83 protein-coding genes, 2 tRNA genes and 1 pseudogene (1 of these 86 only partly in view) are annotated in these 115,343 nt (G+C 50.4%); 46 read left to right on the top strand and 40 right to left on the bottom strand.

Annotation, left to right across the window (positions count from 1 at the left end; genetic code table 11):
• Together LDN30_RS00885 and pckA are read right to left on the bottom strand one after the other, a co-directional pair.
• A protein-coding gene (locus LDN30_RS00885) for a DUF6242 domain-containing protein (RefSeq protein WP_223928461.1) crosses the window boundary here: on the bottom strand, nucleotides 1-287 show its start. Its footprint begins 1,063 nt before the window's first position; only the first 287 of its 1,350 coding nucleotides appear in the window; it begins with the start codon at nucleotides 285-287; its stop codon lies off the left edge, out of view.
• Between the two features lie 812 nt (nucleotides 288-1,099).
• Nucleotides 1,100-2,719: a phosphoenolpyruvate carboxykinase (ATP) gene (gene pckA / locus LDN30_RS00880; protein ID WP_223926719.1), complete on the bottom strand. Its 1,620-nt coding sequence runs from the start codon at nucleotides 2,717-2,719 to the stop codon at nucleotides 1,100-1,102.
• Between the two features lie 8 nt (nucleotides 2,720-2,727).
• Between pckA and LDN30_RS16365 the strand changes: the two genes are divergently transcribed.
• The 3 genes from LDN30_RS16365 to LDN30_RS00870 all read left to right on the top strand — a co-directional run bounded on the left by LDN30_RS16365 (nucleotide 2,728) and on the right by LDN30_RS00870 (nucleotide 4,348).
• The gene (locus tag LDN30_RS16365; RefSeq protein ID WP_262901599.1) at nucleotides 2,728-2,850 is read left to right on the top strand and encodes a hypothetical protein; all 123 of its coding nucleotides are present in this window, start codon (nucleotides 2,728-2,730) and stop codon (nucleotides 2,848-2,850) included.
• Between the two features lie 105 nt (nucleotides 2,851-2,955).
• Nucleotides 2,956-3,615 (top strand): uracil phosphoribosyltransferase, encoded by a 660-nt coding sequence (gene upp / locus LDN30_RS00875; RefSeq protein WP_223928460.1) that lies wholly within the window; start codon nucleotides 2,956-2,958, stop codon nucleotides 3,613-3,615.
• The gene (locus LDN30_RS00870) at nucleotides 3,599-4,348 is read left to right on the top strand and encodes an SDR family NAD(P)-dependent oxidoreductase (protein WP_223928459.1); all 750 of its coding nucleotides are present in this window, start codon (nucleotides 3,599-3,601) and stop codon (nucleotides 4,346-4,348) included. The genes upp and LDN30_RS00870 overlap by 17 nt, the downstream gene beginning before the upstream one ends.
• Before the next feature lie 133 nt (nucleotides 4,349-4,481).
• On the opposite strand, the gene LDN30_RS00865 is transcribed toward LDN30_RS00870, so the two are convergent.
• The 3 genes from LDN30_RS00865 to LDN30_RS00855 are packed head-to-tail and all read right to left on the bottom strand — an operon-like array spanning nucleotide 4,482 to nucleotide 9,154.
• Entirely contained in the window at nucleotides 4,482-5,567 is a 1,086-nt protein-coding gene (locus LDN30_RS00865; protein ID WP_223928458.1) for a 2-oxoacid:ferredoxin oxidoreductase subunit beta, read from the bottom strand.
• Between the two features lie 34 nt (nucleotides 5,568-5,601).
• On the bottom strand, nucleotides 5,602-7,473 hold the full coding sequence (locus LDN30_RS00860; RefSeq protein ID WP_223928457.1) for a 2-oxoacid:acceptor oxidoreductase subunit alpha: 1,872 nt from the start codon (nucleotides 7,471-7,473) through the stop codon (nucleotides 5,602-5,604).
• A 19-nt stretch (nucleotides 7,474-7,492) separates the two neighbouring features.
• Nucleotides 7,493-9,154: a nucleoside kinase gene (locus LDN30_RS00855; RefSeq protein ID WP_223926714.1), complete on the bottom strand. Its 1,662-nt coding sequence runs from the start codon at nucleotides 9,152-9,154 to the stop codon at nucleotides 7,493-7,495.
• Between the two features lie 174 nt (nucleotides 9,155-9,328).
• On the opposite strand from LDN30_RS00855, the gene LDN30_RS00850 reads away from it, so the two are divergent.
• The 6 genes from LDN30_RS00850 (at nucleotide 9,329) to LDN30_RS00825 (ending at nucleotide 18,136) form a co-directional block, all read left to right on the top strand.
• On the top strand, nucleotides 9,329-11,017 hold the full coding sequence (locus tag LDN30_RS00850; protein WP_223926713.1) for a Na/Pi cotransporter family protein: 1,689 nt from the start codon (nucleotides 9,329-9,331) through the stop codon (nucleotides 11,015-11,017).
• 867 nt (nucleotides 11,018-11,884) lie between these two features.
• Nucleotides 11,885-12,769 carry a Fic family protein gene (locus tag LDN30_RS00845; protein WP_223926712.1) on the top strand — a complete coding sequence of 295 codons (885 nt, stop codon included), beginning with the start codon at nucleotides 11,885-11,887 and terminating at the stop codon, nucleotides 12,767-12,769.
• A gap of 753 nt (nucleotides 12,770-13,522) precedes the next feature.
• Nucleotides 13,523-15,031 (top strand): RNA polymerase factor sigma-54, encoded by a 1,509-nt coding sequence (gene rpoN, locus LDN30_RS00840; RefSeq protein WP_223928456.1) that lies wholly within the window; start codon nucleotides 13,523-13,525, stop codon nucleotides 15,029-15,031.
• Between the two features lie 19 nt (nucleotides 15,032-15,050).
• Nucleotides 15,051-15,668 (top strand): hypothetical protein, encoded by a 618-nt coding sequence (locus tag LDN30_RS00835; protein ID WP_223928455.1) that lies wholly within the window; start codon nucleotides 15,051-15,053, stop codon nucleotides 15,666-15,668.
• A gap of 43 nt (nucleotides 15,669-15,711) precedes the next feature.
• The gene (gene purE, locus LDN30_RS00830; RefSeq protein ID WP_223926709.1) at nucleotides 15,712-16,218 is read left to right on the top strand and encodes a 5-(carboxyamino)imidazole ribonucleotide mutase; all 507 of its coding nucleotides are present in this window, start codon (nucleotides 15,712-15,714) and stop codon (nucleotides 16,216-16,218) included.
• Nucleotides 16,219-16,222: 4 nt separating this feature from the next.
• On the top strand, nucleotides 16,223-18,136 hold the full coding sequence (locus tag LDN30_RS00825) for a 4-hydroxy-3-methylbut-2-en-1-yl diphosphate synthase (protein WP_223928454.1): 1,914 nt from the start codon (nucleotides 16,223-16,225) through the stop codon (nucleotides 18,134-18,136).
• 459 nt (nucleotides 18,137-18,595) lie between these two features.
• On the opposite strand, the gene LDN30_RS00820 is transcribed toward LDN30_RS00825, so the two are convergent.
• Nucleotides 18,596-18,763 carry a hypothetical protein gene (locus LDN30_RS00820; RefSeq protein ID WP_223928453.1) on the bottom strand — a complete coding sequence of 56 codons (168 nt, stop codon included), beginning with the start codon at nucleotides 18,761-18,763 and terminating at the stop codon, nucleotides 18,596-18,598.
• A 102-nt stretch (nucleotides 18,764-18,865) separates the two neighbouring features.
• Entirely contained in the window at nucleotides 18,866-19,513 is a 648-nt protein-coding gene (locus LDN30_RS00815) for a hypothetical protein (RefSeq protein WP_223928452.1), read from the bottom strand.
• Between the two features lie 81 nt (nucleotides 19,514-19,594).
• Here LDN30_RS00815 and LDN30_RS00810 point away from each other — a divergent pair, with 81 nt between their 5' ends.
• Nucleotides 19,595-20,206: a master DNA invertase Mpi family serine-type recombinase gene (locus LDN30_RS00810; protein ID WP_223928451.1), complete on the top strand. Its 612-nt coding sequence runs from the start codon at nucleotides 19,595-19,597 to the stop codon at nucleotides 20,204-20,206.
• Nucleotides 20,203-21,153 carry a TaqI-like C-terminal specificity domain-containing protein gene (locus LDN30_RS00805; protein WP_223928450.1) on the top strand — a complete coding sequence of 317 codons (951 nt, stop codon included), beginning with the start codon at nucleotides 20,203-20,205 and terminating at the stop codon, nucleotides 21,151-21,153. Before LDN30_RS00810 ends, LDN30_RS00805 begins: the two co-directional genes overlap by 4 nt.
• Here LDN30_RS00805 and LDN30_RS00800 read toward each other — a convergent pair.
• Nucleotides 21,150-22,550 (bottom strand): Eco57I restriction-modification methylase domain-containing protein, encoded by a 1,401-nt coding sequence (locus LDN30_RS00800; RefSeq protein ID WP_223928449.1) that lies wholly within the window; start codon nucleotides 22,548-22,550, stop codon nucleotides 21,150-21,152. The genes LDN30_RS00805 and LDN30_RS00800 overlap by 4 nt on opposite strands.
• A 246-nt stretch (nucleotides 22,551-22,796) precedes the next feature.
• On the opposite strand from LDN30_RS00800, the gene LDN30_RS00795 reads away from it, so the two are divergent.
• Complete coding sequence (locus LDN30_RS00795; RefSeq protein ID WP_223928448.1) at nucleotides 22,797-24,011, top strand: ISL3 family transposase; 1,215 nt, start codon at nucleotides 22,797-22,799, stop codon at nucleotides 24,009-24,011.
• Here LDN30_RS00795 and LDN30_RS00790 read toward each other — a convergent pair.
• On the bottom strand, nucleotides 23,951-25,702 hold the full coding sequence (locus tag LDN30_RS00790; protein ID WP_223928447.1) for a DNA methyltransferase: 1,752 nt from the start codon (nucleotides 25,700-25,702) through the stop codon (nucleotides 23,951-23,953). The two genes, LDN30_RS00795 and LDN30_RS00790, sit on opposite strands and share 61 nt — an antisense overlap.
• A gap of 131 nt (nucleotides 25,703-25,833) precedes the next feature.
• Nucleotides 25,834-29,319: a helicase-related protein gene (locus LDN30_RS00785; protein WP_223928446.1), complete on the bottom strand. Its 3,486-nt coding sequence runs from the start codon at nucleotides 29,317-29,319 to the stop codon at nucleotides 25,834-25,836.
• 88 nt (nucleotides 29,320-29,407) lie between these two features.
• On the opposite strand from LDN30_RS00785, the gene LDN30_RS00780 reads away from it, so the two are divergent.
• The 8 genes from LDN30_RS00780 (at nucleotide 29,408) to LDN30_RS00745 (ending at nucleotide 41,357) form a co-directional block, all read left to right on the top strand.
• Nucleotides 29,408-29,551 (top strand): hypothetical protein, encoded by a 144-nt coding sequence (locus LDN30_RS00780; protein ID WP_223928445.1) that lies wholly within the window; start codon nucleotides 29,408-29,410, stop codon nucleotides 29,549-29,551.
• 340 nt (nucleotides 29,552-29,891) lie between these two features.
• The gene (locus LDN30_RS00775; protein WP_306421494.1) at nucleotides 29,892-31,073 is read left to right on the top strand and encodes an ISAs1 family transposase; all 1,182 of its coding nucleotides are present in this window, start codon (nucleotides 29,892-29,894) and stop codon (nucleotides 31,071-31,073) included.
• A gap of 251 nt (nucleotides 31,074-31,324) precedes the next feature.
• Nucleotides 31,325-31,477 carry a hypothetical protein gene (locus LDN30_RS00770; protein ID WP_223928444.1) on the top strand — a complete coding sequence of 51 codons (153 nt, stop codon included), beginning with the start codon at nucleotides 31,325-31,327 and terminating at the stop codon, nucleotides 31,475-31,477.
• A 263-nt stretch (nucleotides 31,478-31,740) separates the two neighbouring features.
• Entirely contained in the window at nucleotides 31,741-32,211 is a 471-nt protein-coding gene (locus LDN30_RS00765; protein ID WP_223928443.1) for a hypothetical protein, read from the top strand.
• A 1,444-nt stretch (nucleotides 32,212-33,655) separates the two neighbouring features.
• The gene (locus tag LDN30_RS00760; RefSeq protein WP_223926699.1) at nucleotides 33,656-35,275 is read left to right on the top strand and encodes an N-6 DNA methylase; all 1,620 of its coding nucleotides are present in this window, start codon (nucleotides 33,656-33,658) and stop codon (nucleotides 35,273-35,275) included.
• Complete coding sequence (locus tag LDN30_RS00755; protein ID WP_223926698.1) at nucleotides 35,256-36,383, top strand: restriction endonuclease subunit S; 1,128 nt, start codon at nucleotides 35,256-35,258, stop codon at nucleotides 36,381-36,383. The genes LDN30_RS00760 and LDN30_RS00755 overlap by 20 nt, the downstream gene beginning before the upstream one ends.
• A 15-nt stretch (nucleotides 36,384-36,398) precedes the next feature.
• Nucleotides 36,399-37,427 carry a Fic family protein gene (locus LDN30_RS00750; RefSeq protein ID WP_223926697.1) on the top strand — a complete coding sequence of 343 codons (1,029 nt, stop codon included), beginning with the start codon at nucleotides 36,399-36,401 and terminating at the stop codon, nucleotides 37,425-37,427.
• Between the two features lie 33 nt (nucleotides 37,428-37,460).
• Nucleotides 37,461-41,357 (top strand): type I restriction endonuclease subunit R, encoded by a 3,897-nt coding sequence (locus LDN30_RS00745; RefSeq protein ID WP_223926696.1) that lies wholly within the window; start codon nucleotides 37,461-37,463, stop codon nucleotides 41,355-41,357.
• Between the two features lie 310 nt (nucleotides 41,358-41,667).
• Here LDN30_RS00745 and LDN30_RS00740 read toward each other — a convergent pair whose 3' ends face one another.
• Both LDN30_RS00740 and LDN30_RS00735 read right to left on the bottom strand, forming a co-directional pair.
• On the bottom strand, nucleotides 41,668-42,549 hold the full coding sequence (locus LDN30_RS00740; protein WP_373316525.1) for a bifunctional metallophosphatase/5'-nucleotidase: 882 nt from the start codon (nucleotides 42,547-42,549) through the stop codon (nucleotides 41,668-41,670).
• Nucleotides 42,550-42,580: 31 nt separating this feature from the next.
• Nucleotides 42,581-43,360 carry a 5'-nucleotidase C-terminal domain-containing protein gene (locus LDN30_RS00735; protein WP_373316481.1) on the bottom strand — a complete coding sequence of 260 codons (780 nt, stop codon included), beginning with the start codon at nucleotides 43,358-43,360 and terminating at the stop codon, nucleotides 42,581-42,583.
• Between the two features lie 140 nt (nucleotides 43,361-43,500).
• Between LDN30_RS00735 and LDN30_RS00730 the strand changes: the two genes are divergently transcribed.
• Entirely contained in the window at nucleotides 43,501-44,124 is a 624-nt protein-coding gene (locus LDN30_RS00730) for a DUF4294 domain-containing protein (protein ID WP_306421493.1), read from the top strand.
• 610 nt (nucleotides 44,125-44,734) lie between these two features.
• Here LDN30_RS00730 and LDN30_RS00725 read toward each other — a convergent pair.
• The 5 genes from LDN30_RS00725 to aroQ form a co-directional block, all read right to left on the bottom strand.
• Nucleotides 44,735-45,880, bottom strand: coding sequence for an ISAs1 family transposase (locus LDN30_RS00725; RefSeq protein ID WP_223925317.1), 1,146 nt, complete (start codon nucleotides 45,878-45,880; stop codon nucleotides 44,735-44,737).
• Between the two features lie 1,238 nt (nucleotides 45,881-47,118).
• A complete protein-coding gene (locus tag LDN30_RS00720; protein WP_223928440.1) occupies nucleotides 47,119-48,345 on the bottom strand; it encodes an FtsX-like permease family protein in 1,227 nt (408 codons plus the stop codon).
• The gene (gene rbfA, locus LDN30_RS00715) at nucleotides 48,342-48,677 is read right to left on the bottom strand and encodes a 30S ribosome-binding factor RbfA (protein WP_223926691.1); all 336 of its coding nucleotides are present in this window, start codon (nucleotides 48,675-48,677) and stop codon (nucleotides 48,342-48,344) included. Before rbfA ends, LDN30_RS00720 begins: the two co-directional genes overlap by 4 nt.
• A 4-nt stretch (nucleotides 48,678-48,681) precedes the next feature.
• Nucleotides 48,682-49,338: an O-methyltransferase gene (locus LDN30_RS00710; protein WP_223929406.1), complete on the bottom strand. Its 657-nt coding sequence runs from the start codon at nucleotides 49,336-49,338 to the stop codon at nucleotides 48,682-48,684.
• Between the two features lie 41 nt (nucleotides 49,339-49,379).
• Nucleotides 49,380-49,802, bottom strand: coding sequence for a type II 3-dehydroquinate dehydratase (gene aroQ, locus LDN30_RS00705; protein ID WP_223928439.1), 423 nt, complete (start codon nucleotides 49,800-49,802; stop codon nucleotides 49,380-49,382).
• Between the two features lie 122 nt (nucleotides 49,803-49,924).
• Here aroQ and xerD point away from each other — a divergent pair, with 122 nt between their 5' ends.
• On the top strand, nucleotides 49,925-50,881 hold the full coding sequence (gene xerD / locus LDN30_RS00700) for a site-specific tyrosine recombinase XerD (RefSeq protein ID WP_223926972.1): 957 nt from the start codon (nucleotides 49,925-49,927) through the stop codon (nucleotides 50,879-50,881).
• 96 nt (nucleotides 50,882-50,977) lie between these two features.
• Here xerD and metG read toward each other — a convergent pair whose 3' ends face one another.
• The 6 genes from metG to ribD form a co-directional block, all read right to left on the bottom strand.
• Nucleotides 50,978-53,050, bottom strand: a complete 2,073-nt coding sequence (metG, locus tag LDN30_RS00695; protein WP_223928438.1) for a methionine--tRNA ligase — start codon at nucleotides 53,048-53,050, stop codon at nucleotides 50,978-50,980.
• 4 nt (nucleotides 53,051-53,054) lie between these two features.
• The gene (locus tag LDN30_RS00690) at nucleotides 53,055-53,789 is read right to left on the bottom strand and encodes an N-acetylmuramoyl-L-alanine amidase (protein ID WP_223928437.1); all 735 of its coding nucleotides are present in this window, start codon (nucleotides 53,787-53,789) and stop codon (nucleotides 53,055-53,057) included.
• The gene (locus LDN30_RS00685) at nucleotides 53,786-54,415 is read right to left on the bottom strand and encodes a hypothetical protein (protein WP_223928436.1); all 630 of its coding nucleotides are present in this window, start codon (nucleotides 54,413-54,415) and stop codon (nucleotides 53,786-53,788) included. The genes LDN30_RS00690 and LDN30_RS00685 overlap by 4 nt, the downstream gene beginning before the upstream one ends.
• Nucleotides 54,416-54,878: 463 nt before the next feature.
• Complete coding sequence (locus LDN30_RS00680) at nucleotides 54,879-57,695, bottom strand: M16 family metallopeptidase (RefSeq protein WP_223928435.1); 2,817 nt, start codon at nucleotides 57,693-57,695, stop codon at nucleotides 54,879-54,881.
• 248 nt (nucleotides 57,696-57,943) lie between these two features.
• Complete coding sequence (locus LDN30_RS00675; RefSeq protein WP_223928434.1) at nucleotides 57,944-61,870, bottom strand: ATP-binding protein; 3,927 nt, start codon at nucleotides 61,868-61,870, stop codon at nucleotides 57,944-57,946.
• 16 nt (nucleotides 61,871-61,886) lie between these two features.
• Nucleotides 61,887-62,867 carry a bifunctional diaminohydroxyphosphoribosylaminopyrimidine deaminase/5-amino-6-(5-phosphoribosylamino)uracil reductase RibD gene (gene ribD, locus LDN30_RS00670; protein WP_223928433.1) on the bottom strand — a complete coding sequence of 327 codons (981 nt, stop codon included), beginning with the start codon at nucleotides 62,865-62,867 and terminating at the stop codon, nucleotides 61,887-61,889.
• Nucleotides 62,868-62,980: 113 nt separating this feature from the next.
• On the opposite strand from ribD, the gene prmC reads away from it, so the two are divergent.
• Together prmC and LDN30_RS00660 are read left to right on the top strand one after the other, a co-directional pair.
• Nucleotides 62,981-63,847 carry a peptide chain release factor N(5)-glutamine methyltransferase gene (gene prmC / locus LDN30_RS00665; protein WP_223928432.1) on the top strand — a complete coding sequence of 289 codons (867 nt, stop codon included), beginning with the start codon at nucleotides 62,981-62,983 and terminating at the stop codon, nucleotides 63,845-63,847.
• A gap of 62 nt (nucleotides 63,848-63,909) precedes the next feature.
• Nucleotides 63,910-64,053, top strand: coding sequence for a hypothetical protein (locus LDN30_RS00660; RefSeq protein WP_223926683.1), 144 nt, complete (start codon nucleotides 63,910-63,912; stop codon nucleotides 64,051-64,053).
• Between the two features lie 232 nt (nucleotides 64,054-64,285).
• Here LDN30_RS00660 and LDN30_RS00655 read toward each other — a convergent pair.
• Both LDN30_RS00655 and LDN30_RS00650 read right to left on the bottom strand, forming a co-directional pair.
• A tRNA-Arg gene (locus LDN30_RS00655) sits at nucleotides 64,286-64,357 on the bottom strand.
• Between the two features lie 293 nt (nucleotides 64,358-64,650).
• Nucleotides 64,651-65,349: an ABC transporter ATP-binding protein gene (locus tag LDN30_RS00650; RefSeq protein ID WP_223928431.1), complete on the bottom strand. Its 699-nt coding sequence runs from the start codon at nucleotides 65,347-65,349 to the stop codon at nucleotides 64,651-64,653.
• A gap of 79 nt (nucleotides 65,350-65,428) precedes the next feature.
• Here LDN30_RS00650 and LDN30_RS00645 point away from each other — a divergent pair, with 79 nt between their 5' ends.
• From LDN30_RS00645 to LDN30_RS00590, 12 genes and pseudogenes are all read left to right on the top strand, one after another.
• A complete protein-coding gene (locus LDN30_RS00645; protein WP_373316482.1) occupies nucleotides 65,429-67,000 on the top strand; it encodes an AAA domain-containing protein in 1,572 nt (523 codons plus the stop codon).
• A gap of 29 nt (nucleotides 67,001-67,029) precedes the next feature.
• The gene (locus tag LDN30_RS00640) at nucleotides 67,030-67,428 is read left to right on the top strand and encodes an ISAon1 family transposase N-terminal region protein (RefSeq protein WP_223926852.1); all 399 of its coding nucleotides are present in this window, start codon (nucleotides 67,030-67,032) and stop codon (nucleotides 67,426-67,428) included.
• The gene (locus LDN30_RS00635; RefSeq protein WP_223928430.1) at nucleotides 67,418-68,506 is read left to right on the top strand and encodes a transposase; all 1,089 of its coding nucleotides are present in this window, start codon (nucleotides 67,418-67,420) and stop codon (nucleotides 68,504-68,506) included. The genes LDN30_RS00640 and LDN30_RS00635 overlap by 11 nt, the downstream gene beginning before the upstream one ends.
• Before the next feature lie 37 nt (nucleotides 68,507-68,543).
• A pseudogene (locus tag LDN30_RS00630) lies at nucleotides 68,544-68,990 on the top strand (AAA domain-containing protein); the annotation flags it as partial.
• Between the two features lie 4 nt (nucleotides 68,991-68,994).
• Nucleotides 68,995-69,435: a hypothetical protein gene (locus LDN30_RS00625; RefSeq protein ID WP_223928429.1), complete on the top strand. Its 441-nt coding sequence runs from the start codon at nucleotides 68,995-68,997 to the stop codon at nucleotides 69,433-69,435.
• Nucleotides 69,422-70,777 (top strand): MATE family efflux transporter, encoded by a 1,356-nt coding sequence (locus tag LDN30_RS00620; RefSeq protein WP_223928428.1) that lies wholly within the window; start codon nucleotides 69,422-69,424, stop codon nucleotides 70,775-70,777. The genes LDN30_RS00625 and LDN30_RS00620 overlap by 14 nt, the downstream gene beginning before the upstream one ends.
• 140 nt (nucleotides 70,778-70,917) lie before the next feature.
• Nucleotides 70,918-72,735, top strand: coding sequence for an arginine--tRNA ligase (argS, locus tag LDN30_RS00615; RefSeq protein WP_223928427.1), 1,818 nt, complete (start codon nucleotides 70,918-70,920; stop codon nucleotides 72,733-72,735).
• A complete protein-coding gene (locus LDN30_RS00610) occupies nucleotides 72,735-73,223 on the top strand; it encodes an RNase H family protein (RefSeq protein WP_223928426.1) in 489 nt (162 codons plus the stop codon). The genes argS and LDN30_RS00610 overlap by 1 nt, the downstream gene beginning before the upstream one ends.
• Nucleotides 73,224-74,137: 914 nt before the next feature.
• The gene (locus tag LDN30_RS00605; RefSeq protein ID WP_223928425.1) at nucleotides 74,138-76,084 is read left to right on the top strand and encodes an alpha-L-arabinofuranosidase family protein; all 1,947 of its coding nucleotides are present in this window, start codon (nucleotides 74,138-74,140) and stop codon (nucleotides 76,082-76,084) included.
• Between the two features lie 266 nt (nucleotides 76,085-76,350).
• The gene (locus LDN30_RS00600) at nucleotides 76,351-78,357 is read left to right on the top strand and encodes a helix-hairpin-helix domain-containing protein (RefSeq protein WP_223926675.1); all 2,007 of its coding nucleotides are present in this window, start codon (nucleotides 76,351-76,353) and stop codon (nucleotides 78,355-78,357) included.
• A 240-nt stretch (nucleotides 78,358-78,597) separates the two neighbouring features.
• The gene (gene kduI, locus LDN30_RS00595) at nucleotides 78,598-79,443 is read left to right on the top strand and encodes a 5-dehydro-4-deoxy-D-glucuronate isomerase (RefSeq protein WP_223926674.1); all 846 of its coding nucleotides are present in this window, start codon (nucleotides 78,598-78,600) and stop codon (nucleotides 79,441-79,443) included.
• A 29-nt stretch (nucleotides 79,444-79,472) separates the two neighbouring features.
• Nucleotides 79,473-80,291, top strand: coding sequence for a gluconate 5-dehydrogenase (locus LDN30_RS00590; RefSeq protein ID WP_223926673.1), 819 nt, complete (start codon nucleotides 79,473-79,475; stop codon nucleotides 80,289-80,291).
• A gap of 423 nt (nucleotides 80,292-80,714) precedes the next feature.
• Here LDN30_RS00590 and LDN30_RS00585 read toward each other — a convergent pair whose 3' ends face one another.
• From LDN30_RS00585 to LDN30_RS00570, 4 genes are read right to left on the bottom strand one after another with little or no spacing between them, the layout of a single operon-like run.
• Nucleotides 80,715-81,401 carry a hypothetical protein gene (locus tag LDN30_RS00585; RefSeq protein ID WP_223928424.1) on the bottom strand — a complete coding sequence of 229 codons (687 nt, stop codon included), beginning with the start codon at nucleotides 81,399-81,401 and terminating at the stop codon, nucleotides 80,715-80,717.
• Nucleotides 81,402-81,453: 52 nt separating this feature from the next.
• Nucleotides 81,454-82,257, bottom strand: coding sequence for a FecR family protein (locus LDN30_RS00580; RefSeq protein ID WP_223928423.1), 804 nt, complete (start codon nucleotides 82,255-82,257; stop codon nucleotides 81,454-81,456).
• A gap of 36 nt (nucleotides 82,258-82,293) precedes the next feature.
• Nucleotides 82,294-83,313 carry a DUF4249 domain-containing protein gene (locus LDN30_RS00575; protein WP_223928422.1) on the bottom strand — a complete coding sequence of 340 codons (1,020 nt, stop codon included), beginning with the start codon at nucleotides 83,311-83,313 and terminating at the stop codon, nucleotides 82,294-82,296.
• Between the two features lie 37 nt (nucleotides 83,314-83,350).
• Nucleotides 83,351-85,831: a TonB-dependent receptor plug domain-containing protein gene (locus LDN30_RS00570; RefSeq protein ID WP_223928421.1), complete on the bottom strand. Its 2,481-nt coding sequence runs from the start codon at nucleotides 85,829-85,831 to the stop codon at nucleotides 83,351-83,353.
• Nucleotides 85,832-86,648: 817 nt separating this feature from the next.
• On the opposite strand from LDN30_RS00570, the gene LDN30_RS00565 reads away from it, so the two are divergent.
• The gene (locus LDN30_RS00565) at nucleotides 86,649-87,425 is read left to right on the top strand and encodes an arginase family protein (RefSeq protein ID WP_223928420.1); all 777 of its coding nucleotides are present in this window, start codon (nucleotides 86,649-86,651) and stop codon (nucleotides 87,423-87,425) included.
• Between the two features lie 106 nt (nucleotides 87,426-87,531).
• Here the strand turns inward: LDN30_RS00565 and LDN30_RS00560 are convergent, their stop codons facing one another.
• Together LDN30_RS00560 and LDN30_RS00555 are read right to left on the bottom strand one after the other, a co-directional pair.
• Nucleotides 87,532-88,029, bottom strand: coding sequence for an RNA polymerase sigma-70 factor (locus tag LDN30_RS00560; protein ID WP_223928419.1), 498 nt, complete (start codon nucleotides 88,027-88,029; stop codon nucleotides 87,532-87,534).
• Between the two features lie 72 nt (nucleotides 88,030-88,101).
• Entirely contained in the window at nucleotides 88,102-88,395 is a 294-nt protein-coding gene (locus tag LDN30_RS00555; RefSeq protein WP_498043767.1) for an HU family DNA-binding protein, read from the bottom strand.
• Nucleotides 88,396-88,633: 238 nt separating this feature from the next.
• On the opposite strand from LDN30_RS00555, the gene LDN30_RS00550 reads away from it, so the two are divergent.
• From LDN30_RS00550 to secDF, 3 genes are all read left to right on the top strand, one after another.
• Nucleotides 88,634-89,584, top strand: coding sequence for a rhomboid family intramembrane serine protease (locus LDN30_RS00550; protein WP_223926665.1), 951 nt, complete (start codon nucleotides 88,634-88,636; stop codon nucleotides 89,582-89,584).
• 167 nt (nucleotides 89,585-89,751) lie between these two features.
• The gene (locus LDN30_RS00545; RefSeq protein ID WP_306421492.1) at nucleotides 89,752-90,882 is read left to right on the top strand and encodes an endonuclease/exonuclease/phosphatase family protein; all 1,131 of its coding nucleotides are present in this window, start codon (nucleotides 89,752-89,754) and stop codon (nucleotides 90,880-90,882) included.
• Nucleotides 90,883-91,022: 140 nt separating this feature from the next.
• Nucleotides 91,023-94,016 (top strand): protein translocase subunit SecDF, encoded by a 2,994-nt coding sequence (gene secDF, locus LDN30_RS00540; protein ID WP_223928418.1) that lies wholly within the window; start codon nucleotides 91,023-91,025, stop codon nucleotides 94,014-94,016.
• Between the two features lie 271 nt (nucleotides 94,017-94,287).
• Here secDF and LDN30_RS00535 read toward each other — a convergent pair whose 3' ends face one another.
• The 9 genes from LDN30_RS00535 to LDN30_RS00495 form a co-directional block, all read right to left on the bottom strand.
• Nucleotides 94,288-95,835, bottom strand: a complete 1,548-nt coding sequence (locus LDN30_RS00535) for a YifB family Mg chelatase-like AAA ATPase (protein ID WP_223926662.1) — start codon at nucleotides 95,833-95,835, stop codon at nucleotides 94,288-94,290.
• A 33-nt stretch (nucleotides 95,836-95,868) separates the two neighbouring features.
• On the bottom strand, nucleotides 95,869-96,870 hold the full coding sequence (locus LDN30_RS00530) for a TlpA disulfide reductase family protein (RefSeq protein WP_223928417.1): 1,002 nt from the start codon (nucleotides 96,868-96,870) through the stop codon (nucleotides 95,869-95,871).
• 28 nt (nucleotides 96,871-96,898) lie between these two features.
• Nucleotides 96,899-96,984: transfer RNA gene (locus tag LDN30_RS00525), tRNA-Leu, on the bottom strand.
• Between the two features lie 99 nt (nucleotides 96,985-97,083).
• A complete protein-coding gene (locus LDN30_RS00520) occupies nucleotides 97,084-97,683 on the bottom strand; it encodes a zinc ribbon domain-containing protein (RefSeq protein WP_223926660.1) in 600 nt (199 codons plus the stop codon).
• Entirely contained in the window at nucleotides 97,680-99,026 is a 1,347-nt protein-coding gene (argH, locus tag LDN30_RS00515; protein WP_223926659.1) for an argininosuccinate lyase, read from the bottom strand. Before argH ends, LDN30_RS00520 begins: the two co-directional genes overlap by 4 nt.
• 308 nt (nucleotides 99,027-99,334) lie before the next feature.
• Nucleotides 99,335-99,784 (bottom strand): SRPBCC family protein, encoded by a 450-nt coding sequence (locus tag LDN30_RS00510; RefSeq protein ID WP_223926658.1) that lies wholly within the window; start codon nucleotides 99,782-99,784, stop codon nucleotides 99,335-99,337.
• Nucleotides 99,781-100,419, bottom strand: a complete 639-nt coding sequence (pyrE, locus tag LDN30_RS00505) for an orotate phosphoribosyltransferase (RefSeq protein WP_223926657.1) — start codon at nucleotides 100,417-100,419, stop codon at nucleotides 99,781-99,783. Before pyrE ends, LDN30_RS00510 begins: the two co-directional genes overlap by 4 nt.
• A 467-nt stretch (nucleotides 100,420-100,886) precedes the next feature.
• Nucleotides 100,887-101,117 (bottom strand): hypothetical protein, encoded by a 231-nt coding sequence (locus LDN30_RS00500; protein WP_223928416.1) that lies wholly within the window; start codon nucleotides 101,115-101,117, stop codon nucleotides 100,887-100,889.
• Between the two features lie 14 nt (nucleotides 101,118-101,131).
• Nucleotides 101,132-103,588 carry a hypothetical protein gene (locus LDN30_RS00495; RefSeq protein WP_223928415.1) on the bottom strand — a complete coding sequence of 819 codons (2,457 nt, stop codon included), beginning with the start codon at nucleotides 103,586-103,588 and terminating at the stop codon, nucleotides 101,132-101,134.
• A gap of 825 nt (nucleotides 103,589-104,413) precedes the next feature.
• Between LDN30_RS00495 and LDN30_RS00490 the strand changes: the two genes are divergently transcribed.
• From LDN30_RS00490 to LDN30_RS00465, 6 genes are all read left to right on the top strand, one after another.
• Nucleotides 104,414-104,923 (top strand): rhomboid family intramembrane serine protease, encoded by a 510-nt coding sequence (locus tag LDN30_RS00490; protein WP_223928414.1) that lies wholly within the window; start codon nucleotides 104,414-104,416, stop codon nucleotides 104,921-104,923.
• Between the two features lie 247 nt (nucleotides 104,924-105,170).
• A complete protein-coding gene (gene susR / locus LDN30_RS00485) occupies nucleotides 105,171-106,772 on the top strand; it encodes a SusR family glycan utilization regulator (RefSeq protein WP_223926653.1) in 1,602 nt (533 codons plus the stop codon).
• A gap of 374 nt (nucleotides 106,773-107,146) precedes the next feature.
• Nucleotides 107,147-110,146 (top strand): SusC/RagA family TonB-linked outer membrane protein, encoded by a 3,000-nt coding sequence (locus LDN30_RS00480; protein WP_223928413.1) that lies wholly within the window; start codon nucleotides 107,147-107,149, stop codon nucleotides 110,144-110,146.
• Nucleotides 110,147-110,157: 11 nt separating this feature from the next.
• On the top strand, nucleotides 110,158-111,768 hold the full coding sequence (locus LDN30_RS00475; protein WP_223926651.1) for a RagB/SusD family nutrient uptake outer membrane protein: 1,611 nt from the start codon (nucleotides 110,158-110,160) through the stop codon (nucleotides 111,766-111,768).
• Between the two features lie 13 nt (nucleotides 111,769-111,781).
• Nucleotides 111,782-113,374: a SusE domain-containing protein gene (locus tag LDN30_RS00470; RefSeq protein ID WP_223928412.1), complete on the top strand. Its 1,593-nt coding sequence runs from the start codon at nucleotides 111,782-111,784 to the stop codon at nucleotides 113,372-113,374.
• 66 nt (nucleotides 113,375-113,440) lie between these two features.
• Nucleotides 113,441-115,048: an alpha-amylase family glycosyl hydrolase gene (locus LDN30_RS00465; RefSeq protein ID WP_223926649.1), complete on the top strand. Its 1,608-nt coding sequence runs from the start codon at nucleotides 113,441-113,443 to the stop codon at nucleotides 115,046-115,048.
• Nucleotides 115,049-115,343 lie beyond the last annotated feature (295 nt).

Here is a 115,343-nt window from a genome sequence, read left to right as displayed (position 1 = left end):
TTGAGGTCGCTGCCGCTGGGCATCGAGTCGGTGTTGTATATGCGGTGCCCAATCTGGTCGATGGTGAACTTATACTTCGAGCCGGAATATGTAACCTTATACACCGAGTCGGCTCCCGTCGACGATGTGGTATGCAGATACCTGTTCATCGTGCCGAGGCTGAAGGCCGATATGGCGGTGTCCTTATAATAGGTGTATTCAGTGTTATCATTGTCATCGCTGAGGCAGGATGTCATCAGCAGCGAGGCTGCTGCCAGGGCAATCAGCGAGAAGTGTCTTTTTCTCATATAAGCACAATTATTGAATTTAGCTGCAAAGATAAGGAGATTTCACTAAAAAGACGGATTTTTTCCGTGATAATTGTGTTTTTCTATTAATAATGTGGTTATTTTAAGTTTATTTAGACAGACGGGATTGATTCACACGGCATTATTGGAGGTGGAAGTGTGGGTGTGGGGTCGACTCAAAGGATGTACTAATACCAACCTTAGGACATGCTCTTTACGACAACTGTAGAGGCGGATGGCATAGATTATCACCGACTATCGGACTATCTTTCATCTGACAGGGTTATGCTTTATAATGCCCAATTGATTTTGTTGTTTTCTTATTTTAGTTGTTTTAAGTTGTCATGTCTTCGTTTTGCTTTAGTGATTTTGTGGTCTATGGTGTCAAAATAATTCGCATCGCAATAAAATCTTTATCACCTTCGCTACTCGTTGGTAATCAAGCGGTTACTGATATGGCCTTTTTGGCGTTGCGAAACGGCCCGTTTTAGAGTGCGAAATGGCATGTATGGGAATGGTGTAAAGAAAATTCTGAATTTCCGTTTGATGATACTCGATTTTTACTCCATCCTGTTTGACTTCTTTTTTCGGTGTTGGCATACGCGCATTTCGTCAGCAAGGAAAGATGCCTGCGACTGTTTGCCTCCTTGTTACAGTGTTGGCATACATGTTTTTTGTCGCTGACAGTATGATGATGTGCCGCTGGAACGAAGAAAGGCCCGTCCTTTTGCAGGGACGAGCCTTTCGATTATCATTCATCGGCCGGTGGCATTATGCCGCTGAGCGGCTTGTGCATGGGTCGGTATTGGTTCTTAGTCGAGGTGAGGACCAGCAGCTACGAGAGCCTTACCAGCCTCGTTGCCTTCGTACTTCTTGAAGTTCTTGATGAAGCGTGCAGCCAGATCCTTAGCCTTCTCCTCCCACTGAGACTCATCAGCGTAGGTGTCGCGCGGATCGAGGATGTGAGAGTCAACGCCCTCGAGCTCTGTAGGAACGACGAAGTCGAAGTAAGGAATAACTTTCGTAGGAGCCTTGTCGATCTCGTGGTCGAGGATGCGGTCGATGATACCACGTGTATCGCGGATAGAGATACGCTTGCCGGTACCGTTCCAACCAGTGTTGACGAGGTAAGCCTTTGCACCGCTCTTCTCCATGTGGCGAACGAGCTCCTCAGCATACTTTGTTGGGTGCAGCTCGAGGAAAGCCTGTCCGAAGCAAGCCGAGAAAGTAGGAGTCGGCTCAGTGATGCCGCGCTCTGTACCTGCGAGCTTTGCTGTGAATCCAGAGAGGAAGTAGTACTTTGTCTGCTCTGCGTTCAGGATAGATACTGGAGGCAGCACACCGAAGGCGTCGGCGCTGAGGAAGATAACCTGCTTAGCAGCCGGGCCCTGGCTCTCAGGACGCTGGATGTTCTTGATGTGATAGATAGGATAGCTTACACGAGTGTTCTCGGTAACGCTCTTGTCGGCGAAGTCAACCTTTCCGTTCTCGTCGACGGTGACGTTCTCAAGGAGAGCGTCGCGTGTGATAGCTCCGTAGATATCGGGCTCAGCCTCCTTGTCGAGGTTGATGACCTTGGCGTAGCAGCCGCCCTCGAGGTTGAAGACACCCTTGTCGTCCCATCCGTGCTCGTCGTCGCCGATGAGCTTACGCTTCGGGTCTGTCGACAGAGTGGTCTTACCGGTACCAGAGAGACCGAAGAAGATTGCGGTGTTCTCACCGTTCATGTCGGTGTTGGCAGAGCAGTGCATGCTGGCAATGCCGCGCAGTGGCAAGAAGTAGTTCTGCATAGAGAACATTCCCTTCTTCATCTCACCGCCGTACCATGTGTTGATGATAACCTGCTCCTTGCTTGTGACGTTGAATACGACAGCAGTCTCAGAGTGCAGGCCGAGCTCTTTCCAGTTCTCAACCTTTGCCTTCGATGCGTTGTAGACGATGAAGTCAGGCTCCTGCTCGAAATCAGCCTCTGTCTTTGGACGGATGAACATATTTGTCACGAAGTGTGCCTGCCAAGCCACCTCAACGATGAAGCGGACCTTCATGCGGGTGTCGCGGTGTGTGCCGCAGAAACCGTCGACGACGTAGAGCTTCTTGTTTGAGAGCTCTTCCTGAGCAATCTTCTTGACAGCCTTCCAAGCCTCCTTAGAAGCACGGTGGTTGTCGTTGTGGTACTCCTCAGAATCCCACCAAACGGTGTCGTGAGATGTCTCATCGTCAACGATGAACTTATCCTTAGGAGAACGACCCGTGTAGATACCGGTCATGCAGTTAACTGCGCCCAGCTCGGTCTCCTGACACTTGTCGAAGCCCTCAAGGCCTTCCTTTGTCTCCTCGTTGAAGAGAACCTCGTAAGAAGGATTGTACAGAACCTCGGCTGTGCCGGTCTGGATTCCGTAGCTTGCTAATACTGACTTGTCAAACTTTGCCATTTCTTGAAATGTATTTTAAAGTTGTTGTTGAATATGCTTTAAATTTGCCGTTTGCAAAATTACGTATTTCTTGGATTAATGCCAAACGGGGAAAAGACAAAAAATCTCAATCCGGTGCATTGCAAGGTTAAAGAAACAAAAAATCGCCCTGCCTCTTTTACTTTTGCTATATGCACTTTGCAAAAGAGGTTGGAATTTATTACTTTTGCACAGCTAAGATAAAACCATCTACATTTATGAAAGTCATTAATTTCTCTGAGTCGAACAGTATCATCAATCAATATCTTGCTGAAATTCGCGACGTACAGTATCAGAAGAACCGCCTCCTTTTCCGCAACAATATAGAGCGGATAGGTGAGATGGAGGCCTTCGAGATTTCGAAAACGCTCAACTACGAGTCGAAGGACATAGCCACACCATTAGGTATCTCGCGTGTCAACGTGCCGTCGGACAAGATTGTCCTGGCCACTATTTTCCGCGCCGGGCTGCCGTTCCACAACGGATTCCTGAAGGTTTTCGACCATGCCGGCAACGCTTTCGTCAGTGCCTACCGCGAATATAAGGATGAGGCTCACCACAGTGTGAACATCCATGTGGAGTATCTCGCCACGCCGAGCATCGAGCAGAAGAATCTCATCATTGCCGACCCGATGCTCGCCACCGGCGGCAGTATGGAGTTGGGCTATAAGGCTTTCATCACCAAGGGCACTCCCAAGCGCATCGACGTGTGCTGCGTCATAGCCACTCCTGAGGGCATTGAGCACATCAAGAAAACCCTTCCCGACGATAAGACGACTATCTGGTGCGCGGCTATCGACCCGGGCATGAACGAGCATAAGTATATTGTTCCCGGTTTCGGCGACGCCGGCGACCTGTGTTATGGCGACAAACTGTAAGCGCGCCATAGTCGTCGGGGCCAGTTCGGGCATGGGGCGGCTCGTCGCCGAGCGCCTCCTGCGCCGCGGATGGACTGTCGGTGTGGCCGCACGTCGCACCGACAAGCTCGCGACGATAGAGGTCGCGCGACCCGACGGCACCGTTGTCCGCCCCGCGAAGGCATCCATCGACATCACCGCCGCCGACGCTCCGCAGCGCCTTCAGCGGCTCATCGATACCATTGGGGGTATGGACCTCTACTTCCATTCGTCGGGTGTGGGCAAGGTGAACATGCTCCTCGAACCGTCGGCCGAGCTCACCACCGTGAGTACCAATGCCTTAGGATTCACGCGGATGGTGGGCGCAGCCTTCCGGTATATGGCCGACCACGGTGGCGGCCATATCGCCGTCATAACGAGTATCGCCGGAACGAGAGGTCTGGGACCTGCTCCCGCCTACAGCGCGACGAAGGCTTTCGACAATACGTACATCGAGGCCTTGGAACAGCTTGCCGCCACTCGTCGGCTCAATATCCGGTTCACCGACATCCGTCCCGGATTTGTCGACACCGATCTTATCCGTGGCAGCCACTTCCCAATGACCATGCGGCCGGAGACGGTAGCCGATGACATCGTGAGGGCCGTAACCTCCCACCGGCATGTGCAGGTCGTCGACTGGCGGTGGCGCATCATTGTGGCGCTATGGAGGCTGCTGCCCCGCTGGATATGGCGAAGGATGCCGCTGAGGGCTTAGCCCCGCGGCATCCTTCCGTTAGTTTTTTCTGGTTCTATACCCCTTTCTACCCCTCGTTCTACCCTCCTTTCTATACCTCTGAAATTTGGAATCGGGAAAAATATTTTGTAACTTTGCAGTCGGAAAACATCACCTATTTCACTTCCCAAATATCATTGGTTTCGAGGAGTTCCATGAAGTTGTGATACTTCTTCTGCTGCTCCACCTCTTTTAATTGGGCGTGCAGAGCATCGTCGTAAGTGGGGGCCTCGACATCGCGTATGACACCGAGGGCCACGGGAAATCCGTGCTCGTTGTCCATCATGGCGAGCTTCAGCTGCAGCGTATCGTCCTCACAGTGAGCGTCGTGGACGAGGATGTCGTCGATGGTTATGCCGTTCTCACCAATCTTCACGACCTTCAGTCCGAATCCCTCCTGCACGAGTCCGTACTCGTTATTCTCGCCGAAGACTAACGGCTTGCCGTGTTCCACGTATATGGCGTTGCGCTTCCGGCCCTCGTTGGTGTACACCGGCCCGTACGCTCCGTTGTTGAAGATCATGCAGTTCTGGAGAATCTCCACCACCGATGATCCCTTGTGGCGGCATGCCGTCTTCAGAACGTCGACGGTGTGGCGGGTGTCGTTGGCCACGGCGCGGGCGAAGAAGTGGCCCCGTGCACCAAAACAGAGCTCAGCAGGACGGAACGGGTCCTCGACGGTTCCGTAAGGACTTGACTTCGAGACGAATCCGCGCGGTGATGTGGGCGAGTACTGTCCTTTCGTCAGACCGTAGATGCGGTTGTTGAGGAGAATCATGTTGATGTCGATGTTCCGTCTGTTGGCGTGGATGAAGTGGTTGCCGCCGATGGCCAGTCCGTCGCCGTCGCCGCTTATCTGCCACACGGTGAGGTCGGGATTGGCAACCTTCACGCCCGTGGCTACGGCTGCCGCACGGCCGTGGATGGTCTGCATGGCGTAGGCATGAACGTAGTAGGGCAGTCGGCTCGAGCATCCGATACCCGATATTACGGCCGTTTTGTATGGTGGAATGCCAAGCTCTGCCATCGCCTTTTGCAGCGAGGCGAGAAACGAATGGTCGCCGCAGCCGGGGCACCACCGTGGCTGTCCTTTCTTGAAGTCGTTCTCGTTGTACTGACGGTCAGTGGCCGTAGTAGCGTCGGGGGTAGCTTCCCCGGCAGTCGGATTTATTGTTTTGTCAGTAGAATTCATTGTTTCCATAGTGAAAAATCGTCTTTTTGTTGTCGAAAAAGTGTCATTGGCGGACCTCGTCATCGTCGAGCAGGGGCAGCATCGCGGCTACGAGCTGCTCCACCTTGAATGGCTGTCCTTTCACCTCGTTATACTGATGTGGGGCGAATCCGTCGACATTGGCCCTGAGCCAGGCGGCAAACTGTCCGAGGTTCTGCTCGCAAACGACTACCTGCTTGTAGCCGAGGAGCACCTCACGGGTGTTCTTAGGCAGCGGATTGATATACTCGAAGTGGGCCAGAGCCACCTTGTGACCTTTCTCGCGCAGTGCCTCCATGGCGGTGTAGAGGTGGCCGTAGGTGCCTCCCCAGCCCACTATCAGCAGGTCGGCGGTGCCGGCATCGCCCTCCACCTGCACGTCGGGCACCTCTATTCGCTTCACTTTCTCCTGCCGGGCGTGTACCATCCGGTTGTGATTGTCGGGGTCGTTGGATATTTCGCCGGTCGTTCCGTCCTTCTCCAGTCCACCGATGATGTGCTCATAGCCCTCGTTGCCCGGTATCGCCCAGTAGCGTGCGCCGTTCTTCGGGTCGCGGTAGTAGGGCCGGTATTTCCCGCGCATGGCCTCGGTGGCATAGTGAGGGTGGATGGGAGCGAGGTCGTCGGCTACCGGCAGCCGCCATGACGCTGAGCCGTTGGCAATGAACGCGTCGCTGAGGAGGACCACCGGTGTGACGTGTTCGACGGCTATCCGGCAGGCATTGTAGGCTGCCTCGAAGCAGTCGGTAGGACTCTTGGGGGCCACGACGGGCATGGGGCTTTCGCCGTTGCGGCCGAAGAGAGCCTGCAGGAGGTCGGTCTGCTCGGCTTTCGTGGGCAGTCCCGTCGACGGACCGCCCCTCTGCACGTCGACGACAACGAGCGGCAGCTCGTCCATGACGGCTAAGTTCATAGCCTCTGACTTTAGGCACATGCCCGGTCCGGAGGTCGACGTGACGGCCAAAGCTCCCGCGAAACTTGCACCGATGGCTGAGGCGCAGGCCGCAAGCTCGTCCTCGGCCTGTACCGTGATGACCCCGAGCGACTTGTGCTTTGCCAGCTCGTGGAGGATGTCGGTGGCCGGAGTGATGGGGTAGGAGCCCAGGTAGAGCTGCATGCCAGCCCTCTCTGCGGCTGCGATGAGGCCGTAGGCAGTGGCTTTGTTGCCCGTGATGTCCATGTATCTTCCCGGGTGGCGGTGACGCGATTCTACGCGGTAGGTGTGCGGCACCGATGCCTGGGTGTGCTCACCGTAGTCCCATCCGGCCTCCATCACGCGGATATTGGCCTCTGCTATCTCTGGTTTCTTGGCGAATTTATGGCGCAGGAACTCCCTCCCGAGTTCGAGATTGCGGTTGAAGAGCCAGCATACGACCCCTAAGGCGAACATGTTCCGGCTCTTGAGAATGGCCTTCATGCTCAGTCCCGAGTCCTTCAGAGCCTCCTTGACCATATTCGTCAGCGGACAGGCCACGACGCGGTCGCGGTCGATGCCGAGCTCCTCGAGGTAGTCGTAGCTCTTGAATTCGGCCTTCTTAAGGTCGGTCTCCTTGAACGAGTTGGTGTCGATGATGATGGTTGCCGTGGGCTTTGCGAACTTTATCTGCGTCTTCAGTGCTGCAGCGTTCATAGCCACGAGCACGTCGCATCTGTCGCCCGGTGTGAGTACCTTGTCGACATCGTTGCCTATGTGCACCTGATAACCGCTCACACCGGTCAGCGATCCTTGCGGGGCGCGGATGTCAGCGGGGTAGTCGGGGAACGTAGATATGCCGTTGCCCTCGGTAGCCGAGATTGTTGAGAAAATGTTTCCTGCAAGTTGCATACCGTCGCCGGAGTCGCCGGAGAAGCGTATCACCACTTCCCGTAGCTCCTCGACGCTCATTCCTTCTGTCATGGTTTTTAATTATTTTGTTTTAGTATTTAAATGAACTTCCTCCAAGGAATTCCCTCAGCAGGCTTGTCGGTGGCAGCGACCGTGCGGGTATCGGGTGGATATAGCTGAGGAATTTCCTCAGTCTGTAGGCCTCCGAGTATTCGTCGCAGTTCTCGGGTACGAGCTCGAGCACCGGTTCTGCTTGCTGCTTGATGACTGCAAGCTCGAAGAGCATGGCCGTGTTGAACATCACGTCGGCATTCTCCTGATACGGGAAAATCCACTTGTTCTCGCCCGCCCTGACGCTTGGCCACCGGTGGATAGTGTCGCGTGCGCTGGCTCCGCGGTATTTGTTGTCGCGTATGATGCGGCGCAGCAGACGGTTGTCGGTAGTGGGAATGTAGTTGTGGTCGTCGAGAAGAATTGTCGTCAGAGCCGAGATGTACACCTTAAACTTACTCTCGTCGGGAATCTGTGCCGTGAGTTCGGGGTTCAGCGCGTGTATTCCCTCCATGACAAGAATCTGGTTGTCGGCCAGACGGAGTTTCTTTCCGCTCTTCTTGCTCGTCCCCGTCTGAAAGTCATACTTAGGCAGTTCCACCTCCTCACCGCGGAAGAGGGCCTTCAGCTGCTCGTTGATGAGTGGCAGGTTGAGGGCATAGATGCTCTCGTAGTCGAGCTCGCCGTTCTCGTCCTTCGGTGTTTTCGATCGGTCGACGAAGTAGTCGTCGAGTGAGATCTGCACCGGTTTGATGCCGTTGGTGAGCAACTGTATCGACAAGCGCTTGCAGAATGTGGTCTTTCCCGACGACGATGGTCCTGCGATGAGCACCACGCGCGTACCTTTTCTATTAGCTATCGTCTCGGCAATCTGCGAAATCTTCTTCTCCTGCAGGGCCTCCGACACGTTTATCAGGTCGGTGGCCAGTCCGCTCTCCACCGCTTCGTTGAAGTCGCCGACGGTCTGGATGCCCATAATCTTCTGCCAGCGGTGATGCTCCTTGAATATCTCGAACATCTTGTCCTGCCGGATGAGGGCACCGAGGCGCGATGGGTCGTTTCTGTCGGGGATGCGCAGGAGTATTCCGTCGTAGTATTTCTCAACGCCGAAGAGATAAAGTTTCGACGTGTTCGTGAGCAATGAGCCGTAGAAGTAGTCGACATAGTCATCAATCTGGTAATAAGTGGTATATAGCTTCCCGGCACTTCGCAGGAGCTTGGCCTTCGAGATGTCGCCCTTCTCCTCAAACATCTTTATCGCGTTCTCCGTAGGCACGACGAAGCGGCGCACCGGAATCTTGGCGTCGATAATCTCCTGCATCCTCCGCCGAATCTTGTCGACATCCTCGAGACCCACGGGGTGGCCTATGTTCAGGTTGCAGTAGTAGCCGTTGGAAACCGGAATGTCGATGATGACATTCGACTTCGGGTATATGTCGTGGACGGCCTTGGAGAGAACGAAGAACAGCGATCGTGTGTAGTTTCGCAGTCCGCTTGATGTGTGGAGGTCGAGATATTCGAGGTCTTTGTTGTTGTAGATGCGGTAATGCAGTCCTTCCACCACATTATTTACCTTGCAACTGACTGGTCCGTAGTCCATTTTCAGGCCCGCCAAAGAAAAAATCTCAGAAAGTGTGCTACCTGTTGGTACGTTTAGAGATTTTTTATTATTTTTGCAACGGATTTGTATCATCTGTTTCATTTGCGTTAAGATTATGTTAAACAATCCCGTTTCATTAGGTCTTGTCACCGCTTTCATCGAGGCGGTGCCATTAGTCACGCACAAAGATACTACATTTCTTTTGACTCTCAAAACAATTTTGGCATGTTTTCTCCAAAGTTTTCGACAAGAACAAAACATTTGAAAAAATAATATATGGGTGTTTACTTATTAACAATTGTAGGAGCATTAGCGCTGCTCATCTACGGAATGAAAATCATGAGCGAGGCCTTGCAGAAGATGGCAGGCTCGCAGTTGCGCCACGTCCTGAGTAAGATGACGACGAACCGCATCTCGGGTGTCCTGACAGGAATGTTCACCACCGTTGCCGTCCAGTCGTCGACGGCCACCACCGTGATGACGGTGTCGTTCGTCAATGCGGGTCTTCTCACCCTTGTCCAGGCTATCTCGGTCATCATGGGTGCCAATATCGGCACCACTCTCACGGCCTGGATCATGTCGGCCGGTTTCTCCTTCAATATCATTAATGTGGTGTGGCCGGCGTTCCTCATCGGTTTGCTGCTCATCTACTCAAAGCGTCACCGCTACATCGGCGACTTTATCTTCGGTGTAGCGTTCATGTTTTTCGCCCTGGGAACACTGAATGCCACCGGCAAAGCGATGGACCTGGCTCACAACCAGGGCCTTATCCACATCTTCGAGAGCTTCGATCCCTACAGCTACAGTACCATTCTGCTGTTCCTCGTTATCGGAACGGTGCTCACATGTATCATCCAGAGCTCTGCGGCACTGATGGCTATCACGATGGTCCTGTGCTCCAGTGGTGTCCTTCCCATCTATCCCGGTATAGCCCTGGTGCTCGGCGAGAATATCGGAACGACGCTCACAGCCAATCTTGCGGCCCTCACTGGTAATACCGAGGCCCGTCGTGCGGCCTTCGGCCACTTCTTCTTCAATGTCTTCGGTGTCTTCTGGGTGCTCATAGTCTTCTATCCCTTTGTCGATTTCGTATGCAGTCTCGTCGGTCTCGACCCCCATGCTGCCAAGCAGAGCGCCGTCCGCCTGAGTTTTGCCCTTGCCGCTTTCCACACCTGTTTCAACGTCACGAACACCATCATCCTCCTGCCTTTCGTCAAGCAGATAGCCAAGGTGTGCTGCATGGTTTGGAAACCAAAGAAGAACAAGGACGAGGACGACTTCCGTCTGCGTTTCATCCAGGCTGGTATCATGAAGACTCCGGAGCTCTCAGTGCTTGAGGCTCAGAAGGAAATCCACTCCTTTGCCACCCGCATCCAGCGCATGTTCCACATGGTTGAGGAACTGCTCAACGAGAAGGACACGAGCAAGTTCACCAAGCTTTTTACGCGTATTGAGAAGTATGAAGGCATCTCCGACAATATGGAAATAGAGATAGCCAAGTACCTCGACCAAGTAAGTAACGCCCACCTCAGTGACGACACGAAGAACAAAGTGAGGGCTATGCTCCGCGAGATCAGCGAGATAGAGAGTATCGGCGATGCCAACTACAATATGGCGCGCACCATCAACCGCCTCGTCAAGGGCAAGGAGGACTTCAGTGCCGACCAGTATGAGCACATCCATCAGATGATGCAGCTCACCGACGATGCCCTCACCCAGATGAACCGCATCCTCGTGGGTCATAAGGCCGACAACGATGTGAACCGCAGTTTCAACATTGAGAACGAGATGAACAACTATCGCTCGCAGTTGAAGAGTCAGAACATCAACGACATCAACGACCATAAGTACACCTACGCCATCGGAACGATGTACATGGACCTCATCCAGGAGTGCGAGAAACTTGGCGACTATGTCGTTAACGTCGTTGAGGCCCGTATGGGTGAGCGCCAGAAAGAGGCCTGAAACAATACGAATCCCCACCGCGAATCAGCCCTGTAAAGGAGCAGTGAGGGTGGGGAGAAATGCTATTAGTGGCAGCGAAAGTTTCACTATGAGGCATAACCTTATGTTACAACTCTGCCATTTACAGCCTCGAGAGGCTGAATCATGATTAACCCCGGACTAAGCGAGCGGTAACGAGCGCAGTCCGGGGTTAATGTGTTATAGGGGTTATGCAGTCAGTGCCTCGAAGAAGTACAATAGTACGGAGTGCGCAAGACCTCATTATGTGGCGTTTCTGCGCATTCCGCTATTCAACCTCTCCGAGGCTGGTCGTGGATTTCTTGCGGCCGCGTTCCTCCCCAGACTGCGGTCGCTGTGCTCCCTTAGTCTGGGGTTATTGAGAATTAAGCCCCGTCGGGGCTTTTCCGTGGCAGAAGGTAGCCCAATGATGGGCCCGAAAATAATGGAAATAAATGTAAGAATAATTCAAACATTATTCTTCTTCTGTTCGTCTTTGTAACTTGTTGGTAATCAATCACTTTCTAATACGTGTCATTTTGCGTTGCGAAACGGACCGTTTTAGACGCTGAAACGGCCCGTTTTGCAAGCTCAAACAGGCCGTTTCGCAATGCCAAACGGTATGTTTGGGAATCGTGTAAGGATTTTTCTCAATTTTGTCCTGTTCCTCCCCCGTGCCGACAAAATAGTAAAACTTCACCGGAATTACACGTTATTGCCTAAGCAAAAGGACGGCTATGAACAATGAGGCCGGAGGAAAGAATTTTCATCGGCACATAAATGAGAAAAGATTCTGAATAATTTGCCTGTAACGGAAAATAATGCTATCTTTGTGCACGAATCAATGATAATTATTGCCGATAGCGGAAAATGGAAACATTGTCATCATCACAGTTTGCTGAATTGTACGGCCTTTCCGACAGGACTGTCCGTAACTACTGTCGTCAGGGAAAGATTGCCGGAGCGTTTCTCACGGGGAAGGTTTGGAACATTCCTGCCGACTCGTTGCCGCCGGAGAGAAAGAAGAAACGTCTTTCGCCACTGCTCAAGGTGCTGCGGGAGCAGAAGGATGGTAAGTTAAAGGGCGGTATCTACCACCGTGTGCAGATTGACCTTACCTACAACTCTAACCATATAGAGGGAAGCAAGTTGACTAAGGATCAGACGCGAATGATTTTCGAGACGCACACCATCATGGCGCAGGCGGATTCGACGGTCAGGGTTGACGAAATCATCGAGACGGTCAACCATTTCCGTTGTGTCGACTTCATCATCGACCATGCCCTTGACCCGCTCACTGAGGGTATGATAAAGCAGCTGCATAAGATTCTGAAGACTGGCACCGTCGACAGTACAAAGGACTGGTTTGCCGTGGGCGATTATAAACGTCTGCCCAATGAGGTGGGCGGTATAGAGACATCATCGCCGGAGGATGTGACAAAGGACATGAGGACATTGCTTGACTGGTACCGACAGCAGAAGCCCAAGACGGAGGAGACTATAATAGGTTTCCATAAGCGTTTCGAGACCATCCATCCATTTCAGGATGGCAATGGCAGGGTAGGGCGGCTTGTGATGTTCAAGGAGTGTCTGGCCAACAATCTTGTGCCTTTCATTATTGATGAGAATCTGCGGTTCTTCTATTACCGGGGACTGCGCGAGTGGCCGCACATCAAAGGCTATCTCATCGACACATGCCTTGCCGCACAGGACAAGTTCAAGGAGTTGCTTGACTATTTCCGGATTAAATACTAATCTCTATGTCTTCGCTTCAGGGCTAAGCGTATTGCCACGTGATCCATTTGCATGGGTTGGGGTTTATCCCCATCCTACGGCCAAGAGAGATTTGCTTTTTGCCACTACCAGCCCCAGCGGGGCTGAATCATCAATAACCCCGGATTAAGCGAGCGATAGCGAGCGCAGTCCGGGGTACACGTATCCGTGCGGATAAGCACTCAGTGCCTCGAAGAGGTACAATAGCACCAAGTGCGTAAAAGTCACAGACAGAGATGATTCTGCGCGTTCCGCTATTCAACCTCTCCGAGGCTGGTCGTGGATTTCTTGCGGCCGCGTTCCTCCCCAGACTGCGGTCGCTGTGCTCCCTTAGTCTGGGGTTATTGAGAATTAAGCCCCGTCGGGGCTTTGCGTTTGCTGAAAAAATCACACGTTGCAGTAGGATGGGGATAAACCCCACCCCTACTGTGGATGCGTGCAACACATTAATTATCAGAGGATTGCAATCGGAATCCCCTTTGCATGGCAGGTATGCAGGGTTACGGACCGACCGCTTGCCTCGGAGAACCAATGAATACAACTATTCGGTCTTACGACTGAGTCCCGTCTCTCTTTCGGGCACCCCCTCGTTATCTCGATGCGATACCGCAATCCGTTTCATCCGGTTGCAGTAAGTATGTAAACGTAGAATTTAATTCTTTTAATAACGTTATAATTGTAATAACAGATAAAAGTTGTACTTTTGCATTTTGTAAACAAGCAACTATCATTCGGATGTCACAAGGACTCTATCAGAATCAGGAACAAAAGCAACAACAGCTTCAGCGGCTCTCGCAGCAACAGATGCTACAGGTGCGTCTGTTGGAGATGCCCATTGCCGAATTGGAGGATGCCGTCAGTGCCGAAATCAACGACAACCCGGCCTTGGAGACCGGTCGCGACGATGACGACCACGGCGACGACATTGCCTCTGGTGCCGACGATTCCACTCCGGCCGACGACGACTACGTCAGCAGCGAGGAGCAGGAGGAGCGTAAGGACGAACTCGACTCCGCTCTCGACAGGATGGGAGCCGACGACGAAATGCCGGAACCTGCGGCCTACGGACAGAACAACAAGGACAATGCCGACTACGAGGAGATTGTCTATGGCGACACCACCTCGTTTATCGACAAGCTCAACGAGCAGATGAACACCTGCGAGCTGACCGACAAGCAGCATGCCATCATGGAGTATCTCATCGGCAGCCTCGACGACGACGGACTGCTGCGCAAGGACCTCGACACCATCAGCGACGAGCTCGCCATATACCATAACGTCGATGCATCGGAGAAGGAGATTGCCGATGTGCTGAGGATTCTGCAGACCTTCGACCCCGCCGGCATCGGTGCCCGGTCGCTCCAGGAGTGCCTCCAGCTGCAGGTCAGGCGGAAAAAGGACTCCAAGGTCAAGGACCTTATGCTCCGTGTCGTCGGCGACCTCTACGACGATTTTATCAAAAACCACTGGGAGAAAATCCGTACCCAGCTCAACCTCAACGACATACAGACCAAAGCCCTGCAGGACGAGATACGGAAACTGAACCCCAAGCCGGGTGCGTCGATGGGCGAGACCATGGGACGCAACACCCAACAGATAACCCCCGACTTCATTGTCGACACCGCCGACGACGGAACGGTGACCTTCACCCTCAACGACGGCGATATTCCCCACCTGCACGTCTCGCGCACCTTCGCCGACATGCTCACGGCCTATAAGGACAACAAGAAAGGCATGAGCCGCCAGACAAAGGAGGCCCTGCTCTACGCCAAGGAGAAAGTCGACAAGGCCCAGGGCTATATCGAGGCCATCAAGCAGCGGCGCCACACCCTCTACACGACGATGAAGGCCATCATCGACATCCAGAAGAAATTCTTCCAGGATGGCGACGAGGCCGACCTCAAGCCGATGATTCTCAAGGATGTAGCCGACAGGACGGGCCTCGACATATCGACAATTTCGCGTGTGAGCAACATCAAATATGCCCAGACTAAATGGGGAATGTTCCCCCTGCGGTTCTTCTTCACCGACAGCTACACCACCGACAGCGGTGAGGAGTTCTCGACGCGGAAGATAAAGCTCGCCCTCAAGGACGTCATCGACGGCGAGGACAAGGCGCGGCCCCTCAGCGACGAGGCCCTCACGAAGGCCATGGCCGACAGGGGATTCCCAATAGCGCGCCGGACCATTGCCAAATACCGCGAGCAGATGGGCATACCGGTGGCGAGAATGCGTAAACAATGAAAACAGAGGTACAGCAACAGTGAACGAAAAGAAAATCATATTGGCATCGAGGATCATCAGCATGGTCACCACACCGTTCTATCTGCCGGTGTTGGGACTGATCTTCCTCTTCACCTTCAGCTATCTGAGCATCTTCCCGACGATGTACAAACTGCTGATGGTGCTGCTCTTCTATCTCTTCAGCGTCCTCCTGCCGACGTATCTCATCCACGTCTACAGCAAGTACGAGGGATGGACGACCAAGCAGCTCATCAACCGCGAGCGGCGCATGGTGCCCTACGTCATCTCCATCCTCTGCTACTTCCTTGGGTTCTACCTGCTTACGCTGATGAACACCCCCGACTTCATCAGCGTCATCTTCGTCGTGGCAATCATCATCCAGGTGCTCTGCGCCGCCGTCAACCGGTGGTGGAAAATTTCCATCCACAGTGCCGGCATCGGCGGTGTCACCGGCATGGTCGTCGCCTTCTCGTTCATCCTCAGTTTCGACCCCACGTGGTGGCTGTGCATGCTGCTGCTCATCGCCGGACTCGTGGGTACAGCGCGCATGGTGCTCCGCCAGCACTCTCTGGCCCAGATTGTCTGCGGATACCTCATCGGCCTCGCCTCGGGATTCATCATCGTGATGGTAATTTAGAATATAACGATTCGTCAACAACAATATAAAAAAAGAGATTACTATGAAACCATTAGTCAGCATTATCATGGGCTCGACAAGCGACCTGCCCGTAATGGAGAAAGCCTGCAAATGGCTTGAGCAACAAGAGATTCCCTTCGAGATCAACGCTCTCTCGGCTCACCGCACCCCCGACGCCGTGGAGTCGTTCGCCAAGGGCGCCAAGGCCCGTGGCATCCGCGTCATCATCGCCGGTGCAGGTATGGCTGCCGCCCTGCCGGGAGTCATCGCAGCGTCGACACCGCTGCCCGTCATCGGTGTGCCTATAAAGGGAATGCTCGACGGTCTCGATGCCATGCTCAGCATCATCCAGATGCCACCGGGGATCCCCGTGGCCACAGTAGGTGTTAACGGAGCCCAGAATGCCGCTATCCTCGCAGCCGAAATCATGGCCCTCGCCGACGAGAAGATTGCCGCTAAGGTGGAGGCATGGAAGGCCGGTCTCGGCGTGAAGATCGAGAAAGCCAATAAGGAGCTCGACGCCATCAAGGACTATAAGTTCAAGTGCTGAGCCTATGGACCTGTTCAATTTCGAACGACGGAAGAGCAGCGTCGCCCATGCCGGCACGCTGAACATCGGTGGCGACAACCCCGTGCGGGTGCAGTCGATGACCACCACCAACACCAACGACACCGCGGCGAGCGTGGCTCAGGCCGAGCGCATCATCGATGCCGGCGGTGAGCTCGTACGCCTCACCACGCAGGGACGCCGCGAGGCCGAGAACATGAAGAACATCAAGGACGCTCTCGTGGCCGACGGCTACCGCCAGCCCATCTGTGCCGATGTCCACTTCAACGCCAATGTGGCCGACGTGGCGGCGATGTTTGCCGATAAGGTGCGCATCAACCCCGGCAATTACGTCGACCCCGCGCGGACGTTCAAGAAGCTCGAGTACACCGATGAGGAGTATGCCCAGGAGCTGAAGAAAATTGAGGACCGCCTGACGCCGTTTATAAAGATATGTAAGGAGCACCACACCTGCGTACGCATAGGTGTCAACCACGGCAGCCTCTCCGACCGCATCCGCAACCGCTACGGCGACACGCCGGAGGGAATCGTCGAGAGCTGCATGGAGTTTCTACGTATCTTTAGAAAACAGCACTTCGACGATGTCGTCATCTCCATCAAAGCGTCGAATACGGTCGTTATGGTCGAGTCGGTGCGCCTGCTCGTAGCTCGCATGGACAAGGAGGATATGCACTATCCGCTCCACCTCGGCGTTACCGAGGCCGGTGAGGGCGAGGACGGCCGAATAAAGAGTGCCGTGGGCATTGGCGCTCTTCTTGCCGACGGCATCGGCGATACTATCCGCGTCAGCCTTAGCGAGGAGCCGGAGGAGGAAATTCCCGTTGCTCGCCACCTCGTGTGGTATGCCCGCCGCAAGCAGGGTCACATGCTTATCCCCGGCAGGGAGGCTAAGAGCTTCAACTGGGTGCACCCCACACGGCGGAGCACCGTAGCCGTGGGCAATATCGGCGGCGACAATGTGCCGGTGGTCATAGCCTCGGCCGTGAAGGCTGCTGACTCCGACGCTGGCAGCCGCCCGAACGTGGTGAAACTTGCCGGTGGTCCGAAGGCCGATTATATATATGTAGGCGACAAAATACCGGAATCTCCCGTCAAAGGGCAGAAATACATCGTCGACTTCAACGTCTACGATCAGCTCTTGGCCGATGCCGACCGCGACAGTGCGGAGGTGGCGGCAACGTTCTTCCCCATCTATCCCGCACCATCGATGCCGTTCGTGGGCCGGAACAATGCTCCACTGAAGTTCCTCACCCTCCAGTTCGGCACTCCCTCGGAGGAGTATCTCGCTTGTCTGAAGGCCCATCCCGAGGTCGTAGTGGTGTGTATGACGCACCATCAGAACCGCCTCGGCGACCAGCGCGCCCTCGTCCACGAGATGATGGAGGCCGGAGTGACCAATCCGGTGGTCTTCGCCGAGATGTACAACCACAACAGTGCCGACAACGGGGCTGCGAAATTCCAGCTCGAGGCTGCTGCCGACATGGGCGCACTGATGATTGACGGACTCACCGACGGACTATGGCTGATGAACGACGGCGACATTCCGGACGATTTCATCACCGATACCGCCTTCGCAATCCTGCAGGCCGGACGACTCAGAATGGTAAAGACGGAGTATATCTCCTGTCCGGGCTGCGGTCGCACTCTCTACGATCTGCGCTCCACGATAGCCCGCATTAAGGAGGCTACGAAGGACATGAAGGGTCTGAAAATCGGAATAATGGGATGTATCGTCAACGGTCCCGGCGAGATGGCCGATGCCGACTACGGTTATGTCGGTGCCGGTCCTGGCAAGGTATCGCTCTATCACAAGAAGGAATGTGTGGAGCATGGCATCCCCGAAGCTGAGGCCGTCGACCACCTCCTCCGCCTCATTCGTGACACTCAGGCCAAGCAGTAACCCCGCTGCCCGTAGCCAATAACATCTAAAAGCCGGACCATCATCCTGATAGCCCGGCTTTTCTCTGCCATTCCGTTTCCGCCTTTCAGCTCCCTGCTCCTGCTCCGTAGTCCATTGCAAAGGCTCGGCGCAAGAGTCCCGTGGCGACAATTCTTTGAAATTCATTTTCCATGGAATCCATGGAATAAAACGTCACTCACGAGTTAAATGTATCGATCATGCTATTGATATTCATAAGTTAGTGACTACCGCTCTTTCATTTAAGCTCTTTGACAGCGCGGCATAACAATTATGCCCCCTCTCTTCAGACGAGTTCTGCTTGTAGCAAAATTCCGACAACCAGTAACCTAAGCGCTACCTAACCAAGGCGAAAGTAGCTTAGTATCTTTTATATCTAAATCTCGTTTTATTTTTCTCGAAAGATACTTTTTGGTTAAAACCAAGAAAAATAAAATGACATTATCCTAACAACAGTCCCAGCAGTTCCTCCTTCGTCATCTTGTCTTTGAGCATCTTCACCAACTCTTCCTTGCTGTAGTCATTGTGGCGAAGGGCTTTGAGTTCTGGCAGGTCGAGAAGATACGAGTTGTATTCATCTGCTCCTGCATAGTATCTACACCATGGCATGCAATGAGCATCTGACGGAGACGACTAATGCAACAATCATTCCATGGCAGTAAAAATTTAAATGAAAGAGCCGTAAGTTAGTGACTTCGTATCATTGAAAAGTCATGCATGCTTACTCACGATTTCAATCTTCAGATTTAGATTAAGCCGTTTGGAAATCTTTCTTAGCTGTGATGCTTTCCCGCTGGTGTTGCTGTGAGTATTGACGTACCAATCTTTGACTTGGTGCCATGACGCATTACTTGATCCTGTAGACGGAGTTTTAGACACAAAGTTTGCTTTGTCAACACTGATGCCGAGATCAGCAACCTTAGCTGGGCCGATTTTCTCTATTGCCATTAAAAACGTCGTTGTAGCATTCATGTCTTGAAAGACAACGCCATCTGGGAATGTGACTTTCAAACGCGTTTGTGGGTTTACAACAATATGTTTCTTCTGTTTCTTGGTTGGAGAAGGCTTCTCTATCGGCAGTAATGGATATTTCTTGGTCTCTGCCTCGTCTGTTATGACACGTTTACGAGTCATAAGTACGCTAATAGGCACCGATGGGTCATAATCAACTACTAACACCATTTTACGTTGGATCTGTCTCAGGGTTGGCTCTATATTCTTGCCGATAATAGGCAGAATCTCATCGCGGATGATTTGTTCTTCCGCTTCATCCAAACGTTTTGAAAGATTATCGTCAATAGGAATATTGTTCTTTCGCAATGTTTCTATTGCTTTGTAAAGGTCTTGGAGTTTGCTCATTATCTCTTGCTTAGTTTTCAATTACTTTTATGATGCAAAAATAATAAAAATTCAATGGAAATCACTACTTTTACTGAAAAAATGATTTACGGATATATCAGAGTGAGCAGCGACAAGCAGACAGTTGAGAACCAGCGGTTTGAGATTAACAAATTTTGCGAGCATGAGAAGTTGCACGTCGATGACTGGATAGAGGAAACTATCAGTGGTACCAAGAACTACGACAAGCGGCAATTAGGAAAGTTACTCAATAAGGTGAACAAGGACGACATTATTATATGTAGCGAGCTGTCGCGCCTCGGCCGTAACCTTTTCATGATCATGGAAATCCTCAATATCTGCATGAACAAGGAGTGTCGAGTCTGGACGATCAAAGACGGCTACCGTCTCGGTGATGACATCCAAAGCAAAGTTCTCGCTTTCGCCTTCGGACTCTCTGCCGAGATTGAACGCAACCTGATCTCGCAACGCACTAAAGAAGCATTGGCAAGAAAGAAAGCGGAAGGAGTTGTCCTTGGCCGTCCTAAGGGGAAAAGAACTTCTCCAGAGAAACACAAATTGTACAACAAAAAAGCCTTAATAATTGGGTTGATAAAAGAAGATGTTTCCTATAGGCAAATAGCTAACATTTGCAAAGTGGACCGGAATACGCTGTCTCGATACATAAAAGACCAAATGGCTGATATGATATGAGCAATTTCGTGCAGCAACAGCATACTGTCAATGCCTTCACATCTTCTGATTCATGGGTAATATTGTCACCAATAGAGCAGAGCATCAAGCAGAAGATTGAGGCTGTTGGCGTGCCATTGAAAGATTGGGACATCCAAATCAACTATGGCATAAAGACTGGATGTAATGAGGCGTTTATCATCAATACTGAAAAGCGTAACGAAATCTTGGATAACTGCAAGGATGAGGCAGAGCGTAAGCGCACTGAGGAACTTATACGACCCATTTTGCGTGGCAGGGATATAAAGAGATATGAATATTCGTGGGCTGATCTTTATCTGATTGCCACATTTCCAGCTCGCCATTATGATATCGAACAGTATCCAGCTGTTAAAGCATATCTACTTAGTTTTGCTGAGGATTACTTACGTAAAAATGGTTGTGAGTGGGTAGTGGCTGATTATCTTGCTGACTACTGTAGGCAAAAACTTTCACAGACTGGTAAGTTCATCGTTATCAATGGAACTGAGCTATCCATAAGCGGGAAGAAGGAAAAAGCCCGCAAAAAGACCTCTAACAAGTGGTTTGAGACGCAGGATAGCATAAGCTATTGGGAGGATTTTGATAAGCCAAAAATTGTGTATCCAGAGACTACGCAGGGTGCTTACTTTGCTTTTGACGACAAGGGATTTTACATAGATAAGACTTGCTTTATACTCATATCTAACGATGCTGAATACTTGCAACATACATTATCTAGTCGTTTGTTTGAGTTTGCTTACAAATGTATTTTTGCTAGTGTGGAATTGGGAGAGCATGGCTATCAATATAATAAACACGCACTTGTTAAATTGCCAGTAATAAAACCTAGTAAATCTTTTAAGTTTGATGATAATGATATTGATAGTCAAATATACAAACTTTATAACATTTCGAAAACACAAATCGACGAAATAGAGAGCATCTAATGCTCTCTATTCTCTAAATAATCTATTTCTTGCTTTGATAAATTATAAAGCTTATAAATTAATGCTGTCAATTCTTTCTCTTCCTGCTGATTAGGTTGAAAGGGATAAGTCTTCAACTTTTCTAAATTTGTCCTTGGTATAGGTATTTTATCTACGAACATTGGTTTGTATTCAAAATACCCGCCATTACGGGTAACACCCAACGAACGGATGTAATAATCAGCTATTTTAGAATTAAGGATATGAAGGATAGCTGTATTATTAGTGGCTATAAACGGGCAAGGCGCGTTAATAAACATTCCTTCAGGTGCAAATGAATAACTGCCTTTTAAATTAAGGTTTCCCCAAGTAATTTTTGGCTTATCAAAATCCTCCATATATGCGCAGTTACGGAGATTATAAGGCGTATCGCCCTTGTCGGCACGCTTTGATATTTTACTCCAATATTTATCAAGATGCGCTTTAATAGCAGGGTAATTGTTTATGTCAACAGGAGGAACTTTTCCTTTGATGCCATTATGCGTGTTTATAAGCCACAGCCCCGCCCAGTTATATCCATATCTCTTTATATCCCTGCCACGCAAAATGGGTCGTATAAGTTCCTCAGTGCGCTTACGCTCTGCCTCATCCTTGCAGTTGCTAAGAATCTCATCGCGCTTTTCTGTATTTATGATAAAGGCCTCATTGCACCCTGTGAGAACGCCGCGATAGATGTTAATGTTCCAATCTTTCAGTGGTACACCGACAGCCTCTATCTTATTTTTTATACTCTGTTCTATAGGAGATAAGATGACCCATGAGTTGCTATCAGAAAACTCGCATACAGTATGCTGTTGCTGCACGAAATTGCTCAAATTATGTAAGCAATTTCGATAATCCTTGTTTGCATTAACACAGATAGTATTTCTTTTGTTTTTCCCCTTTTCAAAGAGGAGTATGTTCGTATCTACAGTGGCACTCTCAAATATTTTCAGCCCGGCAAAATCAATGAGCATCTTAGGATTTGTGCTGTTTGCTATGAATTTACGCAGTTTTTCTCCATATCCTGCACGCATCCATTTATTAGATGTTATATAACATAAATGTCCTCCATTTTTTAATAGTTGCCATCCACGTTCATAAAAGAGACAATAAATATCCCCCGTTCTTGTAAACGACGCAAACTGAGCATCTTCATACATTTTTGCCAATGCACCCTCATTACTCTGGAGTTGCACGTAAGGAGGATTGCCAATTACTATATCAAAACCATTCGCACCGTTTGGACGATTAAACACATCATTAAACATAATGTGCCAATCAAAGAATGGTACATTGATTTGAGATCTTTCTTTTAATGACTTTGCTGGGTCCAAAAGCAGCTCATCAAGCTTTCTGCAATCGGAAAGAATGTCCATTCTCTCTTTAGAGAAATCTTGAGTATATTTAGTCTTTTTGGCTTTTGCTGCCTCGCCTCCAAATATATCTGGTGTCGCATACTTGGTGGCTTTCCATGATCCAAGTTCATAGTCAAGTTGACTGATAATAGAATCAAGGATCAGATGTTTGGTTCATCCGACAAATCGTGTGATAAAGTGTGGATGATGTAAAGAAAATAGCTGGAAATCCATTACCTTTGTAAGTGATTAAAAAAAACAAGACAAATGGACACCAGCTATATCTATTATGCATACGGAATCAGGGACTTCGAATGCACTAAGACTGAGTACAAAGGTAATACTATTATTCATCATATCCAAAAAAGAGATGTAAAAACTCGATGTGAATGTTGCCATAGTCACGTTGTCGTACGCAACGGGTTCAAGATTCGTAAAATCCGCAGTGTCAACATTGGTACCAAGCAATCAATCTTACATGTAAAGGTGCGTCGTCTAAAGTGTAAGACATGTGGTGCTGATGTCTATGAGGATCTTCATTTCGTTACCGGCAAGCAGCGCTATACACATCGTTTGGCAAGGCTCGTGATAGAACTGCTTCATAGAATGACGATAAAAGATGTAGCCCACTATCTCGGTCTGAGTTGGGATACGGTGAAGGATATCCACAAGAACTATCTCAATCATAAGTTTTCTCATATAGATATCAAGGATGTCAAGCACATTGGTATTGATGAGTTCGCTTTGAGGAAGGGACACGTCTATCTGACTATTGTGGTCGACATGTTGAGTGGTGCCATTATACATGTCGGAGATGGCAAAGGAATCGATTCTTTGAAGAAGTTCTGGCCCAAATTGAAGAGAAGCGTCGCGAAGATAGAGTCCGTGTCTTCAGACATGTCCGCTGCGTTCATCTCTGCGATTAAGAAAAACCTACCTGATGCCATTCACGTTTTCGATCACTTCCATGTGCAGAAACTGGCAGGCGAAGCCTTGGACAAAGTCAGAAGAGAGGTCTATAATCAAGAGAAGGACTTAGAAAAAAGAAAAGTCATAAAGGGAACGCGCTGGCTGTTGTTGCGCCATGATAAGGATATTTTTACAGAGGATGAAAAGAAGAGATTGGATAACGTAATCAAGATGAACGAACCTCTGAGCAAAGCCTACATTCTCAATGAATACTTGCAAGAAGTATGGAAGCAGGACTCATATAAAGAAGGAGAAGCTGTGCTGGATGACTGGATAAAACAGGCTCGGGAATCAAAAGTTCCCACCCTTGAAAAGCTGGGTAATTCCATCGCCGCTTACAGAACTGGAATCCTGGCTTATTACAAATGTAGGACAAGCAATGCAAAAGTAGAAGGGATCAACAATAAAATAAAAGTCTTGAAGAGAAACGCCTATGGCTACCGGGACATTGACTATTTTAAGTTAAGACTTTTCAATTTGCATAATGACAAAATCACACGATTTGTCGGATGAACCAGATGTTTGATGTTTATTTCATGTTCAGACCTCTCTTCTCCGTTACTATTGTAGAAAGCTTTCTGCTCCTTTGTAAGTTCCCTCATGTCATGCATGATCTTTGTATAGCTCTGCCTTTGAAGGTCATGCTTTGTATCGAGGTTAATATATAGCCCTCGGTATGTTGTAACAAGCGAGTTGCCTTGCATAATCTTGAAGTCGAGGTTTGGCAGCGTTTCTGGTGTTTTTTCGTCAACAATCAATGTCAGCCAGAAACGTAGGCGAGCAATCTCCACAGCGCCTTTTTCTATATCTACACCATAGATATTGTTCTGAATGATTTCCCGCTTGATTTGTGCCGCATCGGTAACTTTTTCCAGTTCGCTCCGGCAGAGGAAAATCTCTTTCAGCATGCCCATGGGGAAAGCTCCAGAGCCAATGGCAGGGTCGCAGATTTTCACCTCTTTAAGTTGGTTGTCAATGTCTTCTTTAATGGTAGCTATACAATCTGCATTTTGTGTCTCAACAAATTGGCGTATAGCATCTTGCTGGGCTTTGTCTTCGTACCCTGTTTGTAGATAGGCAATAAGGCTTTCGCGGCACATATAATGTACCACTTCTTTAGGTGTATAGTATGCTCCCTTGTCCTTGTTGTCCTCAAGCAGGTTCTCGAAAATACGGCTAAGCATCTCCGGGTCGATACCAACTTGTGCATCATTGGGATCGTTTTCGTCAACGGTGAAGTTGTATTGGCTGAGGAATTCTAACAAATCGGCAAAATACTCCTTTGGGAATCGTGATGGAATTTCGTCGTCCGCGTCACGCTCGAAGAGCCCGCCATTGAGATAAGGCACATGCAAACAGCCAAATACCTTTGTGTCGTAGAGATAACTGTTATCCGAGCGGTTTGTGTCTATAGCGGTAAATAAGGGTTCAAGAACAGCATCGAGGAAGTCGTCCTGTTGTTCGGGGGAAGCATTATCGTAAAGACGTTTCATAAAATCAAGGTCGCCCTTGTTGCTGTCCCATGCTTCTCCATCGGGCAGTCCGAGCCACCCTTTCTTTTGTACGAAATGAAGGAACAAAATGCGTCCGAGAAGTCTCTTCACATAGTCGCGCACGCGCTTGTCGTCATTGCCGAAGGCTGCGTAAAGAGTTTTGTCATTTTCAGTATTGACAACTTTCTCTACATACTTGGAACCCGACTTAACATATGCCTTACCCGTAATATAGCTGACAAACTTTTCATACCGTTTCTTGTATTTGTCGAAGAACTCATTGGAAAGAGCCTCGACGCTGAATGCAGTTTCAAGATCGTCATCGCTAATATCCCCATGTTTGGCTTCGAGTTTCATAAAATTGCTTGCAGCTGTGAGACAGGACTGCCTGGGACCCAACAAGAAAGTAAAACGTTTGCTCTCTGTCGTTTCACTCTCCTTACTCCCTTTATGACAATATGAGAAACGCCAATCCCATTGCATATCATTGTCGTAATGGAAAATCATGAATGCATACGAGTACTTATCCATGATGCGTCTTACGATATTCTGTACGCCAACGCGGTTGCGGTTCATCATTATATGGTCGTTAACAGTCACATCGAAGATGAGTAATGGCTGCATTCCAACGAAAATCTCCCAAATCTCCTTTACACTGCTAATACCGGTTTTTTCAGCTACTGGTCGCAATTCGGGATATTTGTCAAGCAATTCGCCACTGTCTACATCATCGTCACCAGTATCTCCGAAAACAGGATGGATGACTTTTTCAAGGAACCATTCGCTGCCTTGATATTTGCTGCTAAGTATTTTTTAAGTTCTTCTCTATCCATTCCTTTATCCTATTTTATCAAGCCAAGCAGTATGTCGGCCTTTCCCTGTCTTAATTCTACGTTTGCAGCAAGTTTTCCGATTTCGCGCTCTATGACAGCGTCTATGTCTTGCTGGCCTATTTCAAATAACTGTGGGTTACGGTCATTTATTTCATTGTCAAGTGCAATAATTTTTCTTATCATGTCATAACTGCCCTGATTTACCAATCTCCTTGCATTTTGCAGCAAGGTAACAGAATGTTTGGAAAGATTTGGCTGTGAGCCTATGCGGATAATGATCTCTTTGGCCTTAGTCGCCTTGTCTCCAGCACGTGACCTGTTTATGCGTACGAAATACTCATTGTAGGCCTTTTTAGCCTTTTCGCTAAGGGCGTTCCAGCTATCTGGCAGTGGCATACTTTGCGCATTTTCCGGCACTCGCATATCTTCAAGCAGGTCGAGCAGTGAGATAATCTCCGCATTCTGTTCTTGTTTAATGCGTATGGCAAGCCTTGCCGACTTGGGTGCTTTTACGAGGAAGTAGGCCGTGCCACTTTTTGCCACAGCCATTCCCCAATTGTCGTTAGTATCCGCTATATGCTCATAGCGCTCAGGGTGTGCCTCCTTAAATCGCTTTAACTCATAGACATACTTCTCCAACGGAGACTCTTCGCCATCTGCGGCTTTCTGAATGTCGTAATGTCGTACTTCTTCGTCCTCTGTAAATATCTTGCTGTCCTCACCAAAGAGCACGTGGAAGGACTGGAGCTTGGTGTAAGCCTTGCGTACAAGCTGTATCTCAGCATCACCCTGTGCGCTTGGCATGAAGTTATAAACATAAACTATTGGCTCTTTTGACCCGATGCGGTTCACACGGCCTATGCGCTGCATTAATCGAGTGGCATTCCACGGCGTGTCATAGTTGAGGATGACATTGGCACGGTGCAGATTGACTCCTTCGGCCAGCACTTCGGTAGTGATTATCACATCATAGTCATTCTTCTGCTTGTCTACAGGATAGTTGGCATCGAAGTTTTCTTCTATCGTATGCTCCATCTCGTCACGGTTGGCAGCCGTAATAACAAGAGGTTTGTGCTTTTTATTCTTCACTGCACGCTTCAGCGATTCAACGGTGTCAATAGCCTCAGAGAATATTACAAGCTTACCTGATGTGTTCTTTTGAGGGTTGAATAGTTCGGGTTCGAGATTCTCTTTGAAAGCGTCATATTTAGGATCTTCCGAATTGCCATCCCAACGGTAGAAGAGATCTTGCAGAATCTGGTAATCTTGCTTCAATAGCGTTATATATTCTTGCTTGAAGTCTTTACGACTGTATTCGGCATTCTGTCCTTTGTCATTGTGTCCCAGCTCATTGAGCTTGGCTATTTTGGAACGCACATCATCTACACAATCAGCAAAGGTCACGGTCTTACCTCGCTTTTTTGATTTAGCCTCAAAATCCAACTCCTTATTGACATCTATTTGTGGGCAAACGAAAATCGTGTCATTCTCCCACATGCGTATCATATTATCTGTATACCGAAGCAGATTCTTCAAAGACTGGCGGAACGCCTTAAAGGAACTTTCTAAACGCTTGACAAGCAGTATCTGCATTATTGTAGCCAACTGTTTGGAGACATCTGTCACACCACGATTACCACGACCCGAATGCTTTAATTCATTGGTAGGGTCAACAAAATACTCAATGATGCGATAGCGATAATATCTGAGCCAATAGTCCGACTGCAGTTTGTCATTGTCGGAAGGAGCAATTATACGCATGGTATCTGAGAAAAGCTGCGCAAGTTCGTCGTCCATGACATATTGTAAGTCAATGGGGCCTACTATTTTAGGAAAGATGATTCCTTGCTTCTTGATGTCATCGGCATAATACTTTACAATGTCTGTGCGTGTACGCCGCTCAAGAATGTCTGTGAGAATGCAGTCGCGAAGCTTCTTCGACACTTCGTCAAGCCGCTGTCGACGCTCTTTATCGGGAATAATGTTTTTCCTGTCTATCAGAAATTCGTATTCGCGGCTGACATCAGCAAAAAACTTCTCTATATTACCGCCTTCCGCTTTTTTCAAAGTGCTCTCATTGTGGTTGCGCTCGAAGAGGTAGATCTGGTTCTTCAAATCATTTGGTCGGTTGTTTTGTGGCGTTGCAGACAGCAGGCCTATGTATGGGAAAACGCCAGTGTTGGCACCAATGTTCTGTATCAGCTCATCAAGTGACTGATACATAATGGTATTGCTGTTTCTGAATTTGTGGCTCTCGTCAATGAGAATAAGCCCATAATTTTTATATTGTAAAGATGTACTAAACTCGCCACTATCGGTTTCGTCATTATCGTCGTCAGCATCGTATTCCTCGTCTATATTGCCAATACGGCCTGTCGTAATGAAATCGATGTATGGAGTAATCTTGTCTTCGGAGTTTTTGTCAAAATCTGTTATAGTCTTTTTCCAACCCGACTGTATGGCGGGTGGCGTGATTACCAGTACCTTGCGTTCGCGTCCATCATCTTCCGGCATTGAGAGAAAACGCTTGATTATCAGTGTGCCGATAATAGTCTTGCCAAGACCTACTACATCTGCAAGCATGAACCCCCCATGCTCATGCATGATGCCGATACAACGTTTTACAGCTTCTATTTGGAAATCCAACTTATGAATATTAGTCGGTAGGTATGACTCTATCTGCTGGCTCAGATTCTTGTCAACAACATCGCCAAACTGAATCTGTAAAAGCTTGATATATAGCTCATAGGGAGTAAAAGGAACTACTCGGCTTTCTTCCTTCTCCTTCTCCATTTGTTTAACAGGCTCAGACACCTTCAGTACCTGCTCAAGAAATTCCTTGTTCCATGGTTCACTGTGAGTCCATTTGTCGTCAAACCATGCAATGTGCCCTTTCCTTTTTGCATTTTCACCCTTTGGGCTATGATAGTTGATAAAGGGGATGTCAGTTTCCAATACGTTCAATTCAGAATTCCCCTCCAGACCTTTCTTCGTGAAGTTGCTGCTACCCAATATGGCATACATATCCTTGTCATCGTCGTCATCAGATGTAAAAATGTAGCATTTGGAGTGGAAAAATTGACTCTCGTCGTTCTCGTTGGTTTTGAAGACGCGTATCTGTATTCTCGAGTTATCTTCATTTTCCAGACAATAATCAAGCAACAACTGGAAGGCTTCTCTGTATTCATCTTTCAGATTGTTACCTATTCTGTCGAAGTCAGCACGGATGTAGTCCTTTGGATAACTCTTATCCTTAAACTCGGGCACCTTTAATACGTTAGTATAAACGTATGGATCTTTGCCAATGATAATTTTCAATTTAGCATTCTTGCGTTCAAGGAATTTTTTTAGCTTGTCAGCTATCAAAGCCATACCAGGTATATCCCAATAGCCTGTAGCTATGCGGATGGTATTGACATTGATGTCATCAATACATTCGCCCAGCTTGTCAACCATTTTTAGGTTCTCCGAGTTGTCTATGAGGGTTTTGTTCATTCGTAATGATTTAATGGCCTTCAAAATTACAATAAAAATTTGATAAAAGCTAAAAAAAACGGATTTATTTTCTGGCCACTTAGGATAGATGCCTCTCCAGGACTTCACCTCCTCTTCCGATATTGACTGGACGAAGAGCGTTCATGATATAGACTTGCAGCTCTATGACAAATACGGGCTGACGGACGACGAGCGGCAGTTTATTGAGACACACGTCAAGGCTATGGAGTAATTGACTTTACGTCAATACACGGCAATCCAACTCTCGTATAAGGGCTCTTTCATTTAAGCCGACATAGAAGACAATATGTCACAATGTAATCCGTTTAAATGAATGTGACGATAGGCACAAACGCCCGAAGGCGGTTTCTCAACCGCCAGGCTCTTAATACCTTTTGTCATATATTTTTATTTTTGAAGAGGGGGTTTATGGTATTTGTGCGATTAGTGCACTTTGTGCCCCCTCTTCTTTTTACACTGCAAAGATACAAAATAATTAGCTAATAACCAAACAATTACGCACTTTTATCATCTCGGATGCAACTTTTTCTTCCCTATAAGGGATTAAGAGTTTGGCGGTTGAAAAACCGCATTTGCTGAGCCGAGATTTGTTAAATTTTATCCACTCAGTACCAGATTATCGTAGGATGAACAAAGGCAACTGTAAACACAAGTTGTCCGACATGCTTCTGCTGGTTATTTTGGCCAGGGCATGCGGCTGCGAGACTCGCAAGGACATTGTGGCCTTTGGAACGATCCATTTGAGCTACTTGCAAGACCACCTCGGCATTCTTGCTAAGGGATGTCCGTCCGAGCCCACACTTTGCAGGATGGAAGGTGGAATCGACGACATTACTTTGGCCTCTTTGGTTTCGACATTATCACGAAAATACGTGTCGGAGCATGATGGAGCAAACAGACGGCACATTGCAATTGACGGCAAGTTCATGCTGGGTACGAAAATTGGCGACGGACGCTCTCCTGATGTTGTGACTGCTTTCAGCGTGACCGACCGGTTGCCGCTTGACACTGAAATGTGTGAGGTGAAAAGCAATGAGATAAAGGCTGTGCCCAAAATCATAGAGCGGGCTGACTACATGAATGGATGCGTTATAACTGCGGATGCCATGTCGTGCCAAAGTTCTATCATCAAAGGCATCGTCGGGAAGGGAGCTGACTATCTTATTGCGCTGAAAGCCAACCAGAAAGCAGCAAGATGGTCGGTAGAGGACGCTGTGCCTACGCTGCATCCTAACGACGAATGGAAGACGGAGTGGGAACTTGCCCACGGGAGGCTGTACCAACGCCGATGCCGTGTATATTCAGACATATCCGGTATCAAGGCGCTTGAAAAATTCCTCAATGTCAAGGCTGTGATTGCCATAGACACGCATACGATTGAAAAGAAAAGCGGAACGGAACAAAAACAGACGAGGTACTATATAACCAGTTTGGAAGAAAGGGCACAGACTTTGGATCGAATCAGCCGCATGCACTGGGGAATCGAGAACAATCTCCATTGGACGCTGGATGCAAGAATGCGCCAGGACCGCACAAAGAGAAAAGAAACAAAGTCGGCCAGAAACTTGGACTCGATCCAGAAGCTTGTTTATATCATCTACACCATAGCCTCCAAAAAGCACCTGCCAGAGACCATCAGAAAGAGGAAAGAACTCTTTAAAGTCAAGTTCTCAGCCATTGCATCTTACGCCAAGAACAGCTTGGCCTATGCTATTTCTCTTCTCAGTCTGTAGAGGTCGTTAATTTTGAGGGATATATAATAAGCCCTAAGCTACATCCAGCTTGGGTAGGGGATACTTTATCCATTGGTCATCAGACCTTTACTACAAATAGCATTTCTGCGGTAAAGCGGAGACTGAGCAACAATCATGCCATGTCAGTCTAAATTTAAATGAAAGAACCGTAACTCTCGTATGAAAATAATAACGACATCACTTGCATAGTTCAAATATTATGTCTATATTTGCCAATAAACAAGTGGGCTATGGAACATATAACGACAAAAGAGCAAGCCATGGCATGGTTGATGCGAAACAAGAAAATAAAGGCAGAGCGTCTTGAGGCTATGAAATCCATCGCCATCAAGAAATATGAGGAGCGCACCGGACTCAAGGCTAATTATGTAGAGACATTATGAACATTGATGTCTCGCTAATAAACAAACGTGCTCCCTATCACGTTAATGCCACAGATAACATCAATAATCTGGACTTCGTTACTGACTATGGAGTCCAGTATAATCAGGAATTCAGCCTCTGCGAGGCTGGAGCATGAAGGTTTATGGTGTTTTAGATGGTTTAATGTTAAAAGTACGATTCGGATCGAAAAAAAAACAAACTCTGAGTAGGGGTTTCCGGTGTTTTTACCGTTATTAGAATAAAGCATAAAAAAGAAGATGAAATGAAAAAGTATTTGTTTTTTACAGTATTAACCATGTTCACAGCGATACTGTTCATTGCCTGCAGTAAGGATGATGAAGATTCCGACCGCTTCCCACAACTTAACAAGGAGTCTTTTTCCCTCTCATCGCTGTCACCTGACACCTTATATTCTGTCAACAAGAAAGACTACACTCTTGAAAGGATGATTGTTCTTTCAAGGACTGACAATTCTACATTGGGGGAATTGAAATTCTCATCCAATCAGTCTGACATCGTAGTTGGAGGCAACAAAATAGGCTCTGTCTCTTACCGCAACGGAAAGGTCTCTTCAATTGACATACCCGACTTTTGCAGCATCACTCTCATTGGTGATGTCTTAAACAAGAAATGCGCCTATAAGGTTCAGGCATATGCCAAAGCTTCTTCTTCACCTTATTATATTATCCTCTTCGCCATGGACGGAGCTCCGGTTGGTGTCACGATAAAATAATCTTAGGCGTTCGTTGATTTCTGAATCTTATTGCTTTATTACTGAGCTATAATATTCTCAAGTTTCGAACGTATATTTTCCTTTGCAGGGGCGGCCCTTGTGGCCGTCCGCAACCCAAAAAATAACTTTTCGAAGGAAAGCAATGCATTTCTCATAGGCTGCGGACGGCCACGAGGACCGCCCCTGCAAGGAATTACGGTACTTCCGAATTAGGTTGTTCAATATGGTGTACCCATAATATCGTTCAGTTTCAACTCCCCTGTTTCTTTCACAGGTCGATTACCAGCTATTTCCAAAGTAGGGTGTTCAATATGATGTACCCCAAATATCGGCACTGCGGATATTTTCCGTGGATTCATGGTAAGTTGATATGTAAAGGGGAAGGAAAATGGTCATGTCCAGGCTTACTCTCCTAACGGAGCTATGGGTCTGAAGTGACGGGGGTAGCCTTACGAGCAAGCTCGCCGGCTACCCCCGTCACTTCAGACCCACACCTTTGGCGCCTCACACCCTACGGGGAAAAACCTGTCCATGACAATTTTCCATTACCATTTGGGGGATTGGAGGTCACGCATTGGCGAAGCCACGACAATATGTTTCCCCACGAGTTGTATTCAAGAACTCATTAAAAAGTGGGTACAAGAAATTGAACATCCTACTTCCGAATCTTGAGTAATTCTCATTGTACCGACCTCAGCTTGTCAAATAATAAGAAAAAAGGCGAATAATTTATGAAAGTTTTTTGTTTACATTTAGTCGACGGATAATGTCTGCATTAATAGTATTTTCATTTCATAACCGTTATGGCTTGCTTGTGAAATATCACAACATCGAAAAAAATATTTTCGAAAATACTTGCATTCGCCTCAAAAAATTTGTATCTTTGCATTACGAAAAGCACAGAATCATTCCACAAATTGGTCAGATATATGTCGATGCCCGATTGTTAATGCGGGCGATGGTGACGGGCGTTTGTCAATAATGGGTATGATATGGTGATACGTATGCGTATTGCGTTAATAATATGTTGATAATCAATGTGTTGCACGTACACGCCGCACGCGGTTAATTTCTACTGTAAGCTATCCTGACAATAACCGGTAAAATCCTTGCCGTGATGCAAGGAGTGCGCACTATATTTTTTCCGGCTGTCGGCTTGCTTCGAAGCGAGTTTCGATAATCCGACAGCGCCAAGAAAAAAGCTTTCGTTCCTCAGGCTTGCATCACACCAAGGAAAACCACAAAACGCTGATGGCGCGGAAAGGTGCCGCTCACAGGAAATATCCAATGTGCTAATCAGGAATAGACCATAGAGAGGAGCGTATGTCGTCAATGCGACACACTTTTTCTTCTTTTCTTCTTGATTTACAAATTATTTGTGTAAGTTTGCATTATCTTACCTGTTGGCCGGAGTTGCTCCGGCAACAGGTTTCAAACAATATACATGGCAAAGAAAACTAAAAATACAAAGCAAGAGGCATTAAGCCTCGACAATATTCTCTTCAAGTGCAGGGACATACTCCGTCAGGCCAAGAACTCCGGATCGTTCTTCGAAAAGCGTGATATGATGCTCACGCTGGTCTTCCTGCGTTTCGTCGGTGAGAAATATGAGGATGGCGTGGAGCGGCTGCGTGCCTATCTTGCGAGTCAGGGACTTGACCCCGACGACGAGAACATACACTCATGTTTCTTCGACGATCCCACCTTCGCCGACGGCACATTCAATTTAGCTGTGGAGGCACGGTGGTCCACTATCATCAACACCCCGGCGCCGCAACTCAACGTAGCCCTCGACACGGCGCTCAAAAGCATCGACGAGAATACGCCCGAGCTAAGAGGCTGCTTCGTGGAGGGCACCTTCACGCAGCGCAATCTCGCTCCCAACGACATCAAGCGTGTCGTGGATGAGATCAACAAAATCAGCCATAAGGCTTTTGGCGAGGAGAAGGACCTCATAGGGCATGTGTATGAATATTTCCTCAAGGAGTTTGCCGTCAATGCCACTAAGGAGGAAGGAGAATTCTATACGCCCCATGACGTGGTGCGTCTCATCGCTACGGTGATAGAGCCTTTTGACGGTACGCTCTACGACCCTTGCTGCGGGTCTGGCGGCATGTTCATTCAGAGTGCGGAGCTGGTGGAGTCGAAGCAGGGCGACATCAGCCGCATCAACGTGTATGGACAGGAGAAGGAAGCAGCCACCTACCGGCTGGCCAAGATGAACCTGGCATTGCGGGGCATAAGCAATAATCTTGGACCGGAGAGCGACTCCACCTTCACCAACGATCTTCACCGTGGTCTCTACTTCGACTATATCATGGCCAACCCACCTTTCAATCTTAAAGGATGGTGGGACGACAATCTGCGCACCGACCCACGTTGGGCCGACTATGGACTGCCGCCACAGAGCAATGCCAACTATGCGTGGATTCTTCACATTCTCTCTCATCTCAGGCCTTTGTCGGGGGTGGCGGGCTTTCTGCTCGCCAATGGTGCGTTGGGAGATACCGATGCCAAAGAAATCCGACAGAAACTCATTGAGAATGACAAGGTGGAGGCCATCATCATCCTTCCCCGTGAACTCTTCATCACTACCGATATCAGCGTGACGTTCTGGATACTCAACCAGAACAAGCGGGGCGGCACATATCATGGACGACAGCTGCGCGACCGTCAGCATGAGATTCTCTTCATGGACTTGCGCCGGTGGACGGACAATGCCGTGAAAGGTGAGCAAAAGAAAAAGGTGCTGCTTGATGAGCAGCAGATACACCGTGTGGCTGATCTCTACCATCAATGGCAGAGCGAGGGCACCGATGGACAACACTTCGCCGAGCCGGAGCTCTATCGCTCCGTCGGTATCAAGGAGATAGAGGACAACGATTGGTCGCTCGTGCCCAGTAAGTATATCGAATTCATCGACCACGATTTAGAGATAGACTATCCAAAGGAGATGGCTCGTATTCAGCAGGAAATGAAACAGCTCCTTAAGAGAGAAAAAGAATCGCAGCGTATGCTCGAAGAGGCTTTTAAAGGGATTGGATATGGCATTGAGGAAATATAAATTGGGGGAGCTGATAGAGTTGGTTGAAGAAACTAATTCTGAGAGCAAGTATGGGCCTAAGGATGTCAGGGGTATTAACAATCTAAAAGAGATGATGAGAACGAAAGCTGATTTGAGCGGTCGAGACTTATCGAAGTTTAAGATTGTTAGACCAGATAATTTCGTCTTTAATCATAGGACATCCAGAAATGGAAGTAAATTCAGCATAACTTACAATTATGATTCTGTGCCACATATCTTTACCGAGGATTATGTTGTATTTCGAATCAAGGATGTCTGTGAAGATATTATTCTGAAAGAATGGCTTTATATGTATTTTTGTAGATCAGAGTTTGATAGATTCGTTATCACCAATTCATGGGGTAGCTCTACAGAATTTTACAATTGGCAAGACCTTTGCGATTTTAATATCACCCTTCCTCCTCTTGACGTGCAGCGTAAATACGTTGACGTATATTTGGCCATGCAGAATAATCTTGCCGCTTATCAAAGTAAGGTGGACGAGCTGAAAACTGTCTGCGACGGATATATGGACAGACTGAAAAAGACAGTAGCATATGTAAGGGTAAAAGATATTCTGCGTCCGGTAGATAAGCGGAATAAAGATATGAAGTATACAGAGGTAAAAGGCATAAATATCAATAAAGCCTTTTTTCCTACGGTTGCGAATATTGATACAGACAGCATACGTAATTATAAAATTGTGGAAAATAATCAGTTTGCTTTTAGCGGAATGCAAACTGGTAGAGATAAATGTATCAGAATTGCACTGAATGAAAGGAACGAACCAGTTATTGTTTCTCCCGCCTACATAGTGTTAGCCGTAAAAAACGATAAAGCATTGAGCCAATACGTCCTACTATGGTTTTCAAGACAGGAGACTGATAGATATGGATGGTTTGCCAGTGACGGAAGTATACGTTCTAATTTAGATATAGAACGTTTCTTCGACATGAGAATTCCTCTACCTGATATAAAGATACAAAAGAATTTAGTTGAATTTTTCAAGTGTTACTTGGAGCGCCAGCGCATCGTCGAGGAGCTGAAGGCACAAATCAACCGTCTCTGCCCTGTGCTCATCAAAGGTTCCTTGGAAACCGGAAACTGATAAAAAATAGGAAACATGTATACGCCACCATTTACAGTAAGTGCCAAGGCTATTAACCTGATAGCCGATATCGCAGGTCTGATAGAGCGTTATGCCATCCGTCTGGAACAAGAGGATGGATTGCTGCTCCGTAAGATAAACCGCGTGAAGACGATACATTCTTCTCTCGCCATTGAGGGTAACAAGCTGAGTGAAGATGAGGTGCGCGACATCATAGATGGAAAGACGGTAGTGGCTCCCATCAGAGAAATACAAGAAGTGAAGAACGCCATTGCTACCTATGAGCTTTTTTCTCAACTGGATGCTTTCAAGGAGAATGATCTGTTGAGGGCTCATGGAGTGATGATGCAGGCACTGGTGGATAACGCAGGACACTATCGCCGTGGCGGCGTGGGTGTGTTTGGTGAACAGGGATTGGTACACCTGGCTCCACCGGCCGACCGCGTACCCATGCTGATGGGCGACCTCTTCGACTGGCTGAAGCATTCAAACGACCACTTGCTCGTACGCTCATGTGTGTTCCACTACGAGTTTGAGTTTATCCATCCATTCATCGACGGCAACGGACGAATGGGGCGCCTATGGCAATCTCTCATCTTGGGCAAGCTGCATCCTCTCTTCGAACATCTGCCAGTAGAAAACATGGTGTATGCAAATCAGCAAGCCTACTACGATGCCATCACTGCGAGCACCAAAGCCGGAGAGTCAGGTCCTTTTATCGACTTTATGATGCAGGAAATCTACAACGCGCTAAAGGCTCATCAAGGAAAGCCATTGAAGAATAAACAAGTGCCTGGAGTTCCTAATAAAGTTCCTAATAAAGTTCCTAATAGACTCCGGATGCTATACCCCGATATTTCCAATGCATGTTGGGAGGTCTATCTACAGATTAAGGCAACCCCTCATGCTACAACAAGCGAGATTGGACTGGCGTTGGACATCAGCGACCGAATGGTCCGCAAGCACATTGCAACACTACGTGATTGCCGGCTGATAGAACGTGTAGGTGGAAATAAGATGGGGTATTGGAAAATCAACAAATAAGGTTTTGACGGAAACAACATAAAGTCTGCAACTATGGCAAAAACGAAATTGATAAAAATGAACGGCCATTTCGTGGAGAGTGATTATGAGAATGCACTCATCACGCTCTTGGAACACGAAGGCTGGCAATATATCCCCGGCGACGAGATACCGAGAGACAACCTTAGGGAGGTAGTCTATGCCGATGACCTCCTCACCTTTCTGAAAGATGCCTGTCCCACACTCGACAACGACGACATCCTCAGCATTGCCGACAAGGTGAGGCTCGTGGGTGGTGAGTCGCATTTTGCCACGTTGCATAAGATGTACGGGTGGATGGTCAACGGAATGCAGTTTATCTCCAGTCAGGGTATGCCGATGATGGTGCCGCTCCTTGACTTTGATCGACCGAAGCGCAATATCTTCCGTGTTGTCAACCAGTTGTCGGTGGAATATGTCAATAATGGCGAAACAAAGACTCGTCGTCCCGATGTGCTACTCTATGCCAACGGCTTGCCTGTATGCATCTTCGAACTGAAGAATCCAGCTGATGCCAATGCTACCATAGAGGATGCGTGGGAACAGGTGAACACCAGATACTGGCGCGACATTCCCGCCCTGCTTCACTACTGTCCGCTGGCTTGTATCAGCGATGGAGTGAAAACGCGGTTAGGCACGGTAAGGGCTCCCTACGAGCACTTCTACGCCTGGAGACGCGTAGAAAACGGCGATAAGGTATCGACCATGCCTTTTGACGAACTCGATACCATGGTGCGTGGCGTGTTCCGTCAGGAACGGTTCCTGGAGATATTCCGCGACTACATCTATTTCCAAGACCGCAACTACGATCACGACGAGGTGGAGATCGTATGCCGTTATCCTCAGTTCTTCGCTGCCCGGCTGCTCCGCGAGAGTATCCTACAAGCGGTGAGCAGACAGAGCGGAAAAGGCGGCACCTACTTTGGTGCCACGGGGTGCGGCAAGACCTATACCATGGCTTTTCTTGCCCGACAACTTGCCATGCGTTGCAGCAAGGAGTTGGGATCGCCCACAATATTGATGATAGTGGACCGTGACGACCTGCAGAAGCAGGGAGCCAAACTCTTCACCAAGAGCACAGAGTATCTCGGGCTGGGAGAGGTGACAACCGTTGCCGACCGCAAAGCCCTCAGACAGGAACTCGGGGCAAGGCAGAGCGGTGGCTTTTTCATCTGTACCATACAGAAGTTTTGCGACAGGGCTGATGATCCTATCGGGCTCATCAACGACCGTTCCAACATCATCTGCTTCAGCGACGAGGCTCACCGTACACAGATAGAAGGCTCTCGCCGCATACAGTTCAGCGGCAATGCCAACGACAACATGAGGGCTTTAATCTCCAGACCTTATGCCAAGGTGCTGCGTGAGGCCCTGCCTCATGCTACCTTCGTAGGTTTCACCGGCACACCTATCGCCGAGACCTACCAAACTTTTGGAGAGGAGATAGACCGCTATACCATGGACCAGTCGGTGGCAGACGGTATTACTGTACCTATAAAATATTGCCCGCGCATTGCTAAGGTGCTGCTCAATGAGGACAGAGTGAAGGAGATAGAGGCTTACTATGCCAAATGCGCCGATGAGGGGTCGACACCGCAGGATGTGGAGCGGAGCAAGAAGGCCATGAGCTCATTGGAGGTGATACTCGGTGAGCCGGGACGGCTTGATCGTCTGGCTGTCGACATTCACGACCACTACACGGCCTCTGTGGCCAATGACCCGGAACGGGTGCAGAAAGCTATGATAGTGTGTGCCAACAGAAAGATAGCCTACGACCTGCTCATGAAGTTTAAAGATCACTATCCCGACTGGTTTGTAGAGCGGAAAGCTCCCAAGGGTGTTTCGGTCTCGCCCGAGGAACTGAAGACTCTCAGCGATATGCCAACCATTGCCATGGTGGCCAGCGTAGGCAGCAACGACCCCAAGGATATGTATGAATATCTTGGAGGCGTGAGCAACGACAAGCGGTCGGATGCCCTCGACGCGGCTTTCAAGCAACCTCACTCCAACTTCCGTCTCGTCATCGTAGTTGATATGTGGATTACAGGTTTCGATGTAGAAAGCCTTACTTATCTGTATAACGACAAACCACTACAGAAGCACGGACTCATTCAGACTATCAGCCGTGTAAACCGAAAGTATCCCGGAAAGGAATATGGTCTGATAGTGGATTATATCGGCATACACGACCAAATGATGGAGGCGATGAAGATGTACAGTAGCGGTGACAACAGTCTGGCTCCCAGTGAGGACGACGTAGAACAGGCTACCGTCATCTTCCGTGAACACTTGGCCATACTGAAAACACTGTTCAAGAATTATGACCTTTCTCCATTCCTTCATGCCAACACCGACCCCGCTGAGCGGTATAGGTTGTTGGCACGCGCGGCTGAGTATGTCTTTGCCTCTACCCAAGTGCTTAATACGGTCAGCAACGATGGGAAGAAGAAACGAAAGGTTAGCTTCAAGACCTACTTTCTCAAAGAGGTAAAACGAATGAGGAAAGCCTACGACATCTGCCAGCCGTCGGGTGAGTTGGGCGAGGAAGAATCGGCACTGGCCCAGTGCTTTATGGCCATTGCCGGCATGGTGTATAAGATGAACGGAACCGACGCTCCCGATACCGATACCATGAACCGGAGAGTCGCCAAGATGGTCGAGGAGGCTTTGCGCTACAACAACATAGAGAATGTTCTGGAAGAGGGTGAACAGACGGATGTTTTCAGTCCTGAGTTTGTGGAGAACCTTTCAGATGTCAAGATGCCCGCTACCAAGCTCGAACTGCTCATTAAGTTGCTGCGCAAGCAAATCACTGAGTATGGAAAGACCAATGGAGTGGCCTCACACAAATATTCCGATCTGTTGGAGGCAACCATACAGGAGTATCATAATCGTCGTCGGTTCCTATCCGAGCAGGAGGCAACGGCCACACAGGAGGTAACAGCAGAGAGCATCATCAGCAATGCCACGGATCAGGCACTGTCGATCCTCAAAGCAATGCAAGCTGACCGAGACAGCTTCCGTAAACTTGGTCTTACTTTCGAGGAGAAAGCGTTCTACGACATTCTCATTCATCTGAGAGACAAGTATAACTTTGTTTATGGCGAGGACAAGCCACAGAATGGTATCTTGGTCAACGCTAAATGTAAAAGTCTTGCAGCTCAGATACGTGAAATTATCGATACAAAGTCGTCTTTCGCCGACTGGCTCAACAACCAGCGCGTGCGAGACCAGCTAAAGCTCGATATCAAGATATGCCTTGTCAAGAACGGCTATCCACCGCAGTACACACCCGAAGTGTTCAGAGAGGTGATGGGGCAAGTAGAGAACTTCAAGGAAAATGAGACATCTAATGACAATGAGGGCACACATACTAACACGACGCTGACGAAAACAGATATGGTCGGCACGACTTCGCTGTACATCCATCCTGAGATGGAGGAGGTAGGTGACCTCGCGGCCGAAGATTTCCTCTGTTATCGCTGGAACAATTTCGACCGTCAAATTTCAGACTTCTTCGAAGGGAAAACGGTGTTAGTGGGCTGTGCGAAAGACAAACGGCAACGCCAATGGATTCTTTCACACAATCTTTACAACGTAAGGATAGGTAATAGCAAAGGGTCTGTTGCTGATAAGAAGGCTCTTTTTGACGAAACTGCTTATCTGCTACTTTATGATTCGAAGAACACAGACAATCTAAAGGCTTTCTCTATCGTAAGTCATAGGGAGATGAGCAAAGAAGAGATGAGGCAGGTGGATTATCCTAACCCTCAGCGTAAGAGTTATATGGTATTCAGTATTAGTCCTCTGGACAAAGACTTGACAACGTTGTCTGAAGGTCACCTAATAAATCACATTTTGCAGGTTAGGGGCGGGAGTATAAAAGGTATGCCCGTCTTTATTGAACCATAGAAAAGTATGATTTCAAAGAGTATTCATGATGAACGTACCTATTGCATAAAGTATTAAGTTCATTCCACAAATTGGTTATTTCAGCAATTGATGGAGACGCAATTACGAATTATGGAATGGCATCCCTCTTTAACAGCCCGGCAGACAGTCAATGTCTTTGTCTTGGCTCATATTGCCTTGCCATCTCCAGATGATAAAGGAAAAGAAAATCATGTACAGGCTTACGCTCCATGGGGAGCTAAAGCCTGTACATGACTATTTTCCAAAAACTTATTCTCGATTCAGAGTGACGCATTGACGAAGTCAGGCGTTATTTCTTCGTGACGTGTATCTTTCCGATGTAGATTCCCGACTTTCCGTTCTGGTCGACGGGCACCATGGTACCGTTCTTGTCCTTGACGTATTCGAGATGGGTGAAGAACGTGTGGCTGTGGCCGCCGAGAACGAGGTCGATGCCGTGGGTAGCGGCAATGAGTTTCTGGTCGGTGACGAGGTCGGGATAATTGGTCCAGCCTAAGTGCGAGATGCAGATGATGTAGTTGCAGCCCTCCTTTCGCAGTTCGTCGACCTGCTCCTGTGCGCACTTTATCGGGTCGAGGAATTTCACTCCACGGCATTTATTCACGTCGACGAGGCCGTCCATCTTTGGGCAGATGCCGAAGACGCCAATCTTGAATCCCTTTCGGTGGATGATGGTGTTCTTCTTCACTGTGCCATCGACGGGTGTGCCGGTGAAGTCGTAGTTGGCGCAGAGTATCGGGAATTTGAGTTCTCGGAACACGCGTGCCATATTCTCCAGTCCGAAGTCGAACTCATGGTTGCCGATGGTTCCGGCGTCGTAGTGCATCTCGTTCATCAGTCCTGCCTCGACATCGCCCTTGAAGAGGGTGTAGTAGGGGCTGCCCTGCGAGAAGTCGCCACTGTCGAAGAGCAGCAGGTCGGGGTTCTTTGCGCGCTCTTCCTTGATCATTGCTATGCGGCGGAGGAATCCTCCGCGTCCGGCTTTGGCGGTATCGGCGAGGTTGACGGGAAGGGGATAGATCTGACTGTGGGTGTCGTTGGTGTGGAGGATGGTGAGCTCACGTGCTCCTCCACAGCTGCCGAGGGTGCCGGTGAGGGCTATGGCGACGACGGTGGCGAGGAGGATGCGGAGCAGTGAGGTCTGGTGGGGTATTGATGGTGATGGTATCATGGGAATATTCTCTGTTGATGGGTTGGACATATTAGTTCGTTGCTGTCGGGCTGTCGGGGGCTACAGTGATACGGCCTTCGACCTTTGATTCCACTTTCCGGCCTTCTTTCATCATCGTTCGGAAGTAGTCCATGATGAGATATCGCACGTTGTTCTCCTCCGACTGCGGTGAGACGACGGCTGTCTTGGCCTTGAAAGCTTCCATCTTGTCGTTGCCCTGGGCTATGTAGTCGAGGGTTACGATGCGGTAGGACGCTTTAGGGTCGACATCGCGGCCATTGATTTTAGCGCTGAGCAGCCGGCCGTGCTTATCCATCACGAGGCGTACGGAATGGCTGAGGCCCTGTCCCCCCTGACCGGTAATCTGCCGGAAGAGCTCTAAGACCTTATCGCCGCTGAGCGTGAGGAAGCAGATCTTGTTCTCGAAAGGTGCCGTATCGAGGATGTCGCCGACGGTGACGGCCCCTTTCGACAGTGCGGCGCGTATGCCGCCGACATTATATACGCCGAAGTCGGGATGCTCGTTGAACTTGCTGCTGCTCCATACAAGGATGTCAGTGTAGAGGTTCGACTGTGAGCTTTCGGGCTGATGGCACGACATATCGGTGGCCGCATATCCGACGATGGGATTCATTATCGAATCGACACGGGCCTTGTAGGGGGCTATGAACGCTGCTGCTGCGCTGTCGGGGTGGGCGTCGTAGCGTGAGTCGATGAGCACACGGCTGCCCGACGTAACGTATGTCGCAGAGCCACAGGCCGTCAGGAGCAATCCCGCGGCAAGGATAAGACTTGTTCTGATGTGGGTCATAATCATTTAATAATGATGTGATTTATTTTCACGACAAAGTTACTTAAAAATAAAAAGGCAATGGAACAATAAACCTTAAAATTATGCTAAAAATGGACGACGGACGGAAAATAATAGCTACTTTTGCATCCATAATGGATATGAAGAGACTAATACTTACGCTTGTTGCCGCCTTTGCCGTGCTCAGTGCATCGGCTCAGGCCACCGATGCCGACCCCATGCCTGTGGGGCCGCGCTATGTTCCCGACTTGTATGTGGGAAAGGTGATGCAGAACGGCGACTCGGTGCAGTATATACGGCGCTCGGAGCCCTTCGTGAAGATGGCCCCATTGGTGTTTAAGAACGAAGCCGAACGGCAGGCTTACTATCGTCTTGTGCGTAACATCAAGAAGGTGCTGCCCTACGCTAAGCAGGTGAAACTCATCATATTCGAGACGGAGGAGTACCTGCAGACTATCCCTGACCCCAAGGAACGTCAGGCTCAGGTCAACCGGGTGGAGGCAGGCATAAAGAAACAGTACTATAAAAAGCTGAAGAACGAGCTTACCTACAGTCAGGGTAAGCTGCTAATAAAACTCGTTGACAGGGAGTGCGGACAGACGTCCTACGAGATTGTGAAGGCTTTCTTCGGTCCCCTGCGTGCAGGTATCTACCAGACCTTTGCGGGACTCTTCGGTGCAAGTCTGAAGAAGCGGTACGAGCCTAATGGCAGGGACCGTCTGATAGAGCGTGTCGTCCTGCAGGTTGAGGCCGGACAGCTGTAGATATTTCCTGACTTCGAGCACATAATGATCTGTTTGTGATGATTTGGGGTGACGCATAGGCAGTTTCACGCGATGGTATCCTCTTTGAATGAAGATTTATAAATTAAGAGAAAAACCTTGAAAACACGCTAAAGCGATAACTCTTCGTTTCAAGGCCAAACGTATTACCGTCGTGATCCTTTTGCAGGGCGGCTTAGGCTGGTTAGGGGCAATCCGAGAAAATTGCATAGATTCGGACAGTCCTAATTCTGCCTACCTATACCACGTCGGCGGATTTGTGCAACACATTGATAATTAACACGTTGCCGCATTCCGCCACCAGTAGGGATGGGGTTTATCCCCATCCTACTGCCACGTCGGTGATTTCCTCTCGCAAAGCCGCAAAGACCGCAAAGTCAGGAAATGGCATCTTTTTCCGACAAAAACCGGTAAAAACCCTACGGTTCTTTCATTTAAATTTAGACTGACATGGCATGATTGTTGCTCAGTCTCCGCTTTACCGCAGAAATGCTATTTGTAGTAAAGGTCTGATGACCAATGGATAAAGTATCCCCTACCCAAGCTGGATGTAGCTTAGGGCTTATTATATATCCCTCAAAATTAACGACCTCTACAGACTGAGAAGAGAAATAGCATAGGCCAAGCTGTTCTTGGCGTAAGATGCAATGGCTGAGAACTTGACTTTAAAGAGTTCTTTCCTCTTTCTGATGGTCTCTGGCAGGTGCTTTTTGGAGGCTATGGTGTAGATGATATAAACAAGCTTCTGGATCGAGTCCAAGTTTCTGGCCGACTTTGTTTCTTTTCTCTTTGTGCGGTCCTGGCGCATTCTTGCATCCAGCGTCCAATGGAGATTGTTCTCGATTCCCCAGTGCATGCGGCTGATTCGATCCAAAGTCTGTGCCCTTTCTTCCAAACTGGTTATATAGTACCTCGTCTGTTTTTGTTCCGTTCCGCTTTTCTTTTCAATCGTATGCGTGTCTATGGCAATCACAGCCTTGACATTGAGGAATTTTTCAAGCGCCTTGATACCGGATATGTCTGAATATACACGGCATCGGCGTTGGTACAGCCTCCCGTGGGCAAGTTCCCACTCCGTCTTCCATTCGTCGTTAGGATGCAGCGTAGGCACAGCGTCCTCTACCGACCATCTTGCTGCTTTCTGGTTGGCTTTCAGCGCAATAAGATAGTCAGCTCCCTTCCCGACGATGCCTTTGATGATAGAACTTTGGCACGACATGGCATCCGCAGTTATAACGCATCCATTCATGTAGTCAGCCCGCTCTATGATTTTGGGCACAGCCTTTATCTCATTGCTTTTCACCTCACACATTTCAGTGTCAAGCGGCAACCGGTCGGTCACGCTGAAAGCAGTCACAACATCAGGAGAGCGTCCGTCGCCAATTTTCGTACCCAGCATGAACTTGCCGTCAATTGCAATGTGCCGTCTGTTTGCTCCATCATGCTCCGACACGTATTTTCGTGATAATGTCGAAACCAAAGAGGCCAAAGTAATGTCGTCGATTCCACCTTCCATCCTGCAAAGTGTGGGCTCGGACGGACATCCCTTAGCAAGAATGCCGAGGTGGTCTTGCAAGTAGCTCAAATGGATCGTTCCAAAGGCCACAATGTCCTTGCGAGTCTCGCAGCCGCATGCCCTGGCCAAAATAACCAGCAGAAGCATGTCGGACAACTTGTGTTTACAGTTGCCTTTGTTCATCCTACGATAATCTGGTACTGAGTGGATAAAATTTAACAAATCTCGGCTCAGCAAATGCGGTTTTTCAACCGCCAAACTCTTAATCCCTTATAGGGAAGAAAAAGTTGCATCCGAGATGATAAAAGTGCGTAATTGTTTGGTTATTAGCTAATTATTTTGTATCTTTGCAGTGTAAAAAGAAGAGGGGGCACAAAGTGCACTAATCGCACAAATACCATAAACCCCCTCTTCAAAAATAAAAATATATGACAAAAGGTATTAAGAGCCTGGCGGTTGAGAAACCGCCTTCGGGCGTTTGTGCCTATCGTCACATTCATTTAAACGGATTACATTGTGACATATTGTCTTCTATGTCGGCTTAAATGAAAGAGCCCTTGTAAAAACCCTTGCCGTGATGCATGGGCTGCGCCCTATGTTTCTTCCCGGTGCCGACTTGTTTAGATGCAAGCTTCGGCAAGTGGGCACCGGGAAGAAACAGCCTTCGTTCCTCAGGCTTGCATCACGGCAAGGAAAACCGGGAAAACCGCTGACGCCGCGATTTTTACTCTGCCAACGTAAAGCACCGGTGGCTTGAAGTTGGCTACGGTTCACTATCCCTGGAGGCCACGATTTTTACTCTGCCAACGCAAAGCCCCGACGGCTTGAAATTGGTTACGTCTTCACCATACCTGAAGACCACGATTTTAACTCAGCCAGCGCAAAGCCCCGACGGCTTGAAATTGGTTACGTCTTCACCATACCTGAAGACCACGATTTTAATTTAGCCAACTCAAAGCCCCGAGGGGGCTTAATTCTCAATAACCCCAGACTAAGGGAGCGCAGCGACCGCAGTCTTGGGGTAAACGTAGACGCAAGATATCCACGACCAGCCTCGGAGAGGTTGATTAGCGGAATGCGCAGAAACATATTTGCTTTTGCGCACTCCGTGCTATTGTGCGTCTTCGAGGCACTGAATGATTGTTCCTTCTGCATTCCTTTTCCCCGGACTGCGCTCGCTATCGCTCGCTTAGTCCGGGGTTATTGACGATTCAGCCCCGTCGGGGCTGGTAGTGGCATGACGATGTCAGACTTGTTGTCCTGCAAGTTGAGGAGTTTTTATGGGTTTTCCTATCGGTTACTGGTGGTAAATGATAAAGATAGAAGTGGTTTCTCTATCGTTTAATATAGTGGAACTGTAGCGATACAAATATCTGATCTACAGTTTGGTACGTTGAGCAACCGATAATAAAACAGTTGTCCCACCCGTTGGGGCAGGACAACTGTTATTGCTGAAACGTTTATTCTATCTTTGTGGTGAATCTCCTGACCGGATACCATACGGCAAGCCAGCCTACGGCAATGACGGTGACGAAGATTGTGAGGATGTCGACGGGATGAACGCTGATGGGATAGGCGTTGATAACGAAGTTGCCGGCCTCGTCGCCGAGTCGCACAATGCCGTATCTCTGTTGCAGCCAGCAAAGGAGCAGTCCGACGGCGATGCCGATAACGGCTCCCGCGACGGAGATCATCCTGCCCTCGAAGAGGAACACACGGCGAATCTGCTTGTTCGTGGCACCGAGGTTGCGGAGGGTTATTATGTCGGATTTCTTGTCGATAATGAGCATCGACAGGCTGCCGATGATGTTGAAGCAGGCAATGACGAGGATGAACGTCAGGAAGATATATGCGAAGAGTTTCTCCACTTTCATAATCTTGAACGTATCGGCCTGCTGTTCATAGCGGTCTTTGACGGTGTAGGAAGGGCCGAGGAGCGACTTCATCTTCTCCTTGACCTTATCGACATCCTCACCGGCTTTCAGTCGGAACTCCATCGACGACACCTCGCCCTGACTGCGGAAGAGCTTCTGGGCGAAGTGGAGCGAGGTAATCATGTAGTTGCGGTCATATTTGCCTTGCTTGACCTGAAACACCACACCTGCCGACAACAGTGAGTCGACGGTGAAGGCATTGTCGGGATCACTCATATCGAGCTGACCCTGACGGCGTGGCGCGTAGATGCGCATATAGCCCTGCCACTGGCTGCCGAGACCCATAAGCTGGGCCAGGCCGATGCCGGGAATGCCATATTCGAGGTCGGCGGCATGCAGACTGTAGTCGCCGTTGCCATAGAGGATGTTCTTTATCCCGCTGAGGTCGGCAAAGTTGTCGTCGACACCTTTTATCATAACCATCTGCTGGTGGTCCTGATATACGGCAAGAGCCTGATCCTCAAGGCATGCCGATGAGTTTGCAACCTCAGGCAGCGAACACAGCTTCAGGAGCTTGGGGTCGTCGGCTTTCATCGTCTTGCCCTCGGCCGGCTGCACCTTTATCTGCGGGTCGAAATTGGTGAAGAACGACGCTACGAGGTCGGCGAAACCGTTGAAGCCACTGAGGATAACCACAAGGGCAGTGGTGGCAACGGCAACGCCGAGGACGGAGATGATGCTGATGATGTTTATTGCGTGTGTACTCTTCTTCGAGAAGATATACCTCTTTGCAATGTATAGGGGGAAATTCATTTCTTCAGCAGTTCGTCAATGTGCTCTATGTAGTCGAGCGAGTCGTCGAGATGGAATCGCAGCTCCGGAATGATGCGCAGCTGGTTGTGTACGCGGCGACCGAGGTCGTAGCGTATGGACTTCTCGTTGGCATTGATATTCTTCAGCAGATCCTCCGCTTTCTCCGACGGGAAGATGCTCAGATAGGCTGTGCAGATGCTCAGGTCGGGACTGATACGCACTCTTGTGACGCTCACTAAGACACCGTGAGTCTGCCTTGTCTGCTGCTGGAAGATTGTTGCTAACTCCTTCTGCAGGAGCCTTGCTATTCTGTTTTGTCTTGTTTCTTGCATAGTTTTATTGTTTTATTCTAATGATTGTAAGACCGTCGCGTTCGGGGAGGATGACGTTCTCGACCCTCGTGTCGGCGGCCACTTTGTCGTTAAAGTTGCGGATGCCCGCGGTTTGTGAGTCGTGGTCGTAGTCGTGGTCGACGACATGACCGTCCCACAGGGTGTTGTCGGCAAGAATTATGCCACCTTTGTTCATCAGCGGAAATATCGTATCGTAGGTAGAACAATATGTCCTTTTGTCGCCGTCGAGAAAGGCCATGTCGAACATAACACCGAGTTTTGGAGCCTCAATGTTTGCGTCGCCGATGCGGAAGTCGATGAACGACGCCACGTCGGAGCCTTCGAGCCAGGGGCGTGTGAAGTCCTCCATCTCGTCGTTGATCTCGAACGTGTAGAGCTTTCTGCCCCCAATGGCCTTCAGTCCGCGTGCCAGACAGATGGCACTGTAGCCCGAGAAGGTGCCGACCTCAAGGATATTGTCGGGGCGCGCCATCATGACGAGCATCTTCAGCAGTTCGCCCTGGAGATGACCAGAGGCCATACGTCCGTGGATGGTGTGGATGTTCGTGGCCCGCCACAGCCGGTGCAGGTAGTCGTCTTCGGGCGTAATATGACCTTCGATGTACGCGGTGAGGGCCTCGTCACGCTCGTCGTGAAGCATGGCGGGAGCCTGAAAGCCGGCGGGATTGATGGTGCTGCCTTTCATCGCTGTCCCAACAGTGCTTCGATGGCCAGCCGGTAGCTGTCGAGGCCGAAGCCCTGGATGGTGCCTTTGCATCCCGGGCCGATCATGGAGTGGCGGCGGTACTCCTCGCGATCGTTGACATTGCTGATGTGAACCTCCACAACGGGTGTTCGCAGCGACCGTATGCAGTCGAGAATGGCTATCGACGTGTGGGTGTAGGCACCGGCGTTGAGGACGATACCGTCGTAGCTGAATCCCACCTCCTGCATCTTGTTGATGAGCTCGCCCTCGACATTGCTCTGGAAGTATTCAATGTCGATATCGGGATAGCAACCGCGGAGCCGCGGGAGGTAGCTGTCCATCGACTCCTTGCCGTAGATGCCGGGCTCACGGACTCCGAGGAGGTTGAGATTAGGACCGTTGATAATCAGAATTTTCATATTTCTTGTCTTGCTTTCGCCCTTTTTGTTTATCTTTGTAAGGTAATATTACAAGAGTGCAAATTTAGGAAAAATCAGTCAGAATGCCAAATATTAAGGAAGATAAAATGGAAAACGTGGAGATGGAACCGTCCGACAACAGTCCTGCGACCTCCATCCTGCACCGGTACCGCCGCTATCTGAAACTGGAGCGTGGCTACTCGCAGAACACCGTCGACGCCTACATGCACGACCTTACACATCTCGTCGACTACCTCAATGAGGTGTGCATACCTTTCACGGCCGTGAAACTCGCCGACCTCGAGAACTTCGTGGCCACCCTCGCCGACCTCGGCATTGGCGCGAAGTCGCAGGCCAGGATACTCAGTGGCGTGCGCTCGTTCTACCGTTTTCTGGTCATTGATGGTACTATCGACGACGACCCGACGGAACTTCTCGAGAGTCCGAATATCGGCGAGCATCTTCCCGAGGTACTGTCGACGAAGGAAGTGGACATGATTGAGGATGCCATCGACCTGCAAAAGTGGGAGGGACAGCGCAATAAAGCCATCATAGAGGTGCTCTTCTCGTGTGGTCTGCGTGTGTCGGAGCTTGTCAATCTGAAACTCTCCGACCTCTATCTCGACGATAATTTCATCCGGGTCACGGGCAAAGGGTCGAAGCAGCGCCTCGTGCCTATATCCCAGAAGGCCATCGACGAGATAACTTATTGGTTTGCTGACCGTAACGAGATGACAAACATAAAGCCGGGTGAGGAGGATTATGTGTTCCTCAACCGCCGTGGTCATCACCTCACCCGTACGATGATACTCATCATGGTCAAGCAGTATGCGCGTGATGCCGGCATAAAGAAAACCATCTCGCCCCACACCTTCCGCCATTCTTTCGCTACCGCTCTCCTTGAGGGTGGTGCCGACCTGCGGGCTATCCAGGCCATGCTCGGCCACGAACGCATAGCTACAACGGTGATTTACACCCACATAGACATGTCGGAACTGCGGACCGAGATACTCCAGCACCACCCCCGGAATATCCGCCACAACGAAGAAAACGGTCGGGCTGGCAACGACAAAATATAGACTTCGCAACACCGGAACGCCGAAAAACAAAAACATCCACGTCCCGACGATTGCGGAGCGTGGATGCCTGTACTATATAATAATGTGTCTATTGACTTATCCTACCTGCGAACCAGGCTTGACACTGCTGAGCGTTGTGGTGACGCTGAGGGAGCCGTCGAAGTTCAAAGCCGACAGAATCATGCCCTGACTCTCGATGCCCATCATCTTGCGCGGTGCAAGGTTGGCGATGAAGAGCACGTCCTTGCCCTCGAGGTCCTCGGGTTTGTAGAACTTGGCGATACCCGAGAGAATTGTGCGGTCGGTGCCGCTGCCGTCGTCGATGGTGAACTGAAGGAGCTTGTTCGACTTCTTAACCTTCTGACAGGCCTTGACGTGTCCCACGCGGATGTCGAGTTTCTCCCACTCGTCGAACGGAATGTTAGGCTTTACAGGCTCAGCCTTATAGTCCTTGGCGGCCTCGGCAGCCTCGTTGGCCTTCTTTGTGGCAGCGAGCTTGTCGAGCTGATTCTGGATGGCGTCATCCTCAATCTTCTCGAAGAGCAGCTGCGGCTCAGCCAACTGGTGTCCGGCCTCGAGAAGGTCGGTGCTGCCGAGCTCAGCCCAGTCGAAGTTCTTGAGGTTGATCATCTCGCGAAGTTTCTTCGAGCTGAACGGGAGGAACGGCTCAAAGGCTATGGCGAGGTTGGCGACGAGCTGGAGGGAGATGTTCAGAATGGTCTCCACACGTTTCGGATCGGTCTTCCAAACTTTCCACGGCTCACACTCAGTGATGTATTTGTTGCCGATGCGGGCCAGGTTCATGGCCTCCTTCTGTGCCTCGCGGAACTTGAAGTTGTCGAGATACTGCTCTACTTTCTCCTTCACGTCCTTGAACTCCTGGATAGCCTGGCGGTCGACGTCGAGCAGCTCGCCACAAGCCGGTACCACACCGTTCCAGTATTTCTTCGTGAGTTGGAGGGCACGGTTGACGAAATTGCCGTAGATGGCCACGAGCTCCGAGTTGTTGCGCTCCTGGAAATCCTTCCATGTGAAGTTGTTGTCCTTCGTCTCCGGTGCGTTGGCTGTGAGCACATAGCGCAGCACATCCTGCTTGCCGGGGAAGTCGCGCAGATACTCGTCGAGCCACACAGCCCAGTTGCGCGAGGTACTTATCTTGTCGTTCTCGAGGTTGAGGAATTCGTTTGCCGGCACGTTGTCGGGGAGGATATAGCCGCCGTGGGCCTTCAGCATGACGGGGAAGATAAGGCAGTGGAAGACGATATTGTCCTTTCCGATGAAGTGGACGAGGCGTGTGTCAGGGTCTTTCCACCATTTCTCCCATGAACCCCAACGCTCCGGCTCTGCATCGCAGAGTTCCTTGGTGTTCGAGATGTATCCTATTGGTGCGTCGAACCACACGTAGAGCACCTTTCCCTCAGCCCCCTCGACGGGCACAGGGATTCCCCAGTCGAGGTCGCGGGTCATGGCACGTGGTTGCAGGTCCATGTCGAGCCACGACTTGCACTGTCCGTAGACGTTCGGCCGCCACTCCTTATGACCATCGAGAATCCACTCCTTGAGCCAGTCCTGATACTGGTTCAGAGGCAGATACCAGTTCTTCGTCTTCCTGAGCTCGGGTTTTGCGCCGCTGATGGTGCTGTGGGGATTGATGAGCTCAAGCGGACTGAGGTCGGAACCGCATTTCTCACACTGGTCGCCGTAGGCATTGGGGTTGCCGCAGTGAGGACATGTGCCCATGACATAACGGTCGGCGAGAAACTGCTTGGCCTCGGGGTCGTAGAGCTGCTCCGACTCTTTCTCGATGAGCTTGCCGTCGTCGTAGAGTTTGCGGAAGAAGTCGCTGGCGAGCTTGTTGTGCGTCGGCGACGTGGTACGGCTGTAGATGTCGAACGAGATACCGAACTCCTTGAACGAGTCTTTGATAATCTTGTGGTAACGGTCGCAGACATCCTGCGGTGTGATACCTTCCTTCTTGGCGCGGATAGTGATTGGCACTCCGTGCTCATCGCTGCCGCCGATGAAGATGACGTCCTCCTTTTTCAGTCGGAGATAGCGGGCGTAGATGTCGGCAGGAACATAAACGCCTGCGAGATGCCCGATATGCACGCCGCCGTTGGCATAGGGAAGAGCGGCGGTGATGGTCGTGCGTTTGAAATTCTTTGTCATAAAATTATTTAAACTGCGGATTATTCTTTACCGGAATATTATATGTTGTGATGTTGGGGTATTCGGCTTTCACGCTCTTGCAGACGCGCTTCCAGTCCATTCCCCATGGGTCGTCCTTGCGCCCGTGGGGTGTGGCGATGTCGGAATGGCGCACAAGATAGCGTATGTTGTAGCGCGAGCAGATGTCCTTGATGAGCTCGTCGAGGGCGCGGTACTGTGCCTCCGTGGGTCCGTTACGCTTCATGCTTATGACCTCGATGCCTATCGACGATGAGTTGAGAAACTGGCGGCTGCCGTCGGGCAGGGCACTCTTACCGGCATGATAGGCCACATTCTTCTCGTCGACCATCTTGAGGATGGTGCCGTCGCGGGTGATGAGATAGTGGGCCGAGGTGCCTCCGTCGCGGAACTGCTTTATGCACCCGTCGACATTGAAGTCGAACTTCTGCCTTGCCTGGTCGACAACGTGATAGTTGGAGTGTACGACGACAATGTCGACATCGTTCTTCGTGCGGTTGGCAGGGCGGTAACCCCACGTCACACGCGATGTGATATCCTTTATCTGTGGTCCTTTCGGGCTTGAAGCAGCGGTGGTGTCGGCTGTTGCCGGCTGCTGTTTCTCCTCGGTGGCTACGGCCTTCGGAGCATCCACACGGGGAGTCTGACGGGGCTTGCAACCTGTGGCTGCCAACGACAAAAAGAGGAAGGCGGCACAAAGAGTGATGTTCTTTTTCTTCATACTTTCTGTATTCTTATTGTACGATTGTTCTTGTTGCAGGCAATATAGTACTTGCCGTCGGTGTAGATGTCCTCGTTGCCGGCCATATCGAGGTGGAACCCGTTCATCTTCACCTGACTTACGAGATTCTCATAGGCAGCGTTGTTGAACACGCCGAGCATCATGCTCTCGCCTTTCACGGCTACGAAACTGGATATTCCGGCCTTCAGCGCGCGTGGATAATCGTCGTATTTCCCGTCGGTGATAATCTTTGCCAGCCGGCAGTTCTTATAGTACATCTTGTCATACTTGTCGACGCGGAACACCTCGTAACCCTTCTTCATCTTGTATCCGTACTTGGACATGGCAGCATCGGCATCGCTCTCGTTGGCAAAGACGCCTACGAGCTCCTTGATGCTCAGCACATCGGCTATGGGTGTCACCCGTATGGTGTCGACAGCATGAACAGGCACACCGCTGCCTTTAGATATTTGAAACGTTTTCTGGGTCGTGCTGCAGGCTCCTAAGAATAGTGCCACAGCGGCAACATTCATCAATGTCTGTATCTTTCTCATAGTCTTTGTTGTTTGCTCCATGGCCTCTGTCACCGGCCTCAGGATTATAGTGTAGCGCGCTGCAGCCGTCATAATTGTTTTGCCGCGCTGCACCCTCTACCTTAATATATTAGGATTAGGTTGCAAAATTACTGAATATTTGGGAGAATAAGGAATCGTTGTCTGCAAAATATCACTTATCTCCTGCTACAATGTGAAATAAGTCGCCTCGTAGCGCTGTTGTAGAAGAGGTGAGAGAGAAAAAAACAATCCCTCGTGGCAGTGGGATAGGGAGCTATAGGGAATTATAGGGGACTATAGGATTTGTAGGAAGCCATAGGAAACTGGATCCCTTGTGGCATTGGGATAGGGAGCTATAGGGAATTATAGGGGACTATAGTATTTGTAGGGAGTCATAGGAGATCCCTTGTGGTATTGAGATAGGAAGCTAAGGGGAACGTGCAAACAAAAAAATCCGCTGCGTCCACTCTTCGTTGAGGCCCGGAGGCGGGGGAAGAGTGGGGGCAGCGGATTCGTTGCGGTATGATATAGAGTGTTACTTCTGCGGGGTCATGACGACAGAGGCGTGGTTGCCGGCAGCCGACAGACTCTTGAGGTAAGCTGCGATGCGCTCTGGGGTGAGAGCGTTGACAGCCTGCTTGTAGCCTGTCTGGAAGTCGACACCGTAGTTGACGTAAGTGCTGAGAATGTCGAGCCAGTGGCTGTTGTCCTTAGCATCCTCGTCGGCCTGCTTGAGCATGAACTCCTTGACTTTCTGAACCTTGTCGGCATCGACTTTCACGGCGCACTCCTTCAGTCCGGAGACGAGCAGTCCGGTGGCCTGGTCGACCTTGTTCGGATCCATAGGGCAGTAGTCCTGCATGAGGGCGATGCTCTTTGTGCCTATCATTGTCAGTCCGCCGTAAGCACCGACGGAATAAGCTGCGCTGGCATCCTCGCGTATCTGCTTGAGGTAGACCATCGACAGTACCTGACCGGCAGCGTCGGCGAGCACGCTGTTGTCGACGTTATAGGCCATCGGCATGTGCATGAAGTCGAAGGCGATGGCCTTCGGGGTCTCCATCTTGCGGCTGAACTTATTTGTTGCGTTGCCGTCGGGGTAGATGGTAATCTCCTTGAAGTTCTCCTTCTTTCCGGCTGGCAGGCAAGCGATATACTTCTCGATGAGCGGGCGCAGCTTAGCCTCGTCGAAGTTGCCGACGAAGTAGAAGGTGAACTGTCCGGCGTTGGCGAAACGCTCCTTGTAAATCTGGAGCATGCGGTCGTAGCTGATCTTGTCGAGGTCGCTGGCCTGCTGAGGTGCAAAGCGGGGGTTATGACCGTAGATAGTGTTCTGCAGTGAGTCGCTGAAGACGGCCTCCGGGGTGAGATCCTTGTTCTGGAGGGCCAGACGTGTGCGCTGCATGGCTGCGTCGTATGACTCCTGGTCTTTCTGTATTCCGGTGAAGCGGAGGTAGACGAGCTGCATGAGGGTCTCTAAGTCCTTAGGAGTGGTAGATCCGTTTAGTGTCTGCCAGAAGTTGCTGATGCCCGAGCTGATGCTTACCTGCTTGCCGTAGAGGGCCTTCTGCAGTTCGGAGTTGCTGAAGTTGCCGAATCCGCTGGCTGCCACGGCGTTGTTGAGGTACTTCACGTTGAGGTAGTCGGCAGGTCCGTAGAGACTCTTTCCGCCCTTGGCCTCGGCGTAGAAGACGATGTCGTTCTGCTTAAAGTCGGTGTGCTTGAGCACCACCTTAGCACCGTTTGAGAGGGTGAGCACCTTGAATCCGAGTTGTTTGTTGTCCTTCTCCGACTTGATTTTCCCGGCCTTCGGGAGTTTCTTCTCGTCGACGATAGGCTCGTTCTTGGCGTTGTCGACATACGGTGTGAGCTTCTCGGCGCGCACAGCCTTGACGGCATCGGCCATCTCAGCCTCTGTGGGATATGTCTTGCCGGCCTTCTCCTGGGCGAAGTCGGTAACTACGAGGTTGGTGTCGTTATCGGTGATGAGCTCCTTGGCGAACTTGTTCACTGTCTCAAGGCCGAGCTGCGGCATATTCGCAATCTGGTTGATGAACTGATACTCCCACTCGATGCCCGGGATAGGATCGTGGTCGAGGTAGTTGTCGCGGTATTCATCGCCGAACTGCGAGTTGCGAATCTTGTTGCGGTTGTTGTAAGCATCCTCATACTGTGAGAGGATTTCGGCCTTCGAGCGGTCGAACTCGCCCTGGGTGAATCCGAACTGGCGCACGCGCTGAGCCTCGCGGTAGAGGGCTTTCAGGGCGTCGAGGTCGCGGCCGTCCTTGGCGTTGGCCTCAATCTGGAAGGCATCCTTGGTCTTCGAGTATATGTACTCGCCGTCGTAGCCGTAAGCTGAGGTGAACGGACAGTCGGCTTTCAGTGTGGCCTCTCTCAGCCGCTGGTTGAACATCATGCTGATGAGCGACTTCATGTAGTCCATCATGTAGTAGGTAGGATTGCTCTTCATCTCGTCGGGCATGGGGTCGTGCTTCATGGCGATGCTTATCTGCGAGTAAGGCATCTCCTTGTCCTTGTCGAAGACGTAGATGGCTGTGTCGTTATCGGGCACTGGCTCCTCTTTCACCTGAGCCGCATTGGCCGGAACGGTGGCATCCTTCCACAGTTCCTTGATGAGGTTCTCCATGTGGTCGACATCGACATCGCCCACTATGATAATGGCTTGGTTGTCAGGGCGATACCACTTGTGGTAGTAGTCGCGGAGCTCCTTGTACTTGAAGTTGTCGACGACCGACATCAGTCCGATAGGCAGACGCACGCCGTACTTGCTGCCTGGGTAGAGACGGGGCAGCACGCGCTCGAAGATGCGCTGTCCTGCCGACGACCGCAACTGCCACTCCTGGTGGATGACACCGCGCTCCTTGTCGATCTCACTTCCTGCGAGGGTCAGTCCGTTCGACCAGTCCTTGAGTATGAGCACGCAGGAGTCGAGGGCGCTCTGTCGCTTTGTCGGCACGTCGCAGACGCGATATACCGTCTGGTCGATGCTCGTGTAGGCGTTGAGGTTGCTGCCGAACTCCACTCCGAGACCGCGGGTGAACTCGAGGAGGGTGGAGTCGGGGAAGTGCTCAGAGCCGTTGAAGGCCATGTGCTCAAGGAAGTGGGCCAGACCACGCTGGTCCTCGTTCTCCTGAATGGAGCCTACACGCTGTGCAATGTAGAAGTTGGCTACATGCTCCGGCCACTCGTTGTGGCGGATGTAGTAGGTCAGACCGTTTGGCAGCTTGCCGATGCGCACGTTCTTGTCGACGGGTATTGTCGGCATCTGTTGCGCTGTAGCCATTGCTGCCACGAACATAAACGCTACTACGAGAAAGTGTTTAATTCGCATAATTCCAGTTATATGATTATAAATTGATCTCACATTTTTATATAAGTCACAAAGGTAAACAAAAAAGATTTACCTCACAAATTAACGGTGTGAAAACATGTAAAAGAGTGAATCTATAGTTGCTATAGCAGCTATAGAGGCCATAGAGGATATATTTTCTATATAGGCTATAGCTTCCATAGTTTCAATAAAGGCTATAGCTTCCATAGTTTCTATATGGGCTATAGAAGCTATGGAAGCTATAGAGGCTATTTATTCTGCCTCATGAACTCGGTAGGAGTGACACCGTATTCCTCCTTGAAGTAGCGGGCGAAAATCTTAGGCGAGTTGAATCCCACCTCGAAGGCCACCTGTGCTACCCTCACTCCTCCCCGGCTCATCATCTGATGGGCGCGTTTCATCTTCAGTGACCGGATGAAGAGCAGTGGCGTAAGCCCCGTGATGGCGAGGATTTTCTTGTAGAGGCTCGTACGGTGCATGTTCATTGCCGCCGCGAGTTCGTCGACGGAGAAGTCCGCATTCTTCATGTTCTCCTCCACAATCTTTATGGCCTTGGCTATGAACTCCTCATCGAGGGTTGTCACCGTTATTGCCGACGGTTTCACCTCGATTTCATTCTTGAAGATCCCCTTTGCCCTCTCCGTGCGCTGGAGGATATTACGGATGCGCTGACGGAGAATCTCGAAGTTGAACGGTTTGGTGATATAGTCGTCGGCGCCCAACTGCAATCCCTTGAGCTGGTCGGCATCGAGGGCCCTTGCAGTGAGCAGGATGAGCGGTATGTGCGATATGGTTATATCGGTCTTCACCCTCCGGCAGAGTTCCATTCCGTCCATACCCTCCATCATCACGTCGCTGACTATGATGTCGATATGTGTTGTCTTGAGGATGTCGAGGGCCTGGGAGCCATCGATGGCCTGGCATACGGTGTATTCCTTCTCCAACACGTGGACCATGTAGTTGAGCAGATCTGTGTTATCCTCGACGAGGAGGAGCGTCTTGGACGTCTCCGGCGCGGGATGATTCTCCAGTGCCGGTGTGGGTATATCGCCCCGTCCGGTGTCGACATCGGTGAGGATATCGGGCAGACAGACGGTAAACACCGCTCCCTGCGGGTCGTTGTCGGTCACCGTTATCGTTCCGTGGTGCATGTCGACGTAGCTCTTCACGATGCTCAGTCCTAAGCCCTGGCCTTCGGTATTGTACTCCTCGGATGCCGATGTGTAGCCGCGTTCGAAGATTATCTTTCGCTTCTCTTGTGGAATTCCCTCTCCCGTGTCGGCTACGATTATCATCACCTTTCCTCCGTCGCGTCTGACTTCCACGCTGACTTTGCCGCCGCCGGGTGTGAATTTGAATGCGTTCGACACCAGGTTCATTACCACCTTCGTAATCTTGTCGGCGTCGACAGCCGTGAGAATGCTTTTGTCGGATGACGACATCGTTAGTTCAATGTTCTGGCTGCGTGCCATCAGTCTGAAGGTATCGACGGCACCGCGTACCAGTCCCACGATGTCGACGGTCTTAAGCTGGAACTTCTGTCCGCCGGGACCAATCTTTCTGAAGTCGAGAATCTGGTTCACAAGCGAGTAGAGCCGTTGTGCGTTCTTGTGCACCATAATCAGAATACTCTTCGTGTCGTTGTCCCTGGCCTTGTCGATGAGCTCCTCCACTGGTGCGATGATGAGCGTCAGCGGTGTGCGCAGGTCGTGGCTGACATTTGCGAAGAAGTTTATCTTCATATCGTCGATGGCCTTCTCGCGCCGTGCCTCCTCCTTCATTTTCCTTATTCCATTGCGGTAGGCTGTGCGTCGGTGGTGGAGAATGTATACGACGTAGGTCACGACACCTGCTATGGCGATGTAGATGAGGAATGCCCACCATGACAACCACAAAGGATAGGCGATGTGGATGGTCATCACCTTGTATCTGTTCTTACCTTGGTTTGAGTTTGGATCGTAGATTTCGATGTGGTATGTTCCCGGCGAGAGGTTCGACAGCGTTATCCGTCCGCCGATGAGTGGCTGGTCGCCGTCGTGCAGACCGCTGACGCAGTAGTGCCATGTGCGGTTATTGTCCATTCCGATATTGCGTGGCAGATACTCGAGTGTGACGTGGTTTTCGCCGTATTTCAGGTTAAGTTCATGAACGTAGGGCAGGTCGGAAGATATTAGCCTGCGGCCTTTCAGTGAGTCGTTGGGAGTGATATTATTGCCGTTGATTTGTATTGAAGCGAGTATCAGTGGACAGTCTTTGGCCGTCTCCTTGACACTGCTGAACAGATTCTTCGGGTTGAAAAGCTCGTAGCCGTCGGTTGTGCCGGCCACAATTCGTCCGTCGGGTAACAGTTTGATGGCGCGGTCGTTATACAGTGCCTGGTCGGGAAAGAGTGTCAGTATGAATGCAGGGGCGTTCTTGTCGGTCACCCTGACACAGATTATTCCCCGGTCGGTAGTACACCACATATTGCCATCACTATCCTCGACGATGCCTTTGACGTCGTAGATGTTGAGACGCGGTACCTGCATGATGCGCCCCGTATGCGTATCGTAGATGTCGACGGGCGTATTGCTCTTGTAGTTGACTATCCACACCCATCCCCGGCTGTCGGCTGTCAGGGCTTTGGTGCCGTTGCTTATTCCCGAATTGGGAAATTTCGACACGGGAATGGTGTCCGTCTTCAGTGTCGCAGTGTTGATGATATACAGATATTTCGGTGTGGCGCAATAAATCTTCCCACCTGTTTCCACCATATCCATAATCCAGGGGTTGTCGGTGGGAATGCTGTCGGCCTTTCCCGTCACTGGGTCGAGTGCCTTCATTCCCATGCCGTTGAGTATGACGAAGAACTTCCCGGGGTTCTCCTTTGGTTGGATAATCTTGTAAGGCGACATTCCCGCGAAGAATGTCCGACCGTCGTCGCATACCAGTCCGCCATGGTACATACCCGTCCACAGCTTCCCCTCACTGTCGTGCATGATGGCGGTGACGGCGTGCCCGGCATATTTATTATACACCAACGACCCGTCGGGACTGATAGCATAGATACCGTCGTCCTCCGTTCCTGCTATGAGGTTCTGTCCTAAGAAGTCGAAACTGATTACATCCTCAACGATATAGTCGTGTTCGGGCGACTGTATGTACACTTTTTTTATTCCGTTGGCGTTCTGTCCTGTCCATAGTGACATGCCGGTCTTATGGTAGCTGATGAGCAACGAGGCCGTAGGCGGGTCGTAGTATATGGCCTGCAGATGGCTGTTCATGAGTCCGTCGCGGTTCGGGGCCGTCTGTAGAATATTATTCTTGAGGTGTCCTTGCGGGCCGAAAACGAAAAGGCCGTTGTTTGTCGTCGACACGCACATGTCGCCGTTTGGCAGACTGAGCATACCGGTGATGTCGGGTTTCACCTCCGGGAAGGCTGTCCAGGTGTGTGTTGAGGCCGAATAGCGGAAGAGCTTCATGTTCGCCGCCATCCACAGGTTACCTCCTTTATCGATGGTAAGGTATATCTCGAATTTTGTTATAGGCTCCGGTGTCGACTCCTTTCTGCTTAACTTATTGCCAATGAGCTGGTAAACGGCATCGCGGGTGATGATTGTCATCTTCCTGCCGTCGTCGATCATCTTCACCACGGCACCCGTAGAGTAGGGCAGTGCCAACCGCCTCATGGCTCCCGTCTTGAAGTCTTTGCAGTATACTTTGTTGTCCTTATAAATCCACACGCACCCCTGGTTGTCGATATATGTGTAGAACTGATAGCTCACGTTGATACCCATCTTCCGTAAGTAAGTCTCCATGTCGTCGATACACTCGTTGGTGCGTGGGTTGTAAACGATATATCGTGAGGCCTGGGTCATGAGCCACAGCCGTCCGGTATTGTCCTGGTTGATGCCATTGATGACATTGTTAAGAGCATCGCCATACCTATTATATAACGAGAATTGGCCTTGCAGCTGCGCATAGGTCATCAATCCCTGCGATGTTCCCATCCACAGTATGCCGTCGGCGTCGCGGTAGCAAGCGTAGACACTTTTGTTGTTTGTAGTGAAATTATCGAAGTGTAGCAGCCCTTTCATCTGCGCCAGTCCACTTACGGCTGTCATGATGGTAAGGCTTAGCGCCATTATAAACCGCCTGAAGACTCCATGCTTATTCTCTCGTACTGCTGTATTCATTGTCTGTGTTGATGCTTTAAGGTCTTGTGTAGTACGCTATACTGTTGCCGTCGAACACGTCGCGGCACTTCTCCACGGCCCCGTCGGGAATCTTCGGAGCCTGTGTGCCGTCGCCGACGAGTTTCGGAGCCGTCTCCACCCGTATCTCGTCCCACAGTCCGCGGGCTATGAAGCTGTTTATCGTTGCCGCTCCTCCTTCCACTATCAGCGACTGCAGATCTTTGTTGTACATCCAGTCGAGGGCCTCGTCGATGTCGCAGAAGGCTTTCCATCCATCTCCGTAGCAGTATTCTAAGAGTTCTGGGCCCTCTTCGTGGTGCGTGAGGGTAATTCGCTGCGGGTCGTGGCCCGTCCATTCTCTGACGTTGAGCCGCGGCTTGTCCTTCATCATGGTAACCCTGCCGACGAGTATTGCGTCGTTCTCGGCCCTCAGCTTATGCGCCAGCATCTGCGTGAATGGTGTGGAGAAGAGAGTTGGCTGGTAGTGATCGTCGATGAATCCGTCGGCCGACTGTGCCCATTTCAGCAGGATATATGGTCGGTGTAGGGTGTTGAAAACGAAGAACCGCTTGTTCGATTCTCTGCATTCCTTCTCTAAGACGCCCACGGTCACCTCAATGCCGGCCTCACGGATACGCTGTATGCCGCGCCCCTGCACCTTCGCGAAGGGGTCGACACATCCGCAGACAACCCTGCGGACACCTTTCCTGATGATGAGGTCGCAGCACGGGGGAGTCTTTCCCCAGTGCGAACAAGGTTCCAGCGAGACGTAGATGGTGGCCCCGCGAAGCAGAGCCTCGTCCTCAGGACGCACCGATGCGAAGGCGTTGACCTCGGCGTGCGGTCCGCCGAAAGCCGATGTGTAGCCCTCGCCGATAATCTTTCCGCCGGCATCGACGATCACCGCACCCACCGATGGGTTCGGCTTCGCCTTCAGCAGGCCGTTGCGGGCTATCTGTATGCAGCGCCGCATGAATTGTTCGTCAGTCTCTTTCATCCCCAATAGAAAGGTTGTTGTTCGATGTTGTCATACGTAAATGGCAGTAATGCGAATTTTCTGTCGCCTCTGTCGTGTGCGTATGGAAAATAAATTGTACTTTTGCGGTCGTTATGACTTACCAGGAACTATGGCACAAGCTTGTGCCGAAGTATGACCCCCGTGAAGCTCAGGCTGTGGTGCGTGTGCTGCTCGACGGCCTCTTCGATATGTCGCTGACCGATATTGTCGGCGGCAAAGTTACTGAATTATCCGCAGAGAGCCAACAGCTAATCGAAGAAAAGTTAAAAGAAATACAGTCAGGAACACCTGTACAGTATGTTCTCGGCTTCGAATGGTTCGCCGGACACCGTTTTGCGGTCAATCCGTCGGTGCTTATCCCTCGTCCCGAGACTGCCGAGCTGTGCTCGATGATAGTTGCTGACCACGACCGTCCGTTCTGCTGTCTCGAGCCCCCAGTGCCCCTGCGCATCCTCGACGTGGGTACCGGCAGCGGCTGCATAGCCGTGACGCTGTCCCTCGACATCCCCAACAGCGCTGTCGAGGCGTGGGACATCTCCGGCGATGCTCTGCTCACGGCCCGCGATAATGCCCGCCGGCTCCATGCCTCCGTCGATTTCAGACTTCGCGACATCCTCGATGCCGACGCACTGCCGGCAGGTGGCGATGCCGCTTACGACGTTATCGTGAGCAATCCGCCTTATATCTGCTGTAAGGAACGGCCTACGATGGCCGACAATGTTGTCAACCATGAGCCCGGACTGGCCCTCTTCGTTCCCGACGACGATCCTCTGCGGTTCTATTCGGCCATAGCCTCCTATGCCCTCCGCAGTCTGCGCAAGGGCGGTGGGCTGTACTTCGAGGTCAACGCCCTCTATGCCGACGATGTGGCATCCATGCTCCGTGAACGTGGCTTCAGCAGTGCTACCGTTAGGAAGGACCAGTTCGGCATGAGCCGGTTTGTGGTCTCAACCCTTTAGACAGTGGAATAGCTGTCGGCAAAAAGTATCATCTCGTATATCAACATACTATCAGACAAAATATGGAAAAGCTTACCGATACCGAAGAATATAAACGCGACATGCTGATAAAGAAGATTGAGCATGCTGTCGAGACCATGCGCCTCTCCGAGCTTGAGGCAGTAGCCTACGACCTGTTCGTAAAGGGCTACCTCTCCGAACCATAGTGTAGTCCGCTCCTGCGCAGTGGACCTTCAGTCTTTGGACCGTTGGCTGTCGTTCAGCATCGACTGCATATTCCTCCGCTATGCGTAGCCGACCAATGCAGTCGTAGCGCCGGTTATGCCCGTCGCTTATTTATGGCTGTAGGATAATGCGCGTAGGGTGGTTCGTCAAGGGTGATAAATAATAACGAAGAGATGTGGCAGCAAAAATCCTGCCATCTCCCCCTCTTCCGGGTACTCCGACCGGGAATCGAACCCGGATCAAAGGTTTAGGAAACCTCCGTTCTATCCATTGAACTATCAGAGCATCGTCTTACGCTGACGAATAGCGAATGCAAAGATACAAAATTTTTTGGGCAAATCCAAATTTTCGAGCTCTTTTAACAATTTATTTAACTCGAAATTGACGCAGAATTGCGGCACCGTCGGCGATTGAAAAAAGATTTTTTGCTGCTGGAAGGAAGAACTCCCTTGGCTAAGGGGCCTGTAGGCAATCGCAGGCGGCAAGGCGGCATTGGATGGACACTGGTAAGCCGCCAGTCAGTCAGGTCATAGCAATCGTGGGGGCCGTTGACAATCGTGGTGGCCGTAGGTGACATTCTACTCCTTGATGATACTTTCGACCTCCTCCTTTGTAACCTCTTTGAGGGAACCACTGTCCAAGAGGAGGAAGCGGTCGGCATGGCTGACGCAGAGGCCAAGGTCGTGGGTGGACATTATTATCGCCTTTTTCTCGTCGTGGGCCAGTTGACGGAGGAGACTCATCGTCTCAGCCTTCGCCGTATAGTCGAGGAAAGCCGTGGGCTCGTCGAGGACCATCACCGGTGTCTGCTGGGCTAATGCCCTCGCTATCATTACCTTCTGTCGCTCACCGTCAGATAGCGTCCGCGTCGTACGGTCAGCGAGAGTTTCTACTCCCGCCATCGCCATCGCCCTGTCGACGATGATGCGGTCGGCAGCCGACAGTCGTCCCCAGAATCCCGTCCACGGCATCCGTCCCATAGCCACCATCTCGCCGGCAGTGACATTCTCGACATCCGGTGTTGCTGTGAGCACCACGCTTACCGTCCGCGACCGCTCGCGCTGCGATAATGCCGACAGACAGCGTCCGCCGACGACCACCCGCCCCGCCATTGCTGGTATGAAGCCCGTCAGCGTCTTCAGCAGTGTCGACTTGCCGGTGCCGTTGCGTCCTATCACGCATGTCAGCTCGCCACCGTGCACCACGGCGTTGATTGCCGAGGCTAACGGTGCGCCATGGCCGTAGCCTATTGAAAGATTGTCTAACCTTATATCCATTATCATTGTGCAAAATTATTAAATTAAAACGAGAAGACGGCACTATGTCATTTTAAATTCTTACTTTTGCAGATGATTTATGGAGACACCGATTCAATCATTACAACGACAGCGGCTGCTGCTCCAGATGGAGTACTATGCCGAGAAGGAGACCTTCCGCCGCCAGACCGAGTCGACGGGCATGGCGCGCAAGGTCAAGCGTGGCGATGCCTGGTATCCGCTGCGTGTTGGCAAGCGCTTCTACAACAGTATGAATCAGCTCGCCATCGAGGTGTTCCGCACCGCCGACCAGGACATCGAGCACAATTTCGAGTTTGGCAAGCCTGTGATGTTCTTCAGAATGCAGGACGGCGCAGTGCCACAGGGGGCTAAGAGTGCCACGGGCATAAAATATTTCAACTTCACGGGCACCGTCTCTTACGTCGACGGCGACCGGATGGTCATCATCGTCCCCGACTCAGCGCCCCTCCTCGACCTCCAGTCGGCCGATGTTCCCGTCGGTGTTCAGTTGTCGTTCGACGAGACCGGCTATCGGATGATGTTCGATGCCCTCGACCGTGTGATAGCTGCCAAGGGCAACCGCTTAGCTTATCTCCGCGACCTTTTCTACTCACACCAGAAAGCCCGGAAGTTTACCTTTGCCCCGATGCGCTTCCCCTGGCTCAACCCCACCCAGGAACGCGCCGTCAATGAGGTGCTGTGGGCCAAGGATGTGGCCATCGTCCACGGTCCTCCCGGCACCGGAAAGACCACCACTCTCGTTGAGGCCATCAACGAAACCCTTATGCGCGAGAGTCAGGTGCTTGTCTGCGCTCAGAGCAATATGGCCGTCGACTGGATAGCCGAAAAACTCGTCGACCGTGGCATCAACGTCCTGCGCATCGGCAATCCAACCCGTGTCAACGACAAGATGCTTGGCTTCACCTACGAGCGACAGTTTGAGGCTCATGCCGACTATCCGCAGCTGTGGGCTATACGTAAGGCTATCAGACAGTTGCGGTCGGCACGCCGCAAGGGCTCTGAGAGCTTCCACCAGAAGATGGAGCGTCTCAAGGCGAGGGCCACGGAATTGGAGATTCGCATCAACGCCGACCTCTTCGGACGGGCCCGCGTCATCGCCTCCACCCTTGTAGGCTCCAACAGCCGGATTATGGAAGGCCAGAAGTTCGGCACACTGTTCATCGACGAGGCCGCCCAGGCCCTTGAAGCCGCGTGCTGGATACCTATGAAGCGCTGTACGAGGGTCATCCTCGCCGGCGACCACTGCCAGCTGCCACCGACGGTGAAGAGCGTTGCCGCCATGAGAGCCGGCCTCGGCAAGACGCTCATGGAGCGTATCGTCGAGAACAAGCCCGAGGTGGTCACCCTCCTGAAGGTGCAATACCGTATGAACGACGAGATTATGCGGTTCTCGTCCGACTGGTTCTACGACGGACAGGTGGAGAGTGCCCCGCAGATAAGGTACCGCGGCATCCTCGACTACGATGTGCCCATGCAGTGGGTTGACGTACAAAACGTTAACGAGAGTTTCGTCGGCGAGAGCTTCGGCCGTATCAACAAGGAGGAGGCCCGCATAACGGCCCAAGGGGGATTGTCCGTGGCGGACGGATGCCGCTGCCTAACCAAAGAACTTGATATGATAGCGTGCTAAAACTATTTTTTTTGCTTACCTTTGCGGTCATGGAACAAGAAAAGATAGACTTCTACAAAGGTTTAGCGATATATATCCTCCCCGAGGGCGTGACTAACTACTTTGACGTGGTGGACTTCAACGAGCAGCCAGCCAAAGATCACGGGAAGCTTTACAAGACCGAGCTTCACATATATCTTGATGAGAAGGACAATCGTCCAGAGGGCTTTGATGGCGTCAAGTCAAACGGCTTCGGTGAAGAGAGGATGATATACGACTTCCCTGTTCGCAACCGCAAGACGATACTTCATGTGCGTCGTCGGCGCTGGCTTACAGCTGATGGTAAGAGTGTCTCATTTCCTCTGGAAGAGGCAGCGAAGATAGTCTGCGAAGGTACGTCATACTCCAAGGAGCTGGCGCTTTTTTTAAAGAGAGCGGATGGACAATGAGCCAGTGACGGCCAAGAGCCTGAGCTGGACTTACATGATCCAGGGCAACACTTTTGCGCGTGCCTACAAGGATACTTTGAGCGATTTTCCCACTTGGGTTAAGAAAGAGAATGTCGATGATGGAATACTTATCGCCAAGAACCTCGGCCCGAGGCTCGGTATTGACGAGTCTGAGTTCGGGCATGAGGTGTACACGATTCTCCACAACAAGGATGCGCATGGCAAGAAGGGCGCCATCGTTGCTATTGTCAAGGGCACCGACCCCGAGACAGTTGCCAAAGCCCTGAGAAAGATGCCGCAAAAGGATCGGGAAGCGGTAGGGCTGGTCTCCATGGACCTGAGCGACAGCATGCGCTCTATCGTGAGAATGGCCTTCCCTAATGCCATGGTGGTACGCGACTGCTTCCATGTCATGAAACGAGGTGGTGAAGGGATCGAGGAACTGCGCATGAAATACAAGCGGGAAGCTGTCAAGGATGTAAACCGCCAGAAGGCAGAGTTCAAGAAACACCTGGAACAACTCGCCAAGCAACGCAAGTACTATCGTAACAGCAGGAAAAAGCAAGGTAAGAAGCGATGCAAGGGTAAGCGCCGAGGCCGCAAGCCAATGCGGCTGAATACAAGGTTTGAGCCCAAGAGGCTGAGCAATGGAGAGACCTTGGTAGAAGCTCTGACCCGGTGCAAGAAGCAACTGGGCAGATGCTATGGCGACTGGAGCATAAACCAGAAGAAGAGGGCAAGAATTCTGTTCCGGCTTTTCCCGAAACTGAAGGAGGCGTATTGGCTGATAAACGATCTCAGAGCAATCTTCCGTACGAAGTCTAACACCAAGGCGACTGCGAAGAAAGCGCTTGAAGGATGGTACAAGAAGGTCACCAAATCTACCCTTAGAGAAATCAAATCCGTAAAACAGTCTATCCAGCACTACGAGGACGAGATACTCAATTACTTTATCAACAGAGACACTAATGCTTCTGCAGAATCGCTCAACTCCAAGATGAAAGCCTTCAGGTCATGCCTGAAGGGGATAAGGGATATACCCTTCTTTTTCTATAGATGTATTACCGTCTTTGGTTAGGCAGCGGCATCCGCCCGCCACGGACAATCCCCCTTGGGCCCGCATAACCCTCGACACCCTCCAGGGCTACCTCACGAAGATTGGCAAGCAGAGGGTGCTCGACGAGAGCATCGACGTGGGTGTCATCTCGCCCTATCGTGCTCAGGTCCAGTATCTTCGGAGGCTCATCGCCAAGCGCGAGTTCTTCAAACCCTACCGCAGTCTTATCACCGTCAACACCATCGACGGCTTTCAGGGCCAGGAGCGTGATGTCGTCCTCATCAGTCTTGTCAGAGCCAACGGTGAGGGACAGATAGGATTCCTCAGCGACCTGCGCCGTATGAATGTGGCTATCACCCGTGCGAGAATGAAGCTTATCATCCTCGGCGACCCCACAACGCTCTGCCGCCACGACTTCTATAAGAAATTATATAACTATGTGAAATCACTCTCCGCCACCGAAACCGCTGAAACAACGGCCGCCGACGACGGACAAACAGAATGAAAATATGTTACAACGCGACTACTTTATCCGTATCATTGAGGAATTCATGGCAGCCCTGTCACGGTTTCTCGAGAAGAAGGTCGACGAGCGCACCGACGAGGACCTCAAAGACCTTTACCGTCAGTATGTTGGCAGCTACGACGTGCTGCGAAACCTCTCGTTCGACGAGATCCTCGTCTACGCCTCCGACCAGTGGACCGCTGCTGAGCGCATAAGCCGTCTCGACATGCTCGCCGAGCTGTTCTTCGCCGAGGGATCGTACAAGAATGCGCCTCTGCGCGATATGCTCCTCACCAAGGCCTATAAGCTCTTCGACTATGTCGAGGCCCACGGCACCGTCTACTCGCTCAGCCGCCGTAAGAAGATGCAGCAGATTGCCGACATGAATCTGTCTCCAAGCGATGCTGCTGCCGAAAAGAAGGGACCCGCCGATGGCCGCCATTAACGATATGACCGTAGGTTCGCCCACCCGTGGCATCCTGCGGTTTGCTCTTCCCCTCATCCTTGGGTACATCCTCCAACAGATGTATCTCATCATCGATGCCGCCATCGTAGGCCGGTGGATAGGTGTCGGCGCGCTGGCCGCCGTCGGTGCCTCGTCGTCGATAATGTTTCTCATCATGGGCTTCTGCAACGGCTCCTGTGCCGGTTTCGCCATCCCTGTGGCCCAGGCTTTCGGTGCCAAGGACTTCCCGAAGATGCGGTCGTATGTGGCCAACGCCTTGCGCATAGGCGTCGTCTTTGCTGTCGTCATCACCATTGTCAGCTGCATGCTCTGCGACAGGGTCCTTGTCCTCGTCAATACCCCTGCCGACATCTACCGCGATGCCTACACTTTCCTCTTCATGCAGTTCCTCGCCATACCCTTCACCATAGGCTATAACCTCCTGGCGGGATTCCTGCGGGCCCTCGGCGACTCGAAGCATCCGTTCTTTTTCCTCATTTTCTCGTCGGTGGTCAATATCGTCCTCGACGTGCTGCTCATCCTCGTCTGCGGATTGGGAGTCTTCGGTGCCGGACTCGCCACACTGCTCTCGCAGCTTTTCTCGTGCATCCTGTGCGGGTGGTATATCGTAGGACGAGTGAAAATCCTTATCCCCAAGGGCAGCGAGCGGACTTTCGACAACAAGCGCATCTCCATCCTGCTCAACAACGGTGTGCCGATGGGCTTGCAGTTCTCCATCACCGGCATCGGCATCATCATGCTCCAGAGCGCCAACAACGCCCTCGGCACCACGTGTGTGGCTGCTTTCACGGCATCGATGCGCATAAAATATCTCTTCACCTGCGTCTTTGAGAATATCGGTCTGGCCATGGCCACATACTGCGGACAGAATATCGGGGCCCGCGATACGGCCCGTGTGCGCCGTGGCATCTTCGCAGCCATGCGTATCATGCTCGTCTATTTCGTCCTGACGGTGGCGCTCATCTATCCCTTCGCCGACGAGATGATGGAGCTCTTCGTCGACAGCGGCGAGCAGGAGGTCATCACCAATGCCGCTATGTTTATGCGCATAACCAACTATTTCTATCCCGCCTTGGGACTGCTCACCATTCTCCGCTACGGCATCCAGGGTCTCGGCTACAGCAACCTGTCGATGCTCAGCGGCGTAATGGAGATGGTGGCGCGCATCGGCGTAAGCCTCTGGCTCGTACCCGCCTTGGGATTCCTCGGCGTCTGCTATGGCGACCCAGTGGCCTGGGTGGCGGCCGATGTGTTCCTCGTTCCGGCAATGTTCTTCCTCTATCGTCACCTGAAGAGGAAGATTGAGGCGGCGAGGGCATAAGCTGAGCCGGTGCGGAGAAAGCAGCCGGTGGGGCCGATGAGGCCCGCGGGCGAAACGTGGATAACGAGAAATATCACCTATAAATTGCTTATTAGCAATAATTTTCGTACTTTTGCAAACCAATAGAAAACAACGAAACGATGAACATAGAAAAACAGATAACACTCTCTGCCCTTGAGGCGGTGAAGGAACTCTACGGTGCCGAGGTGCCCGAGAAGATGATCCAGTTGCAGAAAACGCGTCCCGACTTTGAGGGCAATATCACCCTTGTGGTGTTCCCCCTGCTCCGCACGTCGAAGAAGAAACCCGAGGATACAGCCTCAGAGATAGGCCAGTACCTGAAGGAGCACTGTTCGGCCGTGGCCGACTATAATGTCGTGAAGGGATTCCTCAATATCGTCGTGGCTTCATCGGCATGGGTGGGACTGCTCAACGATATCAACGCCGACGAGAAATGGGGCGAGAAGGAACCCACTGCCGACTCTCCGCTCGTGATGGTCGAATATTCGTCGCCGAACACCAATAAGCCCCTGCACCTTGGTCACGTGCGCAACAACCTCCTCGGATGGTCGTTAGCGCAGATTATGCAGGCCAACGGCAACAGGGTGGTGAAGACAAATATCGTCAACGACCGCGGTATACACATCATGAAGTCGATGCTCGCATGGATAAAGTGGGGCAACGGCTGCACGCCGGAATCGACGGGAAAGAAGGGCGACCACCTCATCGGCGACTTCTACGTTCTCTTCGACAAGCATTACAAGGAGGAGTGCAACGAGCTCGAAGCTAAATATAAGGCTGAGGGAATGGGCGACGACGAGGCCAAGGCCAAGGCCGAGCAGGAGGCACCGCTCATCAAGGAGGCCCACAAGATGCTTGTGCGCTGGGAGGCCGGCGACAAGGAGATCCGCGACCTTTGGGCTAAGATGAACTCGTGGGTATACAAAGGCTTCGACGAGACGTATAAGGCTCTCGGTGTCAGCTTCGACAAGATATACTACGAGAGCAACACCTACCTCGAAGGAAAGAAGAAGGTGATGGAGGGTCTCGACAAAGGCCTGTTCTACAAGAAGGACGACGGCTCGGTATGGGCCGACCTCACCAAGGACGGCCTCGACCAGAAACTCCTAATCCGCTCCGACGGAACTACGGTGTATATGACCCAGGACATCGGTACCGCCGAGATGCGTTTCAACGACTATCCTATCGACAAGATGATATATGTCGTCGGCAACGAGCAGAACTACCACTTCCAGGTTCTGTCGATAATCCTCGACCGCCTCGGCTTCAAGTGGGGCAAGGACCTCGTACACTTCTCCTATGGTATGGTGAACCTGCCCACGGGAAAGATGAAGTCGCGTGAGGGCACCGTCGTCGATGCCGACGACCTTATAGCTCAGATGATTGCCGACGCCAAAGCCACAGCCACGGAGCACGGACAGAGCAAGGATTTCTCCGATGCCGAGAAGGACGAGATAGCTCGCATCGTGGGTATGGGTGCGCTGAAGTACTTCATCCTCAAGGTCGATGCCCGGAAGAATATGATGTTCAATCCTGCCGAGTCCATCGACTTCAACGGCAATACCGGACCCTTCATCCAGTACACCTACGCCCGCATACGCAGTATCCTCCGCAAGGCTGCCGACGAGAATATCGTTCTCCCGGAGGTCCTCGCCGCCGACGCGCCCCTCAACGCTAAGGAGGTGGAGCTCATTATGCAGCTGAACAACTTCGGCGTGGCCGTTGCCGATGCCGGACAGAACTACAACCCCGCTGGCATTGCCAACTACTGCTACGAGCTGACGAAGGCCTTCAACCAGTTCTATCACGACTACAGTATCCTCAACGCCGATACCGATGCAGAGAAGGTCACGCGCCTCGTCTTGGCAAAGAATGTGGCAAAGGTCATCAAAGAGGGAATGACACTCCTTGGCATTGAGGTGCCGGAGAGAATGTAATGGAAAAGAAACGGAAAAATACCGACGAAGTGGTGAACCCGCCGTCGTGGCGCCACGACACCGTGCTGCCGTTGCCGCCGGAGGTCAGCGCCAACGCCTGGGCCGTCGATGCGGCGTGCTCGGGCAATCCCGGGCCGATGGAATATCGTTGCATCGACCTGGCCACCGGCGAGCAGGTATTCCACTTCGGACCTATGCAGGGAACAAACAATATCGGGGAGTTCCTTGCCATCGTGCATGCCCTTGCGCTTATGAATCAGCGGGGCATTCACGATAAGATTGTGTATAGCGATTCATATAATGCCATCCTTTGGGTAAAGAAGAAGCAGTGTAAAACAAAGTTGTCCCGCACTCCACAGACGGCCCAACTCTATAACATCATCGCCCGTGCCGAAACCTGGCTCCGCACACACACCGTCGCCACAGAGGTAACAAAGTGGGAGACCAGCAAGTGGGGAGAGATACCAGCTGACTTCGGGAGGAAGTGAGCCCTCTCAATGGCCGGTGACGGCAATGGGCATCCCCAAAATTCGGGCATAGTGTGTTTCCGAGGCACTGCATGTTTAGTATTCTCTCCGCCCATTTCCTCCAGACTGCACTCGCTATCGCTCGCTTAGTTTACTGGCGATTCAGCTCCGTTAGGGGGTGTTGGTGGCTGAGAAGATAGACGTATTGCGGCCGTTCACTCATATCTTATTTTCTGAATTTATTTTACACCATTTCAATACATGCCATTTGGGCCTGCGAAACGGGCCGTTTCAGCGTCTAAAACGGTCCGTTTTGCAAGCTAAAACGGACCGTTTCGCAACGCAAAATGGCATGTATTTGTAAGCCGTTGGTAATCAATGGATAACAGAGATGGGGTAAAAAGGAATGCATTATGAAATATTTTTACTCGTCAAAACGATGAAAAACAGCTGCCATCGCGCTTTCCCGATACATTCATTGGACTGCGAAAATCTGACGTGAAAGGAATTATCAGATACGAAAATGAAAACATCCACTAACCGAATGAACCGCTTACAATCGTCATTCAATAATCAGCAGCCAATCATTTCCCCATCAACGGCCCATCATCCGGCTGCCGCAGCCAATCATTTCCCCATCATCGGCCAATCATTTCTCCATCATCAGCCAATCATCCGATCATCAGCGCACAATAATTCAGCTGTCATCTGCCCATCATCCAATCCCTATCCTCCTTCCTCCCAACCGCATCAAACGTTTTATTTCTGTCCGAAAAACCTTTCAATTCTGTTCGCTTAACCTTTATTTCTGATTTTTCCACCATTTATTTCTGATTTTCCACCATGATAGGAGGTAAAAGACGTAACTTTGCATAGTAGTGAAATACGAGATTAATTAAAAACTAATTAAGACCAAAACCGAAAACTAACGTTAAATGAAAAAGAAAAAGATTCTTACTGTTCTTCTCGCGGCGGCACTCTCCCTGACTGGTTCCGTCGCCCAGACACGACAACTCACCGTCGATGCCGGCAAGCCCGGAGGCATCGTACAGCCCACGATGTATGGCATATTCTTTGAGGACATCAACTTCGGAGCCGATGGCGGACTATACGCCGAGATGGTTCTGAACCGCAACTTCGAATTCCCCAATCATCTGCAGGGGTGGAACACCTTTGGAAAGGTGACCGTCTGCGACTTCGAGCCGGCCTTCACGCGCAACCCACATTATGTTACCGTCTATCCCAGCGGACATAAGGAGAAGACCAGCGGACTGGAGAACAAGGGCTTCTTCGGTATGGGATTCAAGAAAGGAATGAAATACGACTTCACCGTCTACGCCCGGCTGAACAATCTCCAGGGTAAGACGGCGAAGATAAGGGTGGAACTCGTCGGCGACGATAATGTGCCGATGGACCGCCAGGTGATTACCCTCAGTAATAACCAGTGGCAGAAAAAGACCGTCACGCTGACCGCCAACCGCACCATGCAGCACGGTCTGCTGCGCATCTTCAATGCTGGCAGTGAGGCTGTCGACCTCGACTACGTGTCGCTCTTCCCCGAGGACAACTGGCACGGACTGCGCGCCGACCTCGTCAAGGACCTTGATGACCTCCACCCCGGCATCTTCCGATTCCCCGGTGGATGCATCGTCGAGGGTACGGACCTGCAGACACGCTATCAGTGGAAGAACACTATCGGCGACCCGGAGAACAGACCCATCAACGAGAACCGATGGAACTACACCTTCCCTCACCGCCAGTATGCCGACTACTACCAGAGCTATGGACTCGGATTCTATGAGTATTTCCTCTTAGCCGAGAAGATTGGCGCTGAGCCACTGCCCGTACTCTCGTGCGGACTGGCCTGCCAGTTTCAGAATGCCGACAACGACTCTAACGCTCATGTGGCCCTCAAGGACCTCCAGCCGTATGTCGACGACGCCCTCGACCTCATCGAGTTCTGCAATGGTGACGTCAATACCAAGTGGGGAAAGATACGTGCTCGGCTCGGCCATCCTAAGCCTTTCAATCTCAAGCAGATAGGTATCGGCAACGAACAGTGGGGACCGCTCTATGCAGAGCGCCTCGAGGTGTTCGTCAAGCAGATACGCGCAAAGTATCCGAATATAAAGATTTGTGGCACATCGGGTCCGTCGGCCGATGGCAAGGACTTCGACTATGGCTGGCAGCAGATGCGGAAACTCAATGTCGACCTCGTCGATGAGCATTACTATAAGTCGCCGCAGTGGTTCCTCGATAATGCCGGCCGCTACGACAAATACGACCGTCGGGGTCCGAAAGTGTTCGCCGGTGAGTATGCGGCTCATGGAAAGGGTGAGCGCAACAACTGGGAGGCAGCACTCTCCGAGGCTTGTTTCATGACGGGTCTGGAGCGCAACGCCGATGTCGTTTATCAGGCTACGTATGCTCCTCTCTTCGCTCATGTCGACGGCTGGCAGTGGAAACCCGACCTCATCTGGTTCGACAACCTCAACAGTGTGCGCTCGGCCAACTGGTATGTGCAGATGCTCTACGGCACCCACAAGGGCACAAATATGCTCAAGGTGACCGAGAATGGAGCCAACGTAGAGGGAAGTAACGGTCTGTATGCCAGTGCGGTATACGACAAGATAAAGAAACAGTACATCGTAAAGGTGGGCAACAGTGCCGCCAACGCTCAGCAGGTGACCATCAACCTCAACGGGGTGAAGAACGTGCGCAAGGCTCAGCAGACCATCCTCAAGGCTGCCGCGCTCACCGATGAGAACACCATCGATCATCCGGACCGTATCGTTCCGACGACCACCGACATCACCGCCACCGGCAACACGTTCACCGTGAGTCTGCCGGCAAGCAGTTTCAGCGTGTTCGTATTCGAATAATCATAACCGGGCTCGCAGTGGATTGGAAGTCGTAATCAGTGGCTTCCAATCCTCTGTGAGCCTGGATTTTATAGGATTTCGGATTCTATAGGGGACTATAAGGTATCATAGGATTCTATAGGGATACGTAGAAAATTATATGACTCAGCCTTAGTGACTTAGCGGTAATGTGAAAAACACGGGGATTTTTGCCACAGATATTTGGCGTTACGGAGCAAAATGGTTAATTTTGCAAGCATAGACACTACATAACTAAAGCCACGACTATGATGCGATACCTGAGAACAACGACATTCATCCTATTCCTCTTTCTGTCCTGCGCCACCGTCGCGGCCCAGGGTCAGCGCCCATGGGAGACTCTGCTCGAGGAGCTGACAGCCCAGGACGACAACGACATAGCCGTCGCATCGGATATGTACGACATACTCATCGACCTTGAGGAGAACCCCATAAACATCAATACGGCAACAAGGGACGACCTCGGACGCATACCGTTCCTCTCGGCTCAGCAGATTGAGGACATCGAGGCCTACGTCTATCAGTACAAGGGCATGAAGAGCGTCGGTGAACTGTCGATGATCGAGAGCCTCGACCCCACACGCCGCTACCTCCTTACCTATTTTATATATATAGGCGACTACGGCGCTAAGGAGCACTTCCCACACCTTGCCGACATCGTCCGCCACGGGCGAAATGAGCTTACGGCCACCGGCAATATTCCTTTCTATGACCGTGAAGGCGACAAAACAGGTAAATATCGTGGTCCGAAATACCGCCATGGAATACGCTATGAGTTCACCTACGGCAAGTATGTCCAGGCGGGAATCCTGGGCGCGCAGGATGCCGGCGAGCCGTTCTTCGCCGACAAGAACGGCATGGGCTATGACCACTATGCCTACTATCTCGTCGTGCGAGGGCTCGGAAGACTGAAGACGATGGCCGTGGGACAGTATAAACTGCGCATGGGAATGGGCTTGGTGGTGAACAACGACTTCGGTTTCGGGAAGATGATGACGCTCAGCAGCCTCGGCCGCAGCACCAACAGCATACGGGCCAACACGTCGCGGTCGGCGGCAAAATACATGCAGGGAGCGGCGGCAACGGTGAGCGTTGGTAAGGGTCTCGACGCCACGGCTTTCGTCTCCTACCGCCCTATCGATGCTACACTCGACACCCTCGGCAACATCCGGACCATCGTCACGTCGGGCTACCACCGCACGACAACGGAACTCAGGAAGAAAAACAATGCCCACGAGACCACCGTCGGCGGCAATATCCACTGGGAAGGCGGCGGATTCCACCTTGGAGCGACGGCCGTCTACACACGTTTCGACCGTAGTCTGAAGCCCGACACACAGCGTCTGTACCGCAGGTATGCCCCCATGGGCAACGGATTTGTCAATGCAAGCGTCGACTATGGATATATCAATCACCGCATAGCCGTCAACGGCGAAACGGCAGTGGGCAACAGCCACGGCATTGCGACCATCAACAGCATCTCGTTCGTAGCCACAAGGACGCTGTCGCTGCTCGCCATGCAGCGCTTCTACAGCAAACGCTACTCGTCGCTATTGGCATCGAGTTTCAGCGATGGGGGTCACATACAGAACGAGAGCGGTATATATATAGGTGGATACTGGCAGGCCACACGCCATTTGAGCTTGCTCTTCTACACCGATTATGCCTACTTCGCGCAAGCCCGCTACCAGGTGAGTGCGGCAAGTCATAGCTGGGACAACAACATAACGGCCACATGGACGACCAAGGGATGGACGGTCGTCGGACGTTATCACCTGAAAATGAGCCAGAAAGACAATGCCGACCATACTGCTCTCGCCGATGTCACGACGCAGCGGGGGCGGCTGTCGGTGGGATACGCGACAAAACGATGGAATGCAAAGGTGCAGGGCGATATGGCTTACAGCAACTACAAGAAGCGGAGCACGGGATATATGGGGTCGGCAACGGGAGCCTACGACTTTGGAGTCGTGCGCCTCGCAGCCACCTTCGGCTACTTCCGGACCGACGACTACGCCAGTCGCATATACTCGTATGAGCGCGGTCCGCTCTATTCCTTCTCCTTCCCGTCCTACTACGGGCGCGGAATCCGATATGCGGTTTTTGCCCGCGCCGACATCTCCAAGGCCCTGATGGTCATAGCGAAGGTCGGCACCACCGACTATTTCGACCGCAACCACATCTCCACGGGCCAGCAGATGATAGCCGCCAGCTCACAGACTGACATGGAACTTCAGCTGAGGTGGAAGTTTTAAGCGTCTTTCGGGCGTTTGCAGGGCAGCGCCCTTGCGGCTGTCAGTAACCAACGGACTATCAATATTCGTGCTGACTTTCGTGATAATACAGACGTATAGAATGCGTCTGAGGCATATTTGCGAGGATGATATTAATTAAAAATAAGAAGATTCAAGGTTAATTATTTTGTTTTCTACCCACTTTATTGTATCTTTGCGGAAACAAAACAAATTACTGACAAGGAAAACAAATTACGGTCGATGAAAACAAATTATGAATTGAGATATGCGTCAAACCCCGTTGACGCAAAGACTTACGACACTGCACGGTTGCGCCATGACTTCCTCATCGAGACGCTGTTTGTCGGCGACGAAGTGAATATGGTCTACTCGATGTACGACAGGATGATTGTCGGTGGTGCCATGCCCGTCGGTGAGGACCTGCTCTTGGAGGCCATCGCGCCCCTTCGCGCTCCACACTTCACTACCCGCCGTGAGCTCGGAATATTCAACGTAGGGCTGGGAGAGGGCACTGTCAGCGTCGGCGATGAGGTATATACGCTCGGATTCAAGGAGGCTCTGTATATCGGCAGCGGCGACCGCGACATCACCTTCCACAGCAACGATGCCACGACTCCGGCAAAATTCTACTTCAACAGTACCCCGGCCCACACGTCGTATCCCACCCGCAAGATTACGAAAGCCGATGCCATCAGCATGCACATGGGCTCATTGGAGATGTCGAACGAGCGGACGATAAACAAGATGATTGTCAACCAGGTGCTGCCCACATGCCAGTTGCAGATGGGAATGACCGAACTGGCCACCGGATCGGTGTGGAACACGATGCCGGCACATACCCACAGCCGTCGCATGGAGGCTTACTTCTACTTTGAAGTGCCTGAGGGACAGGCTGTCTGCCACCTGATGGGACAGCCGCAGGAGACGCGTCACATCTGGATGAAGGGCGACGAGGCCGTTCTCTCTCCCGAATGGAGCATCCACTCGGCGGCGGCCACCCACAACTACACATTCATCTGGGGTATGGGAGGTGAGAATCTCGACTACGGCGACCAGGATGTTGTCGAGATTACCGACCTGAAATAAGATTATTCAACGGAAAAATAAATAACAGTATGGACACATTTTCAAAGAATTTCTCACTCGAGGGAAAGGTAGCCCTCGTCACTGGTGCCGCTTACGGTATCGGTTTTGCCATTGCAGAGGCTTACGCTCAGGCTGGAGCTAAGATTGCTTTCAACTGCCGCAGCCAGAAGCACATGGACCAGGCTCTTGCCGACTATAAGGCCAAGGGCATCGACGCAAAAGGATACATTTGCGACTGCACAAAGGAGGATGAGGTGAAGAAAATGGTTGCCGACATCGAAAAGGAACTCGGCACCATCGATATCCTCGTCAACAACGCCGGAATCATCAAGCGCATACCGATGGAGGAAATGTCGGTGGAGGACTTCCGCCAGGTCATAGACATCGACCTCAACGCACCGTTCATCGTCTCGAAGGCCGTCATTCCGGGTATGAAGAAGAAGGGACACGGAAAGATTATCAATATCTGCTCGATGATGTCGGAGCTCGGCCGTGAGACCGTCTCGGCCTATGCTGCCGCAAAGGGTGGTCTGAAGATGCTCACAAGAAATATCTGCTCGGAGTTCGGCGAGTACAACATCCAGTGCAACGGTATCGGCCCGGGTTATATAGCAACACCGCAGACAGCTCCACTCCGTGAGCGTCAGGCCGATGGCAGCCGTCATCCGTTCGACAAATTCATCGTCAGCAAGACGCCGGCAGCACGCTGGGGCACCCCTGAGGACCTTATGGGTCCGGCAGTGTTCCTCGCCAGCGATGCCAGCGACTTCGTCAACGGCCACATCCTCTACGTCGACGGAGGTATTCTCGCTTACATCGGTAAGAACCCGTCAGAGATTAAGGACTAACCGATAAAGGGACCGAATGGCCTGTTTAGCGACCAAAAATAAGCTAAGATAGGTGCCAGAAGGCTAACTTCCGGCTAACCGAAACTGCTGAAATGGCTAATTATCAGCTAACCAAGGACTGCTGAAAACTGCTGAAATGGCTAATTATCAGCTAACCAAGGACTGCTTAAAACTGCTGAAATGGCTAATTATCGGCTAACCGAGGATTGCTGAAAAGTGCCGGAATCGCTAATTATCAGCTAACCGAGTACTGCTGAAAACAGCCGGAATAGCTTACCAAAGGTTCATTCGGTCATACGGAAACAATACAGAAAACCCCGCCCAACCTCCTTTTAAAGGTGTGGCGGGGTCTTGTTTTTTGTCGTTTTCGGCCGGAGTGCAGCGGAACCGGGGCTCCAGAGTGCTACTTCGCGGCTCTAATAGCTAAAATGCCCAGCCGAATCCGATGTACGGGATGGCTGAAACTTTATTATAGTCGTCGCCAAAGCCGCAGTAGACGGCATGATTTCCACCAAAATTGAGGGTCGGAGTGATGCCCACACGGAACATAAATCCGCTCTTGGCGACATGCCGATATCCAATGTTTCCGAAGAAGAAATAGCCAAACTCATTCTTCGACTTTCCATATCTGTATCCAAAGGTATATGTAGGAGGGTCGGAAGTGTCGGAATATGCGCTTATCATGTTACCCGGATACTTCTGTGGATTGGCGAGAAAATCATTGAAGGTAGCCTCAGAGACGTTCTCGTACGACAACTCATCATAGTGGAGATTGTACACGCCGAGGCTCACTCCCACGCCCACTTCGAGACTATTCTTCTTGCTGCCGACAAGATAGTTCACTCCCACGGGCACCGTCCAGGCTCTTGTGGAGGTGCTGCCCATGAAGAAAGACGACGAGCTGCTGTAGCCGAAACCTACTCCGGCACGCACTCCCCACCGCGAGTTCTTACCGAAACGCTGCTCATAGCTCGCTCCCGAAATAAGTGAACCACCACCTATCTCTAAATAAACGGCATGGTCACGGGTTTCATTATCACTGGTCTGCTGAGCCGAAAGAGTCAGTGGCAGACAAAGAACAATTGGTAAAAACAAGTTCTTAACTTTCATTTTTTAGACTATTTTTCGTTGTTTTTATTATCTTCTCATAATCACAGGCGAATTATTTCCTGCTGATATCGACATCCAAAGTTTCCTCAATCATATTGATTATAGAGTCCAGACTGTCGGCACGGAAGTCGGCAGTAAGCCGCTTTTGCTGTCCGTTAGGGCAGGAGAGGTCCACATGATAGTATGCCGACAGATCGTCGAGGACCTGCGGCAGCGGTGTACCGTCGAAGTGGAACTCGTGCGTTGCCCATGCCGTCAGACTGTTTTCTGATGGAAGTCGGCCTACTTTTACTGGTTTTGTCGCCGATGAGCTAATCTGATACATATCGCCGGCGCTGACGATGACGCCTTCGGCAGCGGCGTTAGCCATGAGGCTCACCGACCCCTGGGCCACATAAACGCTTGTCGTCTTCTGTCCGCCACCGAGCATCCGCTCCTCCACCACGAGCTTTGTGCCAATGTCGCGGATAACATAATCGGTATCGTGGATGACGAAAGGCCGCGACGCGTCGTGGCGTATGTCGAAGTAGGCGCGTCCCGTCATCTCTATGTCGCGGCAGTCGTCGGCGTACATTATAGACGAGTGGGGCGCGAGCGTTACCCTTGTGCCGTCGGCGAGCGTCACTACCCTGTTCTGCTGTCCGGCGGCTATCGTCGTCTCCCGGGCTTGTCGCGGCAGCATATAAGCTATGGCACCACCCACGAGGAGCACCACAATGACGGCAGCAGCGGCCATCCACCGAATTTCACTCTTTTGTCGCCGACCCGCCTTGGAGAGCGTTGCACGGTAAGCGCGCCTCACATCGAGGACACCGCGGCGATAATTTCGTGTCACGAATTTAAGTTCCTTGCTCATAACGGATGATTAAGTTATATATTGCTTAAAAACAGATTATTTATTCAAACTGACGAAGTCCGACCGCGAGACGTTCCATCCCGCAATCAGTCCGAAACCGCCATGAACATTCGACAACGTCGGCTGGATTTGCGCGAGGCCGTGCTGAGCCAGGTCGCTGTTCTCTACGGCGTTGATGGACTGCAGGAACCGATAGAGCTCCGGCGTCAGATGGAGCACCTCCACCCTATAAGCTTTCACATCACTGTAGGTGTAGCCGTAGGTCTCGGGGTCGGTTTCGCCTGGCAGCACGTTGAGATGTAGGCGGTAGGTCTGTCCGTTTATCGACGCGTCGTTGAAGATGCAGAGGTCTTGGTAGAAGTCTGACGAGAATCCGAAGCTGTCGTCGATATTGCTCACGGGGTTCATCAGCGGCTCACTCTGGGAGTACACCTTCGGGTAGTAAGTGTAGGAATGGAAGTGGATAGAGTCGCCGTAGACTGTTCCGTCGTCCATAACGATGCCACTAAACTCGGTGGTGTCCTTTCCTATCTTCATCCTCACCCTTGCGGCATAGTAGTCGGACGATGCGGCTGGGTCGGTGAAATCGGCTATAAACTGATAGTAGCTCTCCATGTAGTTCCAGTCCTCCTCGCCGATGGACACGGTGCGGTAGGATGCCGGTCCTAAGGCCACGGTGTCGGGGATGGTCGTCTCGCCACCGGCATCGGCGAGACCGTCGGCCGACACTTCCACCGCAATCTTGTCGCCGGGCTGCTGTCGTGCCACGACATAGTAGCTGCCGTCGCCGCGCGAGCATACATTCTGCGGCTGTCCGTTGACGGTATAGGTTATCGTGGCGTCGTTGATGCCCGTGGGGTGGTATTTGACGGTATACTTGCTGACGGGCAGACTGCGGCTGACATTGATGAAAGTGGTGTCGGCGGTCGACGGAAAACAGTAGACAACCAGCTCCGGCGTATTGCCGGAGCCATCGAGCCGGATGTCGTCCTTGCACGAGGCGAGCATCACGACAGCCATTAACAAGAGTATATTATATATGTGTATCTTTTTCATTTTCATTGTTTTGTCGTTGTCGGACCTTGTTTTTTGTTCAGAATTTATAGGTGTAGCTCAGTGACGGAATGGCGGGAATGAATGCGTGGTTGTGCAGTCGCATCCGTCCTGTGGTATCGCTTATTTTCACGTTTGCCCACATCGAGTTCATGTGGCAGTAGGCATTATACACGCTGACGTTCCACACTATCTCGTGCCCATGCCGCGTGCGGTGCTTGAAGTCGAAGCCTATGTCGAGGCGGTGGTAGGCCGGGAGGGTCATATTGTTAGGGTGCTCGTAGACGAATCCGCTGCCATCGTCGTCGGAAGTCCCCGGGACTGTTGTCGGATGGCCATCGGGAACATTGGGCAGTCGGACATACTGAGTGGGCACGGTGATACGGTTGCCGGAGTGGAACGACCACACGGCGAACATCGACACCTTCGGCGAGATGTTCCACTGGGCCGAAATATTGCCTTTGTGGCGGTTGTCAAACTTATCGTAGAACCAGTCGGGGTAGAACTCGGGATACCTTCGTTTGTTCCACGACAGGGTGTATGTTCCACGCAGAGTGATGTCCCGGTTGCTGTAAGCGGCATCGACCTCAAGGCCATAGAACCGTCCACGACCGTCCATGACCATCTCGTCCCAGCTGTCGGCGGGTGGTTCGAGTCCCGTCCAACTGCAATATTGAAGGATGTGGCGTGTGCGCTTGATATATCCCTCCATAGATATAAGCCAGTGACTGTCAGGCTGATAGTAGACACCGGCGGCAAACTGCAACGACTTCATCGGCCGAAGCCTTGAGGTGGTTGGCACCCAGTAGTCGGTGGGCAGTTCGATAAAGGTGCTGGCAATCTTATGAACATATTGAGACATGACCGTTGCCGAGGCCTTGAACGATAGCCGCGGGCAGACCTGGAACTTCACGGCGAGCCGTGGGTCGGCACTGGCGAAGGTCTTTCCGGCGATGTGGAACAGCGATGCGTTGACCCCCGCGTTGAGGCTCCACATGTCGTTCACCGACACCTCATCCTCGGCATAAGCGTTCCATTCGTGCGCCACGTGACTGTTGTGCGATGCTATCAGCGTGGTGTCGACGGCTCCGCTCTCGCCGGTGATGTTGCTGTTGCTGCGGGTCTGTGGCCGGAAGGAGTGCCAGGTGTAGTCGGTGCCGAAGCGTATGTGGTGGTGGACCGACGGCCGATAGTCGGCGGACGCGCGGTAGCCTAAGTCGTTGATGGTGGAGCGATAAGAGTTCGATATCCTGTCGACGCTGCTCTCCTGCCCCTGGTATATGGTGCTATTGTCGTCGTCCTCGGTCACCCGCGACCGGTTGTAGGTGTAGAAGGTCGTGAGCGTGGAAGTCATCTTCGGCGTTATTTTGTACTGCCAGTCGACGGCGGCGTTCAGGTTTCCCCAGCTCATGTGCTCGTCGGTGATGTCCTTATCGACCTCATAGTCATACTTATCTGACATATCTTCTTTGCTGTGGAGGTTGTCGTCGCCCGAGTATACGCTCAGAGCCATCCTCGAGCGATCGCTGAAGATGTTTGTCACACGGGCGTTGAGGTCGTGGAAGTAGTAGTTGAGCGTCAGCTTGTCGTTATCATAGTGGCGGTTGCGGATGACGCAGAGCGGACGCGTAATAAGGTCGAGCCACGACCGCCGCAGTCCTATATTGAATGAGGTCTTGTCCTTACGCAGCGGTCCTTCGATGTGAATGCTGCCGTCGAGGAGTCCTATGCGGTAGCTGCCGTGGACGTGACGCATGTCGCCATCGGCTGTGCGCACATCGACAACCGACGACAGGCGTCCGCCGTAGCGTGCGGGAAATCCGCTCTTATAGAAGTCGATGCTCTTCACCACGTCGACATTGAACGACGAAAAGAGGCCGAGGGTGTGGTTGACCGAGTAGAGCGGCGACCCGTCCATGAGGAAAAGGTTCTCGTCGTCGTCGCCCCCGTGGACATAGAGTCCGCTCATCAGTTCCACCCCCGGGGCCACCCCGCTGAAGCGCTGTAGCGTTTTCACCACGTCGGGAGTGCTTGCCAAGGCGAATGCCGACATGATATCGGACTTCGTCAGGGTGCGCATGCCCGTCTGCGTCGACAGCAGCGGCGAGTTGAGACTGCCGTTGACAACGACTTCGCCGAGCTCGGTGTCGCCCCCGTCAGGGGTGTCCTCATTTTCGGCAACGGCCTTCCGCGTAGTGCGCTGCTTGCGTGTCGATGGCTTGACCGCACGTTTTTTCACCATTTTCTCAGGCTTGCTGGTCAGCATCACGTACCGTCCTTTCTGCCGGAAGGCTATTCCCGTACCGCGGAAGAGCGTCGACAGCGCGCGCCGGAGGGTCATTCCGTCGAGCGAAGGCCCGCTATAAGCATGGTCGGTGGGCAGCGACGAGTCGTAGACAAAGTCGATGTTGAAGGTCTTGTGCAAACGTTCCATCTCCGTTCGCAGACTGTGCCCCTGCGCCATGACGGCGAGAGGGAGAGCTAACAAAAGTACTAACAGTATATATTTTCTCAGTATCATAATCCGTGAATAATCACTCGGCGTGTCACCCCATATGACGCAGAAACATCAGAATACCCCCATCGGCAAATGAAAAAAATAAAAAAATCTTTCTTCCGTGGCTCCCGAACACTCCAAATCCTCTCCGAAATCCATGCTTAAACCGCGACAATCCTGTGATAAACCGAGCCGGGGAGAACTGCATACTGTCTGAACCCGCCGGTTATACGATGCCAACATATATTATATAGGAGTGCAGATTGACACGTGAATGCATGCTATAATATGTAAAAGTAATTCATAATTAAGTACGTTTTGATTCATCCTTGTATGTTGTTGATTTACAAAGGCTTATCAATACATGCCATTTGGCGTTGCAAAACGGCCCGTTTTAGAACGCAAAACGGCCCGTTTCGTAAGCTGAAATGGACCGTTTCGCAAGCCGAAATGGCATGTATTGGAATCGTGTAAATATATTTCAACGTTGGCGTGTCGTCGTGCCGGTATATCCAAATCATAAAAAACGACAGATGAAACGACGAGCTAAAGGATAATCTTTGCATCTGAGGAACTCCGTGACTTAGTAGTAATAGTCGTTCGCGACATCCGCATTATGTGCGTGCCAATAATCTTTTATTCTTTCCGTTAACAGCCTCGACGATGCGGAGAACCAGTCGGGGCTTTTCCGTGGCAGCAAAGAGCCTCTGAATATAGCCGAAGAATAAAAGTTCAGAGGAAGAATCGCATCGATTGCACATACAAACGGCTGTCAAAAATATTCTTCCAAGCCATCTGGCACGCATATTGCAGTGGACGGAACGAAAAGTAAAGGAAATTTATGAGGAGAATAAAAAAGGCTCCTGTCATCGTGATGAATTTCTCAGGAGCTTACAATATGGAGCAGTTTGCCGACAATCCCGACTTTATCCACATCGACTGCTCCGACATCAGTGGCACCGACTGCATTCTCAGTGCGGCGGCTCGCAAGACTATCACCGACCGCATCAGCGGCTACGGGGCGCGGGGCATTCACTTCATCGACTCCGGCGACTACCATTATATGACGAAACTGTGGACCGACAAGATTGACGAGCCTTTCACGCTGTTGCTCGTCGACCACCACACCGACATGCAGCCGTCGCTCGTTCCGGGGGTGCTTACCTGCGGCGACTGGGTGGACAGTGTCATTCGGCAGAACAAAAATCTCAAGGAAGTGCTGCTCATCGGGACTCCGCGGGAGGCGCTGAAGACCGTTCCCGAGAACATACGGCGGAAGGTCCGTTATGTGGACTATGCTGAGTTTGAGCGCATTGTGACGGGCAGGCATGAGCTGTCGAAGGGTCACAACGTTTATCTCTCCATCGACAAGGATGCCCTCAACCGCGAGAGTGCGGTCACCAACTGGGATCAGGGCGTGATTCGGTTGGACGAGTTGCACGACCTGGTGATGCAACTGCTTAGTCAGGAGAATGTTATAGGCATTGATGTGTGTGGCGAATATCCTGCCATGAGGAATCTCTTTGAGGAGGAGAAGGCCGCAACCATCGACAACCGGGCCAACGAGGTTATCCTCGACGCGGTGGTCAAGGCCAGGGAAATGAGCCTTAAATCGTAAGGAACCGCTTGCAGGACGAAACTGGACAAACTGCTTTGATGTCAGAAATGATGGCTATTGAGGAGTCCGATGTTCGTTTGTATGATAAAATCATAACCGAAAAAGGTTACGCTATGAGGAGTACAAACATCATATTTCCGCTGTCGTTGTCGTCGCAGCGCAGTCGGCGGAGGGTCTTGCTCACCTGGTGCTCCACGGTTTTTACCGACAGGCCGAGCTCATCGGCAATCTCCGAATAGGTCATTCCGTCGCGCTTGCTCATCAGAAACACCTGACGGCAGCGCTCGGGCAGCTTGTCGATGCGGCTCCACAGACGGGCCTCGAGGTCGGAACGACTCTGAGCCTCGGCGTCGCTGATGATACCGTCGAGGTCGTGGGGAGCAAAGGCTACCACCTCGGGATGGCGCCGCCGCAGACTGTCGATGCACGCATTGCGCACAGCGGTGTAGAGGAAACCGCGGGCGTTCGTGGGCCGCGACTCCCAATATTTCACAAAACAGTCCTGAACGATATCCTCGGCTGCATCGGCATCGCCTGAAAGATAGTGCATGGCGTAAAGACAGAGTGGCTGATACAGACGGCGGAAAGTGGTGTCGATAAACATTATTCGCTTGAAACGGGCACAAAAGAAAGGCGAGCCGGAAGACTCGCCTATACTGTAAAATAATTTACATTTTTACTTGTTCACAGCCTCTGCGAGCTCAGCACCGGCCTTGAACTTTACAACCTTCTTGGCAGCAATCTGAATCTTCTCCTTGGTCGAAGGGTTGATACCCTCACGAGCTGGACGCTCCGAGACAGCGAATGTGCCGAAACCAACAAGCTGAATCTTACCACCCTTAGTGAGTTCTTCCTTAACAGCCTCAACAGTAGCGTCGAGGGCCTTCTTTGCTTCTGCCTTGCCCAGACCTGCGCCTGCAGCGATAGCGTCGATTAATTCCGATTTGTTCATAACTATTGATTTATTAATATTGGTATTAATGGATTTGCTTGGTTTACGGGCACAAATATAATTCAATAGTTTCAATATTCAAACCTTTTTTCAAAAAAAAAGAAGAAAAAACCATATTTTTGTTGTTTGTGGGCCTGCCATAGCCTCTATACGGGGATTTTTTCGTAATTTTGCGGGGTCATTAACGTGGTAAAGGCCGTGCCGGCGGCACTGTCGGCGGCAAGGCCCAACCCAAACCATTTAAAGATAAAACACTATGCGTAATATACCAACAGTGACACGGTCGCTGCTCATCATCAATATCGTGATGTTCATCGTTACCGAACTTCTCGCGCCAATGGGCATCGACCTGACGAGTATTCTCGGACTGCACTTCTTCAAGGCGTCCGACTTTCACCTCTATCAGCTCATCACCTACATGTTCATGCACGGAGGCTTCATGCACATCCTCATGAACATGTTTATGCTGTGGATGTTCGGTATGGTTATCGAGAATGTGTGGGGTCCGAAGAAATTCCTTTTTTATTACATTATCTGCGGTGTCGGAGCCGGACTTTGCCAGGAACTTGCGCAGTATGCATCGTACATGGTGCAGCATTTGGCCGATTATCAGACGGTGAACAACGGCGGCGACATCATCCCCATGGCGCAGTATCTCAACCTGATGACCACCGTGGGAGCATCGGGAGCCATCTATGCCATCCTGTTGGCCTTCGGAATGCTGTTCCCCGACGAGCGGATGTTCATCATCCCCATACCGATTCCAATCAAAGCCAAATGGCTCGTCATCGGCTCGGTGGCCCTCGAGCTCTTCTACGCTCTCGGACAACCCGGCGACGGAGTGGCTCATGTGGCCCATCTCGGGGGTATGCTCTTCGGATTCATTCTGATAAAATACTGGCAGAAACACCCCTACAGCGGTAACGGAAACTACGGAATGAGCAATGGGGCAAGTTTCTTCGAGAAGATGAAAGACTCCTGGGAACGGCATACCAGCCACCGTCGGAAGACCGACGGAGCATCGGGAAAATTCCACTATCAGCCAAATACAGAGGATGTTAGCCACGAAAGCGACTGGGACTATAACGCCCGGAAGAAGGCCGAACAGGACGAGGTCGACCGCATTCTCGACAAGATACGGCGCAGCGGCTACGACAGTCTCACCGACGAGGAGAAGAAACGGCTCTTCGAGAATAGCAACAGATAAAGGCCGAAGAACCGTGATTTGCAGGCAGAAGAATACTCTGAGCAGTGCAGGAGGAGCTATCTGGGCGTTCTGTTCGGTAGCGTTTCGCTAATGTGCGAAAGCATTTTACGTCAAAAAGTAGTGAGAAATAAAGAGAGAAACGACCGATTTTATTCAGGAGAAACAGTATGATGAGCCAACAATCACAGACCGCAAGGCGGCGGTCACTATGGGGACGGACACTCCGGCGGGTGGTTCTGCCACTGAATATCCTTGCCATCGTGGGGATGATCCTCATTGGATACACCGACCACATCGACCCGCGCCAGCACTTCCTGCTGCCGTCGCTCGGCCTTGCCATGCCCATGGCGATGGGTGTCAACGTCGTTTTCCTCATCTTCTGGCTCCTGAACAGGTCAAAGTTCGCGGTAGTTCCAATCATCGGATTCCTCCTGTGCTGGGGACCCGTGCGCCGCTATTGTCCCGTAAACATACCCTCCGACCCACCTAAAGGAGCCATTAAGGTGCTGTCGTTCAACGTCTTCATGTTCAATCCATGGAACACCAATCAGGACGAGACAAACCCTATCGTCGATTATATTCTCAACAGCGGAGCCGACATAGTGTGCCTCCAGGAAGCCTCCTACGACCTTCAGAATCCTGAGAAAATCTATTCCACACTCGCTTCGGCCTACGAATACAGCGACACCGTGCAGAAATCGTCACCGCAGGGCGACATCCTTGCCCTCTACTCCCGATACCCCATCATCAGCCGGGAGCGTATAAAGTACGACTCGCGCTACAACCTCAGTGAGGCTTACGTCCTCAATATCAACGGACAGAAGGTACTCTTGGTCAACAACCACCTCGAGAGCGTGGGACTGTCGCAGGAGGACAAGACCAGTTTCAGCCGGCTTGTGCATGGCGAGATGCAGCAGGGGAGCAGCAAAAAGGAATCGAAGTTCCTCCTGCGCAAGCTCGGTGAGGGCTCCGAAAAGCGCGCCTCGCAGGCCGACGCTGTTGCCGATTACATTGCCAAGAAGCGCAGCGAGGGTATGAGCGTCATCGTCTGCGGCGACTTCAACGACAGTCCCATCTCCTACACCCACCGGCGGATAGCACGTGGGCTCACCGACTGTTATGTCGCTACCGGCAACGGACCCGGCTGGTCGTACCACAAGAGCAGCATACACGTCAGAATCGACAATATTCTGTGCTCGTCCGAATGGAAACCTTATGCCGCAAAAGTCGACAATACATGCCCTTACTCCGACCACTATCCCATCATTTGCTGGCTCACACCCCGCGGAAAACGCTAAAATTATGACATTCTTGGCTTTTTGTTAGGAGAAATTGACATTTACCAACGATAAATTTTTCATAATGTGAAAAAAATAAGTACCTTTGCACACTATAGCAATCTAAAACGAAAATATATCAAAACAACAATAAAAAAACAATGCGTAACAAAGGATTAGTAATTTGTATTACCGTCTTACTGACACTGGCAAGCATCTTCTATCTGTCCTTCTCGGTAGCCACAAGCTACTACGACAGTGAGGCTGCGAAGATTAAAGACCCGATTGCGCGACAGGACTACCTCGACTCTGTCAAGTATTTGGGAATTTATCCTTACCAGAAGTGTCTTGAGACCCAGATTGGTCTCGGACTCGACCTTAAGGGCGGTATGAACGTTATCCTTGAGATCTCGGTCCCTGACGTAGTTGATGTGCTTGCCGATCACAAGACTGACCCGGCATATCTGAAAGCTATGGACATGGCCAAGAAAGAAGAGATGACGTCCCAGAGTGATTTCATTTCGCTTTTCGTCGATGCCTACCACAAGGTAGCACCGGGTCATAAGCTCGCCGAGGTGTTTGCCACACAGCAGCTTAAGGGCAAGGTCAACACCCAGACATCCGACGACGATGTTAAGAAAGCCCTCCAGGAGGAGGTCACCGCTGCCATCGACAACTCATACAACGTCGTGCGGAACCGTATCGACCAGTTCGGTGTCGTTCAGCCAAACATCCAGAAGATTCAGGGTCAGGAAGGCCGTCTGATGGTCGAGATGCCGGGAATCCGCGAGCCAGAGCGTATGCGTAAGCTCCTGCAGGGTTCGGCAAACCTCGAGTTCTGGGAGACATGGGACAACAGCGAGATTGCACCTAAGCTCCGCGAGCTCAATACTCGTCTGGCTAATGGCGGAAAGAGCACTAACGACTCTACTAAGACCGCTGATGCCAAGGACGCCAAGAAACCTACTCTCAATGGTGCCAAAAACAAGCAGAACAGTTCCGACATGGAGATGGCTGCTGCCCGCAAGGCCAACCCGCTCATCTCACGTCTGCAGCTCGCTCCTGAAGGCAGCCTGAGCCTCGTCGGCTACGCTAACCTCCGCGATACCGCTGCCATCAACAAGATGATATATTCGCCGCTGGCAAAGCAGATCCTCGGTCCCGACGTGAAACTGCTCTGGGGCGCAAAGCCTGCCGACGGCATGCAGCAGAAGAATGTCTTCGAGCTCTATGCTATCAAGGTCACAACCTCCGACGGACGTGCTCCACTGGAGGGTGATGTCATCACCGATGCCAAAGACCAGTTCGACAACTTCGGAAAGCCTGAAGTTAGCATGACGATGAACTCGGAGGGTGCCCGCGAATGGGCAGCCCTGACAAAGGCCAACGTCGGCAAGGCAGTAGCCATTGTCCTCGACGGCGTCGTATATTCAGCACCTCGCGTGAACCAGGAAATCGATGGCGGCCAGTCGTCAATATCCGGAAACTTCACCATTGAGGATACCAAGGACCTCGCCAACACCCTGAAGTCAGGCCGTATGCCTGCTCCTGCAAAGATCGTTCAGGAGGAGGTCGTCGGTCCGTCGCTCGGTGCCCAGTCCATCCAGCAGGGACTTATCTCGTTCGTCGTAGCCTTCGTGCTGCTGATGATCTATATGGTCGTTATATATAATGTTATTCCGGGTATGCTCGCCAACTGCGCCCTGCTCGTCAATATCTTCTTCACCTTAGGTATTCTGGCCTCGTTCCAGAGTGCGCTTACGATGCCGGGTATCGCCGGTATGGTGCTGACCCTCGGTACAGCTGTCGATGCCAACGTGCTTATCTACGAGCGTATCAAGGAGGAACTGCGCAAGGGTAAGGGTATGAAACAGGCTGTTGAGGCCGGTTACAGCAACGCGTTCTCGGCAATCTTCGACTCCAACCTCACATCTCTTATTACCGGCGTCATCCTCCTCGTGAGGGGTACAGGACCAATCCGCGGCTTCGCTACAACATGGATTATCGGTGTCGTCATCTCGTTCTTCACGGCTGTGTTCCTCACTCGTCTCGTCTACGAGAACAAGCTCAAACACGATAAGTGGCTGAACCTGAAGTTCTGGACCAGCGCCAGCAAGAACATGATGCAGAACACCCATGTCAACTTCATGGGAATGTACAAGAAGAGCTTCACCGCTTACGCCGTTGTCATCGTTCTGTTCGTCGCTTCGTTCCTCGTTCGTGGACTGAGCATGAGTATCGACTTCACCGGTGGCCGCAACTACGTCGTAGCCCTCGAGAAGCCAGTACAGGTTGAGGAGGTGCGTACGGTGCTCCGCGATGCCTTCGTCAATACCGTCGGCGACAATGCCGGCAAGCCCGCAACGACAAACGTTATTGCCCTCGGTACCGATGGCAAGACCATCCGCGTGTCGACAAACTACAACATCCAGTCTAACGACCCGATGGAGGACGATAAGGCAGAGACCATTCTCTACAACGCTCTGAAGAAGGGCGGGTTCGTCTCGCAGGGTAATGTCGAGGCATTCAAGAATCCAGACATCCGTAAGGGCGGTTCCATCATCAGCTCGGCAAAGGTTGGTCCGTCGATAGCTAAGAACATCACTTACAACGCTTTCCTCAGCGTCATCTTCGCTATCGTATGTATCTTCCTCTATATCCTGCTGCGTTTCCGCAACGTCGGATTCTCTACCGGTGCTATTGCGGCCTTGATTCTCGATACAATCATCGTTATAGGCTTCTTCTCCGTATGCTACGGATGGATAGGATTCTCACTTGAGGTCGACCAGACATTCATCGGAGCTATCCTGACGGTCATCGGATATGACGTCAACGACTCCGTGGTCGTGATGGACCGTATCCGCGAGAACCTCCGTCTGCATCCTAAGGCTGACCTTGAGGAGAACTTCAACAATTCAATCAATGAAACCCTTGCACGTACAGTGAACACGTCGGTATCTACATTGATCGTTCTGCTTGCAATCTTCATCCTCGGCGGCGACAGCATCCGCAGCTTCTCGTTTGCCATGATCATCGGTGTCATCATCGGTACCCTGAGTTCTATCTTCATCGTATCGCCGGTGGCTTACATGATTCTCGGTAAGAAGATTCGCCGCGAGCAGGCTGAGGCTGCTGCAGCAGAGGTCAAAGCATAGTAACATCTGTTTTAGCTCACAGGCTTGTGAGCCAAAACCAATATAATTATTTCCCCGGTTGCCCAGAGCAGCCGGGGATTTTTGGTCTTATAGAGGCTATAGGAGAAGCTATAGTAGCTATAGGTACTATAGAAACTATAGAAGCTATAGGCACTATAGAAACTATAGGTACTATAGAAACTATAGACACTATAGAAACTATAGGCACTATAAAAGCTATATGTGCGATAGAAACTGTAGAAAGGAAACGGTGGGGTGGGGCGGTGGCTGACTACAGTCCCCTCTCGGCCCAGTCGCTGCGGTCCATCTGGCGGTAGCCGATGGCCTCGGCGATATGCTCAGCTCCTACCTTCTCGGCACCGGCAAGGTCGGCGATGGTGCGTGCCACCTTCAGAATTCTGCTGTAGGCGCGTGCTGAGAGATGCAGACGCTCCATAGCCGTGCGCAGCATTGCCAGTCCCGCCTCATCGGGCTCAGCATACTGGTGAATCATCCGCTCACTCATCTGAGCATTGCAGTGCAAGCCTTTTACTCCCTTGAAGCGTTCCGTCTGTATTGCTCTTGCCGCTATTACTCGCTCCCTGATCTTCGCCGACGGTTCGCCGGGCTCGGCTTTCGACAGGTCGCTGAACGGCAGTGCAGATATCTCGCACTGTATGTCGATACGGTCGAGGAGCGGACCGCTGATCTTCGAGAGGTAGCGCTGTATCTGTCCCGGCGTACACACACAGTGGTGGGTAGGGTCGCCATAATATCCGCAGGGACATGGATTCATCGACGCCACGAACATAAACGAGCATGGATATGTGACAGTGTACTTGGCGCGGCTGATAGTTATCTGTCTGTCCTCGAGGGGCTGGCGCAGCACCTCCAACGTATGCTTGTTGAATTCCGGCAGCTCATCGCAGAAGAGCACGCCATTATGTGCCAACGTTATCTCGCCCGGCATAGGATTATTTCCGCCGCCGACGAGAGCCACCTCCGAGATAGTATGATGCGGACTGCGGAACGGGCGCTGGCATATCAGTCCCTCACCGCGACTCAGTTTTCCCGCGATGGAATGTATTTGCGTCGTTTCTAAGCTCTCAGCCAACGACAGCGGTGGCAGTATCGACGGCAACCGTTTGGCCATCATGCTCTTTCCGCTGCCCGGTGGTCCCACGAGAATGATATTGTGTCCACCGGCGGCAGCCACCTCGAAGGCCCTCTTGACATTTTCCTGACCACGCACATCGGCGAAATCGAGGTCGAATTTATACTGATGCTCGTAGAACTCCTTTCGCGTATCGACGACACAAGGCTGTGGTGACGACGTTCCGTTGAGGAACCCGATAACCTCGAGGATATTGTCCATACCATAGACCTCGAGAGTGTCGACGACGGCAGCCTCGTGTTCGTTAGCCTTCGGGACGATGAGTCCCTTGAAGTGCTCGGCCCGCGCCTTGATGGCTATGGGCAGCGCACCCTTGACGGGCTGCAGATGACCGTCGAGGCCTAATTCGCCCACAAGCATATACTTATCCAAAAGATCGGTATTGACATTCTCGTTCGATGCCAGTATGGCTATGGCCAGAGGCAGGTCGAACCCCGCCCCCTCCTTCCGTAGGTCGGCCGGTGCGAGGTTTGCCGTGATGTCGGCCACGGGAAACTTATACCCGTTGTTCAGCAGAGCGGCGGCAATACGGTCGTGGCTCTCCTTGACAGCGGTATCGGCGAGACCCGTGAGGTGGTAGAGCACACCACGCGTCATGCTCACCTCCACGGTGATCGTTGTCACCTCAAGTCCGTTAACGGCTGCACTATAGGTTTTTACAAGCATTGTTTAGTTATAGGTATATCTTTCGGGGTGCGTTCAGCGTTCGTAGGTATTCTCCAAGAACCGTCTTAGCTCAGCAGCGTTGATACCGCTCTGCACTATCCTGCCGTTGCGTATGACGATACACTCCGGCACCGTGCTGAGTCCCAACTGCTTCATCAGCTTGCTGTCGAGCATCGACCCGTCGCACACCACCGGCCAGTCCACCCTGTAGTTGTCCATCGACCGCAGGCAGTCGCCTTTGTTCGCGTCGACGCAGATGCTCACTATCTTCAGCTTCCCGGCAGCCTCCGTCTCGGCCTGCGAGAGGGCACTGAGCGCATCGAGACTCTCGTAGCTCCATGTTGCCCACACGTTGATGACGGCCATAGGACCGTTGAGGTCGGCGTTCGTCACTTTCCGTCCTTTCACGTCGACAGCCGAGAATGCCGGAAGAGCCTTCCCCGGTGTGCGAAGTTGTGTGAGGTCGACCTGCTCCTTGAGTCTCGCCAGCGACCCGCTGGACTTCTGTGCCTTCATCATCAGCCGTATGAAAGCCGCTGCCTTGGCATAGTCGGGCTTGTCGGCATCGACGAAATAGCGGCGCGTGAGATAGATGCTCACCGGCGACTCGGGATGATCCTTGATGAACTGACCGGCGAGACGCGTCTCCTCAGGCGGCGACACATTCGACAGCGACTTCCTGAACTTCGTCATCAGTTCGTTGGCATCGGTGCCCTTGACCTCCATCTCTTTGAGGTGTGAGGCGTCGGCCTTAATCTCCACAGCCCCGCCCGACTCAGCGAAGACGGGCTGCTGCGAGTAGTTGGGGAATACAATCATGATCGTACCCTCATCGTGGCATGGCACGTCAAGGGCAAAACGGCCGTCCTGAATCTTTATCGTGTCCATACCGTCGATAACCCCGTCGGGGCTATAGACATAGAGTTCACCGGTGTTAATATGCAGAAACCTTCCCTCAATCTTGAAATGTCCTTTACTTTCACCGCATGCGGCGAGAATTAACGAAAGAACGAGGAGATAGGCGTACCTTTTCATTGGCGGAAGAAAAACTAAACGATACAAGTGCCGCGAACGGGACTCGAACCCGTACAGCCATCACTGGCCAAGGGATTTTAAGTCCCTCGTGTCTACCAATTCCACCATTGCGGCAATCCATGTGGTTGCACTATGCAACATCACAAAACACAGTTTGCAACTGCAAAGATAATAAATTTTTTCGCGATTTCCAAATAAAATCGCATATTTTTTTCAATTTCCTATTCCGAGCACCCCGTTAGGCACATAGCTGACGATATACTGCATCAGTCTATCTCCCTTATTTCCACTGAGTATGGCACCCGTCTCGAGCGAGTAGGTGCGCCCGCAGTTACTGCATTTCACTACCGTGGCATTATCGGTCCATTTCAGCTGATAGCTCGAAGTATACCCCGTGGCACAGTTCGGACACTGTCCGTCCCACGCCACGATGCCGTTGAAGTTTGTCCGTCCCACGATTATCGACCCGTAGGCACCGCCGGCACCGAGGTATATGCCACCGCTGTAGGCCAGGTTTTCGAGTTCGTTCGACAGCGTTATCGGCTCCTTCGTCCCCTTGGCGTCGCTGCTGTTGACGACGTAGGCCCCGCGGTATGTCGTCATCGCTATGTTGACGTAGTAGTTATACGAGTTCAGGGCCGTGACAATCATGCTCGTAGGATGCCATTCGGTGTGGAACGTGAAGTGGCATGGATAGCGTCGGCTGACCGTACTCTCACCGCTGCAGCCAGCCACAACCGTCGTCACCGCCACCATGGCAGCGGCCACAGCGGCCCTCGCCACCATCCGGCCGATATTCCATCTGTGGCTCATCGGCAGGAGTCTAAGAGGTTCTGCTCGGCCTCCTCGGCCCTCTCGAAGTTGAAACCATGGAGATTCTGCTCCATGAGCGCCACGATACGGTCGTTGCAGAGGTTGCCGATCGACCCCTCGTGGGTGTGGTGGATAGCCTTGTCGGCATGGAATGTGCCGCGCTCTATCTCCAGTCCCACCTTCTTATATGCGTCGCGGAACGGCATTCCGGCGGCGGCAAGCTTGTTGACCTCCTCCACCGAGAACATCGGGTCGTACATAGGATTGTCGAGGATATCCTCGTTCACCTCCATCTTATTAATAATGTATGCGGCCATCTGCAAGCAGTCGCGCAGCTCCCCGAAGGCTGGCAGGAACACCTCTTTAATCTCCTGAAGGTCACGGAAGTATCCCGTTGGCAGGTTGTTCATGATGAGCATCACCTGCTGCGGCAGCGACTGCAGCTTGTTGCACTTGGCCCTGATGAGCTCAAAGACATCCGGATTCTTCTTGTGCGGCATGATACTCGACCCCGTCGTACACTCCTTAGGCAGGCGGATGAATCCGAAATTCTGACAGTTCATCAGACAAGCGTCGTAGGCCATCTTCGCCAGGGTGCCGGCGATGGTTGCCAGGGCGAAGGCCACATTGCGTTCCATCTTTCCACGGCCCATCTGCGCGTAGACGACATTATAGTCCATGGTGTCGAAACCGAGTAAGTCGGTGGTCATCTGCCTGTTAAGCGGGAATGAGCTGCCGTAGCCCGCCGCCGACCCGAGGGGATTGCGGTTCGTCATCTTGTAGGCAGCCTGGAGGAAGAGCATGTCGTCGGCCAACGACTCGGCATAGGCTCCGAACCACAGTCCGAAACTCGACGGCATGGCTATCTGCATGTGGGTATAGCCCGGCATGAGCGCATCCTTATACTGGTTGCTCTTCTGTATCAGCTCGTCGAAGAGGATTTTCACGTGGTCGGCGATGTCGCGTATCTCATGACGGGTGAAGAGTTTAAGGTCGACGAGCACCTGGTCGTTGCGGCTGCGGCCCGAGTGGATTTTCTTGCCCATATCGCCGAGGGCACGCGTGAGCATCAGCTCCACCTGCGAGTGGACATCCTCGACATCGGGTTCGATAACGAATTTCCCCTCCTCACACACCGTGTAGATCTTCCGCAGCTCGGCGAGGAGCTTTTCGAGCTCGTCATTCGTCAGCAAGCCTATCGACTCGAGCATGGTGATATGCGCCATCGACCCGAGAACGTCGTACTTGGCGAGATACAAGTCCATCTCGCGGTCACGGCCTACCGTAAACCTCTCTATTTCCTTATTGACTTCAAAGTCCTTTTCCCAAAGCTTATTTGCCATCCGTCTTTTCTTTCCTTTTACATTATTATAAATATTCATGTTTCGGCCGTCCGCGACCTGTCTGGACGACTCTTCGGTCAATCCGAAATCAATTTTATGGCTGCTGACGGCCACAAGGACCTCGCCCTGCCAATGGTTTATTGACGTCCGAAACTTGAATTATATATACCCTTGACTGGGTACAACAGCCGCGCGCCGGTATTCACTCCACCGCCTCGCGGCCGCCATCTTACGCAGCCGCACAGGCAACAGACCGCACCGGTGTAGTCATCGGTGCGGCAAGTAGCTGACTGTCAGCCTCCCGGCGATTATTCCTCGTAGGGAATCATCGCCATCATGTCGGCAATCTTCTCCAGTGCCTCCTGCAGCGGTTTCTCCACCATTCCCTTGGCGAAGAACGGCACATCGGCATCGATGGTCAGCCGGAGCTTCGATGTCGTGGCCTCGACGGGGAGCATCTGAATCCAGAATTTGAACTTCAGTGGCGATTTCTCGCTTTCAAATTTTATCATCTTCGGCTCCTCACGGTCCACGATGCGCATCGACACATTGCCCACGGGCGAGATGTTTATCGACATCGAGTCCTTGTCGAACGACAAATCTTGGAGTTTATCCTTCACCTCGTCCATCTCGGCGTTGCCCGTGGAACCTGCGGGAATGCGATCCTTGAGACTCTTGAGGTGGGTGAGGTCGCTGAGGGTGTCGTACACCGCCCGCTGACTGTGCGGAACGGCCTTTACTGCACTTTCCAACTTCATGACTGACTCTTCCAGTTAGCAGGATCCTTGCGCCATTCCTGGAGCATGCTCACCTCGTTCTCCTTGATATATCCGGTGGCAAGTGCCTGAGCCACAACATGTTCGTAGTCGGTGAGCGTGACGAGCTTCACCTTAGCGTCCTTGAACGCTTTCTCGGCGATGGGGAATCCGTAGGTGTAGGAGGCTACCATGCCGACGACCTCGAAGCCTACACGGCGCAGGGCCTCGACGGCCTTCAGCGATGATGCACCGGTCGAGATAAGGTCCTCGACGACAACGACTTTAGCACCCTCCGGCAGCTGACCCTCAATCTGGTTACGGGTGCCGTGGTCCTTCGGTTTCGGACGGACGTAGGCGTAAGGCAGTGCCAGCTCGTCGGCAACAAGGGCTCCCTGGGCAATGGCTCCCGTGGCTACACCGGCAACGGCCGTAGCCTCTGGGAAATTCTCCATGATGGCATGGGTGAGCTCCACCTTCACGAAGGAGCGGATGTCGTGGTACGACAGCGTCTTGCGGTTATCGCAGTAGAACGGCGACTGCCAGCCGGAGGCCCATGTGAACGGATCGTTGGGCTGAAGCTTTATGGCCTTGATGTCAAGGAGCTTTGCAGCAAAAACTTTCTTCAGATCTTCCATTTGTTTAGTGTTTTGATAAATTTAATGCAAATATAAATCATTTATTTCAATTACCAAAATAATAAAGCGTTTTTCATAAAAAAACGGGGCTGTCCGGACATCACATCCAAGACAGTCCCATAGCAAAATCAACTCAGTTTTGCTTTGTTGCTTACACGCCCTTAGTGATCTTCTATCGGCCCCGCGGTTCTGACCTAACCGATTCCTGCCTAATAATGGCAGACACCGATTGAAAAAACAACTAACTACTTAACCAATAACTGCCGGCCGTAATAACAACTAACCACTTAAGTAAAACTGCCGACTAAAACAAACGACTATCTACTTATTAACCAATAACTTTCGATATAACGAACATATTGCCTACTTATCAGCCAATGACTTTCGACATAGAAAATAACTAACTTCTTAACCAACTGCCGCTACAGGCCTCAAGAAGTCTCACATAAGGTTTCGTGTTATTTTTTTTATTCTTCGTCCCACGTACTCCATGCAGTGCCGCCGACACGCTTGGCGCAGGCTTCATCGTCGTCGTCGCTGGACGCATTATCACCGGGGGCCTCACTGACGAATTCGAAATCTCCCTCTACGACTGATTCGGTAATTTCTTTCCCATTGTTGACCGAGTTTACCAGCAACGGGTTCTGTATTTCCAGCACTATAAGGGTTGTTTGGGGCTTTATATATTTCTTTTTCATTTTGTTCATAGTTATTAGTTGACCATTATTTTTTTGCCATTGACGATATACAGTCCCGGTGCCAGATCAGTGGTGTCGCCGTTATCTCTAACAAGCTGACCCTGAAGATTATATATTGCCTTGGCACGAGCTTCACTGGTATAATCGATATCATGTATCAGGGTCGGATCGTCATTGTCGAACATCGGCTCGTCGTCGAGGTAGAAAGAGACTTTTGAACTGCTGCTTGAAGCAAAGTAATTGGTATAATCGCTTGTCTGTATCTGACCGCCTGAACCGAGATACATATACCAGTGATAGCCCTTGATGCTCTTTCCGCCATTTTTAATGGTATTGTCGCCAACCCAATAGAAGTCCTGATGCATATCATTATTGTGGTGGTCGTTCTTGCGGTTTAGGAGGATGACGGCATACTTAGGCAACTCGGGAATCTTACTGTAGGTGCCAATCATAGTAAATTGTCCGCAAGTGAGATATCCGTTACCATAATTAACATTTGACAAATCCTTTGAACTGCGCATTGTCAGGTCCACATTGTCAAATTCATATTCGTATTTGGCATAATTGTCATCTACAATCTTCAGCATCTGAGGTTCATTGGCGTTGATGACGCTTGCAGAAGTAAGGAATATTCTTTTGTACTTTGTCTTATATCCAGTCTCATTTGGATCATCGTTGATATCCGACCTGTTGAAGCGTGCAACCACGCAGTTCGGACCGAAAGCATCATTAATCTGCTGGGCGTTCAGCGAGAACGGAAACATAATTGTGGCCCATTTGCCCTTTGTGAACTTACGTTTCAAGTGTACATTGACGTTTGGCTCATCGCCGATAGTGGTAATTTCTTGACTCTCATCGAGATAGACATCGTGGTTTTGAACGCTGGAGGTATTCTTGTCGTAGTATATATTGTTGGCAGTGAAGCCCTTACCGCGCAGGGCTATCCAGTACCATTTAGGGTCATTGGTGCCGTCGCTCTTGGTCACCCACGTGTTTATCTTCTTTACGTCATCTTCTGTCAGCGCGTATTCTATGACCTGCTTGTCGGTCGACAATGTAATTTTTTGGCTCAAATTGCACAGACGGTCGTCGGCTACAGTGCTGGTATTGTCGCCGAAGAGCTGGAACTGGTATTCGGCCCCACTCTGAACGCTGCTCACCGGGATACGGATAATATCGCCGACCATCACGTTGCCGAGGCCCAAGATGTTTCGGGTATATACACCGATATAGGTCTTGCGGTCAGCCTCTGTTTCTGTTGTGGATGCGTTGTCGCTCCATGTGTTGCCGGTGTCGAACTTCTTCGACTCACCGCTGATTTCGATATTTTGTCGTTCCGACCACACCTTAGCCAGCGACACCTTTCTTATGGTAGCATAGCGGACAATAAGCTGGACCGTGCAATCGCTGTTGTTCTTGATGGTATCCAAAGTCTCCTGGTCGATAGTGAATACGGCATCGGTGTTCATATAGTCCCAACCCTTGTCGATGAGTTTCTTCGTTGGACTGGCGGTAGTGCCTGTAATGACCTGAAAATAAACCTGACTCGTCTCGTCGTCGGTCTGATTCAGCTTCGTCTTGCTCATGTCCTCGTTAGTGGGGTAACCCGTATAAACATTGGCGTTATCCGAAGTAGGAGTGGTAAAGACACGAATCTGGAACCCAGCCTTGGCATTGGTGAAGAGGCTCTTGTCGAGAACGATGGCATTCTGCCACCAGTTTGCATCAGTATTTGAGCTGTTCTTTGGTCCGCCGACCGTCAGCGTGGTCGTGGAATTAGCTCCGGGGAACACAGCGTATGGGTCGACAATATTGACTTGCTCATAAGTAACGCCGCGACCGGCAAGCGTTATGCCGGAGTTCTGAAGCTTCTTCAGCACATCGGAGGTAAGGCGAACACGGAACTTTCCAGCGCCCAAAGTCATTGTACCATTGGATATTGTATTCGCGTTGGGGTAATATTTTACGTCGAAAGAACCGTTGAAAAGCTGGTTTTTATCGTCGTTGGTGTTATAATCGGGATAGTGAGTGCCACTGCCGATATTGTTTGTGATGAAACGCATATTGCTGACAATATTCGGATGAGAGTCGTCCGTACCATCAATATATTTAGCATTGAACTCAAGTAGGCTTCCCGTTTTTGTCGTGGAGAATGCTTCCGGAACAATCCATTCGAACTGTCCGTATTCTTGAATTTGCGCATTCTGTCCGTAATCTTGAATTTGCGCATTTTGATTGAAGGTTATTGGGAAAGCTAAAGTCTTAGAGTCTTTTCCAGCCCAATAAGGAATGTAGTTAACTCCGTGCTTTGTAAATTCGTCCTTCGTCACGAGATGCAGAGCTCTGACGTCCTCGTAGGTATCTTTCGTAGAATTAAGCACCTTATGAGTGTCGTCAGCTCTGCCGCTGATGGCCCCAACCGCCGTAAGGATTGCAGCGGCGAGCATGAATTTTATTTTAAATGTGTTCATGTCGTCGTTCCGAATTTCTTTGCGAATACTCTTCATAATTCACCTGAGTTGATAAATGAGTTGATATTTAAGTTCATCAGCACTATTTTGCTGTTAAGTCGATGGCAAAATTACAAACAACAGAAATATAATGCAAGAGCTAAGTGCCACTATTTTAGGCGTTTAAACAAATCAATACCCATTATTCAACAAACAATTCCCCTTGTCACCGCCAATTTTTGCTCTCAATCGCCATAATCAAGAATGTCTTCCCCGGCCGTGGAGTGATACTATTCAAACATTATAATGGAAGGATTAGAGTCCTAAAGGGGCAGTGCCGTCATCAACCAACGGCCATGCGTTAATGATTCCTTTGCTGGGTGCGGGTTGGCGTGGATAGGTGTCGTATCCTTGCTGCCACGTAAAGCCCCGACGAGGCTTAATTCTCAATAACCCCAGACTAAGGGATCGCAGCGACCACAGTCTGGGGTAAGACACGGCTGCAAGAAATCCACGACCAGCCTCGAAGAGGTTGAATAGCGGGACACGCATAAACGCCATACTTTGAGGCTCTCGCGCACTTTGTGCTATTGTGCGTTTTCGAGGCACTGACTGAATGCTTGGCGGCATTTATGATCCCCGGACTGCGCTCGTTATCACTCGCTTAGTCTGTGGTTATTGACGATTCAGCCTCTTGAGGCTGTCAGTGGCAGAGATTATCATGTTTTACTACATGCCACAGCCAATGTTGCTGTCCGAAAGCAGTGGTCATGCGGCATAGCGTTGCATCGACTTCATTATCTACCCTTCCTCTGTAAAGGAATGTGGATAAAGCATTGATAACCAATGTGCTGCACCTATCCTTCGTTAGGGGCACTAAACAGTTATGCGATATACGAAGACCAGCAATGGTGGCGCTTGTTTACCTATGCGTTCCTTCACGGCAGCTTCCATCATCTCTTCGGGAACATCTTGTCGTTGCTGATAGTCTCGTTCTTCATGATGCCAGAAGTAAAACCTATGGGACAAGCCGCCGTCTTCTTAGCCTCAAGCCTGTTCTCAGGCCTTGCGTTTCTTGCCTTCTCGCAGGGCATTGTCGTAGGAGCCAGCGGAGGCATCTTCGGCATGGCGGGCACTTATATAACTCTGTCCCTGTACACCTGGATAAAAACGGGACAACGACAAGAAGGGCTTGTTGTCATTGGAGCTATCTGCATAATAAATCTGCTTCTCAGCTTTGCACGGACCACGAGCATGACCGGACACATAAGCGGGCTGGCATGTGGCTTCATGATTGCCATCGGCATCATCATCTATAGAGAGCTAAATGCAAACGGAAACGCTATAGCCGTATAAGGAAAAGCAAAGCCATAACTTTGTACTTAATAAATCAACTTTCGCAGTTACTGACGCTTCGTAGGGACCGGTCTTGTGCCGGCTCACAAATAATGTCCCATGTTGTGCTTCAATACAAGAAACTCCATAATCTACTTTCTAAAACATTTTTCCCACAAAAAAGTTCTGTATTTCTTATATTTTTTGTACGTTTGCAACAGATTATTGAATAGCAGTTCAATTAATCTGACCGAAAATGTGAATCAGAATGAGACAAATAACATACATATTAGGAATAGTACTTAGTCTTTTTGCGCTGTATGGTTGTAGCAATAAGGATGATAACAAATATCTGAATGACCTTGATACAGCATTAAAAGATTATCCTAAATATATTAGTCTTAAACAACACTCAATACAAGAGAAAAAGGACAAATTACCATTCACACGTTCAAAGGAAGCCAAATATAACCTCCTTATGGACATATATCGTGATTACCAAAGTTTTGCTTTGGACTCATCATTAACCTATATAAACCAGGCGATAAAACTAGCTGACGAGCTAGGCGATGAAGAAAGAATCATGGATACAAATATGAGTCTGGCATTTTTGTATAACTTTGCTGGAATGCATCACGAAGCTCTGGAGATATACAACAATACAAATATTGCGGGACATTCTTCATGGCTAAGGAGAAGTCATTTCTATCTTGGAATGAATGTTTATCGTAATTTAGCCACGTATTCCACAGACAAAAGCAAAAAGGCTGAATATACAGAACAGATGGACGTATGCCGTGATTCGGCTATAGCTTATGCCCCGGAAGATCTTATCCTAAAGACCGAGCGACTTAATGACAATGGGAAAACCACTGAAGCCATAGCTCAACTGTCAAAAGGCTTACCAGACAATCTAGCAACTAACGACGCAGGTCTGAAGTACTATGTGCTGTCCGAGTTTTATGGCAAGTTAGGTGAAACCGACAAACAGATAAAGTACCTTGCAATGTCGTCAACAGCCGGTGTAAAGAATGCTGTGCGTGAATATGTAGCTTTGCGCGAGCTAGCTGTCCTGCTTTATAAGAAAGGAGACATTGACCGTTCATATAGATACATTCACCAATGTATAGAAGATGCCGAAGCCTGCAATGCCAGAATGCGCATAGTTGAAACCTCAATATTCCTTTCGGTTATTGATTCAACTATGGTGAAACACAAACATGAAAGCCGGAACATGATTCTTATTGCCCTGACCATTGTGGGTATTTTGCTCATTCTATTGTCAATTGCTTCTATCAGCCTTCGCAAGAAGATGCGAATAATACAGGAGGCAAATAACAAACTCAAAGAAATGAATGAGCAAATAAAAGAAGCAAACATTGCTCAGGACAATCTAAACAAACAGTTGTCTCTATCAAATAAGATTAAAGAGGAATATATAACGCGCTTTATGCAACTTTGCCTTTTATATATAGGTAAAATGGAAGACTACAGGAAACACTTGAGCAAGGTCGCCCATAAGCACAACTTCGATGAGCTCTACGATACCATTCAGTCCAATCTTTATCTAAACAAAGAGGTGGAGACATTCTATAATAATTTCGACGAAGCATTTCTACGGTTATTCCCTAATTTTATAAATGACGTGAATGCCTTGCTTCGTTCGGACTCACAGATAGAGCTCAAAGAAGGCAAGCGTCTGAACACTGAACTCAGGATTCTTGCATTAATGAGGCTGGGGATAACTGACAGTTCAAAGGTTCAAAAATTTCTACGTTGTTCCTCTTCTACTGTTTATAATTACAGGACAAACATGCGAAATAAGGCTAGGAAAAGAGACACTTTTGAAGAAGATATCATGAAATTATAAGAAAATGGCTTTTTAAGGCATCTCCATTTTTATCTACATAGCGAAAAGTTAATATGCTGTTTATCAACATATTAACTTTTTTACATTTCTCCATTTTCTCTCCATACGCTTTTATCTTGTATTATTTTAATATAAATTTGCATCGCATGGTAAAATCATGTGGTAGGCAACTTTATGTTTATCTCGATGTGAATCGAAATACAGCATAACGAATCGTTATAAAATAATGATATTTGCCTAGTACGGCATCATGTTGTGTGTAAACATTTACCTGCTTCATCATTCAAAATATATAGAGTGAATGCCATATACAATAATGATGCCTTTTGGAGCGAAATTGTAACTTACATTATATATTAACTAAAAACAACAAGATGAAACAGGTACTAGTAAGAATGCCTCTAAGAATTTTGGCAGTCATTTCCTGCCTAATTCTCTCTATGAATGCTTTTGCCCAGCAAATCTCGGTCAAAGGTCATGTCGTAGACGCTACAGGCGAAGGAATCATTGGAGCAACTGTTCGTGTAGTCGGCCAAAGTGGAGGAACGATTACCGATTTGGACGGTAATTTTACCATCCAGGCAAACCAAGGCGACAACATTCAAATCTCTTATGTTGGCTACAAAGAGGTCGTTGTTGCAGCAGCGCCTTCTGTAAGCGTAAAAATGGTTGCTAACTCTGAGAATCTTGACGAGGTTGTCGTCATCGGTTATGGTCAGGTAAAGAAAAACGACCTGACCGGTTCCGTCACAGCATTAGGAACCGACAAACTTGTCAAAGGTGCTGTAACATCAGCTACCGACATGCTCGTAGGCCAGGCTGCCGGTGTAAGTGTCATTACCGACGGTGGTGCTCCGGGCAGTGGAGCAACAATCCGTATTCGTGGCGGCTCGTCAATGTCGGCATCCAACAACCCTCTAATTGTCATCGACGGTGTTCCTGTTGACGACGGAGGTATCAATGGAATGTCAAATCCGCTCTCAATTGTAAATCCTAATGATATTGAGACATTTACAATTCTGAAGGATGCTTCTGCTACCGCAATATATGGCTCACGTGCGTCAAATGGTGTGATTATTATTACCACCAGGAAGGGTCAGGCAGGACGTGTAAAGGTCAGCTACAGCGGTAACGTTAAACTGAGCACAAGAAAGAACGAAGTTGATGTAATGTCGGCCAACGACTTCAGAAACTTTGTTACTTCAAAATTCGGTGAAGGTAGCGCACAGGTAGCAGCATTGGGAAACAGTGATACCGACTGGCAGAAGGAAATATTCCGCACATCGGTCAGCACTGACCATAATGTCAGCGTCTCAGGTGCCGTACCACACATGCCTTATCGTGTATCAGTGGGCTATACTGACGAGAATGGTATCCTCAAGACTTCCAACATGCAGCGCTTGACTGGTGCCATTAATCTTAATCCACAACTCTTCGACAAACATCTGAATATCCAGATTAACGTAAAGGGTATCTATAATACCAACCGCTTCGCCGACACCGGTGCTGTTGGTCTGGCTACCCAATACGATCCTACCCAGCCTGTTTACATGGACGGATCAGAGTATGGTAACGGATATTTTATGTACCTTAACCAGACAAACGGCAAGCCTATCGACATAGGACTTACCAACCCTGTATCTATTCTGGATTCAAAGAGCGACAAATCAACTGTATATCGTAGCATTGGTAATATACAGCTCGATTATAAGTTCCATTTCCTGCCACAGCTGCGCGCTAACCTGAATCTTGGTTACGACGTATCAAAGGGAGAAGGTGATGTCATTATTCAGGATAATTCTCCTATGACATGGAGTTCAGGAAACTACAAGACAGGATTTGGTGAAAACACAAGCTACTACCAGCTTAAGAGAGATGAACTGCTTGAGTTCTACCTTGATTACAACAACACATTCGGTGTTCACAACATCGACGTAATGGCTGGTTATTCTTGGCAGCACTTCTATTCTTCTGACTGGACGAAGTATCCGTATTCTGCCAAATTCGCTGAAGAGAAAGGACAGGAATACTATAAAGACGGTATTGAAAACAGAACCGAGAACTACCTTATCTCTTTCTTCGGACGTTTAAACTATAGCCTTCTTGACCGTTATCTGCTTACCTTTACCCTTCGTGATGATGGTTCTTCACGATTCAGCAAGCACAACCGTTGGGGTGTATTCCCTTCAGTTGCATTGGCATGGCGCATAAACGAGGAGAAGTTCCTTAAGAACGTCAAGTGGCTGTCTGCCCTTAAGCTTCGTCTTGGCTATGGTGTTACAGGTCAGCAGAACCTGAACAATGGTGATTATCCATATTTGGCACGCTATTCTTACTCTAAGGCAGGAGCCAACTACTACTTCGGCAATACCGAGTACAGACTAATTGCGCCACAGGCTTATGACGAGAATCTTAAGTGGGAGGAGACCAAGACATGGAATGTCGGATTGGACTTTGGATTCCTCAAGAACAGAATTACCGGAACATTCGATTACTATTATCGCAAGACCGACAATCTGCTTAACACAGTTACTGCTCCGGCAGGAACTAACTTCAGTAACGAACTCCTCACTAACGTCGGAACTTTGGAGAACAAGGGTATTGAGTTCTCTCTGACAGCTCATCCTGTCGTTACAAAGGACTGGGATTGGACCATCAGCTACAATCTCTCATACAACAAGAATGAGATTACCAAGCTGACATTCAACGATGATCCATCCTACAAGGGTGTTATTCATGGAGGTATAGACGGAGCTACAGGCTACAACATCATGATTAATGCCGTGAACCATCCATATAACTCATTCTATGTGTTCGAGCAAATGTATGACAACAACGGCAGACCAATAGAAGGCGCTTATGTTGATCAAAATGGAGATAACAAAATTGACGAAAACGACCTGATCGTTTACAAGAAGTCTGCGCCTAACGTATTCATGGGACTAAGCAACCAGATCTCTTATAAGAACTGGGATCTGTCATTCGCACTCCGCGCAAGTCTTGGCAACTATGTATATAACAATGTACAGTCGAACCGAGAAGCATGGGACGGCTCACAAATGTACGACCAGACAGGATTCTTGAAGAACCGTATGACATCAGCTTGGGTTGACGACTTCAAGGCCGGTCAGTACCGCAGCAGCTTCTATGTTCAGAAAGCTTCATTCCTGCGTATGGACAACATAACCCTCGGATATACGTTCGACAAACTGTTTAACGAAAAGCAGAACGCAAGAGTTTACTTCACCGTTCAGAATCCTTTCGTAATAACCAACTACAGCGGACTTGACCCAGAAATCAGTGGTGATGGCATTGACAACAACCTCTATCCAAGACCAATTTCATTCCTGTTGGGTGTAAACGTTAATTTCTAAAACTAAAGACAATGAAAAGAATAAAATTTATTTCCATCATAGCTGTTGTCGGCATAATGACCTTCTCGTCATGCACCGACGACCTCAACACTGTGCCTATCGATAAGGACGACCTCGTATCGGATGTTGTCTTCGGCAGCAAAATAGATTCTTACACGGAGAGTCTGGCCAAGATATATGCCGGACTTGTTATCGGCGGTAACCAGGGCGGTGATGCCGAGCAGGATGTTGTAGGCATTGATGGAGGATCACAGGCTTCTTTCATTCGTGTACTGTGGAACATGCAGGAACTTGCTTCCGATGATGCTCATTGCTGCTGGAACGACCCGGGCATCCCAGACTTCAACCATATTTCATGGAGCGCATCTTCTCCTTGGATAAAAGGCTCTTATTATCGTCTGTTCTATCAGATTATGCTTTCGAATGCTTTCCTTCGTGAGACTACCGACGACAAGCTGGCTTCACGTGGATGCAGCGATGACGTCATTGCAAAGGTCAAGCAGTATCGTGCCGAAGCCCGCTTCATGAGAGCACTGATGTATGAGTACGCTCTTGACCTGTATCGCAACGTTCCTTTCGTCGATGAGACAAGCACAGTAGGAAGTGCACGCCCTAAGCAGATCATGAAGGAAGACTTGTTTAAGTATATTGAAAGCGAGATGCTTGCGGCCGAGCCTGACCTTCTCGACCCTGTACCGGGATGGAATGACGATTACGGACATGCCAACAAGGCAGCGCTGTGGGCAGCCCTATCTCGCCTGTACCTGAATGCAGAAACCTATGTTGGTGAGAACCGCTATACCGACTGCATAACCTACTCAAAAAAGGTTATCAATGCCGGATACAAACTTGAAGAGAACTATGGCGATATGTTCAAGGCCGACAACGACCACTCTCTGGAGATGATTTTCCCATGCCGCTATGAAGGCGAGGAAACCATGACATGGGGAGGAATGACAGCACTGCTTTGCTGGGGCTCTGCCGATTTCCAAGAAGAAACCAATGCAAAAGGTGGATGGCAGGGTGTACGCGCCAAGTCGTCACTCTTCAAGCTCTTTACAAAGGAAAACGAATATGACAAGGACAGCCGTCGTCAGATGTTGCGCACCGATGCTACAACCAATTATGAAATTACCAGCGAGTCTGATTTCAAGAATAATGGTATTCCTGTAACAAAGTTCTACAATGTAAACAAGGACGGCAGCAAGCCTGCATCAACCGAGGCTTACACCGACTTCCCATTGTTCCGTCTTGGCGAGGTCTATCTGAATCTTGCCGAAGCCGTACTCCGTGGCGGCCAGGGTGCAACAAGATCCGAAGCCATCGGCTATATCAATGACCTGCGCAAGCGTGCATATACCGACAAACTTGCAGCACCTATCTCAGACAGCGATTTCAATCTTGACTTCATGCTTGACGAGCGTGGACGTGAGATGTTCTTCGAGGCACAGCGCCGTACTGACCTTGTCCGTTTCGGCAAGTACACCGGCGATGACTATGTATGGCCATGGAAGGGCGGAGTCGCCGAGGGTAAGGGTGTAGCAAGCTATTACTCAGTTTTCCCATTGCCTTCTGACGATATTGGCTCTAATGAGAATTTGACACAAAATGAAGGTTACTAAAAAGCAAAGTATTATGAAACTAAAAAAATATATATTCCTTGCCGCAACAGTCCTTGCAATGGTGTCGTGCTCTGACGACATCACCGACCCTGTTTTGCAACTGCGGCATACTGCCACGCTGAATCCAGTTTCTCCGTCGGATGTTGTAATAACAAAGGACAACAGATCAGAGAACTTCCCTGAGATTTCATGGGAAAAGGCGAATTACGGCGCCGGAGCAGTAGTCAACTATGAAGTAACGCTGACCAATAACAGCAATCAGGAGAGTACCGTCATTGGCGAGACCGGCGATAATAAGCTTACTTTTACCAACTCGGAGATGAACAGCATCCTTGCTAAGATCGGTGCCTATCCTGGTCAGAGCAACGATTACACTGTATCGCTGAAGTCAAAGGCTTTTGACAATGCGCAGGACAGCGCGTCAAATACCGTCAGCTTCAAAGCTACTGCCTATGACCCGAATACTGACAATATCGATTGGCCTTATGCCTATGTCGCAGTTGGCTATCCTGACTGGGACTTCACAAAGGCTTATCTCATCGGCGACCCTGATGGCGATGGCGTTTACCAGGGATACGTACAGTTTGACAATGCAACCTCATACGCAATACTTGATGGTAAGGATGTAAGCAAGGTGCTTGCTAGCAACCAGACCGTTACAGATGAAGGCAAGGGGTTTGTCGAAGTAACACTCAATCCTGACGGCTCAGTTTCACAGTCTGTTCCATGCAACACATGGGGCATTATTGGCGACGCCACATCCGGTGGTTGGAGTACCGACACACAAATGGAGTATGACGAGAATACACGTTTGTGGACTGTCATAACATCCCTGACCCCAAATCATTTCAAGTTCCGTGCAAACAATGACTGGACTATCAACTATGGTGGCGACGGAGCAACAGAATTTGGTCTTGCACCGAGTGGCTCTGATATTCCTGTAGCAAATGAGAGTGCATACATCGTAACTCTGAATCTCACGAATGCTGGCAAATACACATACTCGCTCGAAGAGACAACTATCGAACTGAGTAGTGCGTTCATGACCCTTCCTGGCAGTTACCAGGGCTGGTCGCCGGAGGCAGAGTCGGCATACAAGGTAACATCAGAGGCTCGCGACTTCAAGTACACAGGCTCAGGTTACTTCGATGCTGGTACAGAGTTCAAGTTCTATGACGGTGGCACATGGATTGGAATCGTTGGCGACATAACATGGAACGATGATCAGTCGAAGGGTGATTTCGTCATTGGTGATGGCGCGAATATCGTTATTCCGAATGCCGGTTACTACAAGATTACTGCTGATACCAAGAAGATGGTTGCATCGGTAGCAAAGACCGGATGGGAAATCATCGGTGATGCTCTGCCTGACGGTTGGGATAAGGGACAGCTTATGACTTATGATCCCGCCACTCAGACTTGGTCGATTACAGCCACTGTCAATGACGGCGACCTCAAGTTCCGTTGGGATGCATCATGGACTATCAACCTTGGTGGTGACCTCAACGCCCTCACTCAAGACGGACCGAACATTCACGTAAGTGCAGGCACATACAAGATTACCCTTGATGCCAATAACAACAAGGCAACAATCACTCCTGCATAAAATTTCTATATTTTGCTTCTGGGGTATAAAACAGCTACCCCAGAAGCAATTTGTTTTATAGTTTTTATGAAGAAAAGCATTCGTTATTTTTTTTGTCTACTGTTTCTTTTCTTTCCTTGTTTAATATTAGCACAAAACAATATATCCAATGTCATGATGCAGGCATTCTATTGGGATGTGCCTGTTGACGAGGCAAACAAGAACGGGTCATGGTGGGATCATTTGAGAGAGATCGCGCCTGAATTAAAGGATGTAGGTATAACAAGCGTATGGACTCCGGTCCCTGCAAAAGGAAATTGGGGCATAGTTGACAGCGGATATGGAATTTATGACCATTTTGATTTAGGCAACTACTTTCAGAAAGGTACCATAGAGACAAGATATGGCAGCCGAAAGGAATTGGAAGAAATGATTGCCGAAATGCACAGAAATAATATCAATGTATATTCTGATGTAGTACTCAATCATCTATATGGTGGCGATGAAAACTTTGAAAAGAATCCTGTTGTTACTGATTATGTAAAATCTGGAAGAAAAGAAGCTTATCCGGAAGAAGATATTCGTTGGATAGACTCTGTTGCTTACACAAAGACTCATCTTTATTTCCCAAAGCATAATGGTGCAGGTGAACCAAATTATGAATGGAGATATTGGAATTTTCACCCTTCGTCAGAAAATGATTCTCTGACTGATTTTACCGACGATGTGCTGCGTCCAAGGACAAAATTCTTTGGAAACGATTTGGACACATATAGCGTGGAAGTACAGACCAGACTATGTAACTGGGGCAAATGGCTAAGAAACGAAATTGGATTTGACGGATTCAGAATGGATTTTGTTCGTGGACTTCAACCTGAATTCGTCAGCAGATGGATTCGCGGTCTACCGCTATTAAATGGTAAACAGCCATTTGTTGTTGGCGAATACTGGGGGTCGGCTAAATACATTAAAGAATGGGTTGACAGCGTAGCAAAAGGCAACGCAAATGTACATGCGTTTGATTTTCCTTTGAAATTTACACTAACAGAAATGTGCAATAATAGTGGCAACGACTTTGATATATCACGTCTTAATCACGCAGGTATGATTCGTAATAACGAAGGTTACGCCTTGCCACCAGACAATGTTGTCACTTTCGTCGATAACCACGATACAGGCAAAGAGCATGATAAGTGGATAACTAAAGATTATGCAATGGCTTATGCTTATATCCTGACTCATGAAGGAACGCCTTGCATTTTCTATCCACATTATTTTACTGTTAAACAATATGACGTTAATGACCATCAGCAAATAGTTGAAGCCCCAACAAGTCTTAAAGACACGATCTCAAAGCTCATTGAAATAAGGAAAAAGTATATTGGCGGTAAGACCGTAGTTCTTACAGAAACAGGGAATCCATCACCAGAGAAAGTTACAAAAAACGTTTATGTTGCCCGACGGCAAGGCACAAGATCTACAAGTGGAGCTATTATCGTTTTAAACAACAATGATACAGACACTTTAAGCATTAACCTCTCAGTTAATTCTCAAGGTTTTAAAGATTTGTCCGATACGCAACTGGTTGATGCATTTTCACCAACGAATAAAGTAAAAGTTTCTAAAGATGGACGTGTAACATTTATTGTGCAGCCAAGGGGCTTCTCTATTTGGGTAAAGGAAAACGAATTGTAGGTATCGGATCTGCTTGAATCAGTTTACAAGCAAATTATTTGAGAAATTATCTCAAATAATTTGCTTTTTTTGCATCTCGTACGCTGTCGGTAGGGTGGGGATAACTCCCATCCCTATCAGCTCCGATATATCTTTTGCTCCTCGTCAGCTATTGGTAGGGTGGGGGTAACTCCCATCCTTATCAGCTCCGATGTATCTTTTGCTCCTCGTCCGCTGTCGGTAGGGTGGGGATAAACCCCACCCCTACGTGGGATTGGCAATCGGGAGGCCACTACGACCGCCCCTCCAACCGTCC

The organism is Prevotella lacticifex, from assembly GCF_019973375.1.
GTDB lineage: Bacteria > Bacteroidota > Bacteroidia > Bacteroidales > Bacteroidaceae > Prevotella > Prevotella lacticifex.
The sequence above is the reverse complement of the archived record's forward strand: the minus strand, read 5'-3'. Positions and strand labels throughout refer to the sequence as shown.

Coding starts and splice junctions, on each gene's coding strand:
- purE (WP_223926709.1), top strand. CDS start 15,712: ATGAAACCATTAGTCAGCATTATCATGGGCTCGACAAGCGACCTGCCC.
- LDN30_RS00625 (WP_223928429.1), top strand. CDS start 68,995: ATGTTACAACGCGACTACTTTATCCGTATCATTGAGGAATTCATGGCA.
- LDN30_RS00720 (WP_223928440.1), bottom strand. CDS start 48,345: ATGAATTTCCCCCTATACATTGCAAAGAGGTATATCTTCTCGAAGAAG.
- LDN30_RS16365 (WP_262901599.1), top strand. CDS start 2,728: ATGTATTTTAAAGTTGTTGTTGAATATGCTTTAAATTTGCCGTTTGCA.
- pyrE (WP_223926657.1), bottom strand. CDS start 100,419: ATGGAAGATCTGAAGAAAGTTTTTGCTGCAAAGCTCCTTGACATCAAG.
- LDN30_RS00565 (WP_223928420.1), top strand. CDS start 86,649: ATGAGGAGAATAAAAAAGGCTCCTGTCATCGTGATGAATTTCTCAGGA.
- LDN30_RS00730 (WP_306421493.1), top strand. CDS start 43,501: ATGAAGAGACTAATACTTACGCTTGTTGCCGCCTTTGCCGTGCTCAGT.
- LDN30_RS00780 (WP_223928445.1), top strand. CDS start 29,408: ATGCCTCTCCAGGACTTCACCTCCTCTTCCGATATTGACTGGACGAAG.
- LDN30_RS00740 (WP_373316525.1), bottom strand. CDS start 42,549: ATGATACCATCACCATCAATACCCCACCAGACCTCACTGCTCCGCATC.
- ribD (WP_223928433.1), bottom strand. CDS start 62,867: ATGAAAGAGACTGACGAACAATTCATGCGGCGCTGCATACAGATAGCC.
- LDN30_RS00465 (WP_223926649.1), top strand. CDS start 113,441: ATGAAGAAAAGCATTCGTTATTTTTTTTGTCTACTGTTTCTTTTCTTT.
- LDN30_RS00785 (WP_223928446.1), bottom strand. CDS start 29,319: ATGAACAAAACCCTCATAGACAACTCGGAGAACCTAAAAATGGTTGAC.
- LDN30_RS00685 (WP_223928436.1), bottom strand. CDS start 54,415: ATGACGGCTGCAGCGCGCTACACTATAATCCTGAGGCCGGTGACAGAG.
- LDN30_RS00865 (WP_223928458.1), bottom strand. CDS start 5,567: ATGGAAACAATGAATTCTACTGACAAAACAATAAATCCGACTGCCGGG.
- LDN30_RS00645 (WP_373316482.1), top strand. CDS start 65,429: ATGGAGACACCGATTCAATCATTACAACGACAGCGGCTGCTGCTCCAG.
- LDN30_RS00750 (WP_223926697.1), top strand. CDS start 36,399: ATGTATACGCCACCATTTACAGTAAGTGCCAAGGCTATTAACCTGATA.
- LDN30_RS00580 (WP_223928423.1), bottom strand. CDS start 82,257: ATGAGCAAGGAACTTAAATTCGTGACACGAAATTATCGCCGCGGTGTC.
- metG (WP_223928438.1), bottom strand. CDS start 53,050: ATGACAAAGAATTTCAAACGCACGACCATCACCGCCGCTCTTCCCTAT.
- LDN30_RS00605 (WP_223928425.1), top strand. CDS start 74,138: ATGAAAAAGAAAAAGATTCTTACTGTTCTTCTCGCGGCGGCACTCTCC.
- LDN30_RS00470 (WP_223928412.1), top strand. CDS start 111,782: ATGAAACTAAAAAAATATATATTCCTTGCCGCAACAGTCCTTGCAATG.
- LDN30_RS00735 (WP_373316481.1), bottom strand. CDS start 43,360: ATGACCCACATCAGAACAAGTCTTATCCTTGCCGCGGGATTGCTCCTG.
- LDN30_RS00490 (WP_223928414.1), top strand. CDS start 104,414: ATGTGCTGCACCTATCCTTCGTTAGGGGCACTAAACAGTTATGCGATA.
- LDN30_RS00815 (WP_223928452.1), bottom strand. CDS start 19,513: ATGAGCAAACTCCAAGACCTTTACAAAGCAATAGAAACATTGCGAAAG.
- LDN30_RS00755 (WP_223926698.1), top strand. CDS start 35,256: ATGGCATTGAGGAAATATAAATTGGGGGAGCTGATAGAGTTGGTTGAA.
- rbfA (WP_223926691.1), bottom strand. CDS start 48,677: ATGCAAGAAACAAGACAAAACAGAATAGCAAGGCTCCTGCAGAAGGAG.
- LDN30_RS00520 (WP_223926660.1), bottom strand. CDS start 97,683: ATGAGCCACAGATGGAATATCGGCCGGATGGTGGCGAGGGCCGCTGTG.
- LDN30_RS00545 (WP_306421492.1), top strand. CDS start 89,752: ATGATGAGCCAACAATCACAGACCGCAAGGCGGCGGTCACTATGGGGA.
- LDN30_RS00500 (WP_223928416.1), bottom strand. CDS start 101,117: ATGAAAAAGAAATATATAAAGCCCCAAACAACCCTTATAGTGCTGGAA.
- LDN30_RS00845 (WP_223926712.1), top strand. CDS start 11,885: ATGGAAACATTGTCATCATCACAGTTTGCTGAATTGTACGGCCTTTCC.
- argS (WP_223928427.1), top strand. CDS start 70,918: ATGAACATAGAAAAACAGATAACACTCTCTGCCCTTGAGGCGGTGAAG.
- LDN30_RS00640 (WP_223926852.1), top strand. CDS start 67,030: ATGGAACAAGAAAAGATAGACTTCTACAAAGGTTTAGCGATATATATC.
- LDN30_RS00760 (WP_223926699.1), top strand. CDS start 33,656: ATGGCAAAGAAAACTAAAAATACAAAGCAAGAGGCATTAAGCCTCGAC.
- rpoN (WP_223928456.1), top strand. CDS start 13,523: ATGTCACAAGGACTCTATCAGAATCAGGAACAAAAGCAACAACAGCTT.
- LDN30_RS00635 (WP_223928430.1), top strand. CDS start 67,418: ATGGACAATGAGCCAGTGACGGCCAAGAGCCTGAGCTGGACTTACATG.
- LDN30_RS00620 (WP_223928428.1), top strand. CDS start 69,422: ATGGCCGCCATTAACGATATGACCGTAGGTTCGCCCACCCGTGGCATC.
- LDN30_RS00770 (WP_223928444.1), top strand. CDS start 31,325: ATGGAACATATAACGACAAAAGAGCAAGCCATGGCATGGTTGATGCGA.
- LDN30_RS00765 (WP_223928443.1), top strand. CDS start 31,741: ATGAAAAAGTATTTGTTTTTTACAGTATTAACCATGTTCACAGCGATA.
- LDN30_RS00480 (WP_223928413.1), top strand. CDS start 107,147: ATGAAACAGGTACTAGTAAGAATGCCTCTAAGAATTTTGGCAGTCATT.
- LDN30_RS00805 (WP_223928450.1), top strand. CDS start 20,203: ATGAGCAATTTCGTGCAGCAACAGCATACTGTCAATGCCTTCACATCT.
- LDN30_RS00510 (WP_223926658.1), bottom strand. CDS start 99,784: ATGAAGTTGGAAAGTGCAGTAAAGGCCGTTCCGCACAGTCAGCGGGCG.
- LDN30_RS00495 (WP_223928415.1), bottom strand. CDS start 103,588: ATGAACACATTTAAAATAAAATTCATGCTCGCCGCTGCAATCCTTACG.
- upp (WP_223928460.1), top strand. CDS start 2,956: ATGAAAGTCATTAATTTCTCTGAGTCGAACAGTATCATCAATCAATAT.
- xerD (WP_223926972.1), top strand. CDS start 49,925: ATGGAACCGTCCGACAACAGTCCTGCGACCTCCATCCTGCACCGGTAC.
- kduI (WP_223926674.1), top strand. CDS start 78,598: ATGAAAACAAATTATGAATTGAGATATGCGTCAAACCCCGTTGACGCA.
- LDN30_RS00860 (WP_223928457.1), bottom strand. CDS start 7,473: ATGACAGAAGGAATGAGCGTCGAGGAGCTACGGGAAGTGGTGATACGC.
- argH (WP_223926659.1), bottom strand. CDS start 99,026: ATGGCAAATAAGCTTTGGGAAAAGGACTTTGAAGTCAATAAGGAAATA.
- LDN30_RS00535 (WP_223926662.1), bottom strand. CDS start 95,835: ATGCTTGTAAAAACCTATAGTGCAGCCGTTAACGGACTTGAGGTGACA.
- LDN30_RS00855 (WP_223926714.1), bottom strand. CDS start 9,154: ATGAAACAGATGATACAAATCCGTTGCAAAAATAATAAAAAATCTCTA.
- LDN30_RS00575 (WP_223928422.1), bottom strand. CDS start 83,313: ATGAAAAAGATACACATATATAATATACTCTTGTTAATGGCTGTCGTG.
- aroQ (WP_223928439.1), bottom strand. CDS start 49,802: ATGAAAATTCTGATTATCAACGGTCCTAATCTCAACCTCCTCGGAGTC.
- LDN30_RS00590 (WP_223926673.1), top strand. CDS start 79,473: ATGGACACATTTTCAAAGAATTTCTCACTCGAGGGAAAGGTAGCCCTC.
- LDN30_RS00550 (WP_223926665.1), top strand. CDS start 88,634: ATGCGTAATATACCAACAGTGACACGGTCGCTGCTCATCATCAATATC.
- LDN30_RS00690 (WP_223928437.1), bottom strand. CDS start 53,789: ATGAAGAAAAAGAACATCACTCTTTGTGCCGCCTTCCTCTTTTTGTCG.
- LDN30_RS00825 (WP_223928454.1), top strand. CDS start 16,223: ATGGACCTGTTCAATTTCGAACGACGGAAGAGCAGCGTCGCCCATGCC.
- susR (WP_223926653.1), top strand. CDS start 105,171: ATGAGACAAATAACATACATATTAGGAATAGTACTTAGTCTTTTTGCG.
- LDN30_RS00560 (WP_223928419.1), bottom strand. CDS start 88,029: ATGTTTATCGACACCACTTTCCGCCGTCTGTATCAGCCACTCTGTCTT.
- secDF (WP_223928418.1), top strand. CDS start 91,023: ATGCGTAACAAAGGATTAGTAATTTGTATTACCGTCTTACTGACACTG.
- LDN30_RS00530 (WP_223928417.1), bottom strand. CDS start 96,870: ATGAAAAGGTACGCCTATCTCCTCGTTCTTTCGTTAATTCTCGCCGCA.
- prmC (WP_223928432.1), top strand. CDS start 62,981: ATGACTTACCAGGAACTATGGCACAAGCTTGTGCCGAAGTATGACCCC.
- LDN30_RS00650 (WP_223928431.1), bottom strand. CDS start 65,349: ATGGATATAAGGTTAGACAATCTTTCAATAGGCTACGGCCATGGCGCA.
- LDN30_RS00795 (WP_223928448.1), top strand. CDS start 22,797: ATGGACACCAGCTATATCTATTATGCATACGGAATCAGGGACTTCGAA.
- LDN30_RS00570 (WP_223928421.1), bottom strand. CDS start 85,831: ATGATACTGAGAAAATATATACTGTTAGTACTTTTGTTAGCTCTCCCT.
- LDN30_RS00870 (WP_223928459.1), top strand. CDS start 3,599: ATGGCGACAAACTGTAAGCGCGCCATAGTCGTCGGGGCCAGTTCGGGC.
- LDN30_RS00475 (WP_223926651.1), top strand. CDS start 110,158: ATGAAAAGAATAAAATTTATTTCCATCATAGCTGTTGTCGGCATAATG.
- LDN30_RS00600 (WP_223926675.1), top strand. CDS start 76,351: ATGATGCGATACCTGAGAACAACGACATTCATCCTATTCCTCTTTCTG.
- LDN30_RS00850 (WP_223926713.1), top strand. CDS start 9,329: ATGGGTGTTTACTTATTAACAATTGTAGGAGCATTAGCGCTGCTCATC.
- LDN30_RS00610 (WP_223928426.1), top strand. CDS start 72,735: ATGGAAAAGAAACGGAAAAATACCGACGAAGTGGTGAACCCGCCGTCG.
- LDN30_RS00710 (WP_223929406.1), bottom strand. CDS start 49,338: ATGCTTCACGACGAGCGTGACGAGGCCCTCACCGCGTACATCGAAGGT.
- LDN30_RS00800 (WP_223928449.1), bottom strand. CDS start 22,550: ATGGACATTCTTTCCGATTGCAGAAAGCTTGATGAGCTGCTTTTGGAC.
- LDN30_RS00675 (WP_223928434.1), bottom strand. CDS start 61,870: ATGAATACAGCAGTACGAGAGAATAAGCATGGAGTCTTCAGGCGGTTT.
- LDN30_RS00585 (WP_223928424.1), bottom strand. CDS start 81,401: ATGAAAGTTAAGAACTTGTTTTTACCAATTGTTCTTTGTCTGCCACTG.
- LDN30_RS00820 (WP_223928453.1), bottom strand. CDS start 18,763: ATGCCATGGTGTAGATACTATGCAGGAGCAGATGAATACAACTCGTAT.
- pckA (WP_223926719.1), bottom strand. CDS start 2,719: ATGGCAAAGTTTGACAAGTCAGTATTAGCAAGCTACGGAATCCAGACC.
- LDN30_RS00680 (WP_223928435.1), bottom strand. CDS start 57,695: ATGCGAATTAAACACTTTCTCGTAGTAGCGTTTATGTTCGTGGCAGCA.
- LDN30_RS00660 (WP_223926683.1), top strand. CDS start 63,910: ATGGAAAAGCTTACCGATACCGAAGAATATAAACGCGACATGCTGATA.
- LDN30_RS00745 (WP_223926696.1), top strand. CDS start 37,461: ATGGCAAAAACGAAATTGATAAAAATGAACGGCCATTTCGTGGAGAGT.
- LDN30_RS00810 (WP_223928451.1), top strand. CDS start 19,595: ATGATTTACGGATATATCAGAGTGAGCAGCGACAAGCAGACAGTTGAG.